Annotated in this window: 101 protein-coding genes, 1 tRNA gene and 1 pseudogene (1 of these 103 only partly in view); 56 read left to right on the top strand and 47 right to left on the bottom strand. The window is 68.0% G+C overall.

Annotation, left to right across the window (positions count from 1 at the left end; all coding sequences use genetic code 11):
* Positions 1-524, top strand: partial view of a (2,3-dihydroxybenzoyl)adenylate synthase gene (locus tag GII31_RS11225; protein ID WP_213249542.1) — the 3' end only. The gene continues 1,057 nt to the left of window position 1, outside the view; 524 of the gene's 1,581 nt are visible here — the last part of the coding sequence; its start codon lies beyond the left edge, outside the window; its stop codon occupies positions 522-524.
* A gap of 45 nt (positions 525-569) precedes the next feature.
* On the opposite strand, the gene GII31_RS11220 is transcribed toward GII31_RS11225, so the two are convergent.
* The 4 genes from GII31_RS11220 to GII31_RS11205 form a co-directional block, all read right to left on the bottom strand.
* Entirely contained in the window at positions 570-1,898 is a 1,329-nt protein-coding gene (locus GII31_RS11220; protein ID WP_246222224.1) for an MFS transporter, read from the bottom strand.
* Between the two features lie 10 nt (positions 1,899-1,908).
* The gene (locus GII31_RS11215) at positions 1,909-3,036 is read right to left on the bottom strand and encodes a nucleoside hydrolase (protein WP_213249538.1); all 1,128 of its coding nucleotides are present in this window, start codon (positions 3,034-3,036) and stop codon (positions 1,909-1,911) included.
* 26 nt (positions 3,037-3,062) lie between these two features.
* Positions 3,063-4,709: a protein kinase domain-containing protein gene (locus tag GII31_RS11210; RefSeq protein WP_213249536.1), complete on the bottom strand. Its 1,647-nt coding sequence runs from the start codon at positions 4,707-4,709 to the stop codon at positions 3,063-3,065.
* Positions 4,710-4,919: 210 nt separating this feature from the next.
* A tRNA-Leu gene (locus GII31_RS11205) sits at positions 4,920-5,008 on the bottom strand.
* Between the two features lie 109 nt (positions 5,009-5,117).
* Between GII31_RS11205 and GII31_RS11200 the strand changes: the two genes are divergently transcribed.
* Both GII31_RS11200 and GII31_RS11195 read left to right on the top strand, forming a co-directional pair.
* Entirely contained in the window at positions 5,118-6,464 is a 1,347-nt protein-coding gene (locus GII31_RS11200; protein WP_213249534.1) for a M20/M25/M40 family metallo-hydrolase, read from the top strand.
* A 109-nt stretch (positions 6,465-6,573) separates the two neighbouring features.
* On the top strand, positions 6,574-7,119 hold the full coding sequence (locus tag GII31_RS11195) for a YbhB/YbcL family Raf kinase inhibitor-like protein (RefSeq protein WP_213249532.1): 546 nt from the start codon (positions 6,574-6,576) through the stop codon (positions 7,117-7,119).
* A gap of 106 nt (positions 7,120-7,225) precedes the next feature.
* On the opposite strand, the gene GII31_RS11190 is transcribed toward GII31_RS11195, so the two are convergent.
* The 3 genes from GII31_RS11190 to GII31_RS11180 are packed head-to-tail and all read right to left on the bottom strand — an operon-like array spanning position 7,226 to position 9,764.
* Positions 7,226-8,335 carry a quinone-dependent dihydroorotate dehydrogenase gene (locus GII31_RS11190; RefSeq protein ID WP_213249529.1) on the bottom strand — a complete coding sequence of 370 codons (1,110 nt, stop codon included), beginning with the start codon at positions 8,333-8,335 and terminating at the stop codon, positions 7,226-7,228.
* Entirely contained in the window at positions 8,329-8,634 is a 306-nt protein-coding gene (locus GII31_RS11185) for a DUF5703 family protein (RefSeq protein ID WP_213249521.1), read from the bottom strand. The genes GII31_RS11190 and GII31_RS11185 overlap by 7 nt, the downstream gene beginning before the upstream one ends.
* Positions 8,631-9,764: a YncE family protein gene (locus tag GII31_RS11180; RefSeq protein ID WP_246222223.1), complete on the bottom strand. Its 1,134-nt coding sequence runs from the start codon at positions 9,762-9,764 to the stop codon at positions 8,631-8,633. Before GII31_RS11180 ends, GII31_RS11185 begins: the two co-directional genes overlap by 4 nt.
* A 123-nt stretch (positions 9,765-9,887) precedes the next feature.
* Between GII31_RS11180 and GII31_RS11175 the strand changes: the two genes are divergently transcribed.
* The 5 genes from GII31_RS11175 (at position 9,888) to GII31_RS11155 (ending at position 13,957) form a co-directional block, all read left to right on the top strand.
* A complete protein-coding gene (locus tag GII31_RS11175) occupies positions 9,888-10,730 on the top strand; it encodes an undecaprenyl-diphosphate phosphatase (RefSeq protein ID WP_213249519.1) in 843 nt (280 codons plus the stop codon).
* Positions 10,731-10,800: 70 nt separating this feature from the next.
* Positions 10,801-11,589, top strand: a complete 789-nt coding sequence (locus GII31_RS11170; protein WP_213249517.1) for an MSMEG_4193 family putative phosphomutase — start codon at positions 10,801-10,803, stop codon at positions 11,587-11,589.
* Between the two features lie 28 nt (positions 11,590-11,617).
* Positions 11,618-12,367: a DUF3090 domain-containing protein gene (locus GII31_RS11165; RefSeq protein ID WP_213249515.1), complete on the top strand. Its 750-nt coding sequence runs from the start codon at positions 11,618-11,620 to the stop codon at positions 12,365-12,367.
* A 35-nt stretch (positions 12,368-12,402) separates the two neighbouring features.
* Positions 12,403-13,224 carry an SCO1664 family protein gene (locus GII31_RS11160; protein WP_260840503.1) on the top strand — a complete coding sequence of 274 codons (822 nt, stop codon included), beginning with the start codon at positions 12,403-12,405 and terminating at the stop codon, positions 13,222-13,224.
* Positions 13,225-13,273: 49 nt separating this feature from the next.
* A complete protein-coding gene (locus tag GII31_RS11155) occupies positions 13,274-13,957 on the top strand; it encodes a GNAT family N-acetyltransferase (protein ID WP_260840447.1) in 684 nt (227 codons plus the stop codon).
* On the opposite strand, the gene GII31_RS11150 is transcribed toward GII31_RS11155, so the two are convergent.
* The 10 genes from GII31_RS11150 to GII31_RS11105 form a co-directional block, all read right to left on the bottom strand.
* On the bottom strand, positions 13,954-14,454 hold the full coding sequence (locus tag GII31_RS11150) for an NADPH-dependent FMN reductase (protein ID WP_246222222.1): 501 nt from the start codon (positions 14,452-14,454) through the stop codon (positions 13,954-13,956). The genes GII31_RS11155 and GII31_RS11150 overlap by 4 nt on opposite strands.
* A 187-nt stretch (positions 14,455-14,641) precedes the next feature.
* Positions 14,642-15,241 carry a PepSY domain-containing protein gene (locus GII31_RS11145; protein ID WP_213249509.1) on the bottom strand — a complete coding sequence of 200 codons (600 nt, stop codon included), beginning with the start codon at positions 15,239-15,241 and terminating at the stop codon, positions 14,642-14,644.
* A gap of 40 nt (positions 15,242-15,281) precedes the next feature.
* Positions 15,282-16,691 carry a sensor histidine kinase gene (locus tag GII31_RS11140; RefSeq protein ID WP_246222221.1) on the bottom strand — a complete coding sequence of 470 codons (1,410 nt, stop codon included), beginning with the start codon at positions 16,689-16,691 and terminating at the stop codon, positions 15,282-15,284.
* On the bottom strand, positions 16,657-17,334 hold the full coding sequence (locus tag GII31_RS11135; RefSeq protein WP_213249507.1) for a response regulator transcription factor: 678 nt from the start codon (positions 17,332-17,334) through the stop codon (positions 16,657-16,659). Before GII31_RS11135 ends, GII31_RS11140 begins: the two co-directional genes overlap by 35 nt.
* Before the next feature lie 45 nt (positions 17,335-17,379).
* Positions 17,380-17,934, bottom strand: a complete 555-nt coding sequence (locus tag GII31_RS11130) for a DUF4334 domain-containing protein (protein WP_213249505.1) — start codon at positions 17,932-17,934, stop codon at positions 17,380-17,382.
* 87 nt (positions 17,935-18,021) lie between these two features.
* Positions 18,022-18,816: an ABC transporter permease gene (locus GII31_RS11125; protein ID WP_213249503.1), complete on the bottom strand. Its 795-nt coding sequence runs from the start codon at positions 18,814-18,816 to the stop codon at positions 18,022-18,024.
* Positions 18,813-19,985, bottom strand: coding sequence for an ABC transporter substrate-binding protein (locus GII31_RS11120; protein ID WP_213249501.1), 1,173 nt, complete (start codon positions 19,983-19,985; stop codon positions 18,813-18,815). Before GII31_RS11120 ends, GII31_RS11125 begins: the two co-directional genes overlap by 4 nt.
* Positions 19,982-20,704, bottom strand: coding sequence for an ABC transporter ATP-binding protein (locus GII31_RS11115; protein ID WP_246222297.1), 723 nt, complete (start codon positions 20,702-20,704; stop codon positions 19,982-19,984). Before GII31_RS11115 ends, GII31_RS11120 begins: the two co-directional genes overlap by 4 nt.
* On the bottom strand, positions 20,647-21,813 hold the full coding sequence (locus GII31_RS11110; RefSeq protein WP_246222220.1) for an acyl-CoA dehydrogenase family protein: 1,167 nt from the start codon (positions 21,811-21,813) through the stop codon (positions 20,647-20,649). The genes GII31_RS11115 and GII31_RS11110 overlap by 58 nt, the downstream gene beginning before the upstream one ends.
* Positions 21,810-22,334, bottom strand: a complete 525-nt coding sequence (locus tag GII31_RS11105; RefSeq protein WP_213250174.1) for a DUF4242 domain-containing protein — start codon at positions 22,332-22,334, stop codon at positions 21,810-21,812. The genes GII31_RS11110 and GII31_RS11105 overlap by 4 nt, the downstream gene beginning before the upstream one ends.
* 110 nt (positions 22,335-22,444) lie before the next feature.
* On the opposite strand from GII31_RS11105, the gene GII31_RS11100 reads away from it, so the two are divergent.
* A complete protein-coding gene (locus GII31_RS11100) occupies positions 22,445-23,059 on the top strand; it encodes a TetR/AcrR family transcriptional regulator (protein ID WP_213249497.1) in 615 nt (204 codons plus the stop codon).
* A 238-nt stretch (positions 23,060-23,297) separates the two neighbouring features.
* On the opposite strand, the gene GII31_RS11095 is transcribed toward GII31_RS11100, so the two are convergent.
* On the bottom strand, positions 23,298-23,963 hold the full coding sequence (locus GII31_RS11095; RefSeq protein WP_213249494.1) for a TetR/AcrR family transcriptional regulator: 666 nt from the start codon (positions 23,961-23,963) through the stop codon (positions 23,298-23,300).
* A 141-nt stretch (positions 23,964-24,104) separates the two neighbouring features.
* Here GII31_RS11095 and GII31_RS11090 point away from each other — a divergent pair, with 141 nt between their 5' ends.
* The 8 genes from GII31_RS11090 (at position 24,105) to GII31_RS11055 (ending at position 31,658) form a co-directional block, all read left to right on the top strand.
* Entirely contained in the window at positions 24,105-24,902 is a 798-nt protein-coding gene (locus GII31_RS11090; RefSeq protein WP_213249492.1) for an enoyl-CoA hydratase-related protein, read from the top strand.
* A gap of 26 nt (positions 24,903-24,928) precedes the next feature.
* The gene (locus GII31_RS11085; RefSeq protein WP_213249491.1) at positions 24,929-26,074 is read left to right on the top strand and encodes an acyl-CoA dehydrogenase family protein; all 1,146 of its coding nucleotides are present in this window, start codon (positions 24,929-24,931) and stop codon (positions 26,072-26,074) included.
* 54 nt (positions 26,075-26,128) lie between these two features.
* Positions 26,129-26,872 (top strand): SDR family NAD(P)-dependent oxidoreductase, encoded by a 744-nt coding sequence (locus tag GII31_RS11080; protein WP_213249489.1) that lies wholly within the window; start codon positions 26,129-26,131, stop codon positions 26,870-26,872.
* A 14-nt stretch (positions 26,873-26,886) separates the two neighbouring features.
* A complete protein-coding gene (locus GII31_RS11075; protein WP_213249487.1) occupies positions 26,887-28,500 on the top strand; it encodes an AMP-binding protein in 1,614 nt (537 codons plus the stop codon).
* Positions 28,497-29,681 (top strand): acyl-CoA dehydrogenase family protein, encoded by a 1,185-nt coding sequence (locus tag GII31_RS11070; RefSeq protein WP_213249485.1) that lies wholly within the window; start codon positions 28,497-28,499, stop codon positions 29,679-29,681. Before GII31_RS11075 ends, GII31_RS11070 begins: the two co-directional genes overlap by 4 nt.
* A gap of 107 nt (positions 29,682-29,788) precedes the next feature.
* Complete coding sequence (locus GII31_RS11065) at positions 29,789-29,998, top strand: CsbD family protein (protein ID WP_213249483.1); 210 nt, start codon at positions 29,789-29,791, stop codon at positions 29,996-29,998.
* 58 nt (positions 29,999-30,056) lie between these two features.
* Positions 30,057-31,295 carry a cysteine--1-D-myo-inosityl 2-amino-2-deoxy-alpha-D-glucopyranoside ligase gene (mshC, locus tag GII31_RS11060; RefSeq protein ID WP_260840440.1) on the top strand — a complete coding sequence of 413 codons (1,239 nt, stop codon included), beginning with the start codon at positions 30,057-30,059 and terminating at the stop codon, positions 31,293-31,295.
* Positions 31,296-31,349: 54 nt separating this feature from the next.
* Positions 31,350-31,658, top strand: a complete 309-nt coding sequence (locus tag GII31_RS11055) for a hypothetical protein (RefSeq protein WP_213249479.1) — start codon at positions 31,350-31,352, stop codon at positions 31,656-31,658.
* 28 nt (positions 31,659-31,686) lie between these two features.
* Here the strand turns inward: GII31_RS11055 and GII31_RS11050 are convergent, their stop codons facing one another.
* Positions 31,687-32,568: a PAC2 family protein gene (locus tag GII31_RS11050; protein ID WP_213249477.1), complete on the bottom strand. Its 882-nt coding sequence runs from the start codon at positions 32,566-32,568 to the stop codon at positions 31,687-31,689.
* A 51-nt stretch (positions 32,569-32,619) separates the two neighbouring features.
* Here GII31_RS11050 and metH point away from each other — a divergent pair, with 51 nt between their 5' ends.
* The 5 genes from metH (at position 32,620) to hisG (ending at position 40,387) form a co-directional block, all read left to right on the top strand.
* Positions 32,620-36,198, top strand: coding sequence for a methionine synthase (gene metH / locus GII31_RS11045; RefSeq protein ID WP_213249475.1), 3,579 nt, complete (start codon positions 32,620-32,622; stop codon positions 36,196-36,198).
* A gap of 778 nt (positions 36,199-36,976) precedes the next feature.
* The gene (locus tag GII31_RS11040) at positions 36,977-38,446 is read left to right on the top strand and encodes a hypothetical protein (RefSeq protein WP_213249473.1); all 1,470 of its coding nucleotides are present in this window, start codon (positions 36,977-36,979) and stop codon (positions 38,444-38,446) included.
* A gap of 48 nt (positions 38,447-38,494) precedes the next feature.
* Positions 38,495-39,187 carry an HAD family hydrolase gene (locus GII31_RS11035; protein ID WP_213249471.1) on the top strand — a complete coding sequence of 231 codons (693 nt, stop codon included), beginning with the start codon at positions 38,495-38,497 and terminating at the stop codon, positions 39,185-39,187.
* 35 nt (positions 39,188-39,222) lie between these two features.
* Positions 39,223-39,486 (top strand): phosphoribosyl-ATP diphosphatase, encoded by a 264-nt coding sequence (locus GII31_RS11030; protein WP_213249469.1) that lies wholly within the window; start codon positions 39,223-39,225, stop codon positions 39,484-39,486.
* A gap of 55 nt (positions 39,487-39,541) precedes the next feature.
* On the top strand, positions 39,542-40,387 hold the full coding sequence (gene hisG, locus GII31_RS11025; protein WP_213249468.1) for an ATP phosphoribosyltransferase: 846 nt from the start codon (positions 39,542-39,544) through the stop codon (positions 40,385-40,387).
* Positions 40,388-40,616: 229 nt separating this feature from the next.
* Here the strand turns inward: hisG and GII31_RS11020 are convergent, their stop codons facing one another.
* The 3 genes from GII31_RS11020 to GII31_RS11010 all read right to left on the bottom strand — a co-directional run bounded on the left by GII31_RS11020 (position 40,617) and on the right by GII31_RS11010 (position 51,084).
* Positions 40,617-46,091, bottom strand: coding sequence for an ATP-binding protein (locus GII31_RS11020; protein WP_213249466.1), 5,475 nt, complete (start codon positions 46,089-46,091; stop codon positions 40,617-40,619).
* Between the two features lie 216 nt (positions 46,092-46,307).
* Positions 46,308-47,297: an ABC transporter substrate-binding protein gene (locus GII31_RS11015; protein WP_213249464.1), complete on the bottom strand. Its 990-nt coding sequence runs from the start codon at positions 47,295-47,297 to the stop codon at positions 46,308-46,310.
* A gap of 79 nt (positions 47,298-47,376) precedes the next feature.
* Positions 47,377-51,084 (bottom strand): ABC transporter ATP-binding protein, encoded by a 3,708-nt coding sequence (locus GII31_RS11010; protein WP_260840439.1) that lies wholly within the window; start codon positions 51,082-51,084, stop codon positions 47,377-47,379.
* A 412-nt stretch (positions 51,085-51,496) separates the two neighbouring features.
* On the opposite strand from GII31_RS11010, the gene GII31_RS11005 reads away from it, so the two are divergent.
* Positions 51,497-52,204, top strand: a complete 708-nt coding sequence (locus GII31_RS11005) for a TetR family transcriptional regulator (protein WP_213249461.1) — start codon at positions 51,497-51,499, stop codon at positions 52,202-52,204.
* A 10-nt stretch (positions 52,205-52,214) separates the two neighbouring features.
* On the opposite strand, the gene GII31_RS11000 is transcribed toward GII31_RS11005, so the two are convergent.
* Together GII31_RS11000 and GII31_RS10995 are read right to left on the bottom strand one after the other, a co-directional pair.
* Positions 52,215-53,048 carry a thioesterase family protein gene (locus GII31_RS11000; RefSeq protein WP_213249459.1) on the bottom strand — a complete coding sequence of 278 codons (834 nt, stop codon included), beginning with the start codon at positions 53,046-53,048 and terminating at the stop codon, positions 52,215-52,217.
* A gap of 24 nt (positions 53,049-53,072) precedes the next feature.
* Positions 53,073-53,951 (bottom strand): RecB family exonuclease, encoded by an 879-nt coding sequence (locus GII31_RS10995; protein ID WP_407649957.1) that lies wholly within the window; start codon positions 53,949-53,951, stop codon positions 53,073-53,075.
* 98 nt (positions 53,952-54,049) lie between these two features.
* On the opposite strand from GII31_RS10995, the gene GII31_RS10990 reads away from it, so the two are divergent.
* From GII31_RS10990 to GII31_RS10980, 3 genes are all read left to right on the top strand, one after another.
* The gene (locus GII31_RS10990; RefSeq protein WP_213249457.1) at positions 54,050-54,880 is read left to right on the top strand and encodes a tRNA (adenine-N1)-methyltransferase; all 831 of its coding nucleotides are present in this window, start codon (positions 54,050-54,052) and stop codon (positions 54,878-54,880) included.
* 176 nt (positions 54,881-55,056) lie between these two features.
* Positions 55,057-56,817 (top strand): proteasome ATPase, encoded by a 1,761-nt coding sequence (gene arc / locus GII31_RS10985; protein WP_213249455.1) that lies wholly within the window; start codon positions 55,057-55,059, stop codon positions 56,815-56,817.
* A gap of 188 nt (positions 56,818-57,005) precedes the next feature.
* Positions 57,006-59,312 carry an FHA domain-containing protein gene (locus GII31_RS10980; RefSeq protein ID WP_213250168.1) on the top strand — a complete coding sequence of 769 codons (2,307 nt, stop codon included), beginning with the start codon at positions 57,006-57,008 and terminating at the stop codon, positions 59,310-59,312.
* A 78-nt stretch (positions 59,313-59,390) separates the two neighbouring features.
* Here GII31_RS10980 and glgP read toward each other — a convergent pair whose 3' ends face one another.
* The gene (glgP, locus tag GII31_RS10975) at positions 59,391-62,096 is read right to left on the bottom strand and encodes an alpha-glucan family phosphorylase (RefSeq protein ID WP_213249453.1); all 2,706 of its coding nucleotides are present in this window, start codon (positions 62,094-62,096) and stop codon (positions 59,391-59,393) included.
* A 149-nt stretch (positions 62,097-62,245) separates the two neighbouring features.
* Here glgP and dop point away from each other — a divergent pair, with 149 nt between their 5' ends.
* The 11 genes from dop (at position 62,246) to GII31_RS10920 (ending at position 74,632) form a co-directional block, all read left to right on the top strand.
* Positions 62,246-63,745: a depupylase/deamidase Dop gene (gene dop / locus GII31_RS10970; RefSeq protein ID WP_260840437.1), complete on the top strand. Its 1,500-nt coding sequence runs from the start codon at positions 62,246-62,248 to the stop codon at positions 63,743-63,745.
* A 157-nt stretch (positions 63,746-63,902) separates the two neighbouring features.
* Positions 63,903-64,094, top strand: coding sequence for a ubiquitin-like protein Pup (locus tag GII31_RS10965; protein WP_040514036.1), 192 nt, complete (start codon positions 63,903-63,905; stop codon positions 64,092-64,094).
* A complete protein-coding gene (prcB, locus tag GII31_RS10960; RefSeq protein WP_260840435.1) occupies positions 64,091-64,966 on the top strand; it encodes a proteasome subunit beta in 876 nt (291 codons plus the stop codon). The genes GII31_RS10965 and prcB overlap by 4 nt, the downstream gene beginning before the upstream one ends.
* Entirely contained in the window at positions 64,963-65,739 is a 777-nt protein-coding gene (gene prcA, locus GII31_RS10955) for a proteasome subunit alpha (RefSeq protein ID WP_213249447.1), read from the top strand. The genes prcB and prcA overlap by 4 nt, the downstream gene beginning before the upstream one ends.
* 194 nt (positions 65,740-65,933) lie before the next feature.
* Positions 65,934-67,292, top strand: coding sequence for a Pup--protein ligase (gene pafA, locus GII31_RS10950; protein WP_213249445.1), 1,359 nt, complete (start codon positions 65,934-65,936; stop codon positions 67,290-67,292).
* Between the two features lie 16 nt (positions 67,293-67,308).
* Positions 67,309-68,421 (top strand): helix-turn-helix transcriptional regulator, encoded by a 1,113-nt coding sequence (locus GII31_RS10945; RefSeq protein ID WP_213249443.1) that lies wholly within the window; start codon positions 67,309-67,311, stop codon positions 68,419-68,421.
* On the top strand, positions 68,418-69,455 hold the full coding sequence (locus GII31_RS10940; protein WP_213249441.1) for a helix-turn-helix transcriptional regulator: 1,038 nt from the start codon (positions 68,418-68,420) through the stop codon (positions 69,453-69,455). The genes GII31_RS10945 and GII31_RS10940 overlap by 4 nt, the downstream gene beginning before the upstream one ends.
* 50 nt (positions 69,456-69,505) lie before the next feature.
* Positions 69,506-69,751 carry a Sec-independent protein translocase subunit TatA gene (gene tatA / locus GII31_RS10935; protein ID WP_213249439.1) on the top strand — a complete coding sequence of 82 codons (246 nt, stop codon included), beginning with the start codon at positions 69,506-69,508 and terminating at the stop codon, positions 69,749-69,751.
* Positions 69,752-69,769: 18 nt separating this feature from the next.
* Positions 69,770-70,699, top strand: coding sequence for a twin-arginine translocase subunit TatC (gene tatC / locus GII31_RS10930; protein WP_213249437.1), 930 nt, complete (start codon positions 69,770-69,772; stop codon positions 70,697-70,699).
* A gap of 62 nt (positions 70,700-70,761) precedes the next feature.
* Complete coding sequence (locus GII31_RS10925) at positions 70,762-73,587, top strand: DEAD/DEAH box helicase (RefSeq protein ID WP_246222218.1); 2,826 nt, start codon at positions 70,762-70,764, stop codon at positions 73,585-73,587.
* A 217-nt stretch (positions 73,588-73,804) separates the two neighbouring features.
* Complete coding sequence (locus tag GII31_RS10920) at positions 73,805-74,632, top strand: DUF4333 domain-containing protein (protein WP_260840433.1); 828 nt, start codon at positions 73,805-73,807, stop codon at positions 74,630-74,632.
* Between the two features lie 102 nt (positions 74,633-74,734).
* On the opposite strand, the gene GII31_RS10915 is transcribed toward GII31_RS10920, so the two are convergent.
* Positions 74,735-75,679 (bottom strand): 5'-3' exonuclease, encoded by a 945-nt coding sequence (locus tag GII31_RS10915; RefSeq protein ID WP_260840502.1) that lies wholly within the window; start codon positions 75,677-75,679, stop codon positions 74,735-74,737.
* A 159-nt stretch (positions 75,680-75,838) separates the two neighbouring features.
* Between GII31_RS10915 and GII31_RS10910 the strand changes: the two genes are divergently transcribed.
* On the top strand, positions 75,839-76,945 hold the full coding sequence (locus GII31_RS10910) for a M24 family metallopeptidase (protein WP_260840432.1): 1,107 nt from the start codon (positions 75,839-75,841) through the stop codon (positions 76,943-76,945).
* 71 nt (positions 76,946-77,016) lie between these two features.
* Here the strand turns inward: GII31_RS10910 and GII31_RS10905 are convergent, their stop codons facing one another.
* Positions 77,017-77,181 (bottom strand): PIN domain-containing protein, encoded by a 165-nt coding sequence (locus GII31_RS10905; RefSeq protein ID WP_213249431.1) that lies wholly within the window; start codon positions 77,179-77,181, stop codon positions 77,017-77,019.
* Positions 77,182-77,258: 77 nt separating this feature from the next.
* On the opposite strand from GII31_RS10905, the gene GII31_RS10900 reads away from it, so the two are divergent.
* Complete coding sequence (locus GII31_RS10900) at positions 77,259-78,026, top strand: ferritin family protein (protein WP_213249429.1); 768 nt, start codon at positions 77,259-77,261, stop codon at positions 78,024-78,026.
* Positions 78,027-78,090: 64 nt separating this feature from the next.
* On the opposite strand, the gene GII31_RS10895 is transcribed toward GII31_RS10900, so the two are convergent.
* Together GII31_RS10895 and GII31_RS10890 are read right to left on the bottom strand one after the other, a co-directional pair.
* The gene (locus GII31_RS10895; RefSeq protein ID WP_213249427.1) at positions 78,091-78,663 is read right to left on the bottom strand and encodes a metallophosphoesterase; all 573 of its coding nucleotides are present in this window, start codon (positions 78,661-78,663) and stop codon (positions 78,091-78,093) included.
* A gap of 137 nt (positions 78,664-78,800) precedes the next feature.
* On the bottom strand, positions 78,801-79,202 hold the full coding sequence (locus GII31_RS10890; protein ID WP_213249425.1) for a pyridoxamine 5'-phosphate oxidase family protein: 402 nt from the start codon (positions 79,200-79,202) through the stop codon (positions 78,801-78,803).
* Between the two features lie 69 nt (positions 79,203-79,271).
* On the opposite strand from GII31_RS10890, the gene GII31_RS10885 reads away from it, so the two are divergent.
* From GII31_RS10885 to GII31_RS10865, 5 genes are all read left to right on the top strand, one after another.
* A complete protein-coding gene (locus GII31_RS10885; RefSeq protein WP_213249423.1) occupies positions 79,272-80,033 on the top strand; it encodes an SDR family NAD(P)-dependent oxidoreductase in 762 nt (253 codons plus the stop codon).
* A complete protein-coding gene (gene cbiE / locus GII31_RS10880; protein WP_213249421.1) occupies positions 80,030-81,250 on the top strand; it encodes a precorrin-6y C5,15-methyltransferase (decarboxylating) subunit CbiE in 1,221 nt (406 codons plus the stop codon). The genes GII31_RS10885 and cbiE overlap by 4 nt, the downstream gene beginning before the upstream one ends.
* On the top strand, positions 81,247-82,014 hold the full coding sequence (gene cobM, locus GII31_RS10875) for a precorrin-4 C(11)-methyltransferase (RefSeq protein WP_213249419.1): 768 nt from the start codon (positions 81,247-81,249) through the stop codon (positions 82,012-82,014). Before cbiE ends, cobM begins: the two co-directional genes overlap by 4 nt.
* Positions 82,011-82,790 carry a cobalt-precorrin-6A reductase gene (locus GII31_RS10870; protein WP_213249417.1) on the top strand — a complete coding sequence of 260 codons (780 nt, stop codon included), beginning with the start codon at positions 82,011-82,013 and terminating at the stop codon, positions 82,788-82,790. The genes cobM and GII31_RS10870 overlap by 4 nt, the downstream gene beginning before the upstream one ends.
* A gap of 63 nt (positions 82,791-82,853) precedes the next feature.
* Entirely contained in the window at positions 82,854-83,669 is an 816-nt protein-coding gene (locus GII31_RS10865; RefSeq protein WP_260840431.1) for a DsbA family protein, read from the top strand.
* A 3-nt stretch (positions 83,670-83,672) separates the two neighbouring features.
* Here GII31_RS10865 and GII31_RS10860 read toward each other — a convergent pair whose 3' ends face one another.
* The 5 genes from GII31_RS10860 to GII31_RS10840 all read right to left on the bottom strand — a co-directional run bounded on the left by GII31_RS10860 (position 83,673) and on the right by GII31_RS10840 (position 87,712).
* On the bottom strand, positions 83,673-85,184 hold the full coding sequence (locus GII31_RS10860) for a precorrin-2 C(20)-methyltransferase (RefSeq protein ID WP_260840430.1): 1,512 nt from the start codon (positions 85,182-85,184) through the stop codon (positions 83,673-83,675).
* Positions 85,185-85,187: 3 nt separating this feature from the next.
* The gene (locus GII31_RS10855; RefSeq protein WP_213249413.1) at positions 85,188-85,814 is read right to left on the bottom strand and encodes a precorrin-8X methylmutase; all 627 of its coding nucleotides are present in this window, start codon (positions 85,812-85,814) and stop codon (positions 85,188-85,190) included.
* A 64-nt stretch (positions 85,815-85,878) separates the two neighbouring features.
* Positions 85,879-87,024: a precorrin-3B synthase gene (locus GII31_RS10850; protein WP_213249411.1), complete on the bottom strand. Its 1,146-nt coding sequence runs from the start codon at positions 87,022-87,024 to the stop codon at positions 85,879-85,881.
* Between the two features lie 47 nt (positions 87,025-87,071).
* Complete coding sequence (locus GII31_RS10845; protein WP_213249409.1) at positions 87,072-87,458, bottom strand: type II toxin-antitoxin system VapC family toxin; 387 nt, start codon at positions 87,456-87,458, stop codon at positions 87,072-87,074.
* Positions 87,455-87,712 (bottom strand): hypothetical protein, encoded by a 258-nt coding sequence (locus GII31_RS10840; protein ID WP_213249407.1) that lies wholly within the window; start codon positions 87,710-87,712, stop codon positions 87,455-87,457. Before GII31_RS10840 ends, GII31_RS10845 begins: the two co-directional genes overlap by 4 nt.
* Before the next feature lie 256 nt (positions 87,713-87,968).
* Here GII31_RS10840 and cobN point away from each other — a divergent pair, with 256 nt between their 5' ends.
* The 5 genes from cobN to GII31_RS10815 all read left to right on the top strand — a co-directional run bounded on the left by cobN (position 87,969) and on the right by GII31_RS10815 (position 96,573).
* Complete coding sequence (gene cobN, locus GII31_RS10835) at positions 87,969-91,622, top strand: cobaltochelatase subunit CobN (protein WP_213249405.1); 3,654 nt, start codon at positions 87,969-87,971, stop codon at positions 91,620-91,622.
* 143 nt (positions 91,623-91,765) lie between these two features.
* Complete coding sequence (locus tag GII31_RS10830; RefSeq protein ID WP_213249403.1) at positions 91,766-92,296, top strand: FxsA family protein; 531 nt, start codon at positions 91,766-91,768, stop codon at positions 92,294-92,296.
* Between the two features lie 95 nt (positions 92,297-92,391).
* On the top strand, positions 92,392-94,020 hold the full coding sequence (locus GII31_RS10825) for an amidohydrolase (RefSeq protein ID WP_213249401.1): 1,629 nt from the start codon (positions 92,392-92,394) through the stop codon (positions 94,018-94,020).
* A 116-nt stretch (positions 94,021-94,136) separates the two neighbouring features.
* Positions 94,137-95,768: an apolipoprotein N-acyltransferase gene (gene lnt, locus GII31_RS10820; protein WP_213250160.1), complete on the top strand. Its 1,632-nt coding sequence runs from the start codon at positions 94,137-94,139 to the stop codon at positions 95,766-95,768.
* Positions 95,752-96,573: a polyprenol monophosphomannose synthase gene (locus GII31_RS10815; protein WP_213249399.1), complete on the top strand. Its 822-nt coding sequence runs from the start codon at positions 95,752-95,754 to the stop codon at positions 96,571-96,573. Before lnt ends, GII31_RS10815 begins: the two co-directional genes overlap by 17 nt.
* A gap of 161 nt (positions 96,574-96,734) precedes the next feature.
* Here GII31_RS10815 and GII31_RS10810 read toward each other — a convergent pair whose 3' ends face one another.
* The 3 genes from GII31_RS10810 to GII31_RS10800 all read right to left on the bottom strand — a co-directional run bounded on the left by GII31_RS10810 (position 96,735) and on the right by GII31_RS10800 (position 99,034).
* Positions 96,735-97,079, bottom strand: coding sequence for an RNA polymerase-binding protein RbpA (locus GII31_RS10810; protein WP_213249397.1), 345 nt, complete (start codon positions 97,077-97,079; stop codon positions 96,735-96,737).
* 207 nt (positions 97,080-97,286) lie between these two features.
* Positions 97,287-97,535 (bottom strand): hypothetical protein, encoded by a 249-nt coding sequence (locus GII31_RS10805; RefSeq protein ID WP_213249389.1) that lies wholly within the window; start codon positions 97,533-97,535, stop codon positions 97,287-97,289.
* A gap of 60 nt (positions 97,536-97,595) precedes the next feature.
* A protein-coding gene (locus tag GII31_RS10800) for an IS3 family transposase (RefSeq protein WP_407649855.1) occupies positions 97,596-99,034 on the bottom strand; the annotation gives its coding sequence in 2 pieces (ribosomal slippage) (positions 97,596-98,662 and positions 98,662-99,034; 1,440 coding nt in all).
* A gap of 251 nt (positions 99,035-99,285) precedes the next feature.
* Between GII31_RS10800 and GII31_RS10795 the strand changes: the two genes are divergently transcribed.
* The 3 genes from GII31_RS10795 to GII31_RS10785 all read left to right on the top strand — a co-directional run bounded on the left by GII31_RS10795 (position 99,286) and on the right by GII31_RS10785 (position 100,431).
* Positions 99,286-99,567 carry a hypothetical protein gene (locus GII31_RS10795; RefSeq protein ID WP_246222216.1) on the top strand — a complete coding sequence of 94 codons (282 nt, stop codon included), beginning with the start codon at positions 99,286-99,288 and terminating at the stop codon, positions 99,565-99,567.
* 269 nt (positions 99,568-99,836) lie between these two features.
* Positions 99,837-100,061 carry a DUF3263 domain-containing protein gene (locus GII31_RS10790; protein ID WP_213249387.1) on the top strand — a complete coding sequence of 75 codons (225 nt, stop codon included), beginning with the start codon at positions 99,837-99,839 and terminating at the stop codon, positions 100,059-100,061.
* Between the two features lie 52 nt (positions 100,062-100,113).
* A complete protein-coding gene (locus GII31_RS10785; RefSeq protein WP_213249385.1) occupies positions 100,114-100,431 on the top strand; it encodes a hypothetical protein in 318 nt (105 codons plus the stop codon).
* A gap of 22 nt (positions 100,432-100,453) precedes the next feature.
* On the opposite strand, the gene GII31_RS10780 is transcribed toward GII31_RS10785, so the two are convergent.
* Genes GII31_RS10780 through GII31_RS10770 form a run of 3 tightly spaced genes read right to left on the bottom strand, consistent with a single transcriptional unit; the run spans position 100,454 to position 103,106 of the window.
* Positions 100,454-101,737 (bottom strand): esterase/lipase family protein, encoded by a 1,284-nt coding sequence (locus GII31_RS10780; protein WP_213249383.1) that lies wholly within the window; start codon positions 101,735-101,737, stop codon positions 100,454-100,456.
* 23 nt (positions 101,738-101,760) lie between these two features.
* Positions 101,761-102,795: an LLM class F420-dependent oxidoreductase gene (locus tag GII31_RS10775; RefSeq protein ID WP_213249381.1), complete on the bottom strand. Its 1,035-nt coding sequence runs from the start codon at positions 102,793-102,795 to the stop codon at positions 101,761-101,763.
* 53 nt (positions 102,796-102,848) lie between these two features.
* On the bottom strand, positions 102,849-103,106 hold the full coding sequence (locus GII31_RS10770; RefSeq protein WP_213249377.1) for a phosphopantetheine-binding protein: 258 nt from the start codon (positions 103,104-103,106) through the stop codon (positions 102,849-102,851).
* A gap of 216 nt (positions 103,107-103,322) precedes the next feature.
* On the opposite strand from GII31_RS10770, the gene GII31_RS10765 reads away from it, so the two are divergent.
* Entirely contained in the window at positions 103,323-105,116 is a 1,794-nt protein-coding gene (locus tag GII31_RS10765; RefSeq protein WP_260840501.1) for a phospho-sugar mutase, read from the top strand.
* Positions 105,113-105,823, top strand: a complete 711-nt coding sequence (gene deoD / locus GII31_RS10760; RefSeq protein WP_213249376.1) for a purine-nucleoside phosphorylase — start codon at positions 105,113-105,115, stop codon at positions 105,821-105,823. Before GII31_RS10765 ends, deoD begins: the two co-directional genes overlap by 4 nt.
* 7 nt (positions 105,824-105,830) lie before the next feature.
* Here the strand turns inward: deoD and GII31_RS10755 are convergent, their stop codons facing one another.
* On the bottom strand, positions 105,831-107,678 hold the full coding sequence (locus GII31_RS10755) for an alpha/beta hydrolase (protein WP_246222215.1): 1,848 nt from the start codon (positions 107,676-107,678) through the stop codon (positions 105,831-105,833).
* A complete protein-coding gene (locus GII31_RS10750; RefSeq protein ID WP_213249374.1) occupies positions 107,678-108,007 on the bottom strand; it encodes a hypothetical protein in 330 nt (109 codons plus the stop codon). The genes GII31_RS10755 and GII31_RS10750 overlap by 1 nt, the downstream gene beginning before the upstream one ends.
* 302 nt (positions 108,008-108,309) lie before the next feature.
* On the opposite strand from GII31_RS10750, the gene GII31_RS10745 reads away from it, so the two are divergent.
* Both GII31_RS10745 and GII31_RS10740 read left to right on the top strand, forming a co-directional pair.
* Complete coding sequence (locus GII31_RS10745) at positions 108,310-110,694, top strand: excinuclease ABC subunit UvrA (protein WP_260840429.1); 2,385 nt, start codon at positions 108,310-108,312, stop codon at positions 110,692-110,694.
* A 10-nt stretch (positions 110,695-110,704) separates the two neighbouring features.
* A pseudogene (locus GII31_RS10740) lies at positions 110,705-110,914 on the top strand (VOC family protein); the annotation flags it as partial.
* Between the two features lie 7 nt (positions 110,915-110,921).
* Here the strand turns inward: GII31_RS10740 and GII31_RS10735 are convergent.
* The 5 genes from GII31_RS10735 to GII31_RS10715 form a co-directional block, all read right to left on the bottom strand.
* Entirely contained in the window at positions 110,922-111,512 is a 591-nt protein-coding gene (locus tag GII31_RS10735; RefSeq protein ID WP_246222214.1) for an FKBP-type peptidyl-prolyl cis-trans isomerase, read from the bottom strand.
* Positions 111,513-111,817: 305 nt separating this feature from the next.
* Entirely contained in the window at positions 111,818-112,168 is a 351-nt protein-coding gene (trxA, locus tag GII31_RS10730; protein WP_213249370.1) for a thioredoxin, read from the bottom strand.
* Positions 112,169-112,244: 76 nt separating this feature from the next.
* A complete protein-coding gene (locus GII31_RS10725; RefSeq protein ID WP_213249368.1) occupies positions 112,245-112,562 on the bottom strand; it encodes a putative quinol monooxygenase in 318 nt (105 codons plus the stop codon).
* Between the two features lie 12 nt (positions 112,563-112,574).
* Complete coding sequence (locus GII31_RS10720) at positions 112,575-114,578, bottom strand: DUF7064 domain-containing protein (RefSeq protein WP_260840427.1); 2,004 nt, start codon at positions 114,576-114,578, stop codon at positions 112,575-112,577.
* A gap of 275 nt (positions 114,579-114,853) precedes the next feature.
* Positions 114,854-115,207 (bottom strand): VOC family protein, encoded by a 354-nt coding sequence (locus GII31_RS10715; RefSeq protein ID WP_213249364.1) that lies wholly within the window; start codon positions 115,205-115,207, stop codon positions 114,854-114,856.
* Positions 115,208-115,343: the final 136 nt, after the last annotated feature.

The following is a 115,343-nucleotide window of genomic DNA, read 5'->3' as shown; positions in this document are numbered from 1 at the left end:
CCGAGGCGGACGAGTTGCGCCTGGTCGATGAGGACGGCGAGATCGTCACCGAAGGTACCGGCTTTCTGGAGACGCAGGGCCCGTACACGATTCGCGGCTACTGGGCCGACCGCAGTCCCGAATCATTCGCCCCCGACGGCTGGTATCGCACCGGCGATGTGGTCGAGCTGACCCCCGAGGGCAATCTGGTGGTCCGTGGGCGTGGCGGCGACCGGGTGAACCGGGGCGGGGAGAAGGTCTCGGCCGAGGAACTGGAGGAGCAGCTGCTGGCGCATCCGGCGGTCCGCGACGCGATCGTCGTCGCCGTCGCCGACAAATTCCTGGGCGAACGTACCTGCGCCTATGTGATCGCCGCGCTCGACGACGAGCCGCCGACACTCCCGGTGCTGCGCAAGTTCGTCCGGGAGTCGGGGCTGGCCGAATGGAAGCTGCCGGATGTGGTCAAGGTTATCGAGCAGTTCCCCGAGACCGGGGTTGGCAAGGTGAGCCGCAAGCGGCTGCGTGAGTTGCTCGCCCAGAACTGACGACCACAGGGCCGACGACCACCGGGCCGGGAGACCCGGCGCTCGTCAGGGAGCACCGTCGATGGCGGGTGCGGTGTACAGCGCCTCGACCCGGCGCAGCGGCCCCAGCAGAACCATCGCGACCGCCGCCAGTACCAGCATTGTCAGACCGTAGTAGACCACCGCATCCGACGCCGACCAGATGGTGCCGTACACACCGGCCACCAGCGAACCGACGGTGATACCACCGACCTCCTGGGCGGTCCACAGGCCGGTGACACGCCCGAGGATCGGGCCGGGGGTGTGGTGCTGGATCAGCGAGAACCGCAGGATCTCCTGCACGGTATCGCCGTAGCCACCCACGACGAGAATAACCAGCGCCACCACCAGCACCGATGTCAGGCCGAACAGGATGTGCAGGCAGAACACCAGCATCAGCGCGCTCAGGAGCACCAGGCCAGGTCGGCGAAGACCCGGCAGCCAGCCGCTGGTGAACGCGGCCACCAGTGCACCGACCGCCATCGCCGCGTAGGCGAAGCCGATGGCCCGTTCGTCGCCGGAGAATCGTTCGTCGGCCAGCGCCGGGACCAGGGCGATGACACCGGCACCGAACATCGACAGCACGCCGACCGCCATGACGCCGCCGACCACCCGCTGCGTGCGCAGGAACGCGCCGATCGAATGCGTCGGCGGTTCGGCATCCCCGCTCGTGTCGTCCCCGTTCTGATCGTCCCCGTGGTGATCACTTCCGGGCTGATTGCCGGGGGCCGGGTGCGCCGCCGACGGCGGCATCGAGGGCAGACCGGTCAGCAGCAGCACGGTGATCGCCGAGAGCACCGCGGCGGCGGTATAGGTCCAGCTCACGCCGACCGCGTAGATGATCAGGCCGGCGATGCCGGGGGAGATGGCGGTGCCGATCCGGACCGAGACGGAGTTGAGCGCGCCGACCGCGACCATCTTCTCCTTCGGCAGCAAGGTCGGCAGCGAGGCCATCAGCGCCGCGATCGACAGGGCCCCGATGAGGCCGTCGGCGGCGGCGAACACGTACACGACCGCGAACAGCGGTTCGCCGCCGAACACGCCGAACGCGTTGGCGGCCAACCCGGTAAAGGCGAGCATCGCCCCGGACCGGCCGATCAGGATCATGGTCCGGCGGTCGTACTTGTCGGCCAGCGCCCCGCCGATGATCATGCCGATGAAGGTGCTGATGCCGGTGGCGGCGGTGGCGCCGCCGACATGCGCCGACGACTTTGTCAGCTCGTACATCTGGATCGGCACCGACACCATCAGCATTCCGATCCCGACGAGCGAGATCAGGCGCGCGGTGAAGATGCGTCGGAAAGGTGCGCTGTCACGCAGCGGGGAGATGTCGAGCAGAAGTGAACGGTCCGGCACAGAGGGTAGCCTAGCCATCTTCACGCGGTGGGCGGTGTTCCGGGGTGGACCCCGACTCGTGCACCCGGCGGGCATAGCCACCGATGACCGCGATCAGTTCGGCGAACACCGCCTCGGTGTCGGTGCGCACCGCGATCCGCGCGTTCGGCCCGCCCGGCCACATCGACCGTTCATCGGCCACCGTCATGCCGCGGGTGAGCGTGCCCGCCAACTCGACCGCCACCCGCGCGGGGATCGTGTCGACGACCTCCGGATCCAGCGCGACCATCGCCGCGAACGGGTCGTGCAGGTGGGCGATGTATCCCTCGTCGTGGTCGTGGTGGAACTCGAAGTAGAACCGCAACGCGTCCACCACGTACCGGATCACCGGATTGTCCGACGCCGATCGCAGCCCACGCGGGTCGCCCGCCGCCGGACGTTCTGCCGGTGTGCTGCCCGCCGCCTCGGCGAGGGCCACGACGTGCGCGGGGGTGAGCGCGATCGATTCGGTGATGTCGAGCCCGCACACCACCGGGTCGACGGTTCGCGGGGCGCTGAACGCCTCGAAGACCTCGGCAGCGGCCTCCGGATCGACGCTGACGTTCCATTCGGCCACCGGGGTGGTGTTGCCGTGTGTGTGGAACGCCCCGCCCATGATCACCAGCCTGCCCAGCAGTGCGGGCAGTTCGGGGTCACGCCGGATCGCGGTGGCCAGCGAGGTCAGCGGGCCGGTGACCAGACCCACCAGAGTCCCCGGATGGCGCCGGGCGGCCGCGATCCACGCATCGGCGGCGTCGAGCTGGTGCGCGGTGGTTGCCGGCCCGGGCAGATCGGCGTAACCGACGCCGCGCGGACCGTGTGTGTCCTCGGTGGTGCGCAGGTCGTCGGCCAGCGGACCGGCCGCGCCGCGGTGGACGGGGATATCGGTGCGTCCGCACACCCGCAGCCAGGCCAGGTTGTTGGCGGTCACCACGTCGGTGGGCACGTTTCCGGCGGTGCTCGCGATCCCCACGAGGGTCACCGGCGTGGCGGCCGGGTCTGTGCCGGTCGGGTTTGCGCCGGTGGGGTCGGCGGCGATGCCCGCCTGCCGGCCGAGCAGATACAGCAGTGCCAACGAATCGTCGATGCCGGTGTCACAGTCGAAGAAGAGCGCAATCACCGGGCCATCCAACCAGCCTCGGGCGATCAGCCCCGGCTGCCGGTGGTGATTGTCTCCTGGTCCAGGATCTGCGCGCGGCCACCGATCACGGCATCCCCGGACACCGACGCGTCGTCGGCGACGACCGCGTTGTCGGCGATCTGGGCCCGGCCGTACACGCGGGCCCGGTCGCTGACGGCGGCCTTGCCGGTCACGGTCACCGAACCCGAGATCCGGGCGTGGCCGTCGACCCGGGCCTGGCCCGAGATCTCGCACTGCTCGGTGACGTTGGCGTAGTCGCGGATTCTGGCCTCCCCGGCGACGCGGGCGTTGCCGCTGACCCGGGCGTGGTCGCCGGCGCTCGCCGACTCGGTGACCACCGCGTCCTCCTGTACCCAGGCACCCCCGGAGATCATCGCCTGTCCGTTGATCTCGGAGTTGTCGGAGATCCGGGACTGTCCCAGCACCCGTGCCTCACCGAACACCGACGCGGATCCGTCGACGCGGGCTGTCCCCGCGATGTCGGCGTGATCGCCGACGAACGCGTTGTCGCGGACCGCCGCGTTTTCACGGACCCGCGCCGAACCCACCACCCACGCCTCGTCGCCGACCCAGGCCTGATCGACGAGATTGGCGGGCGACTGGATCCAGCCGCCCCGATCGCCCGCGGTGACCCGATGCTGCGGCAGGTCACGGGTGGCCCGGATGCGGCGCAACGTCACCGTGTGCGTCACGTCCGCGACGGTGTAGGTGAATGTCTGTGCCTCACCAACGAACTCGTAGTTGATTGAGGTGGTGATCCGGGTGGCCTCGCCGGTACTGATCAGCTGCGTGGGCGCCTCGCCCGGCGTGGGTGCGGCGGCGGTGTGCAACGCCGCCGCGAGCTCCTTGGCGAAATCGGCGCATGAGCGGTAGCGGTCCGCGGGCCGTTTGGCCAGGGCCCGGTTGAACACCGGGTCGACGGCAGCGGGTAGCCCTGGCCGCATCGCGGCCACCGACGGCGGGGGATCGACGAGGTGCCGTTTGATGATCGCGGCCGCGGTGTGCCCGGTGAACGGCTTGCAGCCGGTGAGCAGCTGCACCACGGTACACGCCAGGGCGTACTGATCGCTGCGGCCGTCGAGGTCGTCGTCGGAGATCTGCTCGGGGGAGCTGTAGTCGAAGGTGCCGATGAAACTGCCCGCCGCGGTCAGGCCGTCGTCGCCGCTCATCTGCCGGGCGATGCCGAAGTCCGACAACAGCACCTGGCCGGTGTCGGTGTCGATGAGGATGTTGGCCGGTTTGACATCCCGGTGCACCACACCGCGCCGGTTGGCGAAGTCGAGTGCGGACGCTACCGCCCGCACGATGTCGAGCACGGGCTCGACCGGCATGCCCTGCGGGGTGATCGCGACCTGCGCGGCGGCGGTGGTGCCGCGTACCAGACGCATGCTCAGCCACAGCTGACCCCGATCGTCGCCGCAGTCGTAGATGGGCACGATGTGCGGGTGTTCGAGCGAGGCGGCGAGCTGTCCCTCCCGCTGAAAGCGGAGCCGGAACGACGGATCGGCCGACACCGGCACGTTGAGCACCTTGAGCGCGACCATCCGCGGCAGCCGGGGATGCTGTGCGGCGTACACGGTGCCCATTCCGCCCTGACCGAGAATCGAGGACACCCGGTGACCGGCGATCTCGGATCCTCCGGCTGCGTGCATCTGGCAGTGACCTTTCCCCTGAAGCCCGGCCCGCCGGAACAGGGCGGTGTACGCACCAGAATCTAACACCGCCGCGACCGGACGTGGGTCGCGGACAGCTCATGTCCGTCGATCGAACGCCCCGGCGGCCCGCCCGCATGAGGCGATGATCGCAGCTCTGCCGTAAGACGGAAAAATCCCCGGATCCGTTGTGGATCCGGGGATTTCTCGTGGTGTCCGGAGGGGGACTTGAACCCCCACGCCCGTTAATAGGGCACTAGCACCTCAAGCTAGCGCGTCTGCCATTCCGCCACCCGGACAAGGTGGTTGCCTCCGCTCGCCCCGCCTCCTCGTGGAGGCCGTTCTCGCACCGGCTGGATTACAGTAACCGAGGTTGCCCCCGTTCCCCAAATCACGTAGTAAAAGGGGGTGAGCACCCCCAGCAGCACGCCCAGCGCGGTGGACGAAGTGGTCGACCTGGTGAGCCGTCTGATCAGGTTCGACACCAGCAATACCGGCGAGCTCAGCACCACCAAGGGCGAGGAGGAATGCGCCACGTGGGTCGCCGGTCTCCTCGAGGAGGTCGGCTACGTCACCGAGTACGTCGAATCCGGCCAACCCGGGCGCGGCAATGTCTTCGCCCGGCTCAAGGGCGATCCCGCCGACACCCGCGGTGCACTGCTGCTGCACACCCACCTCGACGTGGTGCCCGCCGAACCCGCCGACTGGAGCGTGCACCCGTTCTCCGGCTCGGTCTCCGACGGCTACATCTGGGGCCGCGGCGCGGTCGACATGAAAGACATGGTCGGCATGGCGCTGGCGCTGGCGCGACAGTTCAAACGCGACGGCACCGTACCGCCGCGCGACATCCTGTTCGCGTTCGTCGCCGACGAGGAGGCCGGTGGCACATGGGGCTCGCACTGGCTGGTCGAGAACCGGCCCGACCTGTTCGAGGGTGTCACCGAGGCCGTGGGTGAGGTCGGCGGCTTCTCGCTGACCGTCGATCGGCCCGACGGCACCCAGCGGCGCCTGTATCTGGTGGAGACCGCGGAGAAGGGGCTGGCGTGGATGCGCCTGACCGCCGACGCCACGGCCGGTCACGGGTCGTTCCTGCACGCCGACAACGCGGTCACCGCGATCGCCGAGGCCGTGGCCCGGATCGGCCGGCACACATTCCCGCTGGTGATGACCGAGTCGGTGTCGCAGTTCCTGGCGGAGGTGTCGGCCGAGACCGGACTGGATCTGAGCCCGGACACCCCCGACCTGGAGACCGCGCTGTTCAAGCTGGGCAATCTGGCCCGCATCATCGGCGCCACCCTGCGCGACACCGCCAACCCGACGATGCTCAAGGCCGGTTACAAGGCCAACGTGATCCCGCAGAAGGCCGAGGCCGTCATCGACTGCCGGGTGCTGCCCGGCCGCCAGGCCGCGTTCGAGGCGGAGATCGACGAACTCATCGGGCCCGACGTCACGCGCGAATGGATCACCCACCTCGACTCGTACGAGACGACGTTCGACGGGCACCTCGTCGACGCCATGAACGAGGCGATCCTGGCCCACGACCCGCTGGGCAAGACGGTTCCGTACATGCTGTCGGGCGGTACCGACGCGAAGGCGTTCGCCAAGCTCGGGATCCGCTGCTTTGGCTTCGCGCCGCTGCAACTGCCGCCGGATCTGGACTTCGCGGCACTGTTCCACGGTGTCGACGAGCGGGTGCCGGTCGAGTCGTTGCTGTTCGGAACGCGGGTGTTGGAACACTTCCTGCTGCACAGCTGACCGGGCCACTAGTGTTGACGGTGCCGGAGTCATCCGTGGCCCGTCGCGCCAGCTTTCCGAATCACCCGATTTCCGAGTATCCCGAGTCATCCCCAAGGAGAGGTTTTCGATGTCGTCGTTCGACCCGTACGCGGCTCTGCCGCAGTTGCCCGGTTTCACCCTCACCTCGTCGAGCATCACCGACGGTCAACCATTGGCCAATGCCCAGGTCAGTGGGCTGATGGGAGCCGGTGGCCGGGATCTGTCACCGCAGCTGTCGTGGTCGGGCTTTCCCGCCGAGACGCAGAGCTTCGCCGTCACCGTCTACGACCCCGACGCACCCACCGCATCCGGTTTCTGGCATTGGGCCGTCGCCGACATCCCGGTATCGGTGACCGAGCTGGCCGAAGGTGCGGGTGATGAGACCGGCAGCGGGCTGCCCGCGGGGGCCGTCACGCTCAACAGCGATGCCTCGCTGGCCCGCTTCGTGGGTGCGGCACCGCCGCCCGGGCACGGACCGCACCGCTACTTCGTGGCCGTGCACGCCGTCGACGTGCCCTCGCTCGGCCTGCCCGAGGGAGCCACCCCGGCATATCTGGGGTTCAACCTGTTCTCGCACGCGATCGCCCGCGCGGTCGTCGTCGGCACCTATGAGCAGGCCGCCGAAGACGTCTGAGCTGCACTTCAGGCCCGCCGGTGTACGCCGGTGTACGGCGGGCCTGAAGTGGTCGGCCTGAATTGTTGACCGGCTCAGCTGCTCCCGGGCCTGGTAGCCCCGGGGCTCAGTTGTTGCCGGAATGTCCGGCGCCGACGGCGTCGGACAGACTCGTGAAACCGGCCGCCTTGACGCGTGCGGCGAGGCCGTCGTTGATCTCCTTGACCAGGACCGGCCCACCGTAGATGAAGCCGGTGTAGATCTGCAGGAGGTCGGCACCGGCGAGGATTCGTTCCCAGGCCTGGTCGGGGGTGCTGATTCCGCCGACACTGACGAGTGCGAGTTTGCCGCCGACGCGCGCGTACAGGCGGCGCAGCACCTGCAATGACCGGTCGGCGACCGGGGGACCGGACAGCCCACCCGCACCCAGGGCCTCGATCTGCGCGGCCGGGGTGCTCAGCCCGGCCCGCGAGATGGTGGTGTTGGTGGCGACGATCCCGGCCAGACCGAGGTCGACGGCCAGGTCGGCGACGGCATCGACGTCGTCGTCGGCGAGGTCGGGGGCGATCTTGACCAGCACCGGAACGTTCACCTCATCGAGGACACCGGCCAGGATCGGCCGCAGCGAGTCGACGGCCTGCAGATCGCGCAGACCGGGCGTGTTGGGTGAACTGACGTTGACGACGACGAAATCGGCGAGCGGTCCGAGGGAGCGCGCCGACAGACGGTAGTCGTCGACGGCGTCATCGACGGGCACCACTTTGGTCTTGCCGATATTGGCGCCGATCGGCACACTTACCGGCCCTCGCCTGGTTTTGGTGAGATGGGTTGTTGCCGTGCCGGATCCGGGGTTGTTGAAGCCCATCCGGTTGATCAGTGCCCGGTCGTCGGGCAGCCGGAACAGGCGCGGCCGCGGGTTACCCGGCTGGGCCTGACCGGTGATGGTGCCGACCTCGGCGTGGCCGAAACCGATCTGCCCCCACACATTGATCGCCGATGCCGACTTGTCGAATCCCGCGGCCAGGCCGAGTGGCGCCGGGAAATCGACACCGAACACCCGCTGGTGCAGCACAGGGTCGTGGTGCCCGAACACCTTGGACAGCGGGTAGCTGATCAGCTGGGTGGACCCGGCCAGCGACAGCACCCGGCTGATGATGTGGTGGATGCGTTCGGGATCGACCAGGAACATCACCTTGAGCAGCAGCGGGTAGATCAGTGCGTTGATTCGGCTCAGCATGCTTGCGCCTCCCCAGAGTCGTGGGTGTCCCGGTCGTGGGTGTCCCGGTTGTCGGTTCCGACTGTCCGGTCACCGGGTCTGGTCTTCTTGCGGCGCAACAGCACCTTCCGGGTGCCGTCGGAGTACAGGCGCACCCGCGACAGTTCCCAGCCGCCGAACTCGGCCTCGATCGACAGCCGCATCGATGCGGTGATCCGGGTGACGTCCGGGGGCAGTGTCAGCAGCACCGTCTCGACCGTCTCCGACGACCGTTCCCAGCCGCGCGGATAGCGGGACCCGTACCGCGCCGAGGCACTCACCGCGGTGCCTCCGTCGTGGTGGTTCCGGGTGATACCGTGCGCGGGGTGGTGGGTGCTGCCGTGGGAAGCGCGAGGGTGGGGTCGATGATCTGCACACCGCCGCTGCGGGCCGAGAGAACGTAGATCGTGCCGGTCGACTCGTCGACGCCGAGGTTGTCGGGCTGGAGCACCGTGGGCGCCCGGTACCGTTCGGCGGGTTCGCCGTCGGCCAGGTCGTAGCCGATGAGCTCGTTGATCGCGGTCGCGCTCACCCACAGCAGCCCGCGCTTGTGATCCCACGCCAAACCGTACGGCGACCCGGGCACCGGGTAACGGAAGCGGTTGATGATCGGTTTGCCGAAGAAGCCCAGGATTTCGCCATCGCGGGTGTTGGCCACGAGCACGCGGCCGTAGCTGTCGACGGTGGACGTGGTGGCGCCGTTGCCCGAGCGCAGTGCCGCCCCCTTGGAACCGTCCCCGATGTCGATCGGGGTCACCGACGACTGGGCACGGTCGAGGACCACCACCTGTTCGTCATCGAGGTCGGCGCCGGGCGGGGACACCGTGAGGCCGTCGACGCGGACGAAACCGGTGATGGTGCGCATCCGGGCCAGGTCCTTGCCGAACACGACGACCGATCCCGATGCCGTTCCGACGAGCACGCGGCCGTCGGCGGTGTGCGCGATCACGGTCGGGTCGGCGACGCCGGTCCGTGTGGTGGGCGAGACGGCGTTGTCGGTCCCGATGCGGACCAGGACGTCGGGTCCGGCACCGATCAGTGTGCCGTCGGCGGCGGCGATGAGCGTGGTCAGGGCCGGGGTGGTGATCCGGGCGCTCGGTGTGCCCGGTCCGGTGACGCCGGTGCGGTCGAAACGCAGGACGGTGGTTCCGTCGTCGGAGAGCACGTAGAAGCGCCCGTGGGTCGCCGCGATCGCCGTGCCGGTGGCGGCGGTGATCACGGTGCCCAACGGTGTTGCGGTGGCGGCCTCCGGTGCGGCGACCGCCGACGCCGGGGTGACGGTGGGTACGTCGGGTGTCCCGTCGTCCGAACCACCGCAGGCGGTGACGGTGAGCGCGCACGCCACGGCCACCGCGCACCCGGTCAGAAGTGCGCGTGGACGGGGGCGGACACCGGAACGGGCTGCAGGCATGCCGTCCATCTTGCCGCGTGCCCGGCTCGGGTATGCAAATCGGCGTGCGTTCGGGCGATTCACGCCACCGCACCGGGCGTCCGAGGATTGCGTGGTGCCGGGAGGCAAGTAGCATCGGGCGCCGTGACCGACACCATGACGTGGGCCCAGTCGATTGTTCTCGGGGCCGTCCAAGGATTGACCGAGTTCTTGCCCATCTCCTCGTCGGGGCATCTGCGGATCGTCTCCGAATTGTGGTTCGGCGAGGACGCGGGTGCCTCGTTCACCGCAGTCACCCAGCTGGGTACGGAGGCTGCGGTGCTGGTGTTCTTCTTCAAGGACATCGTGCGGATCGTCGCCGCGTGGTTCCGTGGTCTCGCCGACAAGCAGCAGCGCGGGCTGGACTACCGGATCGGCTGGTACGTGATTCTCGCCACCATCCCGATCGGCATCCTCGGGTTGCTGTTCAAGGACCAGATCCGCACGACGGGCCGCAACCTGTGGCTCGTGGCTACAGTGTTGATCCTGTTCGCCGTCGTATTCTGGATCGCCGAACGCTACAGCACCAAGGAGCGCTCGCTCGAACAGCTCACGCTGAAGGACGGGCTGGTGATGGGCTCGGCGCAGTGTCTGGCGCTGATTCCGGGTGTGTCCCGTTCCGGGGCCACCGCGAGCGCGGGCCTGTTCCTCGGACTCAACCGTGAGGCGGCGTTCCGGTTCTCCTTCCTGCTGGCGATTCCCGCGGTCACCGCCTCGGGCCTGTTCTCACTGCCCGATGCGTTCAATCCCAGCGGCGACGGTATGGAGGCCAGCGGATCGCAACTGCTGGTGGCCACGCTGATCGCCTTCGTCGTCGGTTATGCCTCGATCGCCTGGCTGTTGCAGTTCGTCAGCAAGCATTCGATGAACTGGTTCGGCGGGTACCGCATCATCCTGGGTGTCACGATCATCATCCTGCTCTCGACCGGGGTCATCTCCGCCACCTGATGCGAGCACGGCAGACGCGGCGGGACACTCGGCGCCCGGTCCCCGGCTGCGCGGCTACTAAGGTTGAGGAATGACCGTCATTCTGGTGCGGCACGGACGCTCCACGGCCAACACATCCGGCGTATTGGCCGGTCGAACTCCCGGCGTCGGCCTCGACGACCTAGGCCGCGAGCAGGCCGATGCGCTCGTCGGCAGACTCGCCGAGCATCATGGCGCGATCCGCGCCGTCGTGCGTTCACCGCTGGACCGGTGCGCGCAGACCGTGGAGCCACTGCTGGGGGCGCTGCGCGCGGCACCCGGCCGCGCGGACGGGGTCCTCGAGGAGGTCGTGGACGAGCTGGCCGAGGTCGACTACGGCTCGTGGACGGGCCGGACCATCAAAGAACTGCTCGCCGAGCCACTGTGGCAGGTCGTGCAACGCCAGCCCTCGGCCGCGGTGTTTCCCGGCGGGGAGGGGCTGGCGCAGATGTCGGCACGGTCGGTGGCCGCGATCCGGAGTCTGGATCGCCGGTTCGCCGGTGACGACGGGAACGGCCTGTGGGTGGCGTGTTCGCACGGTGATGTCATCAAGTCGGTGATCGCCGACGCGATGGGCATGCACCTGGATTCGTTCCAGCGCATCGTCGTGGACACCGCCTCGATCACCGTCATCCGCTACGGCTCGACCCGCCCCTACATCCACACCGTCAACAACACCGCGGCCGTCCCGGTTCCGGTGCCGCGCCCGCCACGCGCCGACGGCGGCGACGATGCCGTGGTGGGCGGCGAAACGGGCGCCCACCTACGGCCCGGTGTCAAGCGTCCGGCCCCGCCGCCGCACCAGCACGACTCGCTGCACGATCAACGCGTGCGGGGATAATGAAGGACCACGATCTCAAGGAGGTGTGATGTCACGAGCCATACATGTGTTCCGCAGCCCGGATCGTTTCGTGGCCGGTACGGTCGGCCAGCCCGGTGACCGGACGTTCTTCCTCCAGGCTGTGCACCAGACCCGTGTTGTCAGTGTGATGCTCGAAAAGCAGCAGGTGCAGATCCTCGCCGACCGGATCGGGATGCTCCTGGAGGAGATCCACCGCCGATTCGGCACCCCGATCCCGCCGGAAACCGATTCCGTCGGCGATCTCAACCCGCTGATCATGCCCGTCGACGCCGAGTTCCAGGTCGGCACGATGGGTCTGGGCTGGGACGCCGAATCGCAGGCGGTGGTCATCGAACTGCTGGCCGTCACCGACACCGAGATCGACGAGAGCATCGTGCTCGACGACACCGACGAAGGGCCCGATGCGGTGCGGGTGTTCCTCACCACGGTCGCCGCCCGCGACTTCGCGGCCCGGTCGTCGCTGGTGATCTCGGCGGGCCGGCCGCCCTGCCCGATCTGCGGTGGTCCGCTCGACCAGGACGGGCATCTGTGTGTGCGCACCAACGGTTACAAGCGGGGCGCCGAACTGAGCAAGTCACTCGACTTCATCGACCCCGACGTGTTCAGGAGCCTCGCGGTGCAGGACGAGTCGTTATTCCTCGTCGATGAAGAGGTCACCGATGAGGATGTCGCCGATGAGTCCGGCGAGCCGGACCGCGACGACCCGGACGGCGATGACCCGGACGGCGAGGGGTCCGCGTCCGGCGGCCCGCGTTGACGGCGGATGCGGCCCGGCCGGAGCCGACCGGGTCGATGGCGGCCGAGGCATCGACCACGGCGCTGCTGGCCGGCGCGGAGCTGTCGGTGGTCGGCCGGATCCGCTCGGCCAGCAACGCGGCCCTGGTGTGCGATGCGATCGGCGACGACGGCACCGAATTGCGCTGTGTGTACAAGCCGGTGCGCGGGGAGGTGCCGCTGTGGGATTTCCCCGACGGCACCCTCGCCGGCCGGGAGGTGGCCTCGTACCTGATCTCCGAGGCCCTGGGGTGGTCGGTGATCCCCGCGACCGTGCTGCGCGACGGCCCCGCCGGTCCGGGCATGGTGCAACGCTGGGTCGAGACGGTCGACGTCCCCGCCGGCGCACCGGCCAGGCTCGACCTGGTGGACCTGTGCCCGCCCGAGATGCAGCCCGACAACTTCAAGGTGGTTCTGGAGGCCTACACACCGGCCGGCGAGGCGGTGGTCCTCGTCCACGCCGACGATCCGCGCCTGCAACGGATGGCCGTCCTGGACGTGGTGCTCAACAACGCCGACCGCAAGGGTGGGCACGTGCTCGAGGGGCCTGACGGCGGTGTGTACGGCATCGACCACGGCATCTGTCTACACACCGAGGACAAGTTGCGCACGGTGCTGTGGGGGTGGGCCGGTGAGCCGATCCCGGCGCACCTGCGCGCGGACATCGCGGCGTTGGCGCACGACCTCGCCGACGACAACGGCGCGGTGCGGACCAGGCTGGCCGAACTGATCACCGGCGCCGAGATCGACGCGGTCGCGGCGCGGTGCGCCCGGCTCGTCGACACCGGCTCGATGCCGCACCCGCCGGGCCGCCGCCCGATTCCGTGGCCACCGTTCTGAGCCGGATATTGGGTGGTGGCCGTCTGCCGCGACGGCCTACGCTCGGCTGATGAGCAGCGCCGCGAGCCGATTCCCCGAGTGCGTGCCCGTCCTGAGCGACGGGCCGGTCACCCTGCGGGCGCATCGGGTCGACGACATCGACCGGATCGTCGAGCAGGCGACCGACCCCGAGATGTCCCGGTGGACAACGGTTCCCGTGCCGTACACCCGAGCCGACGCCGAGGGCTTCGTGCTACGGCAGATCCCGGACCTGTGGAACACCGCCGGCGCGATGTGCTGGGCGGTCGAGGTCGACGGTCGGTTCGCCGGCGGTGTCGACATCCGCGGCGCCGGCGCCGAGGTCGAGATCGGCTACGGACTGCACCCGGACATGCGTGGCCGGCGGATCATGAGCCGTGCGGTCCGTCTGGCCGTCGCACATGCCTTCGCCGCGGGCAGGACCGGTATCCGGTGGATCGGCGGCGACGGCAACGAGGCCAGTCTCCGCGTCGCCCATCAGTGCGGGTTCTGGCTGGACGCCTGGGTGCCCGGCGGCGCGGTCGTGCGCGGGGAGCCCGTCGACGTCTTCCGTGCGTGGCTGCGCGCCGGGGACCGGCCGTATCCCCGGACATCCTGGGAGTCCACCGTGGCCGATGCCGCCCGGATGCGGGATGCCCACCCCGGCCCCGGCGAACGAAACCTGGACACGCAGGCGACCTACCTGGCCTCGCGGATGCGGGAGCGGCGCCCTTAGCGGTCCGCTGCCGGGAGGACGGCCCGGGCAACGGTGGGCACCCACCGTTCGACCCAGTCCGCCAGGCTCGAATCGGTGTCGAAGGTGCTGTCGAGCTGGTACAGGCCCGCCGTCGGGCAGACCGCGCCGATCTCGACGAGCACCGGCCGCAACGACGTCTCGACGGCCAGGGCGTGCGCGGGGCCACCACCCAGCATCAGCGGGATCGCCACCACATCCCGCAATCCGGTACCGCCGGCGAACTGGTCGAGGAACAGTTTCAGCAGGCCGGTGTAGGTGGCTTTGAAGGTGGGCGAGGCGATGATCGCCACCTGCGCGGACTGAACCTTCGCGACGGCCTCGGCGACGGCGGGGTCACCCCAGCCGAGCAGCCCCGGGCCGAGTTCGGACAGTTCGATGGTCTCGGTGTTTCCGCCCAGCGCCCGCGCCAGCCGCTCACCGGCGGTGCGGGTGCGTGAACCGGGCTTCGGGTTGCCGACCACCACTACTGTTTTCACAGACTGAACTCCTTGCTTGCCGATCTTCGATGACTTCCATGACCACATGCTCACGAGAACGCGGCCGGGTCAAGTCCCGGTTCCACCTGCGCCGAAGGGTTGACCGGAAATGTCGCGTAAGCGCGACGAACGGTCCGTGGGATACATGCCCGAGGGGGCCATGCCCGGGGGTTCAGATCCGGGGGAATCAGTTGTCGGGCGTTGCGGTGATGACGGCGAATTGTTCGTCGAGCCACACGTTCCATTCGGTGCCGTCCGTGGCCCGGATCTCAACCTCGTAGGCGCCCACCCGTCCGTTGATCCGGTCATCGTCTGCGTCGATGTCGATGACGGTGCCGGGGATAGTGGCCAGGGCCGCTGTCGAGGCACGGCGTTGCTCGTCGGCGGTCAGCGTGCGGTCCTCGTCCCGGATCGCCGGTGGCCGAGTGCTGGTCGGGGTCAGAGTGCTGGTCGGGGCGGCTGTCGGCGCCGGGGTGGGTCGGTCGTCGTCGACGGAGATGATGGCGAATGTGTCGTCGAGACGGACATCGACCTCGGTGCCGTCGGGGCGGGTCACCTCGACCTCGTACGCCTGGACGTCGTCCTTGTCGCCGCGTTCGGCGTCGGTGACCGCACCTTCTCCGACATGCTTGAGGGCCGCGGCGGACGCCCGGTCGAGGGTGCTGCCGGACAGTTCGTCGTTGTCGCCGGTAACGGCGTAGGCGACTCCGCCCACTCCCGCGGCTATCGCCACCGCACCGGCTGCGATCAGGACCTTCTTGTTCTTCAGTGTGTTTGCGATGCTCATGGCGTCCACTGTGCCGGGGCGTGCCTGAATCGACGCTGAATCAGTCCGGTCCGTGCGCTGCGAGCTCGATCACAAACCGCGCACCACCGCCGTCGGCGTCCTCGACACGCACATTTCCGCCGTGTGAGTCGACGATCTCCCGCACGATCGCCAAGCCGAGTCCGCTGCCGCCGTCATCGCGGGCGCGGGCCTCGTCGAGACGGACGAACCGCTCGAAGATCCGATCCCGATCCTGATCGGGAACACCGGCGCCGTCGTCGCAGACGGCCACTCGCACCCGTCCGTCGGACTCGGACGCCGAGTACGTCACACGGGTCCGGGCGTGCCGTGCGGCGTTGTCGGTGAGATTGCGGACCACATGCTCCAGTGCCGGCCGGTCGCCCCATATCCGGGTCGCGGCGACGGCACCGGTATCGACGGCGAGATCGGGACGTTCGCGCGCGAGGCGGGCGGCATCGGCCAGGAGCAGGTCGTCGAGATCGACGTCGCCGCGGGTGGGCCCGGCACGCCCCTCGTCGGCGCGGGTCAGAAGCAGAAGCTGGTCGACGAGTCGTTGCAGCCGCAACGATTCGGCGACGACGGTGTCGGCGAGTTCGGCGCGGTCGATGGCGTCGGGATAGGTCCGGGCCACCTCACCGGTCTGGCGCAGGGTGGTGATCGGGGAGCGGAGCTCGTGCGAGGCGTCGGAGACGAAGCGTCGCTGCCGATCCCGGGAGCTTTCCAGCCGATCGAGCATCGCGTTCATGGTGACGGCCAGCCGATGGATCTCGTCGCGGGAGGCCGGCTGGTCGACACGCCGGTCCAGGCTGCTGTCGGACACCGCGGCCACTTCGCGGCGCATCCGTTCCACCGGGGCCAGCGACCGGCCGATCACCAGCCAGATCACCCCGCCCACCACGAGCAGCACCAGCGGACCGCCGACCGCCAGCAGTGGGACGAGTGCGGCCACCGACTCGTCGGCATCCTCCAGCGAGACGGCCACGACCACCGTGTATTCGGTTCCCTGCCAGTCGGTATCGACGGTGGCGACGGCATATCGGTGGTCGGCACCGGCCAGTTCGACGATGCCGCGATGGCTCGGAACCATCACCCCCGGTTGCGATGACACGACCAGGCGGTCGCCGGCGTAGATCTGCGACACCACGTCATCGGGTTCGGGATCCTCCTCGTCGTCCTCGTCGTAGTCCTTGTCGTCCTCGGACTCGCCGACCAGGGTGGCCGGCGGGCCGGCCGCGGTGACCTGACCGGAGATCTGCGCCGCCCGGGCGGCCGCGGTGTCGGCGGCGCCCGATCGCAACGCATCTCGTTGCAGCAGGACGAGCGCCACGGCCGCCGCCGCCAGCACCACCGCCACGACCACGAGCGCCCCGAGCGTGGCCCGGACCCGGATCGACGCGGTCAGCCGGCGTAGCACCTCACCCACCGTCGGCCGCCAATCGGTAGCCCGCACCGCGGACCGTCTGGATCGACGCGCGGGCGAACGGCCTGTCGATCTTGTTGCGCAGATGCCGGATATACACCTCGACGATGTTCGGATCACCGTCAAAGTTCATGTCCCACAAAGATTCCAGAATCTTCTGCTTGGACACCACATCACCGGCGTTGCGCATCAGCAGCGCCAGCATCGCCGTTTCGCGGGCCGTCAGCCCGATCTCGGTGTCACCGCGCCAGGTTCGGCCCGCCGCCGGGTCGTGCCGCAGATCACCCGCCGCCAGAACGGCCGGGCGCGGGGTGGCACCACGCCGGGACAACGCCCGGATCCTGGCCACCAGCACCGGAAACGAGAACGGTTTGGTCAGGTAGTCGTCGGCACCGGTGTCCAGGCCCTCGATCTGATCCCACTCGCCGTCCTTGGCGGTCAGCATCAGTACGGGGGTCCAGTTCTGCGCCGACCGCAACTCCCGCGTCACCTGATATCCGTTGAGACCGGGCAGCATCAGATCGAGCACGATCGTGTCGTAGCTGTTCTCCTGCGCCAGCCACAACCCGTCGGTACCGGTGTGGGCGAGGTCCACGGCGCAACCCTCGGCCACCAGCCCGGCCCGGATGGACCGCGCCAGCCGCACCTCGTCGTCGACCACCAGCACGCGCATGACAGCCATTATGTCCGGTCCGCCCATGCGGCCGGATGCGCCGCGTCACCTCACCGGCAGGGACTCGTCGCGCCGCAGGACGAAGAAGTACGGACGCTGAACGCCTTTCAGGTCCATGGCACCGAGCACGGCGTCGTCGGAAATGCGGTGGAAGACGTCGTTGATGGGGAGCTGGTCGTAGACCATGGTGGCCGAGTCGACACCCCGGTAGCGGGTGGTGCGCAGGCGGGCCTTGGATCCGCGGGCACGGGTGGCGAAGTTGGTGACGCCGATCGGCCCGGCGAACGAGACGTTGCGCAGCTGCGGCGCGGCGCGCAGCGCGCCGAGGGCGCTGAACGCCAGCACCGGGTTCATCGGCCACAGACTCTTGCCGTCGCGGCCGGGGAACAGCAGCGGGTGTACGTTCTCGGCGTCGATGAACTGTTTGCCCCACCATCCGCTGGCGGCGAGTGCACCGTCGATGGGATGTCCGGTGGGCATTTCCGCGCCCCGCCAGGTACCGATCATGAACTCGGGCTCGACGGCGTCCAGCGAGTCGAACAGGTCGGCCGCCGCATCGGTGGTGGTGGGGGCGTCGGAGATCACATCGTGAAGCTGCATGGCGCCGATACTAGGGCGATGCTATATGTTTTGGAAATCAGTGTGACTATAGTCACTTTACACCGGTCGCCCGGCACCGGCTACCGGTTACTCGTCGCGTGCGCCCAACGCCCGGCGGGTCAGCCAGTCGAGGGCGGAGCCGAGAACCCCGATCACCACGATCACCGCGACCACCTGGTCGTAGGCGAGCTGGTCGCGTGCGTTCAGGATCTGATAGCCCAGTCCGGACCGGACACCGAGCATCTCCGCCGGAACCAGCACGACCCAGCCGACCCCGAGTGCCACCCGGACCCCCGTCTGCACGTGCGCCGCGATCGCGGGCAGGATGACCGCGGTGAGCAGCTCGAGCCTGGTCGCGTGAAACGACCGGGCGACCTCGAGCAGACCCTGATCGATCGCCCGTACCCCGCCGGCAGTGGTGAGGATCACCGGCCACACCGAGGCGGCCGCGATCAGGAAGATCACCGGTTGATCGCCGATGCCGAACAGCGCCACCGCGATCGGCGCCCACGACAACGGCGAGATCATCCGCAGAAACTGCACCAGCGGTGTGGTCGCCCGCTCCACCGTGGAGTTGAGCCCGATGAGCAGTCCCGCGGGGATGCCCAGGACCACGGCGATCAGCAGCCCGACCAGCAGCCTGCGCAGGCTCAGCCCGATGTCGGAGGCCAGCACCCCGCGTTCGGTGAGTTCGCCCAGCGCCGGCAACACATGGTGCGGGGCGAACTGGCGCACGAGCGAGTCGTCGGCGGGAAGAACGCCGGTGCACAGCCACCAGACGCCGACGGCGACGGCGATCGCCGACAGTGGCGGCCATGTGCGCGCCCACCGGGCCTGCTGCGCCGGTACGCGGGTTGCGGCCGGGAAGTCTGTGCGGGTCATCGTGTCTCCACCTGTTCGGTGCGGGTGAGGGTGGCGGGAAGTCCGAGCGCCGCCGGTCCGCCGTGCCGGTCGATCGCCGCCCGGATGAAGGTGTCATCGACGAGGTCCTCGTGCACCCGCGCCGGATCGAGGCGGTCCAGGAACCGCCGGTCGCCGTCGACGACCGTTTGCCCCATCTCTTCGACGAGCCGCTGCGTGAAACTCGGAAACGGGAAGGCGCGCAGACCGAGTCGTTGTGGTTGCCAATCCGGGTGGCGCAGCGAATACCCGCCCGGATCGTAGGAGAGCGCCTTGGTGATGGCCGGTTTCGGCTGTGGGAGATACCTGCCGGCCGCCAGCGCCGCGGCCGCCGCCCGCCGATCGCGATCGGTCCGGAGTTGCGCGGCCACCACCGAATCGGCGATACCGTGCACAACCTCCGGTGTGCCCTCGATCAGGTCCTCGTGGACCAGCAGCGCGCAACACGCGTGATCGCGCCACACATCGCCCAGGAAGGTATGGATCCGGCCGATCCCGCGGATCTCGGCCATCGCGTTGAACGGGTCGGCCACCACATAGCCGGCAATGGAGCCATTGGCCAGCGCGGGAACCATGTCCGAGGGGCTCATCACGATCAGCTCCACGGTTCCCGCCGACGCCGAGGCGGCCCGCCTGATCACCGGCCGCAACCCGCGTGAGCGCAGCAGCCGCTGCAGCACGATGTTGTGGATCGACCACCAGAACGGAATCGCCACCTGGCGCCCGGCCAGTTGCCCGAGATCTGTGATGTGGGGCGCGACGGTCAGCGCCGAGCCGTTGGTGTGGTTCCAGCCGAGGACCCGCACCGAACTGCCCAGTGCGTATCGCAACTGGACCGCCATCGGCATCAGCAGATGCACCACATCCACCTGGCGGGTGACGAAGGCCTCGGCCAGCGAGGCCCAGCTGCGGAACAGGACCGGCCTGGCGACACTGGCCGCCCCCGGCCGGTAGAGGCCGGCGGCATGGGCGATCAGCAACGGCGAGGCATCGGTGATGGGCAGATAGCCGACGAGCAGGCGGCCGCCGTGGTTCGGCGAATCGGCCAGCGCGGCACGTCCGAGGTCGGCGATGCCGGCGATCCCACCAGCGGCCGCGAGCGCCGCGCCGGTGGCCAGCAGCGTGCGCCGCGACATTCCTGCGGCGTTCATGCCGGTTCCCCGACCGGGTCGGCGCCGACTGCGCCGGAATAGCTCCCGAAAATTTCCCGCCGCAGGCAGTCCCTCGTCGGGGCCGACGCGACCACCCACTCGTCGCGGATCGTTCCGGTGTCACCGAGCAGCACGATGCGGTCGGCGAGCTCGATCGCCTCGTCGATGTCGTGGGTGATCAGTACCACCGTCATGTCCAGTTCGGCGGTGACTTCGCGCAGCCACCCACGCAGGTCGGCGCGGATCGACGGATCCAGAGCGCTGAACGGCTCGTCGAGCAACAACAGCTCGGGTCCGATCGCCACGGCGCGGATGATCGCGACCCGCTGCGCCTGACCGCCGGACAGCTGATCGGGTGTGCGCTCGGCGAGATCGTGCAGGCCGAACCGGGAGAGCAGGCCGGTGGCGTGTGCGGCGTCGAAATGGTCGCGGTGTGCACGGAACCGGCCGCCGTACGCGATGTTCTCGCCCACCGTGAGCCATGGCATCAGCCTCGGCTGCTGGAAGACCACGCCGGTGTGTGGGCGGCCCGACGATCCGCCACCCGTCCAATGAATCGTGCCGGCGTCGAGGGTGTCGAGTCCGGCCAGGATGCGCAGCAGCGTGGACTTGCCGGAACCGCTGCGGCCGGTGACCGCGACGAACTCGTGTTCGTGCACGGTCAGGTCGACTCCGGTGAGGACCGGGGTGTCGTGGAAACGCTTGTATCCGCCGACCAGCCGGAGTGCCGTGTCCCGCTGAACCGGGGTGCGGGCCCGGTCTGGGATGTTCGGCGGGATTGGGCGAGTTCCCATCTCAGTTGTCCTTCCGAGGGTGATTGGATGGGCAGGAATGCGGCTTCGCGGAACCGGCGGTTGGCCGCGGTTCCGGTCGCATAGCCGGCGCCGCCGGCGAGGGTCGATTCCAGCCGGGTCGCCGCGACGGCGTTCTGGGCCGCGTGCAGCCGAAGCTCGGTGATGGCCGCCGGGTGCCGACCGGAACAGTTGGATGCGTACGTGTACAACAGGTTCCGGATACGGCCGTGCTCGCCGGCCAGAACGGCGTGTTCCTCGGCGAACACCTCACCCAGTCCGGTCAACGCCCCCGCGGCCGCATCGATCGACGCCGATGCCGCGCCCACGCAGAACGACGTCTGCAGCAACAGGAACGTCGGGCGCACCTCGCGGCAGAATCGGTACAGGTCGTCGCTGACGATGTCGTGATGGGCGACTGCGACGCCGTCGAGAATCAGCGATGTCGACGCGGTCGAACCCAGGCCGATGAGGGCGGGTTCGGGCCGGATGGTGACGCCGGGGGCATCGGCGTCGACCACGGCGACCAACGTGCGGCCCTCGATCGTGCGGGCCGGCAACACGATCAGCGAATCCGGGTACACATTCGTCGCCCAGTGGATCGGCCCGCTCACCCGGTACCCGTCGGCGGTGGGGGTCGCGATCAGGGGGAGTTCGGCCACCCCGGCAACATGTTTGAACCCGGCCGCCATGGCGGTGACCCCGGTGCGTGTACCCGAACCGACCGGCTCCAGATGCGCCGCGCGGAGCCGGGACGGTGCCCGCCAGAGGTATTCCAGGCTCATCCGCTGGGCCCACGCGGAGAAGGCGACGGCCAGACTGCGCGTCGCCAGCCGCTCGAGCACCTCGACGGCGGCGGGCAGATCCGTGCCCAGTCCGCGGCCGAGGAGACCGGCCTGTCCGAGCGCCGCGAGATCGATCCGGGTGCCGGTGTGTGCGGCGTCCAGATCGCCCGCACGGGCAGCCACCGAGGCGACCGCCCGATCCAGCGCCGGGTCGGCGGTGGCGATCGAGGGCGGCGGGCTCGTCGCCGTCATCGTTCGAGGGCGTGTACGCGGTCGACCGGAGTCGACACCGCTTCGCGGGCCCGCAGCACCGCGGACTCGTCGGGCGCATCGTAGAAGCAGAGGCATTTGTCCATATCCTCGCGGACGTACGTGCGCAGGAAGCTCACCTCCGGGACCTGTGCGTACCGGGGGGCATTGGCCTTCTTGCGGGCGAGGTAGGACTCCATGTCGAGGTCGGCGGGCAGATCCCATTCCACGAGGTAGCCGGCGGTGGGACGGACGGCCTTGATGTCGGACAGTTCGGCGCCGACCAGACGCACCTGGTGTGGACCGGTGATCGTCCCGGCCTCGTCCGCACCGCCGGTCAGGTCGGCGGCCCGGCAGCCGGAGAACTCGGCGATCGCGAAGACTCTGGTGGCCCCGGCCGCGACCTGCGTTTCGATGAGGTCGCCACCGGCGTCACGGATGCGGCCGTCGAGATATTTGATGGCTGATTCGGCACCGCCGCGATCGGCGGTGGTGGGCACGAGTTCGTACAGATACAGCGACATGGTGCGGCCTTTCGGATCGGGTGCCCCCGGCGTTGTGCGGGACACCTGCCGAACACTCGCATAGACAGACCGGTCTGTCTACATAGGGTCGATGCTCTAGGGTTGACAACGTGAGTGTGAGCGAATCGACGACGCAGCCCGGCGCGGCCCCGCCCGCCCCCGGAACCCCGGCGCGGCGCCTCCTGGACTCGGCCACCAAACTATTTAAGGCACAAGGAATTCGGGCTGTCGGCATTGACCTTCTACTACGCGATGCCGGTGTTGCGAAGGCAAGTCTCTACTCGTCCTTCGGTTCCAAGGACGGCCTTGTCGAGGCCTACCTCCAGTATTTGGATCAGACTGATCGCAACAGATGGGCCGACGCGGTGGCAGCGGTGACCGAGCCCGGACAACGCATTCTGACGTTCTTCGATCTGGCGATCCGCGGCGGGCCGACCGGCAACTTCCGCGGCTGCCACTACGCGAACGCCGCCACCGAGTTTCCCGAGGCCGATCTGCGCGCGGTGCGCGAACACCGCGAGTGGGTCTTCGGCACGATCCGCGGGCAACTGGCGGCACTGGGCAATCCACAGCCCGGCGCACCGGCCGCCGAGATCCAGTTGATCTACGACGGCGCGCTGTCGGGCGCCAAGTTCGACCGGTCGGTGGCGCCGATCGAGTTGGGTCGCGCCCTGGCGGCCGACGTCATCGACCGGAGCCGTCTCATCGACGGTGATCGGTGGTGACAGTGCGACCCGGTTCCCTCGCGGAGCATGGGCGCGTCGATGGCGTCGCGGGCGTCGAGGAATGCGACCTCACCGTCGATGTCGGACACGAGCGCATCGGAGTCACGCCATACTATCCGGCCCAGGCCCGGTATACGAGACCGTACTGGCGCCCCGGTGTTGATCGACTCCACGCGCGGCACCCGGAAATCCCATTCGAGCTGCGGTGGGATGGTTCGAGGTCCGGCGGTCCGGGCCATCAGTGGTCGATCAGGTCGGCGTAGGTCCGCAGGCCCTGCGGCGGAAGGACCGCCTTCAGCGCGAGTGTCCGCTGGGCGGCGATGTACTGGTCGAGCGTCATCGTCCGCTCGAAATACCAATGCTTGAGCGCCCACGAGTGGGCCAGCAGCAGCAGGTTGTAGGCGACCAGGTCCGGGTCGTCGGCGATGAGCAGGCCCGCGTCGACACCCTGGCGCACCGCTTCGCGCAGTGGCTCGCTGGTCTCGATCTCCAGGCGTTTGATCTCGGTACGCCCTTCGGCCGAGAGTGCGTTGCTCTCGCGGTAGGTCAGGACGGCCGCGTGCCGATAGCGGTCGATCACCCGGCAGTACGCCTCGAAGGCCGCCGAGAGTCTGCGGATGGGGTCGCCGCCCGCGGCTTCCATCGCGGCCGGGACATCCTCGGCGAAGGCGCGCAGGACGTCGACGATCACGGCCAGCAGCACCTGCTCCTTGCCGCCGAAGTAGCGATAGATCAAACCCACACTGACGCCGGCCTCCTCGGCGAGGGCCTGCATGGACACCGACTCCGAACCGCGGCGCTCCATCAAGCGTGCGGCTGCGTCGAGGATCTGGCGGGAACGTACGGCAGCGCTTGCCGCACGTGCGGCCTCGGTGGCGCTGACGCCGATAGAACTGCTGGTCATAGGCACCTTTCGGAATGAATGTGAATTCACTCTAACGCCTCACCCCGGTTCGGCGCTTGACGGGAGGGGTGGAGTGAATCTATATTCATTCAAAGTGAATCAATATTCATCGACTCTCGGACCGCACGAAAGGCACAGCTCATGACCCAGTTCGAAGACATCACCTACGAGGTCGACGGCGCGGCCGGACTCATCACGATCAACCGGCCGCAGCGCTACAACGCGTTCCGCGCCAAGACCGTCGACGAGCTCATCTCCGCCTTCCAACAGGCCTGGACCGACCGGGCGGTGCGCGCGGTGATCCTGACCGGCTCGGGCGAGAAGGCCTTCTGCACCGGCGGCGATGTGAAGCAACGTGCCGAGACCGGCGACTACGGACCCAGCGAACTCGGCCGGTTCCGCATCTCCGACCTCCACAAGCTGATGCGCGACATTCCCAAGCCCGTCATCGCCGCCGTCAACGGCATCGCCATCGGCGGCGGGCATGTGTTGCAGGTTCTCGCCGACGTCTCGATCGCCGCCGACACCGCCCGATTCGGGCAGGCCGGCCCGCGCGTCGGATCCTTCGACGCGGGCTTCGGCTCGGCCTACCTCGCCCGCGTGGTCGGGGAGAAGAAGGCACGCGAGATCTGGATGTTCTGCCGCCAGTACAGCGCCGACGACGCGCTGGCGATGGGACTGATCAACAAGGTGGTTCCGGCCGACCAGCTGCTGACCGAGGCCAAGTCCTGGGCCGCCGATGCCGCGGCGCTGAGCCCCACCGCCATCAAGTTCCTCAAGCAGTCGTTCAACGCCGACACCGATCACCAGGCGGGACTGTCGAACATGGCCATGACCGCACTCGACATGTTCGGGGTGTCGCCGGAAGGGATGGAAGGCGCCACCGCTTTCGCGCAGAAGCGCACCCCCGACTTCGATTCCGTAGTCGACTGGCACTGACCACCACCGCGACCAGGAGAATGGCCATGGACTACGGATTCGATGAGGACCAGCGGGACTTCCGCACCGAGGTGGGCCGGTGGGCGGACAAGGTGCTCGCCCCGCACTACCAGAGCGACGACAAGACGGCGACCCTGCGTAGGCAGCAGGTCGAGGACATGGCCGCGATGGGGATGACGGGCCTGCGGATCCCCGAACAGTACGGCGGCCAGGAGGCATCGGCCGTCATCGCGGGGATCGCCGCAGAGGAGGTCGGGCGTGCGGACTTCAACGCCGGCTACCTGATCATCAACACCGCTCTCATCAGCGACATCCTGGTGCGCAACGCCACCGACGAGCAGAAGTCGGCCTGGCTGCCGGCGATCGCATCGGGAGAGACCGTCCCGTGCATCATGATCACCGAACCGGGCCACGGCACCGACGCCGCCGCACTCACGCTGCGTGCGGAGAAGACCGACGAAGGCTGGAGCCTCAACGGCGAGAAGACCTCGATCACCCTGGGCATGGCCGCCGACAGGGCCGTCGTGCTCGCCCGCACCGGCGGACCCGGCGCTCGCGGGGTCTCGGCGTTCTGGGTCGACATGGACAGCCCGGGCATCTCCCGGACCGCCTTCGACGACCTGGGCAGCCGGGCCATCGGCCGCGCCACCATCTACTTCGACAACGTGCGGGTCAGCCAGGACCGGCTCATCGGAGCCGAGGGCGGCGGCTTCGTCTCGGTGATGGAGGGGTTCGACTACTCCCGGGCGATCATCGGGCTCCTGTGCCTGGGCGCCGCGCAGCAATCGCTGGACGAGGCGATGCAGTGGGCGCGTGACCGCGAGGCCTTCGGACGACCGATCGGTACGTTCCAGGGCGTATCCTTCCCGCTCGCGGAGGCCGCGACCTACATCACCGGCGCCCGCCATGTCTGCTACGAGGCGTTGTGGCGCAAGGACAACGACCTGGATCACTCCGCGCAGGCCGCGATGGCCAAGTTCTGGGCACCCAAGCTCTCTGTCGATGTCATCCACCAGTGCCTGCTCACTCTCGGCCACATCGGGTACTCGACCGAACACAAGGTCGGCCAACGACTGCGCGACGTCATCGGCCTGGAGATCGGTGACGGCACCGCGCAGGTCTCCAAACTCGTCATCTCCCGCAATCTTCTCGGCCGCAGCTTCGCGCCCTGAACCGCCAGATCCCACCTACCTCCGCCACCCCGGCGTTGACCCAGGAGTAATCCCATGACCACTCGCCTCAACGGCAAGATCGCCTTCGTCACCGGAGCGGGGCAGGGCATCGGCGCCGCCATCGCCCACCGCCTCGCCGCCGACGGCGCCACCGTGATCGTCACCGACCTCAACGCCGAGACCGCCACGGCAACCGCGGCCGAACTCGGCAACTCTTCCGTCGGCCTGCAGGTCGACGTCACCGACCGCGACAGCGTCAACGCCGCCGTCGACGAGGCCGTGGCCACCTTCGGCCGGATCGACATCCTCGTGAACAACGCCGGATGGGACAAAGGCGAACCGTTCGTCGACTCCGAGCCCGAGACCTGGGACCGCATCGTCGCGATCAACCTGTACGGCGTGTTGAACACCTGCAAGAAGATCGTGCCGCTGATGCAGCAACAGGGTTCGGGGAAGGTGGTCAATCTCGGCTCCGACGCCGGACGTGTCGGCTCGTCCGGCGAGGCGGTCTACGCCGCCGCCAAGGGCGGCGTCATCTCCTTCACCAAATCCCTTGCGCGTGAAACAGCCCGCAACCAGATCAACGTCAACTGTGTCTGCCCCGGACCCACTGACACCGCCCTGTTCGCGTCGATGGGCGGCGAGAAGCTGCGCGAGGCGCTCAAGAAGGCCATCCCGATGCGGCGGCTGGGCCGGCCCGAAGATCTGGCCAAGACCGTGGCCTTCCTCTCATCCGACGACGCCGATTTCATCACCGGCCAGACCGTCAGCGTCAGCGGCGGTCTGACCATGAGCTGACAGGACATCGGATCATGGAGACAATGCTCACCCCGCAGCTGTCAGCGGCCTATCACGACGGCGGCTACTGGCCGGACAGGGTGATCACCGACTACCTCGACGACTACGCCCGACAGACCCCGGACAAGACGGCCTTCGTCGACCATCGGCGCGAGATCACCTACGCGCAGCTGCGCGACGAGGTCGACCGTTGCGCGCTCGGACTTCTCGAACTGGGCGTGCGGCCCGGCGACGTGGTGTCCTTCCAGATACCGAACTGGATCGAATGGGTCGTCGTGCACTACGCGGCGAGCCGGATCGGTGCGGTCAGCAACCCGCTCATCCCGATCTATCGCGAACGCGAGGTCGCGTTCATGATCCGCCTTGCCGAGAGCAAGGTGCTGATCATTCCCGAGACGTTCCGCGGATTCGACTATCGGGCGATGTACGAGGACCTTTCGGGGGCGCTGCCATCGGTGCAACACACGCTGGTGGTGGGCTCGAGCTTCGACGAGTTCATGGACACGCCGTGGGAGCAGCGACGCGACCGCGCCGAGCTGGGTGCCCTGCGGCCGGACGGCGACGACGTCTCCCTGCTGATCTTCACCTCGGGCACCACCGGCGAACCCAAGGGTGTCATGCACACCCACAACACGTTGGTGGCCGCGAACCTCCCGCTGCCGGCCCGGCTCGGGATCACCGCCGACACCGTGTTCCACATCGCGTCCACCCTGGCGCACCTCACCGGGTTCCTCTACGGAGCGCGCCTGAACGTGCAGAACGGTGCGACCTGCGTCTTGCAGGACGTATGGGACAAGGAGCGGTTCGTCGAGTTGGTCGCCCGGCACAAGATCAACTACACCTCCGGCGCAACCCCGTTCCTGCACGACTTCATTTCCGCGCACTCGCTCGCCGACAACGATCTGTCGAGTCTGCGACTGTTCTGCTGCATGGGCGCCCCGATACCGCGGGCGATCCTCGAACAGGCCCGGCGTTCGGTGCCGGGCATGGTGGTGCTCGGCGGCTGGGGGCAGACCGAGAACGCGCTGGTGACGCTCGGCGTGCCCGGTGACCCGGTCGAGAAGATCGTCGGCACCGACGGCTGTCCGTGGCCCGGTATGGAGATCCGGACCGTCGACGCCGACGGCGAGGCGGGTGCCCCGGGTACCGAAGGACGTCTGCAGGTTCGCGGGCCCTCGCTGTTCGTCGGCTACCTCAACCGCCCCGACGAGACCCGGGCCGCCTTCTCGCAGGACTGGTTCGACACCGGCGACATCGGCGTGATCGACGCCGACGGCTACCTCAAGATCTCCGGCAGGACCAAGGACATCGTCATCCGCGGTGGCGAGAACATTCCGGTCGCCTTCGTGGAGAACGTCTTCTACGAGAATCCGCGAATCGAGTCGGTCGCCGTGATCGGTCTGCCCGACCCGCGCCTGCAGGAACGCGCCTGCGCGTGCGTGGTACTCAAACCGGACGAACGCGCGGCCGGATTCACCTTTTCCGAGATGCAGGAATACCTGGCGGGAAAGGGACTGGCCAAACAGTACTGGCCCGAACGGCTGGAGGTAATGGACTCATTGCCCACCACGCCCTCGGGAAAGATTCAGAAATTTCAACTGCGCCGCAAGATTGGTGATGACGCATGACCACTGCACTCAACGAACTCTTCGCCGTCGACAGGCTCTTCTCGGCCGAAGAACTCGCTATCGCCGCCACCGTACGGGATTTCGTCGCCCGCGACATCACTCCGCACCTGGCCGGATGGTACGAGACCGGTGAGATCCCGGCGCGCGATCTGGCGCGCGGACTCGGCGGTCTCGGCGTCCTCGGAATGCACCTGCAGGGCTACGACTGCGCCGGAACCTCGGCGAAGGCCTACGGGCTGGCCTGCCTGGAGTTGGAGGCCGCCGATTCGGGTCTGCGTTCGCTCGTCTCCGTTCAGGGGTCGCTGGCCATGTTCGCGATCTGGCGGTGGGGCAGCGAGGAACAGAAGCAGCAATGGCTGCCACAGATGGCGCGTGGGGAGGCGATCGGCTGCTTCGGCCTGACCGAACCCGACTACGGTTCCAATCCGGGCGGTATGCGGACCCGTGCCCGGCGCGACGGCGACGACTGGATCCTCAACGGCAACAAGATGTGGATCACCAACGCCTCGGTCGCCGACGTAGCCGTCGTGTGGGCCCAGACCGGCGAGCAGGGCGATGCACGCGGAGTTCGCGGCTTCGTCGTCCCGACCGACACCCCGGGATTCTCGGCACCGGCGATCAAGCACAAGCTGTCGCTGCGCGCCTCGGTCACCGGTGAACTGGTGCTCGACAACGTCAGGCTGCCCGCCTCGGCGCTGCTACCCGAGGCCGAGGGGCTCAGGGGTCCGCTGAGCTGCCTCAACGAGGCACGGTTCGGCATCGTCTTCGGCGCGATGGGCGCGGCCCGCGACTGCCTGCAGACCGCGATCGCCTACTCCGGTGAACGGGAGATCTTCGACCGTCCGCTGTCAGGCTTCCAGCTGACCCAGGCGAAAATCGCCGACATGGCACTCGAGTACGGCAAGGGTGTGCTGCTGGCGGCCCAACTCGGCGAACTCAAGGATGCCGGCACGCTGACCTCCGAGCAGATCAGCCTCGGAAAACTCAACAATGTGCGCGAGGCGATCAACATCGCGCGTACGTCCCGCACCATCCTGGGCGCCGCCGGCATCACCCTGGAGTTCCCGATCATGCGTCATGCCAACAATCTGGAGTCGGTGCTCACCTATGAGGGCACCAGCGAGGTGCACCAGCTCATCATCGGCCAGGCGCTCACCGGACAGGCCGCCTACCGCGGTTGAGGCCGCATTATACGCCTGCCCGCCGGCGGACACGGCGACCGACAGGATCTGGCATCGTGACTTGCAGCTGCCGCATATGCGGTGGTCTTCCGAGTGAAGGAGGCAGCATGGGCATCGCCGACGACGCCAAGAACAAGGCCGAAGAACTTGCCGGGCGCGGCAAAGAAGCGGTCGGCAGTCTCACCGACGACGACAAGCTCAAGGACGAAGGACGCGACGACCAGAACGTCGCCAAGGGCAAGCAGGCGATCTCCGACGCCGCCGACGCGGTCAAGGGGAAGGTCGACGACATCAAGGACACGCTGAGCGGCAACTGACCGCGACCGAGCCGGGGGCGATCGGAAGGCCCGCGCGACATTCCATACAGTGGTCATCATGCAATCGTGGCCACAACCCAGCCTTCCGGTCGTCCCCGGCCGTGGTCCGGCACTTCGCCTCCATGACACCGCCGACCGGCAGGTCCGTCCGGTCACCCCCGGCCGGACCGCGACCATGTACGTATGCGGGATCACCCCGTACGACGCCACCCACCTCGGTCATGCCGCCACCTATCTGACCTTCGACATCATCAACCGGGTACTGCGTGACCAGGGCCATGACGTGCACTATGTGCAGAACGTCACCGACGTCGACGATCCGCTGTTCGAACGGGCGGACCGCGACGGAATCGACTGGCGTGACCTCGGCGCCCGCGAGACCCAGCTGTTCCGTGACGACATGACCGCGCTGCGCGTGCTTCCACCGCGTGACTACATCGGCGCCGTCGAATCGGTCGAGGAGGTGGTGGAGGCGGTAGGCAAACTCGTCGCCTCCGGTGCCGCCTACATCATCGACGATGAGTACCCCGACATCTACTTCCGCACCGACGCCACCGAACAGTTCGGCTACGAATCGGGCTACGACCGGGCGACGATGGACCGGTTCTTCGCCGAACGCGGCGGCGACCCCGACCGGCGTGGCAAACGCGATCCGCTCGACGCCCTGCTGTGGCGTGCCGCCCGGCCCGGCGAACCGTCGTGGGAATCCCCGCACGGCCCGGGCCGGCCCGGCTGGCACATCGAATGTTCGGCGATCGCACTCAACCGCCTCGGTGTCGAATTCGACATCCAGGGCGGCGGACAGGACCTGATCTTCCCGCACCACGAGTTCTCCGCCGCACACGGTGAGGCGCTCACCGACACCCGCCGCTTCGCCCGGCACTACGTGCACACCGGCATGATCGGCCTCGACGGCGAGAAGATGTCCAAGAGCCTGGGCAACCTCGTGCTGGTGTCCAGGTTGCGTGAGCAGGGCGTGGACCCGGCGGCGATCCGGCTCGGCCTGCTCGAAAGCCACTACCGCACCGACCGGATGTGGACCGCCGACGTGCTCGAGCGGGCGATCGCCCGGCTGAACCGATGGCGTTCGGCGGCCGCCGCCACCGCCGCCCGCGACGCCGCACCCGTCATCGACCGGGTCCGTCAGCATCTGGCCGACGACCTGAACACCCCGAAGGCGCTCGCCGCGGTGGACGGATGGTGTGCGGACGTGGAAACCGGCATCGGCCGGTCGGCGTCGGCACCGGCGGAGATCGCGGTGGCCGTCGACGCGCTCCTGGGGATCAGCCTGCGCTGAATCCCGATGCGCGCTGGGTGACAGATGTCTCGTCCGCTTGGGTACAGTGCTCTCGTGGCTCGCGCGAATGAGATTACCCCCAACACTGATTCGGGAGTGTGGACCGTCGTCACCCAGACGTCAACGTATTTGCTCGATTTCAACGAGATGACGCTGCTCCGGGCACCCGGGGTGGGGGTCTCCGACAGCGAGGAATGGGCGGTCAGCAGACTGCGCCGCGATTCCGAGGACATCCCGCTCCTGGGTGTGCGCAGCTGCCGGATCGGCGAATCGGCCCAGTTCTGGGTGCGCGCGGCCGACGACCCGGACGTGCGCACCTGGCGCATCACCACGCCCGTCGAGTCGATCGAGAGGATCGGCTAGCGCAACGCCACCGGCCCCTCAGCGACCCTCAGCCCGGAAACGGCCCGGAGTCGCCGCGGCGCTTGAGATACCGTTCGAATTCGGCGGCCAGCGCATCCCCGTCGAACTTGGCCATCAGCTCGTCGGGGTTGTCCTCGGCGTCACCGCGTTCCTCCAGCCCACGCACGTAGTCGGCGATCTCGTCGTCGTCCTCGGTCATCTCGGTGACCGAGCGTTCCCATTCCTCGGACTGCTCGGGAAGCGTGCCCAACGGCACCTCTATGTCGAGCACCTCCTCGACGCGCCGCAGCAGGGCGATGGTCGCCTTCGGATTGGGCGGGGTGGACACGTAGTGCGGGACCGCCGCCCAGAACGACAACGACGGCAATCCGGCCTGCACGAACAGGTCCTGCAGCACCCCGGTGATACCAGTCGGTCCCTCGTACCGGCTTTCGGCCAGGTTGTAGCGCGTGGCCGACTCACTGCTGTATGCGGCGCCGGTCACCGGCACCGGCCGTGTGTGCGGAGTGTCGGCGAGCAACGCACCCAGCATCACCGTCACCTCCACGCCCAGCGCGCGCGAGACCTCGACGATCTCGGCGCAGAAGGCACGCCAGCGCATATTGGGTTCAATGCCGCGGATGATCACGACGTCGCGGTCCGCACCGGCCGGGCTGCACCAGGAGATGGACGTGGTCGGCCAGTCGATGCGCCTGGTCACGCCGTCGACCTGCTTCACGGTCGGCCGGTTGACCTGGTAGTCGTAGTAGTCGTCGGATTCGATGTCGATGAGGTGTTGGGCGTCCCAATTCAGCGCCAGATGCTCGACCGCGCCGCTTGCGGCATCGCCCGCATCGTTCCACCCCTCGAATGCGGCGATCAGCACCGGACGGCGGAGCCGGGGAAGGTTCGACAGCTGCTCAGCGTTCACTGATCCAGCCTACGACCCAACCGCGAAGAAGGGCGAACTAAGCTGTCAAGCATGTCCCACCGTAAACCGCATGCAACCGAACAGGCCGGATACGACTCATCGTTCCTGTCGGCGATGTCCCGCCGAGTCCTGATCGGCGACGGTGCGATGGGCACGATGCTGCAAGCCGCGGATCTGACGCTCGATGACTTCAACGGCCTTGAGGGCTGCAACGAGATCCTCAACGACACCCGGCCCGACGTCCTCGCCGATATCCACCGAGCCTACTTCGAGGCCGGCGCCGACGCCGTGGAAACCAACACCTTCGGCTGCAACCTGTCCAATCTGGGCGACTACGACATCGCCGACCGCATCCGCGAACTGTCCTACAAGGGCACCGCGATCGCCCGCGGCGTCGCCGACGAGATGGGCGTCTCCGCTGGGGGCACCCCGCGGTTCGTGCTCGGTTCGATAGGTCCGGGCACCAAACTGCCCAGCCTCGGACACACCACCTTCGAGATCATCCGCAACGCCTATTACGAGTGTGTGGCCGGCATGCTCGACGGCGGCGCCGACGCGATCCTGGTGGAAACCAGTCAGGACCTGCTGCAGGTGAAGGGGGCGGTGATCGCGGCCCGCCGTGCGATGGCCGACCTGGGTCGGTCGATCCCGATCATCTCCCACGTCACCGTCGAAACGACCGGCACGATGCTGCTCGGTTCGGAGATCGGTGCGGCACTGACCGCGATCGAGCCCCTCGGCGTCGACATGATCGGCCTGAACTGCGCGACCGGACCGGCCGAGATGAGCGAGCACCTGCGCTACCTGTCCAAGCACGCCCGCATTCCGGTGTCGGTGATGCCGAACGCGGGTCTGCCGGTACTGGGCCCCAACGGCGCCGAGTACCCACTGGCCCCCGACGAGCTGGCGGTGGCGCTGAGCGACTTCGTGAGCGGGTTCGGTCTGGCGTTCGTCGGCGGCTGCTGCGGCACCACCCCCGAACACATCCGCCAGGTCGCCGAGGCCGTGGCGCAGGTCACGCCCGCGGTGCGTACGCCCGACCACCAGTCGGAGACGTCCTCGCTGTACACGGCGGTGCCGTTCGACCAGGATGCCAGCTTCCTGGTGATCGGTGAACGCACCAACTCCAACGGATCCAAGGCGTTCCGCGAGGCGATGATCTCCGGCGACTACCAGAAGTGCCTCGACACGGCCAAGGACCAGACCCGCGACGGCGCGCACATGCTCGACCTCAACGTCGACTATGTGGGCCGCGACGGTGCCGCCGACATGACGGCCCTGGCCACCCGTTTCGCCACGTCGTCGACGCTGCCGATCATGATCGACTCCACCGAGCCCGAAGTGATCGAGGCCGGACTGGAGGCGCTCGGTGGCCGGTGCGCGGTCAACTCCGTCAACTACGAGGACGGCGACGGACCCGACTCGCGGTTCGCCCGCATCATGCGCCTGGTCGTCGAGCACGGCGCGGCGGTGGTGGCACTGACCATCGATGAGGAAGGTCAGGCGCGCACCGCCGACCACAAGGTGGCGATCGCCGAACGCCTGATCACCGACATCATCGACAACTGGGGGCTGTCCGAAGAGGACATCATCATCGACGCCCTCACCTTCCCGATCTCGACCGGTCAGGAGGAGGTGCGCCGCGACGGCATCGAAACGATCGAAGCGATCCGGCGGATCAAGGAGGCGCACCCGCAGATCCACTTCACCCTCGGTATCTCCAACATCTCGTTCGGCCTGAACCCGGCCGCACGGCAGGTGCTCAACTCGGTGTTCCTGCACGAATGCGTCCAGGTCGGCCTGGACACCGCCATCGTGCACGCCTCCAAGATCCTGCCGATGGCACGTATCCCCGACGAGCATCGCGAGGTTGCCCTCGACCTGGTCTACAACCGCCGCACCGACACCTACGACCCGCTGCAAAAGCTGATGGAGCTGTTCGAAGGCGTGTCGGCGGCGTCGGCACGCGAATCGCGGGCCGCCGAACTGGCCAAACTGCCGCTGTTCGAGCGGCTGGAGCGGCGCATCGTCGACGGCGAACGCGCCGGTCTGGAAGCTGATCTCGACGAGGCGATGACCGAGGTGCCGCCGCTGAAAATCATCAACGAGACCCTGCTGTCGGGGATGAAGACGGTCGGCGAACTGTTCGGCTCGGGACAGATGCAGCTGCCGTTCGTGCTGCAATCGGCCGAGGTGATGAAAACCGCTGTGGCACATCTAGAACCGCATATGGAGTCCACCGGCGACAGCGGCAAGGGCCGCATCGTGCTGGCCACCGTCAAGGGCGATGTGCACGACATCGGCAAGAACCTCGTCGACATCATTCTGTCCAACAACGGCTACGAGGTCGTCAACATCGGTATCAAGCAACCGATCTCGACGATCCTGGAGGTCGCGGAGGACAAGAAGGCCGACGTGATCGGCATGTCCGGGTTGCTCGTCAAATCGACCGTGGTGATGAAGGAGAACCTCGAGGAGATCAATTCACGGGGCCTGGCCGACGCCTACCCGGTGCTGCTCGGCGGCGCCGCGCTCACCCGCGCCTACGTCGAGAACGATCTGAGCGACACCTACGAGGGCGACGTGCACTACGCGCGCGACGCCTTCGAGGGACTGCGGTTGATGGACGACATCATGGCCACAAAACGGGGGGAGGGGCCGGCGCCGGACAGCCCCGAGGCCATCGCCGCGGCCAAGAAGACGGCCGAGCGCAAAGCCAGGCATGAGCGGTCCAAGAAGATCGCCGCCAAACGCAAGGCGGCAGAGGTGCCGGTAGAGGTGCCGGCACGCTCGGATGTCGCCACCGACAACCTGATTCCGACACCGCCGTTCTGGGGTACCCGCATCATCAAGGGGGTACCCATCGCCGACTACATGCAACTGCTCGACGAACGGGCACTCTTCCTGGGGCAGTGGGGACTGCGCGGAACCCGCGGCGGCGACGGACCGTCGTACGAGGACCTGGTGGAGGCCGAGGGCCGCCCGCGCCTGCGGTACTGGATCGACCGGCTGTCGACCGAGAACATCCTGCAGCACGCCGCCGTCGTCTATGGGTACTTCCCGGCGGTCAGCGAGGGCGATGCGGTGCATGTGCTCACCGAACCGCGACCCGACGCACCCGTGCGGTACACTTTCGAGTTCCCGCGTCAGCAGCGCTCGCGGTTCCTGTGCATCGCCGACTTCATCGCCTCCCGCGAGGCCGCCATCGCCGCGGAACAGGTCGACGTGCTGCCATTCCAGCTGGTGACGATGGGTCAGCCGATCGCCGACTTCGCCAACACATTGTTCGCCGAGGACGCCTACCGCGACTATCTCGAAGTCCACGGCATCGGCGTGCAGTTGACCGAGGCCCTCGCCGAATACTGGCATCAGCGGGTCCGGTCGGAGCTGTCGTTCGACTCGGAGGACCCCGAGCACGCGCAGGGCTTCTTCGATCTCGAGTATCGGGGTGCCCGCTTCTCGTTCGGGTACGGCGCCTGCCCCGATCTCGACGACCGCGCGAAGATGATCGACCTGCTCGAGCCGGGCCGGATCGGTGTGGTGCTGTCGGAGGAGTTGCAGCTGCACCCCGAGCAGTCCACCGACGCCTTCGTCCTGCACCATCCCGAAGCGAAGTACTTCAATACGTAGTAGATGTAGCGCTCTCACCAGGAAATACTGTCGACGCCCTTGCTGAAGACGGTGGCAATCCTCGGATAAGGTGGCAATCTGGCCGGCAACGAATCAGCCCCTGTCAGGGAGTCCAACCTCGGGCTTTCACGCCGATTTCGTGTCGTGAATGAAGAATGGTGCCCTAACCTGAGATGATTGAACTTGCGAAGGTATCAAATCGGACCAGATCGAGGAGCACCATTGCGGTGAGTAAGTCTACGTCGCCCTACCCCACGCTGTCTGCAGATGGCACCGGAACCGGGATCGTATGTGGAAGTCGCAGATCTCGACTACCCGAGGCCCGAGCGAGCACCGACGTTACGGGGTGACCGGGATGACTGGAATATGGGGAGCCTCTGAGCTCCCGGAACCGAAGATATTAACCAGTTTGCGCAAAATATTGGCGTCAGCCATCCATGGGCAGGCCGGCGCGATCGATTCAAGAGAGCTCGTGTTGCACCCTATCGGATAGGTGGGTAGCGGTTCTGCGCCTGCGGTGGCATGGGATAGAAAGGGTGTCAGCGCGATTCCTGCGGAAATGGCGGCGACGCCGATTCCCTTGCGAACAATAGTCATCGAGACCTCATCTCAGTTTATGTAACGGAATAATCCTAGGAGTTGCGCAGCGACGCTACTACGCCGACCACCGAGATTCATTGTTTCGGAGGACGAGATGCGGGTGTCTGCGGCGCCGGTTGCCAGGAAGGACGCAGAGCGCTCCCACCAGGTGCACAGCAACCACGACGACGATGGTCCCATGACCTCTGCAACTCTGACGATCCCGGACCGGGTGCCGAACGACGACCCACCCACACCGACCGGGGCGTCGCCGCGATGGCTGCGCTGGTCGGTGCTCGGTGCGATCATCGTCGTGGCGCTGGTGATCCGCTGGCAGTTCCTCGACAACGAGACCCTCGACTACCGGGCGTTCCTGAGTCGCTGGTACGGAGTGCTCGACACCCAGGGCACCGAGGCATTCACCGAACGGTTCGCCGACTACAACTACCCGTACCTGTATCTGATCTGGATTCTGACGGCACTCAACATCCCCGCGCTGGTGGGGATCAAGGCGATCTCGATCATCTTCGACGTCGTCCTGGCCTTCTTCGCCTATCGGATCGTCGCCCTGCGCACCGAACGGTTCTCGCTGCGGGCGCTGGCGTTCGGCGTGATGATCCTGCTCCCGTCGGTCATCGCCAACAGCGCGTACTGGGGTCAGGCCGACGCCATCTACTCCGCGTTCGTACTCGGCGGAGTCTATTTCCTGTTGCGGGCCCGGAGTGAGGACATCGAGCGGTCGGCGTACCTGTGGAACTCGGTGTGGGCGTGCGCGTTCTTCGGTCTGGCGCTCTCGTTCAAACTGCAGGCGGTGTTCGTGATGCCGGTGCTGCTGTGGCTGCTGCTGCGCGGGAAACTGCCGTGGCAATCGCTGGTGGCGATTCCGGTGGTGTTCGCGCTCATGGAGGTTCCGGCCCTGCTCGCCGGCGCTCCCCTGCACGACGTGCTGACGGTGTACCTGGATCAGACCGGTTCCTACAAGAAGCTCACCCTCGGTGCGGCCAACCTGTATCAGCTCGTCCCGATCGACGGGGACGCCACCTGGCTGGCACACGCGGGCATCGCGGTGGCCGGGGCTATCGTGGTGGCCTTTCTGGCCTGGTCGGTGTGGCGCAAGCCACCGGTGACCCAGGCCTCGATCCTGGCGGTGGCCACCGCCAGTGCGGTGATCGTGCCGTTCCTGCTGCCGGCCATGCACGATCGGTACTTCTACGCCGCCGAGGTGCTCAGTGTGGTCCTGGCGTTCTACCTGCCGCTGCGGTTCGTCATCATCCCCGTCCTCATCCAACTCGCCGCGATCGGCGTCTACCACTCCTCGCTGAGCGGTGATCAGGGAATGGGTGGGGGTGGCTTCGGCGGGGCCGGACGAGGCGGCTTCGGCGGCGGTGCCGATGCCCCGGCCGCGCCGACGGGCACCGGCGGGGGTGTGCCCACCGGAGCCGCCCGCCCGGGCGGTCCGGGTGGTCCGGGTGGTCCGGGTGGGGCGCACGGCGGAGGGGGAGCCGACGGGTACACCTCCGGCCGCGGTGACGGCACCCTGGCGATGTGCGCCACCGCTATGGGACTGTCCGCGCTGACACTGGTGTACGCGGTCGCCCACACGCTCCGTCGCGGTGCGCACCCGCTACCCGGAATACTGCGCCAGGATCGACATCCGAACGCCATCTGAGCTGTGGGTTTGCAACCCTGACCGCAACCTCGGGAATCATGGTCTTCCATGAGTACCGCACCCGTGGCACCGGCCGCCGTCCTGTGGGACATGGACGGCACCCTGCTGGACTCCGAACCGATCTGGGACATCGCGGTCGAAAAGTTCACGCTGCGGCACGGCATCACCATGAGTGCGGCACTGCGCGAATCAACCCTGGGCAACTCGCTTCCCGATGCGATCACAAAGGTTCACGACGCCGCCGACGTCGCACCCGGCGACCGTGATCTGGCGGGCGACAGCCGCTGGATCATCGATCAGGTCGCGATCCTGTTCGGCGACGGCCTGCCGTGGCGTCCCGGCGCCGAACAGGTACTCGATCTGCTCGTCCACCGCGGCATTCCGTCGGTGCTGGTCACCAACACGATCCGCGAACTCACCGACATCGCGCTCGACACCCTCGGCCGCCATCGGTTCGCGGCGACCGTCTGTTCCGACGAGGTAGTCGCGGGAAAGCCACAGCCATACCTGTACGTGCGGGCCGCCGAACTGGTGGGGCAGCACCCCGGCGCGTGCCTGGCCGTCGAGGACTCGCCGACCGGAACCCTGGCCGCGACCACGGCGGGCTGCCCGACACTCGTCGTCCCGTCTGCCGTCCCCGTGCCCAAGGGGTCGCTGCGCAGCTTCCGCACGTCACTGGCCGGAATCAGCTTTGACGATCTTGTTGCCGCGTGGACCGGAGAACACGGGCATATCCATTAGGTTCGCTCGCTCACGGCGTGCGAGAATAGGCCATCGTGAAGACTTTCGAGGAGCTGTTCGCGGAGCTGAGCGACAAGGCATCGAGCCGCCCGGAGGGCAGCGGCACCGTCGCCGCCCTCGACAACGGGGTACACACCCTGGGCAAGAAGATCATCGAAGAGGCCGGCGAGGTGTGGCTGGCCGCCGAACACGAGTCCGACGAGTCGCTCGGCGAGGAGATCTCCCAGCTGCTGTACTGGCTGCAGGTGATGATGATCAAGCGTGGCCTGACCCTCGACGACGTCTACCGACATCTGTGAACCGTTAGAACCCAACACCTTTCACAGTCCCATCTCGTCAAAGGACCTACCCACCATGTTGCGTGTGGCAGTGCCCAACAAGGGCGCCCTCAGCGAATCCGCATCCGCCGTGCTCGCCGAAGCCGGATACCGGAAACGTTCCGACAGTAAAGACCTGACCGTTCTCGACAACAACAACGACGTCGAGTTCTTCTTCCTGCGGCCCAAAGACATCGCCATCTACGTCGGCCAGGGCACCCTCGACCTGGGCATCACCGGCCGCGACCTGGCCGGTGACTCCGGCGCCGCGGTCGACGAACAGATCGCCATGGGATTCGGCGCCTCGACCTTCCGCTATGCCGCGCCCGCCGGACAGGACTGGACCGTCGCCGACCTCGCCGGAAAGCGTATCGCCACCTCATACCCCAATCTGGTGCGCCGCGACCTCGCCGACCGGGGTATCACCGCCGAGATCATCCGGCTCGACGGCGCCGTCGAGATCTCCATCCAGCTCGGCGTGGCCGATGCCATCGCCGACGTCGTCGGCTCCGGACGCACGCTGCGTCAACACGGCCTCGTCGCATTCGGGGAGGCCCTCTGCGATTCGGAGGCCGTACTGATCTCTCGGCCCGGTGCCGAACCGGACAAGGCCGCCCGCCAGTTCATCGCCCGCGTGCAGGGCGTGGTGTTCGGCCAGCAATACGTGATGATCGACTACGACTGCCCCAAGTCGCTACTGGAACAGGCGTCGGTGATCACCCCGGGCATCGAGTCGCCGACAGTCTCGCCGACCGCCGACCCGGACTGGCTGGCCGTCCGCGCGATGGTCCCGCGCAAACAGCACCAAAACCTGATGGACGATCTGTCCGAACTCGGCGCAAAGGCCATCCTGGCCACCGACATCCGCTCCTGCCGCTTCTGACACACCCCGCCTGACGGCTCACGAGGTTTCGAGGCTCGGTCGCCGGGCGACCTCGCACCTCAACCGGCGAAGTCGGGTCGCCGGACCAACTCACACCGCAACACCTCGGTGGTTGAGGTGTGAGGAGCGTCAGCGACGAGCCTCGAAACCCGGTGAGCGAACCATGTCCGCTCACGAGGTTTCGAGGCTCGGTCGCCGGGCGACCTCGCACCTCAACCGGCGAGATGGGTCAGTCGCCGAGGGCGGCGATGATTCGCGGCCGCAGTTCGGCGGCGGGGATCACCGCGTCGACCGATCCGACCTCCACCGCGCGCCGGATGCTGTGAATCTTGTCGAACTCGGCGGCGACCTCACCGAGCTTCTCGGCGCGGACAGAGGTGCGCATGTCCTCCAAGTCGGCCTCCAGCAGTGTGCGTTCGGCTCCGTCGGCGGTCTCGGTCCGGGTGCGGAGTTCCTGTACCCGAGGATCGGCGGCCGTGCGGTGTGACACCTCGCCGCCGAACACGGCGGCCGCTGCGGGGGCGCCGCCCAGCACGGAGGCGAATGAGCCGTCGACTGCGAGGACAGTCATCTTCGGGTTGAGTGTCTTGGAGAACACTACGAACGCACCGCCGTGATACCGCGAGATCACGCAGAAGACGATCGGACCTTCAAAATTGACGATGGCCCTGCCGATTTCGGCACCGTACTCCAGCTGCAGTCGGCGCATCGACTCGGGTGAGCCGTCGAAGCCGGACAGATTGGCCAGCACCACCAGCGGACGGTTGCCGCTGGCCGCGTTGATCGCCCGCGCCGTCTTCTTCGACGAACTCGGGAACAGGGTGCCGGCGGTGTAGGTGTCCGGGCCGTCCGACGGCGGGAACCCGGTCCGGGGCACGGCCTTCGACTCGATACCGACGAGGCAGACCGGCCGCCCGGCCAGATGCGCGTCGGTGACCACGGAGGTTTCCGCGTCGGCCATGTTCGCCCAGCGCTCGAGCACCGGATGATCCTGGTCGGCAACAGCGCGCATGACCGTGCGGATGTCGAACGGCTTCTTACGGTCCGGGTTGGCGGTGGCCGAGAAGATGTCACCGACGGTGGCGAAGTCGCTGCCCGCCAGCACATGCGGGAACGGACTGATGTCGCGGTCGGTGGGGTCGGCGGTGACGGTGCTGCGCGGTGCGGTCTCCCCGGGCACGACGTAGGTGTGGTCGTAGTGCGACATCAGGATGTCGCGGGCCGCGGTGAGATTCGGCGCCCAGTACTGGGCCTGGCCGTTGGGCCCCATCACGCGGTCATAGCCACCGATACCGAAGTTGTCCTCGGCGGACACGCCGCCGGAGAAGTCGAGCGCCTGCTTGCCGGTGAGCACCATCGCCGATTCGGGTGTCATCACGAGGATGCCCTTGGTGTGCATGAGCATCGTCGCTTCGGCGTTCCAGTACGGCTGGGCACCCACGTTGATGCCCGCGACGACGATGTTGATCTCGCGGCCGTCCTGGGTGAATTCGACGATCTTCTTGAGTGCGGCGGCCACCCAGTCCATGTTCTCGGTGCCCGATTCCATCGACACCCGGGCACCGGCCGACAGGGCGTACCACTCCAGCGGAATGTTGCGTTCCTCGGCCAGTTCGAGGGCGGCGATGACGCGGCGACATTCCTGCTCCGACAGCGCACCGAGTGCCTTGGTCGGGTCGCCCAGCAGCACCACGCGGGTGATGCCCTTCGGGTACTTGGCGGTGGCGGTGGTCACCAGTCCGGCGATGATGGCCGCCGAGTTCAGGCCCTTCGGGCGGTCGACCGGGACCAGCGTGCCGTCGTCGGACAGGTCGTGTTCGGTGAAATCACCCAGCAGGTCGACCAGCTCGTACGGGTACACGTTGCCGCGGGCGGCTGCGCGCAGCACCTTCTGCCGGTAGGCGTTGATCGGTTCGACAGGCTCGCCGATCGGGGTGTCGTAGTCGACGACCGCGTTGCCGGCGGCATCGAAACTCAGGTGGATCGCCGTCTTGACCAGTTCGCCGGACTCCTCGTCGGGGCGGCGGCCGATGATCAGGATCTCCTCCAGACCCGCACCGGCGGTCGTCGGCAGCACACGGTCGGCGATGCCCTGCAATTCCTCACGGGTCGCGGCGATCGGTGGCCACACATACAGCACCACACGGTTGGTGCTGAACCGGGTCGCCGCCGGGCGCCGGGCGTGGGCCCGCCGGACCGAATCCAGACAGGTCGCGATGGTGCGTTCGGCGGTCGGGTAGACGAGGATGCTGTTGTCCTGGTCGCGCAGCGGAGTCAGGTCACGGACCTGGGCGAACGCGATCAGGCGATCGTCGGACGGATTCTCCTTGGCGACGGCCCGGAACAGGTAGATCTCCTCGTCGTCGGACGAGCGGAGCCGGGTCAGATCGAACTTGTGTAGCCGCTCCATCTGCATCCGCTGCGCGATGTGCGGGTGCAGACCGCGGATCAGGCGGTCCTCTGTGAGCCCCGACAACGACGGCCGGAACGTGAAGTGGTGATGCATCACGGTGCTACCGGCGCCCGCGACGGTGGCGGTGATCCGTTGCAGCTGTTCCGGGATCGGGCGTGCCGACACGATCTCGTGCAGCGCGTTCACCATCTCGTCGAACGAAGCGGGCTGGCGTTCCCAGCTCAGGTAGATGTCGGCGAGCACCGGAACCGAACTCGACGATGCGAGTTCGATCAGGCCGCGGACCGCGGCATCGAGTGAGCCGTAGTTGACCGCGACGGAGGCGACGGTCACCTTGTGCCGGTCGGCGACCACGAAGTCGCAGCCGGCGATCTCCCGGACCCGCAGGTCGTTGAGGCCCTTGTTGCCGTAGTAGCGGCGGGTGAGGACCTCGAGCATGACGGCGTTGTCGTAGTTGCCGCGCGCGAGTCGCTGGGCGAGCAGCCGCACCAGCGGCTGGGTGCTCGGGACCATCTCCGCGATCCGCTCGGCCCGGTCGGCGGCATCGGGATGCACGTCGAGATACTGCAACGACTTGCGGACGGCGGTGTACACGCGGGCACGATCGCGGCGCAGCACGGGCAGCGCGAACCAGGCGTAGGCCACGCCGCGGGCCACGTCGGCGATTCGCGGGAAACGCACCTGGGTGACGCCGACGAGCCGTTCGAGGGCGACGGCGACCTGCCCGGCGATGGCGCTGTCCGGGACGGGTTCGCGCAGCCACTCGCGCAGCAGCGAAATGACCACGCCTGTCTCCGACCGCTGCTGGGCCAGGAAGATCCGGTAGACGCTCGATTCGAGTTCCGGCGAGCGGTCGAGTTCGGTCACCCCGTAGTGCCGGAGCGCTTTGGTCAGCGTCGAGCGGAACGACTCGGGCAGTCCGGCGCGTTCGACGTCGAGGCTGCGCAGGTAGGTGTGGAAGTATTCGCGGGCGCTGTGCACATGCCCGAGGCCGTCGTCGTCCTCGGTATTCTGCCGGTAGCGGTCGGACGGCCCGATGTTGGTCAGGTCGGCCAGGTCGGTGAACACCTCGAGGAGGTCGAGTTCGGCGGCGATCTGCCGATGACCGTCAGCGGTGGCCGCGGCGCGGGCGGCGATGTAGTCGTCGACGATCCGGCCGCCGTGCGGGCCCATGTCGTAGCCGAGCAGCAGGCTGCGCAGGTGTTCCTGGTGGCGCACCAACAGTTCGTCGGCGCCGCGGTCGGCGGGCACCCGCGGCAGATCCAGTTCGGCCTGTGCCGACGTCGCTCCGGCGTCGTCGTCCGCGCTGTCGTCGTCGGCGAGTTCTTCCAGACGCAGCAGGGGAGCACCCGACTCGACCTGCGATCCGACGGTCACCACGCAGTCGGTGAGGCGGGCGCGGAACGGTGCGCGCAGCACCGTCTCCATTTTCATGCTCTCCAGGACGAGGACCGGATCGCCGGCCTCGACCTCGGCGCCCACCTCGAGCGGTGTGGCCACCACCAGGGCGGGGGCGGGGGCGCGGACTACGCCTCCCTCATCACGGCTGACCCGGTGGGTGATGCCGTCGACCTCGATGAGGTGCACGGGTCCGTGGGTGCCGGTGGTGACGCGGTGGCGCACACCGTTGACCACGATCTGGCCGGAATGGTGGTCGAATCGGTGCAGGTCGATCTCTGCGGTCTGTGTCTCGGCACCGGCGTCGATGCCGATGCGGAACCGGTTGGCACCGACCCGGGCGGCCCGCACCCGGTAGGTGGCGCCACGCAGTTTGAGGTCGAGCGGTCGGCCGCTGTGATGCTGCACCTGCGGCCGGCCCCCGGCCGCGGTGGTGAGCAGACGATGCTGTTCGCCCTGCTCGTCCTCCTCGTAGATGTCGATGGCCGCCAGCGCCAGCGCCACACCGATGTGGCGGTGCGAGATGAGTCGGCCCTCACCGCGGACCCGGTCGATCCAGCCGGTGTCGGCGGAGCCGTCGATGACCTCGGGCTGATCGAGCAGATCGAGGACGAAACCCTTGTTGGTGGCGCCGCCCTCGATGATGACGCGCGTCTCGGTCATGGCGCGGCGCAACCGGCCCAGCGCCTGCACGCGGTCGGCGCCGTAGGCGATGATCTTGGCGATCATCGAGTCGAAGTCGGCGGGGATGGTGTCGCCTTCGCTGACACCGGTGTCCACGCGCACACCGGGGCCCGCCGGAAGGTCGAGCATCGCGATGCGGCCCGGTGCGGGTGCGAAGTCGCGGTCGGGATCCTCGGCGTTCAGGCGTGCTTCGACGGCGTGACCGCGTTCGGATGGCGGGGTGCCTTCGAGCTTGTTGCCGGCGGCCACCCACAACTGGGCGCGCACCAGGTCGGTGCCGGTGGTGAGTTCGGTGACCGAATGCTCCACCTGCAGTCGGGTGTTGACCTCCAGGAAGGCGAACAGTTCCTCGCCGGGGTGGTACAGGAATTCGACGGTGGCCGCGCCGGAGTAGCCGACGGCCACGGCCAGGCGTTCGGCCGATTCCTTGAGCTGGGTGACCTGGTCGGGGCGCAGCACGACCGAGGCCGATTCCTCGATCACCTTCTGGTTGCGGCGCTGGATCGAACAGTCGCGCACACCCAGCGCCCAGGCGGTGCCCTGGCCGTCGGCGATGACCTGCACCTCGACGTGACGTCCACCGGAGACCATGCGTTCGAGGAATACGACACTGCTGCCGAACGACCGGGCGGCTTCCTGACGGGTGCGCTCGTAGGCCTCGACCAGGTCGCTTTCCTGAGTGATCACGCGGATGCCGCGGCCGCCGCCACCGGCGGTCGCCTTCAGCATCATCGGGTATCCGATGGCGTCGGCCGCGGCGATGGCGTCGTCCAGGGTATCGACCGCGCCACCGCTCCACGGAGCGACCGGAACACCCACCGATTCGGCGATCTGCTTGCCACCGATCTTGTCGCCCAGTTTGCGCATCGCGTCGGGGCTCGGGCCGATGAACGTGACACCGATCTGCGCGCACAGTTCGGCGAAGGCGGGGTCCTCGGCGACGAAACCCCAACCGACCCAGGCTGCTTCGGCGCGAGTGGCGACGAGCGCCTGCTCCAGTGCCTTGAGGTCGATGTACGGCCGGGCCGAGGCGGGCCCGAGGTCGTAGGTGATGTCGGCTTCACGCACGAACGTGGCGTTGCGGTCGACGTCGGTGTAGAGGGCGATCGTCTCGATCGTCGCACCCGTCTCGGCGGCGAGATCCCGCACCGCGTGAATCAGTCGCATGGCTGCTTCGCCACGGTTCACGATGGCGATTCTGCTGAACATCGTCTACTCGCTCCATTCACCAAGTGGTCGTCTGCGGGAACCGTTCGGCCACCGGGATGGGCGCCGGATGTGATCCTCCGAGTACCCCATTGTGTGGGTGATCCGCGCTACTACCAAGTAGCACGCATCAAAAGTGGGATATGCGACGTTTATGTCGCCACGGCGGCCCGGCCGATCACGATGCGGGTATGGCGACCCGGCGCGGGAGCGGAGCGGTCACAGCCGGGCCAGTTGTTCGGTGAGCCGGCCGCCGACCCAGGGCGTGGCCAGCATGGTGGGTGAGCGCAAGGCCATCGCGACGGTCGGTTCTGCCTGCCAGACGACGGACCCGCCGACCGCGCGCCGATAGATGGGCGAGTCGAGCAGTGCGGTGGACGCCGGATCGCCCGCGGCCATGACAATGACGAAGTCGGCCGAGAGCAACCCGTAGTTCTCCTCGGAGATCACGACGGTGCCCGGGTTCTGCGCGTTGTCGGGCAGGCCGGCGAGCCGCGGAGCCAGACGCAAGCGGAAGGAGTCGAAGAACCGGCACATCGGGTCGTCCGGGTTCTTGAGCACGTTGACCTTGCCGACGGTGGGCGAGGCGACGAACATCCACGTCTTGCCGGCGGCGCCGGGCGGGGCGTCGGCGCCCACCTGTTCTGCGGCGGCGATCAACCGCTCGCCGCCACGCTCGTCGCCGACGACCCGGGCCACGTCGCGGGTCACCGTCTGCCACGAATCGCCCAGCGTCGATTCGTGGAACGCGACCACCGGCACGATCCCGTCGAACGCCCTGTACAGCTGCTCGGCGTTGGCCGCCTCCTGGGCGAGCACGAGGTCGGGTTCCGCCGACAGGATCGCTTCGCGGTCGAATCCGCCGACATTGTCCATCCTGAGCAGGGTGACGCGGTCGGTGTCCAGAAGGTTCTGCTGCCAGGGCGAGACCCCCGACGGGGTCACAGGACCGGCCACCGCGCCGACGAGCGTCTCCGGCGCCAGGGCGAGCAGTGCGTCGGTGGCCGCCACTCCCAGCGCGACGATGCGGGTGGGCTTGTCGGTGAGGGTGGTCTCACCGAAGGCGTGCGAGATCGTGACCGGCCCGAACCGTCCCGATGACGCCAGGGTATCCCGGTCGTCGTGCTCGGAACAGCCGGCCAGGCCAAGGACGCCGGCGACGATCAGCACCAGTGTCGCGCGGGCGGTACTGCTCGATCGTGTTCGCATTTGTGTCGTCTCCATATCGTCGGCGGCGGGTGATCGGGTCGGGACCGCCGGTTGGGGCGGTGAGCGGTGGAACGCCGGTCTAGGTGTACTTCTCCGTCACCGGCAGCCCGTACGACCCCGACAGCACCTCGGCGGGTGATCCGGCGGCGACGACCCGGCCGCCGTCGAGAGCGACGATCTGGTCGACATTGCGGACGGTGTTCATTCGGTGCGCGATCACGATGACCGTCCGGCCGGCCATCAGGGTGGCCAGCGCCCGCTGGATGCGGGCCTCGGTGGTCGGGTCCACCGAGGCGACGGCCTCGTCGAGCAGGACGATCGGTGAGTCCTTGAGCAGTGCGCGAGCGATGCACAGCCGCTGGCGCTGGCCGCCCGAGAGGTTGGTACCGCCCTCGTCGAGTCGTTCGTCGAGGCCACCGGCGAGCGCCCGGACCACGTCGTCGCACTGTGCCGCGGCCAGGGCCGCCCAGATCTGCTCGTCGGTGGCGGCGGGACGGCCGATCCGCAGGTTGAACCGCACCGACTCGGCGAACAGGTAGCTGTCCTGATACACGGTGGTCACCAGGCCCGTCACCTGCTCGGATCCCAGCTCGCGGACGTCGGTGCCGCCGACCAGGACGCGTCCGTCGGTCACATCCCACAATCGGCCCACGAGGTTGGCGACCGTTGACTTGCCCGCACCTGACGGGCCGACGAGTGCGGTGATGGTGCCGGCGGGAACGGTGAACGACACATCGGTGAGAACCTGCGCGGCCCGGTCACCGTGATAGGAGAATCCGACCCGGTCGAAGGTGACCGAGGCCCGGTCGGTCAGCGGGGCGGGTGTGGCGGGTTCGGGCAGGGCGGGCTCGTCCCAGATCTCGGCGATCTTGCGGGCGATCTGCTGCTGGTTGCGGCGATACCCGGCCAGTTCGTTGAGTTCCTGGATGGGCTGATACATCACCAGGGCCAGCATCAGGAAGACCAGCAGCACCGAGGCGCTCACCGATCCGGCCGAGAACAGCGAGGCCCCCACCGCGATGATCAGCACCAGTCCCAGCTCCACGCTGATCGCGCCCAGTGCCGAGGCGGGCAGTGCCCGCACCGACATCGCGATACTGGCGGAACGCACGGTGTCGACGGCGTCCCGGTAGCGTTCGGCGAACATCGACCCCGGGTTGGCCCGTACCACCGCCGCACCGCGCGCCTGTTCCAGCAGTGTCAGCGCGGCCCCGGCCCGGGCGGTGTGCACTTCGGCGAAGGCATCGCGGTAGATCCGGTCACTGATCGCGGTCGCGCCCAGGAACAGCGGGACACCGGCCAGCGCGCACAGCCCGAGCCGCCAGTCCACGGCGAGCAGTACGACCGCCATGTATGCCGGCTGCAGCGTCGAGGCCACCACCAACTGCGGCACGTTCTGGAAGTCGACCATCGTGGCGTCGTTGGTGATGGTCGAGGCGGTACGGCTCGGGTCGGCGCGGTCGAAGTAGCCCAGCGGGATCCGGCGCAGGTGTTCGAGGATCGAGAGTTGAAGGTCGGCCTTGCCGCGTGCGGCGATGCCGAAGACGGTCTTGTTGACCCAGTTGGCGGCCAGCAACCGCGCCACCATTCCGGTCAGGACCAGACCGAACAGCGACCACACCAGCCCGGTGGTCATCTCACCGCTGCCGTCGACGTGATCGACGGCAGCCCGCACGAACAGGTACACCGCCAAGATCGGGATACCTCGGACCAGTGATTCGCAGACGAGCCGGGGCACACCTTGACGCACCAGGTCGGCCCAGTTGCGGCCCAGCATCGTCCGCCATTGGCCGGCGAAACCCATGTCGCCGAGACCGGGGCGGACCATGTCCAGCGCGGCCCGACTCCATTCGTCGTGCGTCTTGCCGGCCGGGACCGCGACGCTGTCGGGTGCTGGTCCGGTGACGGGAATGGCCGGTTCGGTGTCGGCCGCCAGCGCCCAGCCGTCGGCGGCCTCGTAGTCCCGCCACAGGTCGCGGTAGCCGGCGTCGGTGGCAAGCAGGTCCTCGTGTTTTCCACGTGCGACGATCCGTCCGGCGTCCAGGTGGATGATCTCGTCGGCGGCCAGAATCGTGGAGAGCCGGTGGGCGATCGCGATGGTGGTGCGCCCGGCGGTGAGCGAGGCGATGGCGGCGAGGGTTCGTTCCTCGGTGTCCCGGTCGAGTGCGGCGGTCGCCTCGTCGAGGATGATGACCGGCGCGTTTTTGAGGAGGGCTCGGGCGATCGACACGCGTTGCCGCTGACCGCCGGACAGTCCGCCGTCGGCGGGGAGTTCGGTGCGCCGGCCGTCGGGCAGTCCGGCGGCGACATCGTCGAGCTGGGCGGCGCGTGCGGCGGCGTGGACCTCGTCGTCGGTGGCTCCGCGGCGGGCCACGCGGATGTTGTCGAACAGGGTTCCGGCAAAGATGTACTCGTCCTGTTGGACGAATGCGACGGTCTCGGCGAGGTCGGCAGCGCAGTAGTCGCGGACGTCGACATCACCGACCCGCACCGAGCCGGTGTCGACGTCCCAGAACCGGGCGATCAGCCGGCCGATGGTCGACTTGCCAGATCCGGTGGCGCCGACGATCGCGATCGAGGTGCCTGCCGGGACGGTGAGGTCGAAGCCGTCGAGGACCGGTGCCGGTGGGTCGGGAACAGTCTCCTGCCCGTCGGTGCCCGGACCGCCGGTATCGGGCTCACCGTGGTCGCCGACGGTCCTCGCATAGGTGAATCCGGCATCGATGAAGGTGACGGCCGGCGGGCCGGAGGCGTGGGGACGCCGCGGTGTGCCCGGTTGCCGCAGTTCGGGTTCGGCGAGCAGTTCGCCGATGGCCTGACCGGAGAACTGGATGCGGGTGATGATGGTGGCCAGCACACCCACCAGACCCATCAGTGGACTCAGGTAGGCCAGCGCGATCAGCAGGAACAGTGTTGCGGTGCCCAGGTCCACCCAGCCGTTGACCAGGCCGGTGCCCGTGATCGGGATGAGCATGGCGACGGCGAGACCGGCCAGGGCGCTCATCGCGGAGACCACCCACAGGAGCGGACCCTTGGCGACCTTGAACTGTTCGGTGACGCAGGCCTCGATGTCGTCGCGAGCCTGGAAGTAGCCGGCCTCGGGACGTAGGTAACCACGGATCACCTTGATGCCCTGCAAGAATCCCAGCACCGAGACGTTCATGCGGGCGATGACCGCCATGAACTCCACATTGGACTTCTGCGCCAGACCCATGCCGATGCCGCTGACCACCACCACCAGCACGAGTGCCGCCAGTGCCACCAGCGCCAGCCGCCAATCGACCACGAACAGCAGGATCGTGGTGGTGAGCGGTACCGCCACGGCCGCGGCGGCATCGGGAATCCCGTGTGCCAGCGCTTCTTCGAGTTGTTCCACATCGTCGCCGAGGATCTTCTTCACCTCACCGGCGGGCCGACGCTGCACCGCGCCCAGCGGCATCCGGCGTAGTTTGCCGACCAGCGCCACCCGCAGGTCGAACAGCGCCTGATAGGCGGCGACATGGGCGAGATGGCTGCTGACGGCGGCGGCCACGGCCCGGACGATGATCGCGATCGCCACCCACATCGCGATGGAGGCGATCGCGCCCGATTCGTCGGTGCCCGATCCCGCGCCCGGTCCTGTGTCGTCGCCGAACAGGGTGGTGGTGACCGCGTACACGGCCACATAGGGCGCCAGCCGCAGGCCCGCGGCGATGATCGCGACGACCGAGGCGACGGTGAGCATGCCTCGTCGGCGGCTCAGAACTGTGGACAGTGAGATGGTCGAATCTCTCGCCGAATCAGACATGAGGCAACCCTAAGTCGAGTACCACAATAAATCAACGATGCGTGTATTAATGGACTCGGACGCCGACCGGTGGCGATCGCGATCTGCCGGAACGGCGAATTGATGTCGAGGCCAGGCCCGAGGTCAGCACTCCGCCGAGGACGGCGCCATCGAGACCATCACCCAGTTCATCGCCGACGCGCAGCGCACGGGTGTCGCGACGGCGCACGTGGACCCCGATGCGATCGCATCCCCGGTGATGAGTTCGCAGTTTCTGCGGGAGACCCAGCCGCGCCTGCTCGGCCATACCCTGGGCGAGATCGACGTCGACACCGTCGTCGCATTGCTGAGCGCACTCCGGTAGGATCACATCCCCGTTCATGCTCGGTACCGTTCGGAATCGATACGGTTCGGGGTCGGTACCGTTGACGGCGTGAACAGCCCTGAACGGGTACGACGCGGGCGACCACCCAAGGACGGCGCCCGTCGGCCACTGACCAAAGAGACGATCGGCGCGGCGGCGGTCGCGGTGGCCGGAGCCGAGGGCTTCCGGGCACTGACGATGCGGCGCCTGGCGTCTGAGCTCGGGGTGACCGTCCGGGCGCTGTACAACGTGATCGCCGACCGGCAGGAGGCGATCGATCTGGCGGCGGCACATCTCATCGCCTCCCTGCCCGAACACCACTACGACCCCGAGCGGTGGCGCCAGTCGATCCGCGACTGGTACCTGGCCGGACGCGCCGGCTACCGGCCGCTCGCCCGGGCGCTGCTGATCTCGATGGAGGAGACGGTCACCGCGGCGGCGGTGCCCGTCGAGCGGATCCTGAGCCCCGAACGAATGCTGCGGTTCCTGACCGACATCGGGCTCAGCGCCCAGCAGGCCTCGGCCGTACGCGGCCACATGCTGCTCGACCTGTTCGCGTTCAGTCTGCTCATCGACCACCAATGGGACACCACTCCCGAGGAGTTGCGGCCACTGATGTTCGAGCCCGTCCCGAAACCGTGGCTCGAGGCCAACCCGGACGTGTCCGCGCCGATCTCGCGTGAACTCGCCGACGCCGGGACACCGACCACTCCCGACGACGTCCTCGACGCGGTCGCCGACCGCACCATCGCCTACATCGAGTCACTGCTGCGCTGACAAACCTCGATCATCTGCGCACCAGCAGCACCGTCTGCGCCGAACGGCCCAGGAAGCCGCCGACGTCGAACAGGTCGGCGAAGGTGGCGCCGTAACCGGCTGTGCCAATGGATGTCTCGGCGTCGATGCCGATCCACGGGCCGGTCGGCTCATGGGTCAGATGCACGGTGGTGTCGGTGTTCATCCACGACCAGACGTCCGGCTGCAGCGTGGTGCCCACACCGTTGGCGATGTCGAGGACGGTGAAGATCGACTCGATGTCGGAGGTGTGTTCGCCGGCCACCAGCGGCAGGGCCGGCCGGATCCAGTAGGCGTCGGTGGCGCCGTTCACCGACGGCAGGTTGGCCGCGACGACGGTCCCCAGGAAACCGCTCGATCCCCAGTCGACACCGGCATCGTGCGCCCGCACCCCCGGTCCCGTGTCGAGGGTCTCGGGGGCCGGGAGCGGCTCACGCGGTGAGTGGACCGCCGCGGCGGTGTCCGCGATACGCATCCGCCACGCCGACGTACGGCCCACCGGGCGGTACGAGCCGTCGGGTTGCTGAACCTCCAGTTCGGTCGTCAGCAGGCAGATCTGCCGGCCGGGCCGCACGACGCGGGTCCGGACACGATTGATGCCGAAACCGATGGCACCCAGGATGTCGGTGGTGATCCGGGTGAACTGCGCGCCCGGGTCGGGGCTGTGACGGGTCAGCGAACGCACCATCAGCCCCGACGGCGGGCCGCCGTGCTGCAGGTCCGGCGACCACACGCTCTGCGTCGCCCCGGTCGGCCGGAAATACTCGAAACCGTCGTCGTCCGGTCCGGCCCCACCCACGGTCTCGTAGTAGCAGTGAAAGTCCACGCTCCGACTGTAGGCGCCGGTATCTCAGCTGAATCCGGGTGGGGGACCGGGATAGTCGGGGACCGCGCCGCCGAACTCGGGGCACCGGGTCTTGTGCTCGCAGAACCTGCACAACCACGACCTGCGCGGCCGGAAATCCCCGGTGGCCACCGCCGCACGGATCGCCGCCCACACGGCGGTCAGGGTGCGCTCGAATCGTGCCAGTTCGTCCTCGTCGGGGGTGTAGGTGAGTTGCTGACCGTCGGCCAGGTACATCAGCTGCAGTCGGTCGGGCACCACGCCGCGGTCACGCCACAGCGCCAGCGCATAGAACTTCATCTGGAACAGCGCGCGTGCCTCGCCGGATTCGCCGGGCGCACGACCGGTCTTGTAGTCGACCACCCGGACCTCACCGGTCGGGGCGATGTCGATGCGGTCGACGAACCCTCGCAGCGGCAGATCGGCGGACCGCACCTCGAGGTGTTCTTCGCACGAGGCCGCGTCGAAGGCGGTCGGATTCTCCATCGAGTAGTAGGTCGCGATCAGCCGCTGCGCCGAGGCGATGAACTCCTCGGACGCCTCCGGGGTGACCACCTCGTGCAGCGACGGATCGCCCTCGCACAACGCCGCCCATGCGCCCTCGACCAGCAGATCGGCCGATTCGCGGGTGCGTAGCTCGGCGGGCATGTCGAACAGGTTCTCCAGCGCCGCGTGCACCACCGTGCCCTTGGTCTGCGCGGGAGTCGGGGTTTCGGGAAAGCGGTCGATCGTCCGGTACCGGTACAGCAGCGGACACTGTTTGAAGTCGGCCGCGCGTGAGGGGGACAGTGCGAGCGGACGACCGACGATTCCCCGGGGGCCGTCGGCGGCACGGTCGGGCGACCCGGTGCATGTGTCGGCTGAACGGTCGACGGTGAAGGTCACGTTGGCAGGTTATGCCTTTCCTGTGACAAAGTCGTGCGGACACTCAACGCCCCACGGTCGCGCACGAGGACCGGGGCAGACGAAGGGAAGCACCACCTATGCCCGCGACCGGCCCGTTCATCGTCGGCGACCGTGTACAACTCACCGACGCCAAGGGTCGCAAGTTCACCGTGGTGCTCGAGGACGGCAAACAGTTCCACACCCACCGGGGTGCGATCAGCCACGACGACCTGATCGGCGCACCCGAGGGATCGATCGTCTCGGCCACCAGCGGTACCCAGTACCTGGCGCTGCGGCCACTGCTCGTGGACTACGTGCTGTCGATGCCGCGCGGTGCGCAGGTGATCTACCCGAAGGATTCCGCGCAGATCGTCACCGAAGGTGACATCTTTCCCGGTGCCCGCGTCCTGGAGGCCGGTGCGGGTTCGGGCGCGCTCACCTGCTCGCTGCTGCGCGCGGTGGGTGCGGGCGGCCGGGTGCGCTCGTACGAGGTGCGGCAGGACCATGCCGAACATGCCCAGCGCAACGTCGAGACCTTCTTCGGCGGTGCCCCCGACAATTGGGAACTGATCGTCGACGACCTGGCCAACCACGACCCGGAAGACCAGTACGACCGCGTCATCCTGGACATGCTCGCACCGTGGGAACCGCTCGAGGTGGTGCGCCGGACACTGCGGCCGGGCGGGGTACTGGTGATCTACGTGGCCACCGTCACCCAGCTGTCGCGGATCATGGAGGCCCTGCGCGACCAGGAATGCTGGACCGAACCGCGCGCCTGGGAGTCGATGGTGCGCGAATGGAGCGCCGTGGGTCTGGCAGTGCGGCCCGAGCACAGAATGCAAGGTCACACGGCCTTTCTCATCACCGCCCGGCGTCTGGCCGACGGCACCACCACCCTGCGTCCGCAGCGCAGGCCGACCAAGGGCTGACGCACCGATCCGCGCGGGTGTTGGCCGGGGAAACATCGCGCATACACGGCGGCGACACACATTTAACGGTTCAACCCGACCGAATGGTGTGCCGCGCGAGGCATTCCGTGCCGCGCACCGGTAGCGTGGAGTCACGGTGCATCACTCGAGTGTGCTGCCGGGGAGAGGAGTCAGCAATGACCGAATCTGACCGTCAAGACCAGACCGGCCGGGCCGATGAGGCCCGGACGCCGAATGCGGGGGACTCGTTCGTCCCGGCGTATTCGCCGACCGCGGCATCGGGTGCGGATGCCGATCGCGAGCTCCGGCAGCGGGTCGACTCGCTGACGGTACGCAACGCCAAACTCCTCGAAACGCTCAAGGAAGCGCGGCAGCAACTCATCGCGCTGCGCGAAGAAGTCGACCGGCTCGGTCAGCCGCCCAGCGGCTACGGAGTGCTGCTGGAGGTGTATCCCGACGCCACCGTCGACGTGTTCACCTCCGGCCGCAAGATGCGCCTGTCATGCTCCCCGAACATCGACACCGACACCCTCCACAAGGGGCAGACGCTGCGCCTGAACGAGGCGCTGACGATCGTGGAGGCGTGCGAGTTCGACTCGGTCGGCGAGATCAGCACCCTGCGCGAGGTCCTGGCCGACGGCAAACGCGCACTGGTGGTCGGGCACGCCGACGAGGAGCGGGTGGTGTGGCTGGCCGAACCGCTGGTCGGTTCGATCGAGGGCGACATCGACGGCCCGGACCGCAAGCTCCGGCCCGGCGACTCGCTGCTGGTGGACACCAAGGCCGGGTTCGCTTTCGAACGCGTTCCCAAGGCCGAGGTGGAGGACCTGGTCCTCGAAGAGGTTCCCGACGTCGGTTACGAGGACATCGGCGGCCTCGGTCGGCAGATCGAGCAGATCCGCGACGCCGTCGAGCTGCCGTTCCTGCACAAGGATCTGTTCCGCGACTACGCGCTGCGCCCGCCCAAGGGTGTGCTGCTGTACGGGCCGCCCGGCTGCGGCAAGACGCTCATCGCCAAGGCCGTGGCCAACTCGCTGGCCAAGAAGATCGCCCAGGTGCGCGGGGACGACGCCAAAGAGGCCAAGTCGTACTTCCTCAACATCAAGGGCCCCGAACTGCTCAACAAGTTCGTCGGCGAAACCGAGCGCCACATCCGGCTGATCTTCCAGCGTGCCAGGGAGAAGGCCTCCGAGGGCACCCCGGTCATCGTGTTCTTCGACGAGATGGACTCGATCTTCCGGACGCGCGGCTCGGGTGTTTCCTCCGACGTGGAGACCACCGTCGTCCCGCAGTTGCTCAGCGAGATCGACGGCGTCGAGGGCCTGGAGAACGTGATCGTCATCGGCGCCTCCAACCGGGAGGACATGATCGACCCGGCCATCCTGCGCCCGGGCCGGCTGGACGTGAAGATCAAGATCGAACGTCCCGACGCCGAGTCCGCGATGGATATCTTCTCCAAGTACCTCGTCGACGGGCTGCCCGTACACATCGACGACATCAACGAGTTCGGCGGTGACAAGGCGGCCTGCATCCGGGCGATGATCGAACGGGTCGTCGACCGCATGTACGCCGAGAGCGACGACAACCGGTTCCTCGAGGTCACCTACGCCAACGGCGACAAAGAGGTCATGTACTTCAAGGACTTCAACTCCGGCGCGATGATCCAGAACGTCGTCGACCGGGCCAAGAAGTACGCGATCAAGTCGCAGCTCGACAGCGGACAGCCGGGTCTGCGGGTGCAGCACCTCTTCGACTCGATCCTCGACGAGTTCGCCGAGAACGAAGATCTGCCCAACACCACCAACCCCGACGACTGGGCGCGGATCTCGGGCAAGAAGGGCGAGCGGATCGTGTACATCCGCACGCTGGTCACGGGCAAGAGCTCCGGGGCGAGCCGGGCCATCGACACCGAGACCAACACCGGCCAGTACCTCTAGTCCCATCCCGCACCGGCGCCCCGGGGCGCCGTCCCGCCTTCATCGGGGATGGCCCACCCCGGGGCTCAGGCGTGTTCGGGGGACCGGGGTGTCCGGGCCCCGCGACTGCCCGTCGTCCACTCATCCGACGATCTGTCGCCCACTGTTGAAAGAAGCATTAAAGTCATCGCGTGACCACTCCTCAGGGAATGCTGCCGTGCCGGGTGAACGTCAACGGGCAGGCGTTCCGCCTCGGCGGTGCCCCCCAGATGACGTTGGGCCGGACACCCGAGAACGACATCGTCGTCAATCACCCGCTCGTCTCACGCAGGCATCTGGCGTTCGTCTGGCGCGGTAATCACTGGGCGGTGGTCGATGCCGGCAGCACCAACGGATACTTCGTCAACGGCCGCCGGCTGGCCGAGTTCGCGATCAACGGTCCGGTGCAGATCCGTCTGGGTGACCCGAACACCGGGCCGCCGGTGGACATTGTGCCCGAGCACGCGCCGCGGCCGGTGCACGCGCCGACGCCGAATCAGCCGGTCGGACGCGAAACCATCACCGTCGGCATCGGCGGTCCGGGCCGCACCATCGGCCGCACCCCCGACAACGACATCGTCGTCGATGACGTGCTGGCCTCACGCCACCACGCGAAGCTGTCGCAGGTCGGCGAGGGACTGGTCATCGAGGACCTGCACAGCGTCAACGGCACCTTCGTCAACGGTTCCCGGATCAGCCGGGCGGTGCTCCGCGAGAACGACGTCGTCACCGTCGGCAACAGCGATTTCGTGGTCAGCGGCGGCACCCTGCTACGCGGCCAGGATGCCTCCGTCGTCGCCGACGGCGTGCAGGTCACCGGTGTCGGGCTGGCCGTCGACGGCAACAAGCAGCTGTTGCAGAACGTCTCGTTCAACGCCGCACCCGGCACGTTGACCGCGATCATCGGGCCGTCCGGCGCCGGCAAGTCGACGGTCTCGAAGATCGTCGCCGGCCTGACCAATCCCACCGCCGGATATGTGACGTTCGAGGGCCGCAACGTCCACGAGGAGTACGAGGCGCTGCGCACCCGTATCGGGATGGTGCCGCAGGACGACGTGCTGCACATGAAACTCACGCTGCGCGAGGCGCTGCGCTACGCGGCCGAACTGCGCCTGCCCACCGACCTGTCGAAACAGGACCGCGAACAGGTCATCACCGGGGTTCTGGCCGAGCTGCAACTGAGCGAGCATCTGGACACCCGCGTCGACACACTGTCCGGCGGCCAGCGCAAACGTGCCTCGGTGGCGATGGAACTGCTGACCGGTCCTTCGCTGCTGATCCTGGACGAGCCGACATCGGGTCTGGACCCGGCCCTGGACCGCCAGGTGATGAAGACCCTGCGGCTGCTCGCCAATGCCGGCCGGGTGGTGCTGGTGGTGACGCATTCGCTGAGCTACCTGTCGATGTGCGATCAGGTGCTGTTGCTCGCACCCGGCGGCAAGACCGCCTACTGCGGTTCGCCCGCGCCGTCGAACGTGATCGCGGCGATGGGCACCAACGACTGGGCCGAGATCTTCGACTTCGTCGCCACCTCACCTGATGTCGCGGCCTCGCGCTACCAGTCCGGCCGCATACCCACACCGGCGGCGCCGCGCGCCCCGCGCAGCGGCACACCGATCCGGGCACCGCAGACCAGCATGGCCCGGCAGGTCAGCACCATCGGCCGACGCCAGGTGCGGCTGATCTTCGCCGACCGCGGCTATCTGGTGTTCCTGGCGGTACTGCCCGTGGTGCTGGGTCTGCTGACCCTGGTCATCCCCGGCGACAAGGGGCTCTCACTCAACAACGCCGACAACTCCGGTGAAGCGGTGCAGATCCTGGTGGTCCTGGTGTTGGGTGCGATGTTCATGGGTGCCGCGCTCACGGTGCGAGATCTGGTGGGGGAGCGGCCGATCTACGAACGGGAACGCGCCGTCGGCCTGCGCCCGTCGTCATATCTGGGCGCCAAGATCGTGGTCTTCTTCGCGATCGCGGTGCTGCAGGCCGCGGTGATGGTGACCATCACCTATGCCGGTCGCGGCACGCCGGGTGAGGACGGCTTCTTCCTGGTCGGTTCGCTGGAACTGTTCATCGCGATCGCCCTGCTGGCCTGTGTGAGCGCGTTGATCGGTCTGACCATCTCGGCCGTGGTGCGCTCGGCCGAGCAGACGATGCCACCGCTGGTGCTGGTGGTGATGGTGCAGCTGGTGTTCTGCGGCGGCATGTTCCCGCTCGCCGGGCGGACCGGTCTCGAACAGCTGGCATGGTTGTTCCCGGGCCGTTGGGGTTATTCGGCCGCCGCGATCGGTGTCGACCTGACCACGATCTCCCCGCTGGCCCCGCAGACCCAGGAGGAGCCGCTGTGGGAGCAAACGGCCACCAACACCTTCCTCAGCTACGGGATCCTCATCGCGATGGGTGTGGTGCTGACAGTGGTCACCTACTCGCGGCTGACCCTCAAACGCAAGAGCCAGCCCGTCGCCGCCCAGCGCGTGTAGCGTGGCCGGACGAACATCGACGGGACCGGCCGCACAGGCCGCTCCCGTCGATGTTCGCGGGGTCAGGACATCACGGGGTCAGGACGAGGTGACGGCTGCCGCGCCGGTGGCGCCGTAGCCCGAGGCGGTGATGGTGACCCCGGGTCCGGCGTCCTCGGCGGTGCCCGACGGATACCGGACGAAACCCAGCTCGGCGTCGTCGGTGAGGTTCGGGTGTTTCGGCAGGACCCGCGCGGTGTAGCCGTGTCGGCCCGAGTGCCGGGGTGAGACCACCGCGGAGAACAGGGTGCGCCCGGAAGCGTCGGGACCACCTGCCGGCGTCATCTCGGTGACCGTCGGGTCCAGGATGTCCCCGTCTGCCGAGACGCGGCCCACCAGCGCCTGCACCGCGACCCGCTCGGGGGTGAGACCGCCGAGTTCGACGTGTGCGGTCAGCGTCACCGACGCCCCCGGCTCCGCCGCCGGATCCGCGGTCGCCGCGTCCGAACCCGAATCGTCGACACCGAGGATCTGCACCGCGCCCCATCGCTGGTTGAGTTGCCCGCGGTAGTCGGCCAGGTCACGCGCTCCGGCGTAGCCGTCGGCGCAGATCAGCCCGAACGAGGCAGCCGCGGGCGCGTACAGCGCGGTCGTGTAGTCGCGGACCATCCGTGAAGCCAGTACCTTGGGGCCGAGTTCGGCCAGGGTGTGGCGCACCATCTCCACCCAGCGTTGCGGAATGCCGTCGTCGTCGCGGCCGTAGAACAGCGGGATCACCGACTCCTCGAGCAACTCGTAGAGCGCCTGGGCTTCGAGGTCGTCGCGGCGGTGCTCGTCGGTGACCCCCTCGGCCGAGCCGATCGCCCAGCCGTTCTCGCCGTCGGCCATCTCGTCCCACCAGCCGTCCAGGATCGACAGGTTCAGCCCGCCGTTGAGCGCGGACTTCATCCCGGAGGTACCGCACGCCTCCAGCGGCCGCACCGGATTGTTGAGCCACACATCGCAGCCGGCGTAGATGTGCCGGGCCATCGAGATGTCGTAGTCGGGCAGGAAGATCATCCGGTCCCGCAGTTCCGGGTCCTCGGTGAACCGGACGACCTGCTGGATGAGTGATTTGCCGCCGTCGTCGGCCGGGTGCGCCTTGCCCGCGATGACGAGCTGGACCGGCCGGTCCGGGTCGGTGAGAATGGCCCGCAGCCTGTCGGGGTCGCGCAGCATCAGCGTCAGCCGCTTGTAGGTGGCCGCGCGCCGGGCGAAGCCGATGGTCAGCGCGTCGGGGTCGAAGATGTCGGAGGTCCAGCCGAGTTCGGCGTCGGTGAAGCCCCGGTCGCGGCCGCTGGAGAGGGCGCGTCGGCGCACCTCGTCGACCAGATCGGCGCGCAGCGCGGTGCGCTGGTCCCATATCTTGTCGGCGGACAGTTCCCGGTATACCACCGCCGCCGACGGCGCGTCGGGATCGGTGAGCCGCTGCCAGGCGGGCGCGACCCACGTGGGCCCGTGTACGCCGTTGGTGACCGAGCCGATCGGCACCTCGTCGGCGTCGAATCCGGGCCACAGATCGGCGAACATCTCCCGGCTCACCGCACCGTGCAGCTCCGACACACCGTTGCTGCGCTGTCCGAGCCGGAAACCCATGTGCGCCATGTTGAACACGTTCGGGTCGGCTTCGTCGCCCAGGTCGAGCACGGTGCCCGCGTGGAGGCCACCGAGCAGCCGCGAGCGGCCTTCGTCGTCGGGGTCGAGGTAGTAACGGACCAGGTCGACCGGGAACCGGTCGATGCCCGCGGGCACCGGGGTGTGGGTGGTGAAGATGTTCGACGCGCGGACAACCGACTCGGCGCTGTCGACATCGAGGCCTTCGGGTCCGGTGACGAGTTCGCGGATGCGCTCGACGCCGAGGAAACCCGCGTGCCCCTCGTTCATGTGGAACACCGACGGCTGGGCGCGTCCGGTCAGGCGCGCGTATTCGCGGATGGCGCGGGTGCCGCCGATGCCGAGCAGGATCTCCTGTTTGATCCGGTGGTTCTGGTCGCCGCCGTAGAGCCGGTCGGTGATCGCGCGCATCTCCTCGTCATTGTTGGCCAGGTCCGAGTCGAGCAGCAGCAGCGGGATCCGGCCGACTGTCGCCACCCAGACCTGCGCGCTCAGCACCCGGTTGCCGGGCATCGGGATGGTGATGGTCACCGGCGCGCCGTCTCCGTCAGTGAACAGTGTGAGCGGCAGTGCCGTCGGATCGTTGACGGGGTAGCGCTCGATCTGCCAGCCGTCGTGGCTCAGGCTCTGGCGGAAGTAGCCCGACCGGTAGAACAGCCCGACTCCGATCAGTGGCAGGCCCAGATCGGAGGCGGCCTTGAGGTGGTCGCCGGCGAGAATGCCGAGACCGCCGGAATAGATGGGCAGGACCTCGGAGATGCCGAACTCCATCGAGAAGTACGCGATGCCCGCGGGCGGGGCGTGGGTGGGAGATTCAGCGGGCGGGGCGTGGGTGGCGTCCCGGTCGAGGGTGGCGGCGTAGTCACCGAACCAGGCTGGGTCCGCGAGATAGGCGTCGAGGTCGCCGGCGGCTTCGCGCAGGCGGGCGAGAAACTCGGTGTCGGTCGACAGTGCGGCCAGACGTTCAGGGGCGACCTCGGAGAGCAACCGCAGCGGATCGCGGTCGGCCGCCCACAGGTCGGGGTCGACGGCGGCGAAGACGTTCTGCGTCGGCGTGTGCCACGACCAGCGCAGATTGTGGGCGAGCACGGACAGGTCGGCGAGGGACTCGGGCAGTGGCACCCGAACGGTGAACCGGCGGAAGGCTTTCACACGGCTGTACGCTACCGAGCCGCGGGCGTTGCTGCGACCGAGAGAGCGCAGCGGTCAGGTTAACTCTGTGAGACGAAGCCGGCAGGTTCGGTGCCGCACACTTGCGGGCATGTGCGCGGCGGCTCCGGCAGGCTACTAGGCTCGCAAGAATGCAGCGAATCATCGGTACCGAGGTCGAGTACGGCATCTCCGCCCCCGGCGACCCGACCGCGAACCCGATCATGACGTCCACGCAGGCGGTGCTGGCCTATGCCGCCGCCGCGAGTGTTCCCCGCGCCAAGCGCACACGCTGGGACTACGAGGTCGAATCCCCGTTGCGCGATGCCCGCGGATTCGACCTGGGCCGTGGTTCGGGGCCGGCTCCCATCATCGATGCCGACGAGATCGGCGCGGCCAACATGATCCTCACCAACGGTGCGCGACTGTACGTCGATCACGCCCACCCGGAGTATTCGGCGCCGGAGGTGACCGACCCGATGGACGCGGTCATCTGGGACAAGGCCGGCGAACGGGTGATGGAGGCCGCAGCCCGCTATGTGGCGAGTGTGCCGGGTGCACCGAAGCTGCAGCTCTACAAAAACAACATCGACGGCAAGGGCGCCTCGTACGGCACTCACGAGAACTATCTGATGGATCGCAGCACCCCGTTCACGGCGGTGATCGCGGGCCTGACCACGTTCTTCGCCTCGCGTCAGGTGATCTGCGGTTCGGGCCGCGTCGGGATCGGGCAGTCCGGTGACGAGTCGGGTTTCCAACTGTCGCAGCGGGCCGACTACATCGAGGTCGAGGTGGGCCTGGAAACCACCCTCAAACGCGGCATCATCAACACCCGCGACGAACCGCACGCCGACCCCGAGCGGTACCGCAGGCTGCATGTGATCATCGGTGACGCCAATCTCGCCGAGACCGCCACCTATCTCAAGGTGGGCACCACCTCGCTGGTGCTGGATCTGATCGAGGCGGGCATCGACTTCTCCGACATCGAGCTGGCCCGCCCGGTGACGGCGGTGCACACCATCAGTCACGATCCGACTCTGCAGGCCACCGTCGCCCTCACCGACGGCCGCGAACTGACCGCGTTGGCCCTGCAGCGCGAATATCTGGAGCGGTGCACCCGTTTCCACGAGCAGAACCACAGCGACGACGCCCGCGCCGCGCACGTCCTGCAGACGTGGGCCGAGGTCCTGGACAAACTCGAACGCGACCCGATGGAGTGCGCCGATATTCTCGACTGGCCGGCCAAGCTGCGGCTGCTGGAGGGCTTCCGCCAGCGCGAGGGGCTGAGCTGGTCGGCACCGCGCCTGCACCTGATCGACCTACAGTACTCGGATGTTCGGCTGGACAAGGGCCTGTACAACCGGCTGGTGGCCCGCGGGTCGATGAAGCGTCTGGTCGACGAGGCCGACGTGACCCGGGCGATCACCTCCGCGCCGGAGAACACGCGCGCATACTTCCGCGGTGAATGCCTGCGCCGTTTCGGGGCCGAGGTGGCGGCCGCCAGCTGGGACTCGGTCATCTTCGATCTGGGCGGCGAGTCGCTGGTCCGCATCCCCACGCTCGAACCGCTGCGCGGCAGCCGCGCACATGTCGGCGCGCTGCTGGATTCGGTGGACTCGGCGGCCGAATTAGTCGGTCAGCTCACGAATTAGGCGACGAAACCCGAAGTGTCATGACGGCCCACGAGGGCATCGGCACCGGTAGGGTGGACAGCACGACAATCGGTGATGAACGGTCGATCCGGTGCGGGCCACCGGCGGCGCATCACCGATACGGCTCGCCGACAGGCGATCGGTAAGGAGGCAGCAGATGGCGCAGGAACAGACCAAACACGGTGGCGGCGGAGACGACGAGGGTCTCGGTCCCGACGGCAGTGCCGGTCAGGAGAGGCGCGAAAAGCTGGCGGAGGACACCGACGACCTGCTTGATGAGATCGACGACGTGTTGGAGGAGAACGCCGAAGACTTCGTGCGCGCGTACGTGCAGAAGGGTGGCCAGTGAGCGACCGGTTCAGTACGCACACTCCAGGTTCCTCGTTGGGCCCCACTTTGTCGTTCGGTCCGGATATCTCCTCGTTCACCGAGTACCTGCGGGTGCATGCACCCGACCAGTTGCCGGCCGCCCGGGCCGAGCGGCTCGCGGCTATGCAGGGCGGTGACGCCTCGGACATCCCGCACGGCACCACCATCGTGGCGGTGTCGTATACGGGTGGGGTGGTGCTCGCCGGTGACCGGCGGGCCACGATGGGCAACCTGATAGCCACCCGCGATGTGCGCAAGGTGTATCTGACCGACGACTATTCGGCGGCCGGGATCGCCGGCACCGCGGGTATCGCGATCGAGATGGTCCGGTTGTTCGCTGTTGAGCTCGAGCATTACGAGAAGCTCGAAGGTGTCCCGCTCACCCTCGACGGCAAGGTCAGTCGTCTCGCGTCCATGGTGCGCGGCAACCTGGGTGCGGCGATGCAGGGTCTGGCGGCCGTTCCGCTGCTCGTCGGCTACGACATCGACCACGACAGCCCGCAGGAGCGTGGGCGGATCTTCTCCTTCGACGTGGCCGGTGACCGGCACGAGGAGTTCGGCGGCTACCAGGCCATCGGCTCGGGTTCGGTGTTCGCCAAATCGTCCCTCAAGAAGCTGTACCGTTCCGATCTCGATGAGGCGTCGGCGCTGGCGATCGCCGTGGAGGCGTTGTACGACGCGGCCGACGACGATTCGGCGACCGGCGGACCCGATCTGGTGCGCAAGATCTTCCCGACGGCCGCGGTCGTCGATGCGACGGGCTCGCGTGAGGTCCCACCGGCCGACATCGAGGCCGCCGCACGCACGGTGGCGCAACGTCGTACCGAGGAACACGAGGGGGGTGCGCGGTGACTTTTCCGTATTACGCCAGCGCCGAACAGATCATGCGCGATCGTTCGGAGCTGGCCCGCAAGGGCATCGCGCGCGGGCGCAGCGTCGTGGCGCTGACCTACGCCGACGGCGTGCTGTTCGTCGCCGAGAACCCCTCGAACACGTTGCGCAAGGTCAGCGAGATCTACGACCGCATCGGGTTCGCCGCGGTCGGCAAGTACAACGAGTTCGAGAGTCTGCGCAAGGCGGGTATCCAACTCGCCGACATGCGTGGCTACAGCTACGACCGGGCCGACGTGTCGGGGTTGTCGCTGGCCAACGCCTACGCCAACACGTTGGGGTCGGTGTTCACCGAGCAGCCCAAGCCGTTCGAGGTGGAGCTGTGTGTGGCCGAGGTGGCCAAACCGGGCAAGCCCGGGGTGTCGCAGCTGTACCGGATCAGCTACGACGGCTCGATCTCGGACGAGACCCGGTTCCTGGTGATGGGCGGCGCCACCGATTCCATCGCGGCCACGTTGAAGGACAAGTACGAGTCGGAGTTGAGTCTGGCCGACGCGCTGACGCTGGCCGTGGACGCTCTGGCCACACCACCGCCCGCGGCGAACGGGACGGCGGAGACTCCGCGTCGCGAGTTGACGGCGGGCGATCTGGAAGTGGCGATCCTCGACCACAACCGGCCGCGCCGCGCGTTCCGCAGGCTTCCGGCGGCAACGATCACCGAACTGCTGGCCAGTACTCAGCAAGCCGAGGATCCCGCACCCACCCCGGACACAACTGAAAGCGAGTCCGAGTAGTACCCGCACCCGGGTCAGTAGTCGGCCGAACGAGAGTTTCCCGGTGTTTGGTCCGCCGGCGGGTCCGGGCGCATCGTCTGGGCTGAGGACACGCGAGCGAGGAACGAGCCCCGCGTGTCCGAGGGAAGACGATGCACAAGCCCAGACCCGCCGACGGACCGAACACACAGAAATACCGAGAGTAGGGTTGAGCCGTGCAGCGTCGAATCATGGGGATCGAGACAGAGTTCGGTGTCACGTGCACCTTTCACGGGCATCGTCGACTGAGTCCTGACGAGGTTGCCCGATACCTGTTCCGGCGGGTGGTCTCGTGGGGCCGGTCGTCGAATGTGTTCTTGCAGAACGGTGCCCGGCTCTATCTCGATGTGGGTTCGCATCCGGAGTACGCGACGGCCGAGTGCGACAGCCTGATCCAGTTGGTCAATCATGATCGGGCCGGCGAGTTGGTGCTCGAGGATCTGCTGATCGACGCCGAGCAGCGGTTGGCGGACGAGGGCATCGGCGGCGATATCTATCTGTTCAAGAACAACACCGATTCCGCGGGCAATTCGTACGGTTGCCACGAGAATTATCTGGTGGTCCGGGCGGGGGAGTTTTCCCGGATCTCGGATGTGTTGTTGCCGTTCCTGGTGACCCGGCAGTTGATCTGCGGTGCGGGCAAGGTGTTGCACACGCCGAAGGCGGCGACGTTCTGTCTGTCGCAGCGGGCCGAACACATCTGGGAGGGTGTGTCATCGGCGACGACACGGTCGCGTCCGATCATCAACACCCGTGATGAGCCGCATGCCGACGCCGAGAAGTACCGGCGGCTGCACGTGATCGTCGGCGATTCGAACATGTCGGAGATGACGACACTGCTGAAGGTGGGGTCTGCGACGCTGGTTCTGGAGATGATCGAGTCGGGGGTGAGTTTCCGCGATTTCGCGCTGGACAATCCGATTCGCGCGATCCGCGAGGTCAGTCACGACACGACGGGCCGTCGCCAGGTACGGCTGGCCGGTGGCCGGCAGGCGAGCGCTTTGGAAATCCAGCGCGAATATTACGCACGCGCAGTCGAGCATATGACCAACCGGAAGCCTGATCCGGAGATGGATCTGGTGGTCGATTTGTGGGGTCGTGTTCTCGATGCCGTGGAATCCGATGATTTCTCCAAGGTCGATACCGAGATCGATTGGGTGATCAAGCGCAAGCTGTTCGAGCGCTACCAGAATCGCTATTCGATGGATCTGTCGGATCCGAAGATCGCGCAGCTCGACCTTGCCTATCACGACATCAAACGGGGCCGGGGTGTGTTCGATGTGCTGACCCGTAAGGGTTTGGTGGCCCGGGCGACGACCGATGAGGCGATCAAGGAGGCGGTCGATGAGCCGCCACAGACGACGCGCGCGAAGTTGCGGGGTGATTTCATTTCGGCGGCGCAGAAGGCGGGCCGGGATTTCACGGTCGACTGGGTGCATCTGAAGCTGAACGATCAGGCGCAGCGGACGGTGTTGTGCAAAGATCCGTTCCGCAGTGTGGATGAGCGGGTCGATCGTTTGATCGCATCGATGTGACCGTAAGGTTTGTCGAGTGGGTACCTCGAGAATCACGCCGGACGAGCGTGTTCTGAATCTGGTCATCTGTCTGCTGCACGCGCCGCAGTTCGTGACCGCAGAGTACATTCGCAAGAATGTCACCGGGTATGCGTCATCCGCATCCGGTACATCATTCAAGCGGATGCTCGAGCGCGACAAAATGAATCTGCGGGAGAACGGAATCCCTGTAGTCACCGGCCTCACACCGGAAGGCGAAGAAGGTTACCGGATCGACCCGGCCACCTATTCGCTGCCGGAGATCACCCTCGACGTGCAGGAAGCGGCGGCGGTGGCGATGGCGGTCGCGTTCTGGAAGGTACCGGAGGTTGCGGCACTGTCGCGGACTGCGATGCTCAAGCTGGAGGCGGCCGGAATCGACCTGCCCGACGATGTGTTCGCCGATATCGAGACGACGGCGGGCCGTACCGCTGATGCCGAACCGGTGCTGGCGGCGCTGGTCCGGGCGATTGACACCGGGCGGGCGGTGACCTTCGAATACCGGGCGGGCAGCACGGCGGCGCCCACGTCCCGGACGTTGGAACCATGGGGTGTGGTCACCCATCGCGGTCATTGGTACGTGGTGGGCCACGACCGGACCCGGAAGGCCACACGGACGTTCCGGTTGTCGCGATTGTCCGATGTGGAGCCGATCGGTAAGGACGGGTCGGTGGCGATTCCCGAGGGCGTCGACCTGCAGCGGACCGTCGCCGACACGGTGGACTCGGCCATCGGCACCACCGAGTTGGTGGCACGCGTGTGGGTTGCCGCCGACCGCGCGCACGGTGTTCGCCGGATGGCGCGATCGACGACCCCGCACCGGTTGGGCGATGCGGACGGGGACCTGCTGGAGATCGGGGTCCGTTATGAGACGTCAGCGGTACGTGCGATTCTCGGCGCCGGAGCCGACGTCGTGGTTCTGGAGCCGGCGCATTTTCGTGCCACGGTGATCGATGCTCTCGACAATCTGATCGAGGTGACCAGGGCGAGCGCAGCGACGGGAGATCACCACACGAGCGCAGCGACGGGAGATCACCACACGAGCGCAGCGACGGGAGATCACCACACGAGCGCAGCGACGCAGGAGCTGGGCAGGACGACGGTCCGATGACGTCCAAACCGACTCGCCTGAACAGGCTGCTGGCGATGGTGCCCTACTTCCAGGCCCACGAGGGGTTCCCGATCTCGCAGGCAATGGCCGATCTGGGTGTGACCGAACGTGAACTGTACGCGGACCTGAATCTGTTGTTCATGTGTGGTCTACCGGGTGGGTACGGCGGTGATCTGATCGAGTTGGACTTTCCGTTCTACGACGATCCGAAGGACCTCGTGGAGGTCGAGTTCCGAGAACGAACGGTATCGGTCATCTTCTCGGCGGGAATGGACAGGCCACTGCGTCTGACCAGGGCAGAGGCCACCCCTCTGTTGGTGGCTTTGCGGCAGTTGGTGAAGACTCCGGGCCTGGTGGATTCGTCGGCTGTGGACCGGGCGATCATGAAGATCGAGACTGCGGTCGGCGCTCGGGTGACCGGGGTTGCCGCTGCCGCATCCGTTCGTCCGGTCGACGCGGATACGACGTATGCGACGATCAAAGGCGCTGTTCGCGATAGGCGCGCATTGAAGCTGAGGTACTACACGGCCACCAGCGACACGACGAGCACCCGGACCGTTGACCCGATCGCGGTCAAGGTTGTCGACAACGCGATGTATCTGGAGGCGTGGTGCCGTGACGCCGAGGGTCGGCGGCTGTTCCGGTTCGACCGGGTCGATGAGGCCACCGCGCTCGATGAACCATCACGGCCGCCGGCGGAACCGGAATCGGCCGCAGTGTCTCCGGTGCTCAGCCAGAACCCCGATCTACCGGTCGCCGTGATCGACATCGACCACGCGTCGAAGTGGATTCTCGACTACTACTCGGCGGAGCCGCTCGATGACGTGACCGCCGGTGGTAGCCACGAGGACTCGGTACGCGCGCGGCTTGTCTTCGGTTCGGCCGAGTGGCTGACACGTTTTCTGCTCGGGTTCGCAGGTGATGTGCGTCTGGTCGGAATCGAGTCGCCCGACGACACCGCATCGACGTCAGCGGATGAGATCACCGCCGCGATGGCGGAGCGGGCGGCCGCCGCTCGCGCGAGGTACGCGTAGATCGGCGTTCGGGTAGCATGGCCGAGTAACTACCTGGGAGGTTGGGCGTCATGGGCGCTATGTCGTGGTGGCATTGGGCGATCGTCGCGATCGTGGTCATTGTTCTGTTTGGTTCCAAGAAGTTGCCGGAGGCGGCTCGCGGTCTGGGGCAGTCATTGCGCATCTTCAAGAGCGAGATCTCCGAGATGCAGAACGACGGTAAGAAGACTCCACCGGAGGCGTCGCGGGAGCTGACCGCGAAGCCCGAGGTGCCGGGCACCGGGCAGTCGGTGGATGACGTCAAGAAGTCCGCTTAACGCACTCGGGTAGCCGGGGTGCGTATTCCTTTCGACCCGAGGAAGCGTAAACGTAAGGTCAATCCCGACGGCACTATGTCGTTGGTGGAGCACCTGTACGAGTTGCGTACTCGGGTGGTTATTTCGCTGGTCGCGATCGTGGTCACGACGATCGCGGGTTTCGTCTGGTACAGCTCGTCGTTCCTGGGTATCGAATCGCTCGGGGAGTTGTTGCGTGGTCCGTACTGTGATCTGCCGCCGGAGACGCGGGCGGCGCTGTCACCCGACGGTGAGTGCAGGCTGTTGGCGACGGGTCCGTTCGACCAGTTCATGCTGCGTCTGCAGGTTGCTCTGACGGCCGGTGTGGTGCTGGCGTGTCCGGTGTGGCTGTATCAGGTGTGGCAGTTCATCACGCCGGCGTTGATGAAGAACGAGCGACGCTACGCGATCTCGTTCGTCGCGAGCGCGGCGGTGTTGTTCGTCGCCGGTGCCGTGCTGGCGTATCTGGTGGTGGCCAAGGCATTCCACTTCCTGCTCACGGTGGGCAGCGATGTGCAGATCACGGCGCTGGCCGGTGACCAGTATTTCGATTTCATCCTGCGGTTGTTGATCGTCTTCGGTGTGAGTTTTGAGCTCCCGCTGCTCATCATCGCGCTCAATCTGATCGGTGTGCTCACCTATGCACGGCTGAAGTCGTGGCGGCGCGGCCTGATCCTGACGATGTTCGTGTTCGCCGCGATCGTCACGCCGGGGTCCGATCCCTTCACGATGCTCGCACTTGCCCTCGCACTGACGGTGCTGCAGGAGATCGCGATCCAGGTGGCGCGGATCTCCGACCGGCGCAAGGCGAACAGGTCCGCCGCTGATGCGCGGCTTGCCGACGACGAGTCGAGCACGCTGCCGAGGCCCACGTCCGAGCCACACGCGTCGGCCATTACACCGGCGAAGGCATTCGATGACATCCTGTGAGGGTGCCGGACATCGAAGAACGAGCCGATAGCTATTCCGGGGACGGGAGCCATTCCCCAGACGTGATCGGTCCCGGGGACGGGCCAGGTCCCGCGGACAGCCGTGGGCCGCAGCTCACGGCGTTCACCGAACGGTTGGCTTTCGACCTCGATCCTTTTCAGTCACGGGCGTGCGTCGCGCTGGAGTCGGGGCACGGTGTGCTGGTGTGCGCCCCGACCGGTGCGGGTAAGACGATCGTGGGGGAGTTCGCGGTGCATCTGGCGCTGGCCGCCGGCACCAAGTGCTTCTACACCACACCCATCAAGGCGCTGAGCAATCAGAAATACACCGATCTGGTGGCAGTGCACGGAGCCGACTCGGTGGGACTGCTCACCGGAGATGTGGCGATCAACGCGGGTGCGCCGGTGGTGGTGATGACCACCGAGGTGGTGCGCAACATGATCTACGCCGGATCACCCGCCCTCGACGGTCTGTCGTATGTGGTGATGGACGAGGTGCACTTCCTCGCCGACCGCTTTCGCGGCGCGGTGTGGGAAGAAGTGATCTTGCACCTGGATCCCGCTGTGCGGGTGGTGAGTCTGTCGGCGACCGTGTCGAACGCCGAGGAGTTCGGCGACTGGATCAAGACGGTGCGCGGGGATACGACCGTGATCGTCGACGATCATCGTCCGGTGCCGCTGTCCCAGCACGTGCTGGTGGGCAACCGGATGTTCGACCTGTACGACCGCTCAACCCAGGGGGCGGCCAGGAAGGGTGCGCGGGAGGTCAACACCGACCTCAAGCGCTATATCAAACACAGGATGCTGACCGCCCCCGACAGATTCGTGCCCGACAGGGTTTCCGACTCACGGAGCAGGGGTCGCGGCCGGGGCCATCGCGGCGGGGGCGGATCCCGCACGTCGCGGCCCGATGTGGTGGCGAGCCTGGACCGCGACGGATTGCTGCCGGCAATCATGTTCATCTTCTCGCGCAAGGGTTGTGACGGCGCGCTGGCGCAATGCCAACGGTCCCGGCTGTCGTTGCTCGAACCCCACGAGGCGGCCAGGGTCGACGAGATCGTCGACAGGCATCTGAGCGACATCGCACCCGCGGACGCGGAGGTTCTGGGTGTGGAGCAGTGGCGGGCCGGTCTGCGGCGTGGTTTCGCAGCCCATCATGCGGGTCTGCTGCCCACGTTCCGGCATGCGGTCGAGGAGTTGTTCGCGGCCGGACTGGTGAAGGTCGTGTTCGCCACCGAGACGTTAGCCCTCGGCATCAACATGCCGGCCCGATCGGTGGTGCTGGAACGGTTGGTCAAGTACAACGGCGAAGCGCATGTGGACCTGACGCCGGGTGAGTTCACGCAGCTCACCGGCCGGGCCGGGCGCCGCGGTATCGACGTCGAGGGCCACGCGATCGTGCTGTGGACCCCGGAGGTGGTGCCCGAGCAGCTGGCAGGTCTTGCCGGGGCCCGCACGTTCCCGTTGCGCAGCTCGTTCGCACCCGAATACAACATGGCGATCAATCTGCTCGGCAGGATGGGTTTGGACGGTGCGCGCGAGTTGCTGCACCGCTCGTTCGCCCAGTTCCAGGCCGACCGTTCGGTGGTGGGACAGGCACGCAAGGTCGATCAGGCGCGGATCAGGCTGCGCAAAACCGACGCACAGCTGGCGGAGCTGGCGGCGGCGCGCGGTGTGGACGCCCCCGACACCGAGGACACCGATGACCGGTCGGCGAACGGTTTCCTCGCCTACATCGATCTGCGTGAGGACATCCGGCGCCGCGAACGGGACCTGAAGTTCCACCGGCGGGTGGAGAACACCCGGTCCATCGTGGAGGACCTCGGTGCGCTGAAGAAGGGGCACGTGATCGGCCTGCACGGGCGGCGGCATCGAGGACTTGCGGTGGTGCTCGAACCGGCGGCGCACGGCGTCGACCCCAAACCGCTGGTTCTGGTCGAGGACGCGTGGTGCGGCCGGGTCGATCAACGCGACTTCGTCAATCCGCCACAGGTTCTGGGCACTATGCGGTTGCCCCGTCATCCCGACCGCAGCACCGGGCGCGGCCGCCGGGATCTGGCGTCGGCGCTGCGGGCCACCGGTATCGAGATGCCACGCGGGCGGGGCAACAAGCGCGCGCCGGCCGCCGATGACGCGGAACTCATCCGACTGCGCACGGAGCTGCGCGCACACCCGGCTCATCGCCTCGACCCGGGAGACCAGCTGTTCCGCCTCGCCGAGCAACGCAACCGGCTGCTGCGCGAGATCGTCACCGCCGAACGTGAGATCGCCTCCCGCACGTCCACGTTGGGTGTCACCTTCGGCCGGATCGTCGACGTGCTGGGGGAGCTGGGTTATCTCACCCGTACCGGTGACACCGTCGAGGTGGAACACGCGGGGCGGCTGCTGGGGCGGATCTACAGCGAAAGCGACCTGCTGGTCACCGAGTGCCTGCGCGCCGGTGTGTGGGAAGGGTTGTCGCACAGCGACCTGGCCGCGGTCGTGTCGGCGATGGTGTACGAGTCACGCCGGGACTCGGCCTCCGGCGTCGATTCGGTGCCGGGCAATCCGCGGCTGCGCACCGCGCTCACCGAAACGGTGCAGGTGTGGCAACAGCTCAACGAGATGGAACGTCGGCACCGGGTGCCGACCACCCGTGAGCCCGATACCGGCTTCTCGGTGGCGGTGTCGCTGTGGTCGTCGGGGCGGTCACTGACTGAGTCGCTGGCCGCGGCGGGATTGGCAGGTCAGTTGCTCTCGCCCGGTGATTTCGTGCGGTGGAACCGGCAGGTGATTGATCTGCTGGAGCAGATCAGGATCAGTGTGGGCCCGGATGCGCCGCTGGCAACCACCGCGGCGCGGGCCGTCGGGTCGATCCGGCGGGGTGTCGTCGCGGCCGAGCTGGGCTGATCGCCGACCCGACCGGTCCGGGCCGCCCGTCAACCGGTCGGCCGGTGTACATGCCGGTGTCGTCGGCGCTGTCCTGGTTGCCGCTGCGGTAACGTGCAGAACAACGATGTGCGCCGGATGGAAGTCGGCCGCACCACGACCCGGTGCGCCGATGCGCGCCACAGATGCCAGACGATGCGCCCGGTCGCGAAGAGCGGGGAGAAGGCGGGGAAAACCGATGACCGACCCGAACAACCCGAACAGCCCGCTGGCGGGGACGCCCGGCGCCGACGGCGACGCCACCAGAATCGGCGGCACCGCTCCGTTCGGCGATCCGTCGGCCGCGCCCGGTCAGGTGCCGCCGTACGGCAGCGGTCCGGGGTTCGCGCAGTACGGTTCGCCCGCCTACGGTCCGCCTGGGGTCGGTGCGGCCAATCCTTTCGCCGCACCGACCCCAGGCCAGTACGGGCCGCCCGGCCAGCAATACCCCCAGCCGGGCCAGCAGTTCGGCCAGCCCGGCCAGCAATACCCCCAGTCCGGCCAGCAATACCCCCAGCCGGGCCAGCAGTACGCCCAGCCCGGCCAGCAGTACGCCCAGCCCGGCCAGCAGTACGCCCAGCAGCAGTACGCCCAGCCCACCCCGGCGTACGGTCAGCAACCCGGGCAGCAGCCGGGTCAGTTCGGATCACCCCAGTACGGGTCCGACCCGTTCGGCGGTGCGCAGCCCACGGGTTCGTCGTCGGACAAGAAGCTGCCCAAGGTGCTCGGCGCGGTCGGCGGAGTGATCCTGGCGATCGCCGTGATCGTGTTGGTGACCGGGTTCTGGCTGCCCGGCTGGTTCCCGAAAACGCTGTCGCAGAGTGCGGTCGAGGATGGCGTGAAAAAGGTGCTGAGCACCGACTACAACATCGACAACGTGGACAAGGTGTCCTGCCCGTCAGGGCAGTCGGTGTCCTCGGGTAAGTCGTTCACCTGTGACCTGACGGTCGGCGGCCAGCAGCAGAAGGTCACCATCACCATCGTCGACGACGACGGCAAATACGAGGTGTCGCGCCCGACGAGCTGAGCACCGCCGCGGCCGGGCGCCCCGATATACTCAGGCGCCCTGATGTATTGCCGCCCTGATGTCGTGGGCGCAATCGCAGTGGGCATACGGCCGCGGTGTCGGTCAGTTTCCGGGCCAGCCCAGCGCCTTGGACAACCTGCCGAGTGATGCACCGATACCCAGTTCGGCGCCGAGTTCGGCGAGTCGTCCGGGATCAGCCGGTTCTGTCGGCAGGACATCGGTGTCGAGTGAACCGGTGGTGGCGGCATCGGTGCGAACCGCCACCACCGTCCGCGCCGCCGACAGATAGTCGGTCGCCGCGGCCAGGGCGTTGCGGCTACGCGTGGGTACCGACGAATCTCCCTGCAGGGCGGCCTGTTCAAGGGCGTCGAGAGTGCCGAAGGAGGTGATCAATGTGGCCGCGGTCTTCTCTCCGATGCCCGGTACACCCGGCAACCCGTCCGACGGGTCGCCGCGCAGCATCGACATCTCGGCGTACGCGACCCCGGCGCGCGCCTCGGGCACCCCGTACTTCTCGGCTACCTCGGCCGGTCCCATCATCTCCGCCTTGGCCAGCCCGCGTCCGACGTACAGCACCCGCACCGGCACCGGATCCTCCGCCACCACCTGCAGCAGGTCTCGGTCACCGCTGACCACGATTACCGGGTCGACGGCCTCGGCGAAGGCCAGGGTGCCGATCACGTCGTCGGCCTCGCAGCCGTCGGCGCCGGAGGTCGCGATCCCGGCGGCGGCGAGCACGTCGAGGATCATCGTGACCTGCGGGGTCAACGTATCGGGCACCTCCTCGATGTCGGTGCCCGCGGCATCATCGGCCGACTCGGCAACGCGGTGCGCCTTGTACGACGGAATCAGATCGGTCCGGAACGCCGGCCGCCAATCCAGGTCCAGGCACACCACCAGCCGCGTCGGCTGCTCCCGCGTGACCAGCGATGCGATGGTGTCGATGAAACCCCGCACCGCGTTCACCGGCCGCCCATCAGGCGCCGTCATCTTCTCCGGCAGAGCGTAGAACGAACGGAACCACAGGCTTGCGCCGTCGAGAAGCATCACTGATCCAGCCACCCGGTCAGTCTGTCACGTCCAGCACCGATCGTGAGCCCACGATCGAGGACATGACCTCGCGTCATACCGTCGGAATATGAGCCACGCCCTCTACCGCGCCGGCCGAGGGGCACGCCCGAAGTGCTACCGCTAACCTTGTGACACATGCAGCGCTTTTCCGCCGACGTATACCGCGAACGACTGGCCCGCGCGGCCGCCCGGACCGGCGAGGCGGGCATGGACGGGATCGTGGTGTCCACCGGCCCGGATCTGCGGTATCTGATCGGTTCTCGCGCGGACACCTTCGAGCGGCTCACCGCCCTGATCATTCCGCAGTCGGGCACGCCGCGTCTGGTGGTGGCCCGGCTGGAATTGGCATCCCTGGCCGAATCGGCCGTGAGTGAGCTGGGCATCGAGATCGCGGACTGGGTGGACGGTCAAGACCCGTATACGCTCGCTCTCGAGGCGCTGCCTGGTTCGCGGATCGCGGTGTCGGACACGATGCCCGCCCTGCACGTGATCCCGCTCGCCGAGCGCACCGGACGCACCCCGGAGCTGGCGACGACGGTGCTGCGGGAGTTGCGGATGATCAAGGACCCGGCCGAGATCAAGGCGCTGCGTGCGGCGGGCGCGGCGATCGACCGGGTACACGCCCGGATGGGTGAGTGGCTCACACCGGGCCGCACCGAGCAGGAGGTGGCCGACGACATCCGGGAGGCGATCGTCGCCGAAGGACATACCGGCGCCGAGTTCATCATCGTCGGGTCGGGACCGAACGGCGCCGACCCGCACCACGAGTTCTCCGACCGGATCATCGAGCGCGGCGACATCGTCGTCATCGACATCGGTGGACCGGTGGAACCGGGCTACAACTCCGACTCCACCCGCACCTACTGCTTCACCGAACCACCCGCCGACATCTCCGACGCCTATGCGGTGCTCGAGCGGGCCCAGCGCGCCGCGGTCGAGGCGGCACGGCCGGGGGTGAGCGCCGAAAGCGTCGACGCCGCCGCACGCGACATCCTCGTCGAGCACGGTCTCGGTGACCGGTTCATTCACCGCACCGGCCACGGCATCGGATTGTCGGTGCACGAAGAGCCGTACATCGTCGGCGGCAACACCATCACATTGCGGCCGGGAATGGCGTTCAGCGTAGAACCCGGCGTGTATTTTCCTGGCCGGTGGGGCGCTCGGATCGAAGACATCGTCGTCATCACCGACGACGGGTGCGAACCGGTGAACACACGGCCGCACGGCCTGGTGACGCTGTAATCACACGTCATGTGCCGAATCGGCGCATGCGGTCGCCATCTGACCTCGCCCAACGCCTCGGGACGCCAGGGCTACCGAAGTTTCTCGACGCCGTCGCGGCCGCCCCACGCTCGGTCAGCGGTGAGTACGGGCAGAGCACGTCGGTGCCCGAGCGCGAGGCAGAGCCGGTCGCCGAGCGACAGACCGTCGCCTCGGCACCACAGGTCGGCGGCGATGTCGCCGTCGGCTCGGCTCACCGGCTCCACCTTCAGCCCATAGCTGGAGAGCAGGCCGGACGCCAGCGACCAGTCGCCGCAGTCCTTAGGCTGGCGTGATGGATTCCTCGCAGTGGCTTGCCGACTTTCGGGACGCGGCGAGTAGTCGCGTGCAGCAGGCCGAACCTGACTGGGCGGGCGGCAGCCGGCTTACCCCGGGTGTCGCGCGTAGCCTGCAACGGTTCCAGGTCGGGGAGAGCGGCGACGGGCGGCATTTGATCGCGAAGGCCGCGGCGAGCGGTGACGCCGACTACGCCGATGCCGTGCTGTTGTTCGTCGCCGAGGAACAGAATCACGCCCGCATGCTGGCCGAACTGCTGCGGGCAGGCGGGTACGGCACCGTGAAGCGCCACTGGTCGGACACGGTGTTCGTGCGGCTGCGACGCGCGCTCGGTCTGCGCCTGGAAGTGATGGTGCTGGCGATCGCCGAGGTCATCGCGCTCCGCTACTACCGCGCGCTCGCCGACGGCGACGACGCACTGCTGACCGATGTTGCACAACGCATTCTCGACGACGAGCATCGGCACGTGCCGTTTCAGGTCGACCGGCTCCGCGCCGGATTCGGGGATTCCGCGGCCGGGGTTCGATGGATCGTCGAGTATGTTTGGCGGGCAATGGCATTGGTGGTGACCCTGGTTGTCGCACTCGATCACGGTCCGGCATTGCGGGAGGTAGGCGTGTCGCGTCGACGGTTCGTCGGCGACACTGCTCGACTGTTCGCCGGCGTCGTCGATGATGTGTTCACCACCGCGCGCCACACTCGACGCTGGCAGTCGCGGTTGCCGGATGCCGCGGCGGTCCGCCGTGGCCGACGTCGTAGCGGTTGATGTTCCGGTGCGCCGGCCCCGGCTCTCGTACCGACCGGCTCGCTTGCCTGTGGTCACCGCCTTTTCAGCGCTTCGTCATCTCCGCGATCAGGTCGGGCTCGGACGCCGGTCGCAGCGACCATGCCTCCAGACTGACACAGATCGACCGCTTGCCCGAACGCCGCTGGGCCGCATGGGTGTGGCCGTGGATCAGCCACATGCCGAGGTCGGGCAGCTGATACTGGTCGAACTGGTCGCGGCCGTATCGATCCGGAGTACTGCGGTACGGAAAGTGGCTCAGCACAACGCCGTGCTCGCCCACCTTTGTCCGAGCCATCTGCTGGACCGACGCGAACACGCGTGTATAGGCGGCGAAGTGGCGCTGGGCATTGCGATACATCGGGTTCACCGGGTCGTGGTTGCCGGTCACCAGATGCAGCGGGACACGCAATGGCGCCAATTGTTCGAGGGCACTGTTCATGCTTGCGACGCCGCCGGAGCAGATGTCCCCGAGCACCCACAGCGTGTCCGTATCAGGGTCAAGTCGGTGGAGCGCGACCATGATCGCCGCATCGTGTGCGGCCACGGTGTCGAAACCGCGCAGAGCGGCGAGTTTCGGATGCGCCAGGTGCAGGTCGGCGGTGAAGTGGACGGTCATGTCACTCCTGCAGGGATCGGCGTTGCGCGCATTCGACAAGTGTGGCAGGAGGGTGGTGGCATCGCGAGCCCACCTGCCGTGCCGATTCCCGGACCCGGTTGAGCTGACCCGAAGACGACGAGAGGTGCGCGAACACCTCAGGCCAGGAGCGTCGTCGACCCCAACACCCGTGACACCGCCACCTCGATCACCACCCGCCGCGGATTCGCCTTGGGCTTCCGGTAGCGCTTGGCGTAGCGGTCCTCGGCGTCGGTGACCCGGGCGGGTTCGCGGCTCACCGACGCCGCACCCTCCAGTGTCAGCCAACGCGGACCGTCCACATGAGTCAGTGCCGCGTACCCGCCGCGTTCGACGTTGCGGACCTTCTGACTGCCGTCGACGGTGATCACGCGCGCGATCCGGGTGTCCCGGTCGTAAGTGAATCCGACGGCGACGACATGCGGAGTACCGTCGGCGCGCGTGGTGGCCAGCGTCGCCAAGTGCCGCTCGGTGAGAAACTCGTGGGCTGCGTCGTTGAGTGCGTCGGGGGTTCGGGTCATGCGCCTCAGCCTAGTGTCCTCGTCGTGGGCGATCGGGTACGAGGATCGTCGGATGGAATACTGGTCGCCATGGCAGATAGTCCGGGCTCGGTCATCGTGTTCGGCGGGCGCAGCGAGATCGGGGTGGCCGTGGCCGAACGCCTCGCAGCCGGCCGAACCGTGGTACTCGCCGCACGACGTCACGACGAGCTCACCGACGAACGGGCACGTCTGGAAGCCGCCGGCGCCACGCGGGTGGTCCAGGTGGCCTTCGACGCTGACGACACCGCCTCGCACACCGAGCTGGTCGGGCGGCTGGTCGCCGACCACGGCCCGGTTGAGGTCGCGGTCGTGGCGTTCGGAATCCTCGGCGACCAGCAGCGCGCCGAAACCGACGTCGAGCACGCACTGCAGATCGCGCACACCGACTATGTGGCACAGATCAGTGTGCTCACCCCGCTCGCGAACGTGCTGCGGGCGCAGGGTTCGGGCACTATCGTCGTGTTCTCGTCGGTCGCCGGGATCAGGGTGCGGCGCGCCAACTATGTGTACGGCTCCACCAAGGCCGGCCTGGACGGCTTCGCCAGTGGCCTTTCGGATGCCTTGCACGGCAGCGGGGTTCGTCTCCTGTTGGTTCGTTCCGGTTTTGTGATCGGTGCGATGACCCGGGATCTGATGGCGGCGGGTACAAAGCCGGCGCCGCTGTCGGTCACCGCCGACGCCGTCGCCGACTCGGTGGTACGGGCGTACCGGCGCGGGCGGGGTGAGGTGTGGACTCCGTGGGCGATGCGGCCGATGTTCATCGGTATGCGCCTGCTGCCGCGTGTCATCTGGCGGAGGCTGCCCCGGTGACGGCACCGCGATTCGTCGTCGTCGGTATCGGGGAGGACGGCTGGACCGGACTGACCGGCGCCGCCCGGGACACTCTGTCGACGGCCGCGGTCGTGTATGGGTCACCCAGGCAGCTGGACCTGATCAGCGACTCCGTCGACCATGGGCGAACCCGGCTGTATCCGTGGCGGTCACCGATGTCGCAGCACCTGGCCGAGGTTCTGCGCGCCCCACCCGCGCCGCTGGTGCACGTGTTGGCCAGCGGCGACCCCATGTTCCACGGCGTGGGCGCGTCGATCGTGCGCGAGGTCGGCGCCGAACGTGTCACCATGCTGCCGCAGGTGTCGAGCGCGTCGCTGGCGTGCGCACGCCTGGGTTGGGACCTGGCCGGCACCCGCATCGTCAGCGCCGTCACCGGACCGCCGGAGACCGTCGCCGGGCACCTGTCCGACGGCCGCCGCGTCCTGGTACTCAGCCGCGATGCGAACACCCCGTACCAGGTGCTGAACATTCTGCGGGACAACGGTTTCAGTGGCTCGCGGGTGCGGGTCCTGGAACGTCTCGGGGGTCCGGCCGAGCGGATTTACGATGCCATGCCCGAGACCGCCGGCCCCGGCGACGTGGATCCGCTCAACATCGTCGCGGTCGACTGCCACGGTCCCCGCATCTGCGCGGCGCCGGGCCTGCCCGACGACATGTACGAGAACGACGGCCAGCTCACCAAGGAACCGGTCCGAGCGCTCACCGTGTGCGCGTTGCGGCCCGGCGGTACCCAACTGCTGTGGGATGTGGGCGGCGGGTCGGGCAGCATCGCCATCGAATGGTTGCGCGCGGACACCGACGGCCGGGCCGTCGCCTTCGAGGCCGATGGGGGACGGGCCGAACGTCTCGGACGCAATGCCGTGCGGCACGGGGTCGCCGGACGTCTGCGGATCGCCGGCAGGGCACCGGAGGCGCTGGCCGCGCACGGCACCCCCGACGCGGTGTTCATCGGCGGCGGCCTGTCCGAACAGGTGCTGGAGCAGTGCTGGGCGGCGTTGGCGCCCGGCGGCCGGCTGGTCGCCAACGGTGTGGCCATCGAGTCACAGAACCTGCTTGCCTCGGCCGCCGGCCGGTACGGCGGCACCTTGCGCCGGTTCAGTGTCGAAACGGCCGGGCCGTTGGGGTCGCTGACCACATGGCGCCCGGCCCTGCCGATCGTGCAATGGGCGGCAAACAAGAGTCAGGAGCAGCGGTGACCGTCTACTTCATCGGAGCCGGACCCGGCGCGGCCGATCTGATCACCGTGCGCGGGGCGCGCGCACTCGGCCGATGCCACACCTGTGTGTACGCGGGTTCGCTTGTGCCGCAAGAAATGCTGGCGCTGTGTCCCGACGGTGCCGAGTTCGTCGACACCGCGCGGATGCCGCTCGCGGCGATCATCGACGTGATCGCGGCCGCCGACGGCGCCGGTCACGACGTGGCCCGGCTGCACTCGGGCGATCTGTCGCTGTATTCGGCGATGACCGAGCAGCGGCGTCTGCTCGCCGAACGCGGCATCGCCTCCGAGATCGTGCCCGGCGTCCCGGCGTTCGCGGCCGCGGCCGCCGCGCTCGGGTCCGAGCTGACGGTGCCGGGGGTGGGTCAGAGTGTGCTGATCACCCGGGTGTCGACGCTGTCGACGGACATGCCGGCCGGTGAGACGCTGCCCGAGCTGGCCGCCGCCGGTGTCACTCTCGCCCTGCATCTGGCCGCGCACCGTACCCACGACATCGTCGCGGCCCTGGCCCCGCACTACGGTGCGGACTGCCCGACTGCCACCGTCGCGTTCGCGAGCCGCTCCGACCAACAGATCGTGCGGTGCCCGCTGGCCGAGCTGCCCGCCGCGCTCGCGGCCGAATCCATCACGAAAACCGCCGTGATCTTCGTCGGGCGGGTGCTCGAACCCCAAGGGGTCGACACCATCACCGACAGTTACCTGTACTCGGCGGCGCGCATGACCAAACTGCGGAACCATCCGTGAACGCGATCCTGATCCTGGGAGGCACCGGCGAGGGCCGCGAACTGGCCGCACTGCTTCACCACGCGGGCATCGAGGTCATCACCTCCCTCGCCGGCCGGGTCGCGCAACCACGCCTGCCGGTGGGTGCGGTGCGCATCGGCGGTTTCGGGCAGTACGCCGGCGGCGACGGAGTGAGGGGGTTGACCGACTGGTTGCGCGAGAACGGCGTCCGCGCCGTCGTCGATGCCACCCATCCGTTCGCCGCCACCATCACCGGTCATGCCGCCGAGGCGACCGGCCGGGCCGGGGTTGCGTTGCTGCGCCTGCGCCGACCCACCTGGGATCCGGCCGATTTCCCCGGCGGGGACCGCTGGCATCGGGTCGCCACGATCGACGCAGCTGCCCACTGCGTTTCCCGGCTCACGCACGCCGGGCGCAGGCGGGTCCTGCTCACCACCGGCCGCCAGGACGCCTCGGCGTTCGCCGGAATCGACACCGCATCGTTCCTGATCCGCGTTGTCGACGCGCCCACCGGTCCACTGCCGCCACACCACCAGATCCTGCGGTCCCGCGGTCCCTACGACGCCGATTCCGAGCGGCACCTGCTCACCGAGAACCGGATCGACGTGCTCGTCACCAAGAACAGCGGGGGAGCCCTCACCCGCGCCAAACTCGACGTCGCCGGGCCACTGGGGATCGACGTCGTGATGGTGGACAGGCCGGCCGAACCCCCGATCGAGACCGTCGTCGACACTGCCGCCGACGCATTCACCTGGTGCGCCGAGGTAGTGCGGTAACGACTACGGGTCCGGTTTGACGCGTGCAGACGTACCCGGCGCCGCCCGGTAGGTTGAGCGGTGATGAGCGCGCCACAGAACATGCCACCCCCGTATCCCGCCCAGTACCCGCCGTTCCCGGGTGATCCGTACGGTCAGCGGCCGACGCCCCGGCCGTCGTCGTCGGCACGTGCGATCGGGTTGGCCCTGGCGGCGGCGCTCGTGCTCGTCGTGGTGGCCGGTGCGCTGGCGTACCCGATGGTGACCCGCGTCGACGGACGGCCGAGCGCTGCCACCGCTGTCCCGTCGGCAGCCGCACGGGCCGAAGGGGCACCGTCGGTGGCCACCGGCTACGGTTTGCGGACCTCGCCGCCCAGCCCGGGCGACGTGGACAACCGGGTCGTGGTGACGCTGTTCGAGGATCTGCAGTGCCCGGCGTGCAAACAGTTCGAGGCGATCTTCGGCGACGCGGTGGTGACGCTGCGCGCCGATCCCGATGTGATCGTCGAGTACCGGATGATCTCGTTCCTCGACGGCGCATCCAGCAACCGGTACTCGTCGCGGGCCACCAACGCCTCGGCCTGTGTGGCCGAGGCGACCGCGACCGGTGGCGATTGGTCGACGTGGCTGCGCTATCACACGATGCTGTACGATCGGCAGCCCGCCGAGGGCGGAGCCGGCCACGACGACGCCACCTTGGCCGAACTCGCCCTCGACGCCGGATCGACCGATGTCCGGGACTGCATCACCGCCAACACCTACGGCGCGTGGGTGCGCGCCGGAACCCAGGACGCGCTGGCCGGGATCACCGGCACCCCCACCGTCACGATCAACGGCCGCACCGTCGAACTGAGCACCCCCGAGGCGCTGATCAGCGCCGTCGAGCAGGCCGGCGGATAACTCTCAGACCGTCGGCCCGGGTGCGGGAGTGTGGCGGCGCGGGGTGAACACCAGGTCGCCGCCCGCCCTCGACACCGCCGTCGTCGCCGAGGAACCGACCACGATCAGCGTCCGCATATCCACCACGGCCGGGTCCAAACCGCCGACGGTGGTGGTGTGCAACGACTGCTCGGGCCCACCAACATCACGGCCGAGCACGAGCACCCGCTCGGGGGATACCGATTCCAGCAGCAGTTCCTTGAGCGCCGGGACCTGCCAGGAGCGGCTCGCCGAACCGGGGTTGTAGATGGCGATGACCAGGTCGGCGGCCAGCGCGTGCCGGATGCGTTCGCAGATCACCTCCCACGGCTTGAGCCGATCCGACAGCGAGATCACCGCGAAGTCGTGGCCGAGCGGAGCCCCGACCGCGGCGGCCACGGCGGTGGCCGCGGTGACCCCCGGCACAACCCGCACCGGCACGTCCTGCCAGGCCGGTTCGGAGGCGACCTCGGCGACGGCGGTGGCCATCGCGAACACGCCCGGATCGCCCGAGGACACCACCACGACCCGCGCACCTCGATGCGCCAGCGCCAGCGCGAACTCGGCGCGTTCGGACTCGACCCGGTTATCGCTGGCGTGGATCCGCTGCCCGGGGCGCGGCGTCAGCCGTTTGAGGTAGGTGGTGTAGCCGACGAAGTCGGTGGCGGCGGCCAGTTCGGCGCGCACCTCCGGCGTCGTCCAGGTGTCCCGGCCGGGCCCCAGACCGACGACAACCACCTCACCCGACGCGCCGGCGGCCGGGGCGGCCGGATTGTTGCGTCCGCCGGGCACCACGATCATCGAGAAGTACGGCACCTGGGCCGGGTCCACATCGGCGGCCGGCAGCACCCGCTGCGACGCCGTCGAGGCCCGCTCCACATACCAGGCCTCCTCCAGCCGGCCGGATTCCTCCAGCGAGGCTCGGACGGTGGTGAACGTGCGGCCGAGTTTCATCACCGCGAACGCGTCGGCGCTGCGGAACCGGGCGGTCAGGTCCACCTGCGAGAGGGTGCCGGGGATGACGGTGAGCGTTTCCTCACCCTCCACCAGTGGGATGGCCATCGCCGCCGACGCCGCGCTCACCGACGTCACGCCGGGGATGATCTCGGCGGCGAAATCGGTGGCCAGACGTTTGTGCATATGCATGTAGGAGCTGAAGAACAGCGGATCGCCCTCGGCCAGCAGCACTACATCCCGACCGGCGCGCAGGTGTTCGGCGAGCCGCTGGGCGGACTCGGTGTAGAAGTCGGCCAGCGCCCCGGCGTATCCGCGCGGATGATCGGTGGTCTCGGTGGTCACCGGATACATCAGCCGTTCCTCGATCTGCCCCGCACGCAGATACGGCTCGGCCACCGAACGGGCGATGCTGTTGCCGTGCCGCGCACAGTGGTACGCGATCACCGGCGCCGCACCGATCAGTCGCGCGGCCTTGATCGTCACGAGCTCACTGTCGCCGGGGCCCAGTCCGACGCCCCACAGTTTGCCGTTTCCGCTCATCGCTCATACCTCCGATGTCGAGGCCAGCGCGTTGAGCGCGGACGCGACGATCGCCGAACCGCCACGCCGTCCGCGTACGGTGAGAAACTCCAGGTCGGTGCGGGCGGCCAGCGCATCGCACGATTCTGCCGCACCCACGAATCCGACCGGGGCGCCGACGATCGCGGCGGGCCGGTCGGCTCCGGCGTCGATCAGCTCGAGCAAGGCGAACAGGGCGGTGGGCGCATTGCCGATCGCCACCACCGACCCGGCCAGCAGTGGCTTCCAATACTCCAGTGCCGCAGCAGTTCTGGTGGTTCCCATCCGTTCGGCCAGCTCGGGCAGGCCCGGTTCACCGAGAAAACACAGCACGTCGTTGTCCGCGGGGAGCCGACGCCGGGTGACCCCGGAGGCCACCATGTTCGCATCACACAGGATCGGGGCACCGGCCGCCAGCGCGGTACGGGCTGCGGCCACCACACCGGGTGTGGCCACCACATCGCCGGCCAGATCCACCTGCCCGCAGCCGTGGATCATTCGCACCACCACGTTCGCGACGTCGGGCGCGAAGGCGGACAGGTCCGCTTCGGCTCGGATGATGGCGAAGGACTGACGGTAGATGGCGGCACCGTCGCGCAGATAGTCACTCATGGTGACTCACAGCGTAAATGCGCCGGGTGCGTCCGTGGGCGTGGGGTACATCCGTGGACCTGGTTCATCCGTGGACATGGGCACGGCGATAGCCGTCGGGGTGGGCCTCGACGAGCAGGTGGGCGCCCGTGGGTGCGCCGCACCCGCGTTCGCACCCCGACCAGTGTTCGCGTCCGGTCACCGGCCCGCCGTCGACCCGGGCCAGCAAGTCGTCGCGGACCGGGGCGTGGGCGCGTCCGCAACCGGGTGAGCCCACGCAACAGGTGACCGATGCCCACGGCGACGACGCGTCGAAGGTCAGGCCCATCGGGGCCAGGACCCGCACCACGGTTTCGGCGACCGCCTCGTCGAGATCGCACAGGAGAATCTCGCGGTCGCCGGTGACGATGACCGGTTTGTTCACTGCGGCCAGGAAGTGCAGCAGTTGAGCGGGAACCCGCGCCAACTCGACGACGGCGCCGAGCAGCACCGCGCCGTCGTCCTGGTCGAACCAGCCGACGATGGGGGACGGCGACGGAGCGACCTGCGTGATCGGCCCGACCGGCGGTGCCAACCGATCGCGTGCGCGGATGATGATCTCCTCGCGTTCGACATCGGTCAGGTCACCGATCCGCCAGGGTTGCGGCGCCACGTCGACCTTGTCCCGCGCGAGTGCGGCCAACGCCGCCGCTGCATCGGTCGTCGGCGCCGAACCCAGCGGCTGGTCGCCGAGCAGCACGTCCACCGTGTCGGCGGAGCGGGCCAGCACGGCGATATCGGGGTGGCGGGCAATCACGTCGCAACGGCCGTCATCGATACCGAACAGGAAACGTCCCGACAGGCCCGTCAGCATGGCGTCGGAGCCGACGATCGCGTCGAGTTCGGCGCAAACATCCCCGACATCGGCAACCCCGCCGATCCGTCCGGTCAACGGTGACAATGCGATGTTGCGCGCCCGATCGTTGGTTGCCGCCGCCGCCAAACCCGCGGCGGTCATCAGCTCGGCCAACCCGACACCGTCCTCGACGCCGCGGATCTGCACATTTCCGCGCGCGGTGAGCTCCAGATATCCGTCGCCGAACTCCTCGGTGGCCGTCGCCAACGCCTCAAGTTGCGGCGGGCGCACCCGGCCACCCGGCAGCCGGATACGGGCCAACGCGCCATCGGCCGCCGTATGCGTCGCGTGGACGCCGGGGCAGCGATCGGATCGGTCGCGATGAGTGTCGGGCACAGGTCCAGAGTAGAGCCGCTACGGCCGCAACCACTCGTCGGGAACGGTCAGTCCGATCCGGTGCGGACGGTCACGCCACGACCGGTCGCGACCTCGGCGAGCCGCCGATCAAAGGTGGCCAGATCGGCCGAAGCGAACTCGGCCGCCGCGAGTACGCAGCAGTCCGGCATCTTCAGGCCGGTGTCGACCCGCAGCCGGGCCAACGCCACGGGCTCATCGGCAGTCGGGGTCAGCTGCTCAATGCCGAGCCTCACCAACTGTGACAGCATCACCTGTTCGTGTCCGGTGCGTGCCGGGTGAACGAGCAGTTCGGCCAGCGACAGTGGATGCACCCCGAGTGTCTCCTCGGTATCGAGAATGTTGAGGGCACGTTCGGCATGGGGATGGTCGACGCCGAAATGGGCGATCAGCACACATGTGTCCACCACGATCACTCGGGCCAGTCCTCGCGGAGATCGCCGAGGTAGCCGTCCGGGTAGGCGATGCTGCCCCGGACTTGCAGCAACGCCCGTCGCCGATCGGCTTGCCGGGCGTCGCGGGTTGCGGCGAGCGTCGTGGCTCCCGCGACGATCAGCCGGGAGATCAGCTCCGACCGCGGCACATCGGGCCACTCCTGAGCAGCCGTCTCCAGCGCCCGAGTCACGGACGCGGTCTCCGAGATCTGAATGCGCTTGAGGGTGGTCGGCATGGATGCCAGTGTACCACCGGATAAAAGGGTGGTACACCCGGCTCGGATCGGGCCGGTTGCGTGCGTATCGTTCGACCGGACCCGACGGCGCCCGGCGTATCCCGGCGTGACTACGCTGTGACGTGCGAGCAGCTGAAGCCGGTGTGAATCCGGCGCGGTCGCGTCACTGTAACGGTGCTCGGGGCACCGAAGCCAGACCTGCCGCTCGTCCCGCCACGACCGACTACCCCGGGCGCGTTTCCCGGTGAGGAGAGCCATGATCCTGCTGCTGTCGACCTCCGACACCGACCTCATCACCGCCTCGGCCTCAGGTGCCGCATATCGGGTGGCCAACCCTTCCCGCATCCTCGTCGACGATGTCACCGAACTCGCCGACGGCGCCGACCTGGTGGTGATCCGCATCCTCGGTGGGGTGCGTGCGTGGGAGGACGGACTGGCCGCCGCGACCGCGCTCGGCAAGCCGCTGGTGGTGCTCTCCGGTGAACAGCAACCCGACCCCGACCTGATGGCGGTATCGACGGTGCCGGCCGGGGTGGCGGCCGAGGCACACAATTACTTGGCTGCGGGCGGCGTGGAGAATCTCACCAACCTGCACAACTTCCTGTCCGACACCGTGCTGCTGACGGGCCACGGATTCGAACCGCCGCAGCAGACGCCCGGCTGGGGTGTACTCGACCGCACGGTGACATCTCCCGTCGCTCCGCTCGCCCCTACCGCCGACACACCCGCAGGGACGCCGACCATCGGCGTGCTCTACTACCGGGCCCAGCACCTGGCCGGCAATACCCGCTATGTAGACGCGCTGTGCTCCGCGATCGAGGCCAAGGGCGCCCGTGCGCTGCCCATCTACTGCGCCTCCCTGCGCACCGCCCCCGACGAGCTGATCGAACTGCTCGGCACCACCGACACCCTCGTCGTCACCGTGCTCGCCGCGGGCGGGTCCACCCCGGCGGCAGTGTCGGCCGGCGGCGACGACGAGTCATGGAACATCGAACGGCTCGCCGCCCTCGACATCCCGATCCTGCAGGGCCTGTGCCTGACCGGTTCACGCGAGGACTGGGCCGCCGGCGACGACGGCCTGTCGCCGCTGGATGTGGCCACCCAGGTGGCGGTACCCGAATTCGACGGCCGCATCATCACCGTCCCGTTCTCGTTCAAGGAGTTCGACGAGAACGGCCTGCCCTGGTACCAGCCCGACCACGAACGCTGTGCCCGCGTCGCCGGGATCGCCACGGCCCATGCCCGGCTGCGCAAGACCACCGCCGCCGACCGCAAGGTGGCGATCATGCTGTCGGCATACCCCACCAAACACGCCCGCATCGGCAACGCCGTGGGCCTGGACACCCCGCGCAGTCTGCTGCGGCTGCTCTCGGCGATGGGGGAGTCGGGCTACGACATCGGCGCCGAGGGCCAGATACCGGGCCTGGCCGACGACGACTCGGACGCGCTGATCCACGCGATCATCGACAAAGGCGGACAGGATTCGGACTGGCTCACCGAGGAAGCACTGGCCGCCAACCCGATTCGGGTCTCCGCCGCCGACTACCGCGACTGGTTCGCCACTCTGCCCGCCCCACTGCGCGAGAACGTCGAGAAGCATTGGGGACCTGCGCCGGGTGAGCTGTTCGTAGACCGATCGGTCAACCCAGACGGCGATATCGTCGTTGCCGCAATGACATTCGGAAACATCGCGATCCTGGTGCAGCCGCCGCGCGGTTTCGGCGAGAACCCGGTCGCCATCTACCACGACCCCGATCTGCCGCCCTCGCACCACTACCTCGCCGTATACCGGTGGGTCGCCGGATTCAGCGGAGACAACTTCGGCGACAAGGGTTTCGGTGCTGACGCCATCGTCCATGTGGGCAAGCACGGCAACCTCGAATGGCTGCCGGGCAAAACCCTCGGAATGTCGTCGGACTGCGGCACCGACGCCGCACTCGGTGATCTGCCCCTGATCTACCCGTTCCTGGTCAACGACCCCGGTGAGGGCACCCAGGCCAAACGCCGCGCCCACGCCGTCCTGGTCGATCACCTGATCCCACCGATGGCGCGCGCCGAATCATACGGCGACATCGCCCGCCTCGAGCAGCTCCTGGACGAACACTCCAACGTCTCCACGCTCGACCCGGCCAAGCTGCCCGCGATCCGCCAGCAGATCTGGACGCTGCTCACCGCCGCCAAGATGGACCACGACCTGGGCCTGGCCGAACGGCCCGACGAAGAGGTCTTCGACGACATGCTGCTGCATGTGGACGGATGGCTGTGCGAGATCAAGGACGTCCAGATCCGCGACGGCCTGCACGTGCTCGGGCAGGCACCCGATGCCGACACCGAAACCGACCTGGTGCTGGCGATGCTGCGTGCCCGCCAGTTGTGGGGCGGCACCTCGGCGCTGCCCGGCCTGCGCGAGGCGCTCGGCCTCACCGAGGACGGGTCCGCCGCCCGCGCCGACGTCGACGAGTTCGAGAGCATCGCCCGCGGCCTGGTCACCGCCTGCGCCACGAGGGACTGGTCGGCCGAAGCGGTGGCCGAGGCGGCGCACGGCCATCCGGAAGCCGTCGCCGACATCCTCACCTTCGCCGCCACCGAGGTGGTGCCCCGGCTGCGGCAGACCTCCGTCGAGATCGACCGGGTACTACACGCCCTCGACGGTGGTTTCATCCCGGCCGGGCCGAGCGGCTCCCCGCTGCGCGGCCTGATCAATGTGCTGCCGACGGGCCGCAACTTCTATTCCGTGGACCCCAAGGCGGTGCCGTCGCGGCTGGCCTGGGAGACGGGCCGGGCGATGGCCGACTCGCTGCTCGAGCGCTACCTCGCCGACCACGGCGAGTACCCGCGGTCGGTGGGTCTGTCGGTGTGGGGGACCAGCGCGATGCGAACCTCCGGCGACGACATCGCCGAGGTGCTGGCGCTGCTCGGGGTGATGCCGGTGTGGGACGAGATGTCCCGGCGAGTATCGAGCCTGGAACTGATCGACCCGCAGGAGCTCGGCCGGCCACGCATCGACGTCACCGTCCGCATCTCCGGCTTCTTCCGCGACGCGTTCCCGCACGTGGTCGCCATGCTCGACGACGCCGTCACCCTCGCCGCGGGCGCCGACGAACCCGACGAGCAGAACTTCGTCGCCGCTCACGTGCGGGCCTCGCTCACCGAACACGGCGACCGCCGGCGGGCATCGACACGGGTGTTCGGGTCCAAACCCGGCACCTACGGCGCCGGTCTGCTTCAGCTCATCGACTCCCGTCAGTGGCGCAGCGACGAGGACCTGGCCCGCGTCTACACCGAGTGGGGTGGCTACGCCTACGGCCGTGACCTGGACGGTGTGCCCGCCGTCGACGACATGCGCGCGGCCTATCGCCGGATCGCGGTGGCCGCCAAGAACACCGACACCCGCGAACACGATATCGCCGACTCCGACGACTACTTCCAGTTCCACGGCGGTATGGTCGCCACGGTCCGCGCGCTCACCGGCAAGGATCCCGAGGCCTACATCGGTGACTCCACCCGCCCCGACGCCGTGCGCACCCGCACCCTCTCCGAGGAGACCAGCAGGGTGTTCCGGGCCCGGGTGGTCAACCCGCGCTGGATCGCGGCGATGCAGCGGCACGGCTACAAAGGTGCGTTCGAGATGGCCGCCACCGTCGACTACCTGTTCGGCTACGACGCCACCACCGATGTCGTCGCCGACTGGATGTACGAGAAGCTCACCGAGTCGTACGTGCTCGACGCGGCCAACCAGGAGTTCATGCGCCAGTCCAATCCATGGGCGCTGCACGGTATCGCCGAACGTCTGCTGGAGGCGGCGCAGCGGGAGATGTGGCATGAGCCGCCCGCCGATATGCTGGCCGAACTGCGGCGCATCTACGTCCAGGCCGAGGGCGACATCGAAGGACGCGACACCGCGCAATAGCCGCCACCGCGCAGTGGCGGCGGGGCCGCGACCGACCTCACCGGCGGCCCGGGAGAAAAACCGGAACCTCACACGTTGAACGGTTCGACGGGGTGCATCCGGACCGACCGAACAGCACCCACGGAGAGGACGGGTCCAGTCTCATGCGTCTTGCGATAGTACTCGGATATGCGGCAGTGGAGATCGGCGCCTTCGCTCTGGCGATCGGCCTGCTCGGATTCGGTTGGGCCGTGGTGATCGGCCTGACCGTGTTCACCCTCGGTCTGGTCGTGTTGCGCGGCCACGGCCGAAAGCTCGTCGGCGAGCTGCGGCGCGCATCCCGCAACGAGGTCGATCCGCTGCCCGCGATGGCCGACACCGGTCTGACGGCCCTGGCCGCGGCGCTGCTTGTGGTGCCCGGTGTGGTATCGACGGTGCTCGGCATGATCCTGCTGGCCCCGCCCGTACGCAAGGCGGCCCGGCCCGCGGTCACCGCCTACGGCACCCGGCGCTTTGCCGCCACCATGGACCGGTTGGGGCTGTACTCGGTGGGGTTCTTCGCCGCCGACGGCACCCGCGGCGGCCAGGTGATCGACGGTGTCGTGCTCGACGGGGACGTGGTGTACACCGACGAGCCGGCAACCGGGCACCGGCACCAGAACGGGGCCACGGGCCTGCCGCGCGGCGGGGTGTGATCGACGGCCTGTCGCGGCAGTCCCGACGTCCCGGCCCGTCGATGCCCGCCAGGGCAAATGGCCCCCTCGACAGCGGTCGGGCAGACTGAACGATCGTGGCTACAGATTTGTATGTGGGTGGCGCGGTGTATTCACCGGCAGCACCCGACGCGACCGCACTCGCCGTCACCGACGGCATCGTCGTGTGGGTGGGCAGCGACGACGTCGGTCGTGCGCTGCATCCGGGGGCACGGATCATCGGCCTGGACGGCAGATTCGTGGCACCGGCGTTCGTCGACTCACATGTGCACCTGACCTCCACGGGCCTGGCGCTGACCGGGCTCACCCTGACGTCGGCGGCGGGCCGCAGCGACTGCCTTGCCCTGCTGGCCGCCGCCCATACCGCGTCCGCGCCCGGCGACCTGATCTGGGGAACCGGCTGGGACGACTCGGCGTGGGACGACTCGGTCGCCGGTGAGGGACGATGTCCCACCACGGCCGAGATCGACGCGGTCGTCGGCGATCGGCCCGTATACCTGGCCAGGGTCGATGAACATTCGGCGCTCGCCTCGTCGGCACTGCGCGCCCGGATTCCGGGGCTGGCCGATGCCGGCGGATTCCATCCGGCCGAACCGCTCGTGGCCGAAGCCCACCACCTGGTGCGCGGTGCGGCACGCGGTCTGCTGAACGCCGACCAGCGCCGCCGCGCCCAGCTGCGGGCGCTCGATCATGCGGCATCGGTCGGGGTGGTCGCCGTCCACGAGAACGGCGGCCCCGATATCAGCGGCACCGCCGACTTCCTCGCGATCGCCGACCTCGACCATCCGGTGGCGGTCCGCAGGTATTGGGGGCAGGCGGTCGCCGCCGCCGACGAGGCCCGCGCGCTCCTGGGCACGCTCAACGCCGACGCGCTCGGCGGCGACCTGTTCGTCGACGGCGCCCTCGGATCGCACACCGCATGGCTGTCGCGGCCCTACACCGACGCCCCGGACACCACCGGTATCGCCTACCTCGATCACGACACCATCGGCCGGCACATCGCGGCCTGCACCGTGGCAGGCATCCAGGCCGGCTTCCATGTCATCGGGGACGCCGCCGCGGCATCGGTCGCCGGGGCCTTCGCCGAGGTGGCCGCCGAACTGGGCACACCCGCGACCGCGCGCTGCGCCCACCGTCTCGAACACGCCGAGATGGTCTCCGCCCCCGACATGGAGATCCTCGCGCGCTGCGGAGTGGTCGCGAGCATGCAACCACAGTTCGACGCGGCCTGGGGCGGACCCGGCCGGCTGTACGAGCAGCGTCTCGGTGTCGATCGGGCCGCGGGGCTCAACGACTTCGGCGGCCTCGCCAAGGCCGGCGTGGCACTCGCGTTCTCCTCCGACACACCGGTCACCGGCATCGACCCGTGGGCCACCGTCAGGGCGGCCGTCCATCACCATCAGCCCCGCAACGCGATCTCGGCGCGGGCCGCGTTCGCCGCCGCCACCCGCGGAGGCTGGCGGGCCGGAGGCGTCAACGACGGACTCACCGGCACACTCGCCCCCGGCGCACCCGCCCACTTCGCGGTCTGGGAGGCCGACGAACTGGTGGTCGTCGGCTCCCACGCGGGTGTGCAGCGTTGGTCCACCGATCCGCGGGCGCGGGTCCCCGCACTGCCCGACGTATCGCCGGAGGCCGCGCTGCCGCGCTGCGTGCAGACCTTCCGCGACGGGGCACCGGTGTACTCGGCGGAGGCGGCCGGTTGAGCGGCCCGGTCCCGGCCGCCCTCCGCCGGCCGTTGGAACGGTTTGGGCGGTGGTCCCCGGCCGATCGCCGGATCTGGGCGGTGCGCACGGTGCTCGCCGTGCTCGCCGGCGTCGGCATGTACTTCGCGTTCCCCCCGCACGCCTCCTGGTATCTGGCCGTGATCTCGCTCGGCGCGCTGTACGCCCTGCTCGTGGTCGGTGGTCCACGCGCACGGACCGGGGCATGGCTGGGATTCGCGTTCGGTCTCGGCTTCTTCGTACCGCTGCTGCCCTGGATCGGTGAATACGTCGGTCCGCTGCCGTGGCTCGCACTGGCCACCGTGATGGCCGGATATCTGGCGTTGTTCGGGGTGATCGCGACGGTGACGATGCGGTTGCCGGTGGCGCCGGTCTGGTTCAGCCTCGCATGGGTCCTGGTCGAGGCGGTACGCTCGGCATTCCCGTTCGGCGGCTTTCCGTGGGGACGAACCGCGTTCAGTCAGGTCGACGGCCCGCTGCTGCCGTTGGCGTCGATCCTCGGCGCCCCGGGCCTGTCCGCCGCGGTGGCACTGTTCGGGTCGGCCGGGGCGTGGTGCCTGCTGATCATCACCGAATCTGTGCGCGGACGTGGTCGCACGGACATGTCGTCGGCCGATACCGGCGACCGGCCGGAGGGACGCCGTTCGGACACCGTGACCCGGGCCGCGGTGGCCGCCGTCCTCACCCTTGCCGGCCCGCTGTCGGCGATCCTGGTCACCCCCGACACCGTCGACCGCACCGTCTCGTCCTCGACCGTGAACGTCGCGGCGATCCAGGGCAACGTGCCCAGGCTGGGCTTGGACTTCAACGCCCAGCGCCGGGCAGTGCTCGACAATCATGTGAACCAGACGCAGCGGTACGCCGCCGAGGTCTACGCCGGCACCGCCGCGGCCCCGGACCTGGTGCTGTGGCCGGAAAACGCCTCCGACATCTCCCCACTGACCAACGCTGACGCAGCCGACGAGATCACCGCGGCATCGCAGGCCGTGGACGCCCCGATCCTGGTGGGCACCCTCATCCGCGACCCCGACAGCCGGCCCACCAACACGGTGCTGGTGTGGGATCAGGAGCGGGGCCCGGTGGACCGCTACGACAAACACATCATCCAGCCTTTCGGTGAATACCTGCCGTGGCGGTCGTTTTTCCGGATGTTCTCCTCGTACGCCGACATGGCCGGCAATTTCCGCGCCGGTACCGGTCCGGCGACCGTCGACGTGCCCACCCGTACCCGATCCGTTCGCGTCGGTATCTCCACCTGCTGGGAGATCGCCTTCGACAGGTCGGCGCGTCAGGCCGTCGACGACGGTGCCGAGTTCCTGTTCGTCCCCACCAACAACGCCACCTTCGGCCGCACCAACATGACCTACCAACAGTTGGCGATGTCTCAGGTACGGGCCGTGGAGCACGGGCGGTCGGTGGTGGTGGCGGCCACCAGCGGCGTGAGCGCGATCATCGGCGCCGACGGCATGATCGAATCCGAGTCCGAGTTCTTCACCCCGCAAACCCTCACCTCACACCTGGCCTTGCGGTCGGACACCACCATCGCGACCAGACTCGGGTCACTGCCCCAGACGGTCGCTATCGTAATTGCGGTTGCGGCATTTTTGTTTGCGATCGCCGGACATACTAGATTTTCGGCAAGGTTTCCCATCCGAACGATGGGCACCGGACGCCGCCGTGATGACGGGGCCGACCCCACTCCCGAGGAGATCGATGGAATCGCCAGATAGCGCAACCGCAGGCGCCGGCCACCGCCCCGACACGGGCGGCCGGCGTTCGGAGGTGGTTGCCGCTGACGGCACGGGCGCCCTGGTGGTCATCCCGACTTACAACGAACGCGACAACCTGCCGGGCATCATCGGCCGGCTCAACGAGTCACTGCCGGGGATCCATGTCCTGGTTGTCGACGATTCGAGTCCGGACGGCACCGGACAGCTTGCCGATCGCCTCGCGGCCGACGACACCGACGCACGGATGCACGTGCTGCACCGGACGGCCAAGGACGGCCTCGGCAAGGCCTATCTGGCCGGATTCGAATGGGGCCTGGCACGCACATACGCGGTCATCATCGAAATGGACGCGGACGGATCACACGCGCCCGAGCAGCTCGGGTCGCTGTTGGTGGCCATCAATTCCGGGGCCGACCTGGTGATCGGGTCCCGATATGTGCCGGGTGGCCGTCTGGTGAACTGGCCCAAACGACGCGAATGGCTCTCGCGCGGGGCGAACACATACGCACGGCTCGCGCTCGGCGCGCACATCCACGACATCACGGCGGGCTTTCGCGCCTATCGCCGCGAGGTGCTCGACCGGATCAGCCTCGACACGGTCGAATCCGCCGGCTACTGCTTTCAGATCGACCTGGCCTGGCGCACGGTGCAGGCCGACTTCGATGTCCGGGAGGTACCCATCACCTTCACCGAACGTGAGGTGGGCGAGTCGAAGATGGACGGCGGGGTGATGACCGAGGCGTTCCTGATGGTGGCGCGCTGGGGCGCGGCCAGCCGTCTGGCCAAGTTGCGCGGGCGCGGGTGATGGCGTGCCGCCGGGGGAGCCGACCTCCACCAGGCGGTACTCGGTTCGGAAACGACAAAAAATGCCGGTGACCACGATGGTCACCGGCATTCTCGGCTCGGGATGGTTGCGGTCGAGCGGTACCCGGGATCGTGCCGAGTGCGCCCGGACCGCCGCGTATGTCAGCTCAGCACGCCTCGGCGGCGCTGCTTGAGCAGTTCCAGACGCTCGTTGAGCAGCACCTGCAGGTCTTCTTCGGAGCGACGCTCCAGGAGCATGTCCCAGTGGGTGCGCGGCGGCTTGACCTTCTTCTCGTCGGGCTCGGCGCCCTCGAGGATGGTGCCTTCCATTCCGTTCTTGCAGGGCCACTTGGACGGCACCTCGGCATCGTCGGCGAAGGGGACGTCGAAGATCTCGCCGTTGTCGGTGCGGTACTGCACAATCCGCCGCGGCGCAAGATCGTGGTCGCGATCGGTCTCGTAGCTCACCGCACCGAGGCGGCTACCGCGAAGTACTCGATCAGCCATATGGTGTTCCTCTCACTGCTCACAAACCCCGGGCACGAACAGGCCCCGGGCTCAGATTCCCCGACAATGATACGCGCATCGCGCGCACCGAACGCGCACCGCAAAACGGGACGCGCACCGATATGCGGGCGTGGTGTTGCGCAAAGGCACCGGACACCGCCCGATCAGGTCAACGACCGTGCAGCCCGGAAAGTTCCCGGTATCGCCTCAGTCGATGACCTCGACGGTGTCGACGTCGCCGAACACCACGCCGCGGTCGGTCGTGATGACGAACCGGCGCAGGCGGGCGATGCCGAGCTCGGCGTCGATGGGTGCCTCGATCGTGCCGTCTGCGGGAATCAGTTCACCGAAGTCCTCGACGATCACCCCGGTGACCACCTGGCCGTCGTCGAGGGTGACACGCACGTGGCTGTCGACTGTGGGGTCCGGCGCCTGGGAAGTCTCAATCTGAGTCATGGTGCTCCTTGGAGAGTGTGCCGGGCCGGAACTTGTCAAGGTGATTGAGTCCAGTGGGTGTTACGCGGCGGCGTGATCGGTCGTGGTGTCGGGCTTGTTGATCCAGGCGCTGGCCGGCAGGTTCAGGATCTTCGGTGTCGGGTCTGCGGGCGTGAATCGTTCGGGGTGGGCCAAACGGGCCGCGGTCAGCACACCAGTTCGCTGCGTTGCTTTGTCGGTGGCGAGGCCGAAGTGGACGTCGGCCGGGGTGTGCAGGCCGATGCCGGTGTGCCGGTGTTCGTGGTTGTACCAGGTCACGAACGTGTCGAGGAAGTCCCGGGCGTGGTGGATGGATCCGAACCTTTGCGGGAACGTGGGCCCGTACTTGAGGGTCTTGAACAGTGATTCGGAGTACGGGTTGTCGTTGGACACCTTCGGTCGCGAATGTGACCGGGTCACCTCGAGGTCCGCGAGCAGCGCTGCGACCGGTTTGCTGGTCATCGATGTTCCCCGGTCGGCGTGCACCACCGTTGGTGTGCCATGAACCCTGAAGACGTCGGTCATGAATTCCACTGCGAGTACTGCTGATTCGCGGGTTTGTACGTGGGCGCCGACAATGTAGCGGGAGTAGATGTCGACCATCACGTAGGCGTCGTAGTAGACGCCCTTGACCGGCCCGGGCAGCTTCGTGATGTCCCAGGTATAGACCTGCCGGGGCCCGGTCGCGACCAGCTCCGGGCAGGTGCGGGTGGGGTGTCGGGCCTGCCGGCGCCGCTCGGTGACCTGTTTGTTCTCCCGCAGGATCCGGTACATCGTCGATACCGAACACAGGTAGATGCCCTCGTCGAGCAGCTGCGCATACACCTCGAGCGGGGCCTGGTCGACGAACCGGTCACAGTTCAACATCGTCAACACGCGGGCGCGTTCGGCGTCGGTGAGCTTGTTCACGGGCACCTTCCTCGCGGCCGGTGCCGGCCACTGCCTGCGCGCCCTGCTGCGGGCGGCGGTAGATCGCGTCACCGCCGTCAGCGAGGTGGCTGCCCGGGTGCTCACGCCGGCCTCGGTCAGGTCGTGATGGGTGGCCATCAGTGCTTCTTGCGCGGCTCGTCGGTGTCCGCGCTCTCGGAGATCTGTTCCAAGAGCGCGTGCGCTTTTCCCATGATCTCCAGAGCCGCCTCGGTGGTGGCCAACCGCTTGCCGGTCCTGTCGAGTTCGCGTTTGAGTCGGGCGATCTCGACCTGCTCGGCGGTGAGCTTGCCGATCTTCACCCCAGCGGGTTTGCCGTCGAGGACACCGGCGTCGCGTTGTTTGCGCCATTCGCTGATCAGCGACGAGTACAGGCCCTCGGTACGCAGGTAGGCGCCGCCCTCGCCGCGCTCACAGGCCTGTTCATATGCGGCCAGGTGGGCGAGTTTGTCCGCCGGGGTGAACGTGCGGCGTCGGCGCGGACCGTCAGAACGCGGATGCGAGGAATCCATGCAGGCATTGTCCCCGGCCACGGCCAGGCTGGAAATTGTCATCGTGGGGTTGATCCGTATCTCGCCCTGCAGGCGGGTTTGCTCTGAACCGCTGGACTCAACTCACCCTGACACGCAGGGGGCCGCGCGGTCCGGTGATATGGCATCACCGATCATTATAGTGAAGAACACTTTTGGCAGTGAGCCGGACGGCTGTGTGTCGCCGTGGACATCGGCCGATCGGTGAGTACGGTCAGGGCGTGCAGCAAACCCAGCGTCGCCGACCGTATTCGTGCGCGTGGTGCGGACGAACGATGGTTGACTCCCAACTCGGCCGGCGCCGCAAGTACTGCAAGCGCTCGTGCCGACAACGCGCCTACGAGCAGCGGGCGCTGGCCGAGGGGACGTCGATACCCGCGGACTCGGTGATCCTCAGTGCAGCGGAGGCCGAGTCGTTCGGGGACCGGATGTTCGAGTTGCGCTGTGCGGCCGAAGACCTGGCCACGGCCATCACCGAGGATGTCGGCCGCGCCGAGCTTCGCGACATGGCCTGCGCCCTGCTGGCGCTGGCCCGCGACGCCGAACGCCTGCGGTGAACACGGCCGCCGGTCAACCGTCGCGGCGGCCGTGATCCGCAGGCCCCGACCTGGGCCACCGGCATGCGCTGATTCGCCCCGGTGGCGGCCGCTGCGGCGCGTCACAGTCACCGGGTGTTCACCGAAATTCCGCACATTCTTCGCGTTCGCGATCTTCCTGCCGAAATTGCTTGAACGCACCCGATTTTTGTGTACTGTGTGTCGGCAGAGGCTGATCGCCAGGGGGGCGATCGTTGCCGCCACCCTCCCGCTCACAAGGACGTGAACGTATGGACAACGCGACGCATCAGAAGATGCTCGATTTCGAGACGGACTGGTACCAGCTCGGCGGTGGATCGTCGGTGGCGATCCGCGAGCAGTTCGGTCTGTCCGACCGGGACTTCTTCGGCCAGATCGACCATCTGATCAACGAGGCGCCTCCCGAGACGTTGTCCACGACCGAACTCGACCGAATGCGCAAGGTGGTACGCAGGCGCCTGTGGATGGCTCGCTGACCTCAACGAACACCGCGTAAGATCGGCTGGACTTCCGGCGAAAGGTCTGCTCGTGGCGTTCTCGGACGACGAACTCGAGGAGTTCTATCGTGCCGTGGAGGAACGCACGGCCTGGCGCCGCGAACGGCCGGTGCGACGTGCCCGGCCACGGCGTGCCAGGGTGTGTCCGACTCCGTACAAGGAATGCTTCCCCACGCCGATGGAGGCGACCGACGCCATCGCGCGATCACGGACGACCAGGTTCGGCGTGCCGTGGCTGCGCAGCTACCACTGCGACTGCGGCAGTTGGCATTTGACCAGCACGCCGGACTATCGCGGCGACGACGGGGACAGCTCCGGTCGCCATCGCAGGCGCGGTCGGCGGCACTGATCGTGCCCGGGCAGTGCCCGCGTCAGCCGGTGATCGCCCGGCGCGGCGAGATCCTGTCGACCATCCACGCATAGACGGTGTCGTCGTTGAGCAGTGTCAGATGGTGTGCGCGGCCCACGTGCAGACCGTCGTCGACGACGTAGCCAATGTTGCGGCGCCTGTTGCGGCCACTGCCGCTGCCGCTCAGTACCAGGCCGTCGCCGATGATCATGCCGACCAGATGCCGGTCGCTGCGGGTGACGGTGGCGACCACATACAGGTGCTCGACATGCGGCGGCAGCCACACATCCGTGGCCATCGGCTGAAACCACCTGTCGGGAGCCGAATTTCGCTCCCAGTCCCGGGCCAGGACGGTACCGTGATGGAGGTCGCGCACCCCGGAGCTGCGTCGCCGCAACAGGTTGGCGATAGGCCGCGTCACCGGCGCGGCAGACAGCGCGGCGGCAGCGGCATGTACTCCGCGGGCGAGCGGGGCACCCAGGTGCGGAGTGCCCAGGGTGACCGTGTGCCGCAGCACCCGCAGCCACAGCGAATGGCCGTCGGAGGCGTGCCGGCACGCGCTGCGCAACACCAGCCCGCCCATCGAATGCCCCACCAGCGTGATGGTGAGCACGGGGGCCGGCCACAGCGCCACCAGCGCGGTGAGGAGCCTGTCGAGATCGTGCCCGTTGTCGCTGATGTGCCGGCCGGTGTTGTAGCGCACGTAGACCGGACACGCGCCGATGTCGTCGGCCAGGCGGGGCCCGTAACCCGGACCTTCCCCTGTGTGCCAGGCCATTTCAGTTTCCATCAGGCCGTGGATGAACACCACGAGATGTCCGGACGCCTGCCGAGGCCCGGTGGGTTCGCCGAATGCCGCGCGCAGCCCGACAGCGGTCGGTTCGACCGGCCGCCCGGCGTGCCACACCCGCATCAGGGAGGCCAGGGGTGAATCGGTGGCGGCCAGCTCGTCGCCGATCAGGCCGTTGAGCACGGCCAGAGCGAACGCACCGGGCACGGTGTGCGACGGCGGCCTGCCCCAGCCGCCCACCATCGAACCGGCCACACCGCCCGCCGCCTCCAGCGACCCCGCGGTGGCGGCGTAGATGCCTTCGCTGAGCGCATCGTGCACCGCCCGGGTCGGGTCGGTCCAGGTGCGCAACGGGGTCCGGCCGAGGGTGCCGAACACGCCCGCGGCGATGGCGCGGTGCATCTCGGCGATGCCGCGGGCGGCATTGCCGAGTTCGATCAGCCCGAGGTGCGCCAGGGCGCGTGACTCGTCGCGGCGCGCGATGTCCTGAGACTCATCCGGTGAACACTCGATCATGTGATGAGTGTACACACGTTCACTCAATTTGCGAGTGTGGCGATGTCCCTGATCTGCTGTGCCGAACCGGCGGTCACCAGGAGCGTGGTCACGCCCGCGGCCTCCCAGGTCCTGATCTGTTCACGGACGCTGTCGGCGTCGCCGATCAGCGTCGACTCGGAGATCACCTCGTCGGGGATCGCCGCCGCCGCCTCTTCCTTGCGGCCGCCGCGGAACAGCGCGGTCACCTCGTCGACCAACTCGCCGTAGCCCATCCGGCGATACACCTCGGCGTGGAAGTTGGTGTCCTCGCTGCCCATGCCGCCCATGTACAGCGCGGTGACCGGTTTGAGCCCGGCAAGGACCGACGCCCGATCATCGGTCAGATAGATCTGGGCGGTGGCGCAGACCTCGAAATCGTCGCGGGTGCGGCGGGCACCGGGCCGGGCGAAACCCTCGTCGAGCCACTCGTTGTACGTGTCGGCCATGCGCGGGGTGAAGAACAGCGGCAACCAGCCGTCAGCGATCTCGGCGGTGAGCGCGATGTTCTTGGGGCCCTCGGCGCCGAGGAAGATCGGGATGTCCCGGCGCAGCGGATGCACGATGGATTTCAGGTTCTTACCCAGACCGGTCGAACCCGGCCCGGTGTAGGGCAGCGGGTAGTGCGGGCCGGGGGAGGCGACCGGTGCCTCGCGCGCCCAGACCTGTCGCATGATGTCGACGTATTCGCGCGTGCGGGCCAGTGGTTTGGCGAACGGCCGGCCGTACCAGCCCTCGACGACCTGCGGCCCGGACACGCCGAGCCCCACGATGTGCCTGCCGCCGCTGAGATGGTCGAGGGTCAGCGCCGCCATGGCGCACGCGGTGGGGGTGCGCGCCGACAGTTGCAGTACCGAGGTGCCCAGACGGATGCGCTGCGTATCGGCACCGAGCCAGGCCAGCGGCGTGTACGCGTCCGAACCCCAGGCCTCGGCGGTGAAGACGGCGTCGAAGCCGCACTCCTCCGCCGCGGCGACCAGCTCACGCTGCCCCGCCGGTGGTTGTGCTCCCCAGTAGCCGACCTGCAAACCGAACTTCATAGCACTCCTCACAATGTGGTCCAGACCACTCTATCGGTCGCCGGCAGTGCCGATCACGGTGCGTTGAGCTCGCGCACCCATGCCCCCACGGTTGGGTCCCCGGCGAGGATGACCACATCGGCCCGGTGCGCGCCCCGCGCGCGCCAGCGTTCGATCAGCGACATGAGCCGTACCGAATCGAGGCCGATGTCGAAGACATTGGTGTCGTCGGCGAGTTCGTCGGGGGAGATGTCGAGGATCTCGGCGAGGTCGCCGACGATCTGGTTCCGGCTCAGCACCGGTTCGGAATCAGGAGCCTCGCTCTGGGTCATCGCCGTGTTCTTTCCGTTCGTCATCATCGTCGCCGTCGCCGTCGTCATCATCGTCATCGTCGCCGTCGTGCACCCGGACGCCATCACCAGCTCATGACGCCGAAAGTTGGTGAGGCTTGGCTCATAGAGTACCGAGCCTCGATGCCGGCGGGCATCGGCGTGCCCACCGCGCCCGATACGGGTAGGTTCACGTGCGTGAGCCGAGCCGACCCGGTGATGGACCCGACAGCTGTGACCCGTGCGGCACGCGCGTGGATCGGCCACGATCCCGATCCACACACCCGCGAGCAGCTCGCCGACCTGTGTGAGCGCGCCGACACCGACCCCCGGGCGCTGGCCGAGTTGCGGTCCCGAATGGCCGGGCCACTGACCTTCGGCACCGCCGGCCTGCGCGGGGCGGTGGGCGCGGGCGAGTCCCGGATGAACGTGGCCGTGGTGACCAGGGCGACGGCCGGTGTGGCCGCCTACCTGACTGCGGTGGTGGGTCCGGGGTCGCGGGTGGTGGTGGGCTGCGATGCCCGCCATGGTTCGGCGGAGTTCACCGACGCCGCCTGCGCGGTGCTCGCCGGGGCCGGAATGCGGGTCCTGGCATTGCCGCGACGGTTGCCCACCCCGGTCACCGCCTTCGCGGTACGCGCTCTCGACGCCGACGCGGGCATCATGATCACCGCCTCGCACAACCCGCCGGCCGACAACGGGTTCAAGGTGTACCTGGGCGGCCGGGCGGTGTCCGACGACGACGCGCGTGGGGTGCAGATCGTGTCGCCCGCCGACACCGAGATCGCCGCGCACATCGACGCCTGCGTGCCGGCCGACCTGGTGCCCCTGGCCAATCCCGCGCTCCTGGCCGATCCGGGGCTCCTGAACGATCCTGTGCTCCTGAACGATCCTGTGCTCCTGAACGATCCGGGGCCCCCGGCCGTGCCCGCCGGCGGTGACCCGGCCGACGCCGTCCCCGAGCAGTACATCGCCCGTGTGGCCGGCTACCGGACCCGCGGTGACCGATGCGCGGTGCGGGTGGTGCTCACGCCCATGCACGGGGTGGGCGGGGAGACCGCGATGCGGGTGCTGGCGCTGGCCAATGTCGTCGACGTGCAGGTGGTTCCCGAACAGTTCGACCCGGACCCCGACTTTCCGACCGTCCCGTTTCCCAATCCGGAAGAGCCTGGTGCACTGGACCTTTCACTGCGACTGGCGGCGGCCACCGATGCCGATGTGGTGATCGCCCTGGACCCCGACGCCGACCGGTGCGCGGTGGCGATCCCGACGCGCGAGGGCCGATGGCGGCGGCTCTCCGGTGACGAAACGGGTGCGGTGCTGGGGGAGCAGGCGGCCGCCGACACCACCCGGCCGGGCGACACCCTGGCCTGCTCGATCGTCTCCGGCAGACTGCTGGGCCGCATCGCCGAACACCACGGGTTGCGCTACCGCGCCACGCTGACGGGATTCAAATGGATCGCGCGCACGCCCGGTCTGCGGTTCGGGTACGAGGAGGCGATCGGCTACTGCACCGACCCGCAGGGTATCCGCGACAAGGACGGTATCGGTGCGATGATGCGGGTCATCACGCTCGTCGAGTCGCTGCGCGAGGAGGGCAGGACCGTCGAGGATCTGCTGGACGAGCTGGCCCGCAGGCATGGACTGTACGCGAGCGCGCCGCTGAGTTTCCGGGTGGCGGACCCGGACCTGATCACCGCGGCGATGGACCGGCTGCGCCGGCAGCCGCCGACCATGCTGGCCGGCTCCCCGGTCACCGAGTGGCGCGACCTCGCCGTCCCCGGCGGTCACCTGCCGCCCACCGACGGCCTGCTCGTGGAGACCGCGGCCGGTGACCGCGTGATCGTGCGGCCGTCGGGGACCGAACCCAAACTCAAGTGCTATCTGGAAGTGATCCTTCCGTGCACCGGTTCCGACATCCCACGCGAGCGGGCACGAGAACGGCTCACGACGATCGCCGCCGAGATCACCGCACACCTGCGCCTGGACCGACCCGACCGAGGAGAACGATGACCGACCTGTCCACCCCGCACATCGACCCGCAGGGCGAGCCGATCGCCGAGACCATCCTGCTGCCCGGTGACCCGTTGCGCGCCAAGTTCATCGCCGAGACCTACCTCGACAACCCGCGCTGCTTCAACCGGGTACGCAACATGCTCGGTTACACCGGAACCTACCGGGGCCGGCAGATCTCGGTGATGGGCACGGGCATGGGCATCCCGTCGATCTCGCTCTACAGCCACGAGCTGATCCACACCTTCGGTGTCCGCAACCTGATCCGGGTCGGCAGCTGCGGGTCGATGCAGGAGCACGTGGACCTGTACGACGTGGTGATCGCCCAGGGCGCCTCCACCGACTCGAACTATCTGACCCAGTTCGCGATTCCCGGCACTTACGCACCCCTGTCGTCGTATCGGCTGCTCGAACAGGCCAAACGCCTGGCCGACGAGCGCGGCGCGACCAGCCACGTGGGCAACATCCTGTCCTCGGACATCTTCTACAACGACAACGACCGCACCCTGGGCCGATGGGCCAGGATGGGTGTGCTCGCGGTCGAGATGGAATCGGCCGGACTGTTCGCCAACGCGGCCGCCGCCGGGGTGGACGCACTCGGCATCTTCACCGTCAGCGACCACATCTCTAGCGGCAGACGGACCACCCCCGCCGAGCGGGAAACGGCGTTCACGACGATGATCGAGATCGCCCTGGAACTGGGCTGAGGCCCGCTCAGCCCAGCCCGGGCAGTCTCAGCTTGATGTCGCGCAGCGGGCCGGGCAGGTTGAGGTCTCCGTCGGCCAGGTCGATCGCGGCCGCCAGCGGCGGCGAGAAGAAGCGCGTGGTGGGCACCAGCACGTCTTCGACCGTCGCGGCGATCGGGTAGTCGCTGCCGCGGTCGACGTACGCGGTGGGCATCTCCCCGCGGATCACCTTGACGATGTTCCCGAAGGCGTCGGATCCGGGGTCGTTCCAGTAGCTTCCGTGGCCCGCCAATCCCTCGACGGGCGCGCGGTGGCCGTTCTCGTCGGGTCCGTGGTAGCCGGTGTCGAGTCGGGTCACGCCCGGGGTGTCGTCGGGGTCGCCGCCGTGTGGGTTGTCCGGCAGCGACTGCGAATAGTGGATCGGATCGCCCGGTGCGGTGAGCGAGTAGCGCTGTACATCGGGGTTCGGGTTGTGCCAGCCACCCTCGAGCACACCGGTCCCGGCCGAGGAGGCGTAGACGACGCGATCGGCGCGCAGGCCGAGCTGTTCGGCGGTACCGACTACCGAACCGCCGTACGAGTGGCCCACATAGGTGGTGGTCGCACCGGGCGCGACGGCGGAGAGCTCGGTGTCGAGGGACTTGCCGAACGCCACCAGACGCGGCGCCATCTCCTCGGCGAATCGGGGGTCTGCCGCCGAGTCCCGGAGCGAATCGTTGACACCGTCCACGGCCGTGGGCACCACACCGGCCAGTCCCCACGGCACCGCGGACCGCCACGACTTCTTGGCGCCCTCGCCGAGCCCCTCGTAGCCGAGTTTCTGCGGGAGGTCGCCGTCGAGGAAGACGAACACCGGCCCGTCGGTCGCGGCGGCCAGTTTGCGGGCGGCTGTGACGTTGCCGCTCATCGTTTCGAGTCGGGTGCCGGTGCCGGGCACATATACGGCCACGTTGCGGGTGTCGGGGTTGAGTTCGCCGACCATCTCGATCAGGTGCCCGTTGCCCTTGTCGCCGGTGTAGAGGAACGTGCGTTCACTGTCGGTGTCCTCGCCCATCGGCGTGCGCACCGTACGGTCGGGTGACGGGTTCTCGGACTGGGCGAGCAAACTGCGAAGGGTATCGGCGCGCCGGTGGTTCCCGGCACGCTCGAGGCGAACGATCTCGGTCCGCATGGTGATCTCACTGGCGGCGAACCGCGAGGGAAAGTCGATACCGTCGAGCCCGGCGATCGTCGTCGGATCGGCGGCGATGACGCGTTCACGGTCCGAGGCGCTCAACGACAGGAGGAAATCTCGGCGCCTGCCCACGTCCATGCCCTTGAGCAGGTTGATCGCATCGGCGGGGGTGACCTGCCCACCGCCGCCGATGGTGACGGTGTCGTCGCCGGTGGCGAGGTCGTGCATGGCCTTGTTCAGGGTGGCCAGCGTGGACCCGTACCGCTCGTCGGCATCGTCGAGCGCGCGCAGGCCGCGCTCGATCTCCTGTGTGTGCCGGAAAGCTGCCAGTTCCGTCCACTCGTCCAACTCGCCGGGGTGGGTGACGATGCCGGTATCGGACACCCGGTATCCGGCGGCCTGTACGTCGGTGACGTAGTCCAGGATCCGTTCGCGCCACCCGTGCAGGTCGGCACCCGCGTCGGCGGTCTCGTCGGCGATGCGCAGCAGGGTGTTGCGCAGTTGGTTCCCCTTGTCGCGCAGCGTGGTCAGAGCCTGGTCGGCTCCGGCCCGCGAACACCCCCGCCAACTCGACCGGTCGAGCACGACCGCCGCACCGGAGATGCTGTCGCCGATGGTGGTGGCGTCGGCGCTGATCGTGTCGGCCGAGTCGATGATCGATTGTGTCGCCCAGCCCCGTAGCTGGGTCAGCGTCGGGCGCATCAGCCGGCCCCGTTGATACCCGGGCACGAGGACTCGTCGGTTGCCGACAGTTCCGCGGCCGCCCGGCGGCACGTGGTGGCCGTGAAGCGCAGTTGTGCGGCGAGCATGTCGGCGGCCGATGCCGCCCGGTCTCCCGTGGTGTGCAGTGCCGCGATCACGGTGCTCGAGGTTCCGGCGATCCGGCGGGGTGGATCGAACGCCAGGCGCCCGACCTCCTCGGCGGCGTGTTCCCAACGTGCGGCGATCGCGGTGACCTCGTCCGGGTCGAGGACGAGCAGATCGTGTACGGCGGCCTTGACGGCGGCACCCAGCGAACTGTGCGTGGACATGGTGGCTCCCTTCTACGACGGTGACATCTTCTGCGACGGTGACATCCGCGAATCAGACGCACCGGGAGGCCGAAAGGTTCCATGTTTATCTGATGTTTATCAGATTCATCTGTTCGGATGACCGGCGACACCCGGCGCACCAACTCGCACGGCGGGTGCCGCCGGCCCTGCACCACCCGCACCCCTGACCACACCCTGACTGAACCGGTTCACTGAACATGGTCAGAACATGTAGCCGATGCCGGCTTCTCAAATGACCGGGCACGAGTGGTACAGCAGCACAGCGGGATACTCTCGAATCCATGCCACCGCGTAACCAGCCCAGCACGCCCGAGCAACATCCAGCCGATGCGCACGATGTGATCCGCGTACTGGGGGCACGCGAGAACAACCTCAAGGACGTCGATGTCGAGCTGCCCAAACGGCGGCTGACCGTGTTCACCGGTGTCTCCGGCTCAGGAAAGAGTTCTCTGGTGTTCGGCACCATCGCCGCCGAATCCCAGCGCATGATCAACGAGACCTACAGCGCATTCGTGCAGGGATTCATGCCCAACGTCGGCCGCCCCGACGTCGATGTCCTCGAAGGGCTGACCACCGCGATCATCGTGGATCAGGAACGCCTGGGCGCCAACCCGCGATCGACGCTGGGGACCGTCACCGATGTCAACGCGATGCTGCGAATCCTGTTCAGCCGCTTGGGAACACCGCACATCGGGTCGTCCCGGGCATTCTCGTTCAATGTCGCCTCCGTCTCCGGCGCGGGAGCGGTCAGCTACGCCAAGGGCGGCCGCGAGGTCCGGGAGCGCCGCGACTTCGCCGTCGTTGGGGGCATGTGCCCGCGGTGCGAGGGCATGGGCAAGGTGTCCGACGTCGACCTGACCGCGCTCTACGACGAGAACAAGTCGATCGCCGAGGGCGCGCTCACCATCCCCGGCTACACCGTCGACGGTTGGTACGGCCGCATCTTCGGCAATTCGGGATTCTTCAGCGCCAACAAGCCGATCAAGAGGTTCACCAAGAAGGAACTCGATGCCCTGCTGTACAAGGAGGCCACGCGCATCAAGGTCGACGGCATCAACGTCACCTACGAGGGCCTGATCCCGCGCATCCAGAAGTCGATGCTGTCCAAGGACCGTGAGGCGATGCAGCCGCACATCCGCGCATTCGTCGACCGCGCCATCACCTTTCAGACCTGCCCCGACTGCGACGGCACCCGTCTCACCGAGGGCGCGCGGTCGTCGAAGATCAACGGCATCAGCATCGCCGACGCGTGCCGCATGCAGATCAGCGACCTGGCCCAGTGGATTGCCACACTCGACGATCGGTCGGTCGCACCGCTGCTCGCGGCCCTGTCGTCCTCGCTCAACTCGTTCGTTGACATCGGCCTGGGCTATCTGTCGCTGGAACGCCCGTCGGGCACCTTGTCCGGGGGAGAGGCACAGCGCACCAAGCTGATCCGGCATCTGGGCTCGTCGCTGACCGATGTCACCTACGTTTTCGACGAACCGACGATCGGGCTGCACCCGCACGACATCGCCCGCATGAACACGCTTCTGCTGGCATTGCGCGACAAGGGCAACACGGTACTGGTGGTGGAGCACAAACCCGAGGCGATCGCGATCGCGGACCACATCGTCGACCTCGGCCCGCGCGCGGGCTCCGAAGGCGGGCAGATCGTGTTCGCCGGTGACCTCGACGGGCTGCGCGCCGCCGACACCCTCACCGGCCGCCACCTCGACGACAAGGCCGTGATCAAGGATGAAACACGAACTCCCACAGGTGCTATCGAGGTCCGAGGCGCTACCACACACAATCTGCGCGCGGTGGACGTCGACATCCCGCTCGGGGTGCTGACCGTGCTCACCGGCGTCGCCGGTTCCGGTAAGAGCTCGCTGATCACCGGCTCGGTCGCCGGGCGCGAGGGTGTTGTGGTGATCGACCAGTCGGCGATCAAGGGGTCCCGGCGCTCCAACCCGGCCACCTACACCGGGCTGCTCGACCCGATCCGCAAGGCCTTCGCCAAAGCCAACGGCGTCAAACCGGCACTGTTCAGCGCCAACTCGGAAGGCGCCTGCCCGACCTGCAACGGCGCGGGCGTCATCTACACCGACCTGGCGATGATGGCCGGGGTGGCGACCACCTGCGAGGAATGCGGCGGCAAACGGTTCAGCACCGCCGTCCTGGACTACACGCTGGCCGGAGTCAACATCAGCGAGGTCCTGGAAATGCCGGTGGCCCGGGCCGAGGAGTTCTTCGGCGCGGGCGAATCACGTATCCCCGCCGCGCACAAGATCTTGCAGCGGCTGGCCGATGTCGGCCTCGGCTACATCACCATCGGCCAGCCGCTGACCACCCTGTCCGGCGGCGAACGCCAGCGACTCAAACTGGCCACCCACATGGCCGAGAAGGGGCAGGTGTTCGTTCTCGACGAGCCGACCACCGGCCTGCACCTGGCCGATGTGGAACAACTCCTGGGATTGCTCGACCGGCTGGTTGATTCGGGTAAGTCGGTCATCGTCATCGAGCACCATCAGGCGGTGATGGCCCACGCCGACTGGATCATCGACCTGGGACCGGGGGCCGGTCACGACGGCGGACAGGTGGTGTTCGAGGGCACCCCCGCCCAACTGGTCGCCGCCCGCTCGACACTGACCGGCACGCACCTGGCCGACTACGTCGGCAGCTGACCGGTGGGCATCGCGCCACAACGGGCCCGGGACCCGGCGGCGCTGCGCCGGGGCGGCATGGCTATCACCGACATGCGACCTCGGTGCCGCCTTCGACACACTGGTCAAAGGCGGCGCCGAGATCATTCAGGAGCCGACGGATCAGCCGTACGGTCTGCGTGACTGCGCGGTGCGCGACCCGTCGGGAAACATGGTCCGCATCCAGCAGCGACCGGCGTGACCCGTGGCTACTGGGCGGCGAGGATCTTGATGGCGAATACGATGGTGTCGTCCTTCTCGATCCCGGCGCCCGGCTGGCCGTCGGGATAGCCGTCGGCCGGGATGATCGCCACACCCACGGTCGAACCGACCTTCTGGCCGACCAGCGCCTTGCCGAAGCCGGCGACGACACCGGCGACACCGAACGAGCTCGGTTCACCACGCTGGTAGGCACTGTCGAAGACGTTGCCGTCACGGCCGTTGACGCCCGTATAGCAGACCGTCACCGTCGCGGTGTCGCTCACCTCGGGGCCGGTGCCCTCGGTCAACGTCTTGACCGTGGTCTCGGTGACCTTGAACGGTTTGGTGACCTTGATCAGCGGTCCGGCGCTGTCGGTGGAGCCGACCATCTCCAACTTGCCGCTCTCACCGTCGAGCGTCCACTGCGGTGCGGTGTCGGCGGCCGGGGCGTCGGTGGGACAGGACAGGCTGCCCGAATCGGGGGCGGCGGTTGCGCTGGTGTTGGCGGCGGTGTCGTCGGAATCGGAATCCGACGAGCCGCAGCCCGCGAGCAATCCCGCGAGCGCTACGGAGACAACGATCCCATGCTTGAGTTTCACCGGGTACACGCTACCTAAGCGTGGCCGCGGCCACACGATGGGGAGCAGCACAAACGGCCTGTATCCACCTCAGGGATACAGGCCGTCGAAGAACGGTGCCGGCGCACCTATGGCGCACTACTGCGCGGGCTTACTGAATTTCTGCTTGATTTGGTAGACCTTGATGGCAACCTTCATGAGGATCTTCTGGATGAAAGTCGGTTCTTGCTGCTGATCGGCCATCGAGGTCGCCTTCTATGAGATGTTCGGCAGCGACCGGCAGGTGCCACCGTGGAGCTAACCGAACACCTTACAGTATGAGTTGGTCAGCCCTGGTCGGCCAGTGCCTTCTCGACGTCGAGATCGATGACCTGATTGACCAGATCCTCCAGGGCGTCCGGCGGCAACGCACCGGCCTGGTTGAACACCAGATATCCCTGTTTGAACACCATCAGCGTCGGGATGGACTTGATACCGGCGGCCGAGGCCAGCTGCTGCTCGGCCTCGGTGTCGACCTTGGCGAACACCACCCCGGGATGCTTCTCGGAAACCCGTTCGAAGATCGGCCCGAACTGGCGGCACGGCCCGCACCAGGATGCCCAGAAGTCGACGAGAACGATATCGTTGTCGGCGACGGTGGAATCGAAGTCGGCGGTCTTGAGGTCAATGGTTGCCATACCCGCACTCAACACCGCCGGGACATGTTCTGTTCCGGGCGGGTGCGGCGAGCCTTCGGCACGGGCCGGCGGCCGATTAGATCACGCCCTTGTCCTCCGCACCCGCCGGGGTGGCGGTGAAGGTCCGCACATCGAGCGGTGCGGCGAGCAGGTCGCCGATCGCGGCGCCGAGTGCGACCAGGGCGGGTGCGGTGCCGTGGACGGCCAGGGCCTCCACCGACTCCCAACGCTCGAGCATCACGAATGAGGTGGTCTCGCCGGTGGATTCGTGCAACGCATACTTCTCGCAACCGGGTTCGGCGTGCACCTCGGGGATCGCGGCGAGCAACGCGTTGCGGACCGCGTCCTCGGCGCCCGGTCGGGGGGTGATGGTCGCGACGACGACGATGGACATGTTGCAGGCTCCCTACTGTTGTTGCACCTGATTACATTCAACCCAACCGACACCGTGGCGGCCGTCGTTTGTGGTGATCGGGCCCCACGTGCGCAGAAAGTGCGTGGTGCGGCCGGCGCCGTCGACCAGTGCGATGGGTGCGTGTCCGGCGGTTGCCAGTGTCAGGGTGAGCCCACCGGGCTCCACCGCCACACGGGTCTCGGTGATCTCGCCGTCGCCGGCGAAGGTTTCGGTGGGCACCACGGCGGTGACCTCGGCGATGGGGACGCCGGAGGACTGCACGTAACCCATGGGTGGTGCCTCGAATCCGGGAATCCTGACCTGCACGGCGTGCACGTGCGTGCCGTCGTCCAGGTGCAGCGCACTCCACGTCCAGTCCATCGACCACCAGTCGCGGGGCGCCCACGAGTGGTCGCGCTGGGCGGGGACGTCGGCGATGGTGTGTGTGGTGTCGCCGATCCGGACGGTCCCGGATGCGGTGCACGGTATTTCGTAGCGCGGAACGATCGAGTAGCGATACGGTCTGCCGCTCGTGCGCCACACCAGATCCACGTCGATCGGCACCGCGCGTCCGCGTGTCCCGTGCAGCGCGTCGGACGGGGTGGCGTAGGCCTGTGCGGTGCCGCGCAACGTCCACCTGTTGCGATGCAGCGGCACGTCTATCTCGTGTCCGAATTCGATGGTGGGCGTGGTGATCTGCCACGGATCGGGCAACGGCGCGGGCAGGGTCTGATTGACGGCGACGGTCGGCATGTCGGGGCCGCACAGGAAGCCGTGCACCCAGGTGGTGTTCTCGTTCGGCATGACCCCGAGCCGGAACCAGCCGCCGATCCCGGCCTTCTCGTCGACGAAATCGGCGTACCAGCTTTCCCCCCACCACGGTTCGGCCGTCGCCGGGTGCGGGCGTTCGTCGGTCGGTGCCGGCCGCAGGCGCGCGTCCGGGGACGCGGTCAGCAACGCCAGCGCATCGCTCTCGATCACGAACGCGCACTGACGGCTCAGCATCAGCATGAACATCTCGTCGCCGCGGTCGGTCTGCTCCACCAACACCGACGCCGCGATCGCCATCGTCACACCGGCGAAACTCAGCAGCCGGACGCTCTCGCGCACATCGTCCGCCCCGGGCGCGCCGGCGTCGGTGCGCGCGGCGAGATAGACCTCGAGAAGCTCGTCGAAATGGTCGGCGCGGACCTGCTCGGTCAGGGCGCAGCCCAGGAAGTACGCCAGATCGTTGAGAGCCGCGCCCCGCATCGCGCCCTGCCAATCGACGATGCTCAGTGCCGGGGCGCTCCGGCCGTCACCGAACAGCAGATTGTCCAGCCGGAAGTCGCCGTGAATCAGCCCCTGCGGCTGGGCGGCCGCGAGCTGCATGTAGTGGGCAAAGCCGTCGACCAGCCCGTCGCAGACCCGACGCTGGTCGGCGGTGAGGCGGGCGCCGAACCTGTCGAGAAACATCGCGTACAGCTGGGCGACGAGTTCGGGGCTCAGGACGTTGCTCATGCGGTCGAGCCACTGGCCCCGGACCAGGTCGGGGTTCTGGGCCAGCAGCGTATGCAGGCGCCCGAGGCCGGCCACCGCGGCACGTGCCTGTTCGGGGGTGGCGCCGTCGAGTTCGTTGCCGGGCACCGCCGGTGCGGCGTCCGCCATCAGCAGGTGGAAATCCCCGGTCCCGGTGTCCATCTTGGCACTGTGGCAGAGCGCCAGGGGCGCATCGTGCAGATGCGGCGACATATCCCGGTAAAAACGGAACTCGGCTTCGTACAGCCCCAGACCCGATCCCGTCTGTCTGCTGTTGGCGTCGGCCGCGGGTACCTTCATGATCACCGACGCCGGTCCCGACGCCCCCGGCCCGTAGCGCAGGGTGATGCGGTAGCAATCGCTGACCTGACCTGTGCCGACGGTGTCGATGACAAAGCCCTCGACACGGGTGCCGAGCACACCACCGAGCCAGTCGGCGGTGACCTGATCGGGGTGGGCGACGAGAGTACTGCCGGTGTGCTGCTCAGCGCTCTGCATCACGCCAACATACATCTGTGAACAGCATCACGTCACCCACACGGTGATGTTTACCGTTGCGGCGACGAGACATCCGATCCCGGCGCGTCGATCCGGTATACCGACTCGACCAACGCTTCCAGGTCCGCCCGGGTCGGGGACAAACCGGGGAAGTAGCAGCACACCTCCGAGGCATACCGGCCGCATCGTGGTGAGCGGGGAGCTTCTCACCGAGTGGGGCCTGACCGTGCGCGCCCTCGACGGCGGCGACCGGACCGCCCCGGCCCAAGCATCGCTCACCTGTTGAGGGGGCTGTAGAGCACCAGGCCGTTGCCCTTGTTGTCGTAGACGACGGCCCGACGCTCATGTGCGTCATCGTAGGCCGGTTGGACGATTCCACCGCCCGCCGCCTCGACGGCCTTCGCCGAGGCGTCGACGTCGGTGGTCTTGACACCCACCACCACTTGCCCGTGAATCGGGTGATCCACCGCGGTGGCCAGTGCGATGGTGACAGAGCCACCGTCGAGGGCGGCGAAATGTGCGCCGTCGCGGAATTTCAGCGGGAACCCGAGGGTGTCGGTGTAAAACGCGATCGACTCATCGAGATTGTCGGTGGACAGGACGATCATCTTCACTTCGTGGTCACTCACCTTGCGCCTCCTGATCTTTCGGCCGAATCTCACCGTATCGACGAACTCGGTGGCCCGACAGGGCTGTTGGTCGCATCCGAACGGTTCAGCATCCTGCACGGAGACTGCCGACTCAACAACGTGCTTTTCGCACCCG

Source organism: Gordonia pseudamarae (assembly GCF_025273675.1).
GTDB lineage: Bacteria > Actinomycetota > Actinomycetes > Mycobacteriales > Mycobacteriaceae > Gordonia > Gordonia pseudamarae.
The sequence above is the reverse complement of the archived record's forward strand: the minus strand, read 5'-3'. Positions and strand labels throughout refer to the sequence as shown.

Bases quoted from the DNA above. Each gene is read 5' to 3' on its own strand.
- deoD (WP_213249376.1), top strand. From the start codon at position 105,113: ATGACCGACCTGTCCACCCCGCACATCGACCCGCAGGGCGAGCCGATC.
- tatA (WP_213249439.1), top strand. From the start codon at position 69,506: ATGGGCGCTATGTCGTGGTGGCATTGGGCGATCGTCGCGATCGTGGTC.
- GII31_RS10990 (WP_213249457.1), top strand. From the start codon at position 54,050: ATGCCCGCGACCGGCCCGTTCATCGTCGGCGACCGTGTACAACTCACC.
- GII31_RS11015 (WP_213249464.1), bottom strand. From the start codon at position 47,297: ATGCGAACACGATCGAGCAGTACCGCCCGCGCGACACTGGTGCTGATC.
- GII31_RS10725 (WP_213249368.1), bottom strand. From the start codon at position 112,562: ATGTCCATCGTCGTCGTCGCGACCATCACCCCCCGACCGGGCGCCGAG.
- GII31_RS11080 (WP_213249489.1), top strand. From the start codon at position 26,129: ATGACCACTCGCCTCAACGGCAAGATCGCCTTCGTCACCGGAGCGGGG.
- GII31_RS10770 (WP_213249377.1), bottom strand. From the start codon at position 103,106: ATGACCCAGAGCGAGGCTCCTGATTCCGAACCGGTGCTGAGCCGGAAC.
- GII31_RS10940 (WP_213249441.1), top strand. From the start codon at position 68,418: ATGACGTCCAAACCGACTCGCCTGAACAGGCTGCTGGCGATGGTGCCC.
- GII31_RS11190 (WP_213249529.1), bottom strand. From the start codon at position 8,335: ATGCTGAGCCGAATCAACGCACTGATCTACCCGCTGCTGCTCAAGGTG.
- GII31_RS10775 (WP_213249381.1), bottom strand. From the start codon at position 102,795: ATGAAGTTCGGTTTGCAGGTCGGCTACTGGGGAGCACAACCACCGGCG.
- GII31_RS10750 (WP_213249374.1), bottom strand. From the start codon at position 108,007: ATGTCCACGCACAGTTCGCTGGGTGCCGCCGTCAAGGCCGCCGTACAC.
- dop (WP_260840437.1), top strand. From the start codon at position 62,246: ATGCAGCGAATCATCGGTACCGAGGTCGAGTACGGCATCTCCGCCCCC.
- GII31_RS10895 (WP_213249427.1), bottom strand. From the start codon at position 78,663: ATGACCGTCCACTTCACCGCCGACCTGCACCTGGCGCATCCGAAACTC.
- GII31_RS11125 (WP_213249503.1), bottom strand. From the start codon at position 18,816: ATGACCCGCACAGACTTCCCGGCCGCAACCCGCGTACCGGCGCAGCAG.
- GII31_RS10810 (WP_213249397.1), bottom strand. From the start codon at position 97,079: ATGGCTGATCGAGTACTTCGCGGTAGCCGCCTCGGTGCGGTGAGCTAC.
- GII31_RS10855 (WP_213249413.1), bottom strand. From the start codon at position 85,814: ATGAGTGACTATCTGCGCGACGGTGCCGCCATCTACCGTCAGTCCTTC.
- GII31_RS10965 (WP_040514036.1), top strand. From the start codon at position 63,903: ATGGCGCAGGAACAGACCAAACACGGTGGCGGCGGAGACGACGAGGGT.
- hisG (WP_213249468.1), top strand. From the start codon at position 39,542: ATGTTGCGTGTGGCAGTGCCCAACAAGGGCGCCCTCAGCGAATCCGCA.
- GII31_RS11035 (WP_213249471.1), top strand. From the start codon at position 38,495: ATGAGTACCGCACCCGTGGCACCGGCCGCCGTCCTGTGGGACATGGAC.
- GII31_RS10745 (WP_260840429.1), top strand. From the start codon at position 108,310: ATGCCACCGCGTAACCAGCCCAGCACGCCCGAGCAACATCCAGCCGAT.
- GII31_RS11110 (WP_246222220.1), bottom strand. From the start codon at position 21,813: ATGACGGCGACGAGCCCGCCGCCCTCGATCGCCACCGCCGACCCGGCG.
- GII31_RS11075 (WP_213249487.1), top strand. From the start codon at position 26,887: ATGGAGACAATGCTCACCCCGCAGCTGTCAGCGGCCTATCACGACGGC.
- GII31_RS11120 (WP_213249501.1), bottom strand. From the start codon at position 19,985: ATGAACGCCGCAGGAATGTCGCGGCGCACGCTGCTGGCCACCGGCGCG.
- GII31_RS10980 (WP_213250168.1), top strand. From the start codon at position 57,006: ATGCTGCCGTGCCGGGTGAACGTCAACGGGCAGGCGTTCCGCCTCGGC.
- GII31_RS10910 (WP_260840432.1), top strand. From the start codon at position 75,839: ATGCAGCGCTTTTCCGCCGACGTATACCGCGAACGACTGGCCCGCGCG.
- GII31_RS11020 (WP_213249466.1), bottom strand. From the start codon at position 46,091: ATGTTCAGCAGAATCGCCATCGTGAACCGTGGCGAAGCAGCCATGCGA.
- GII31_RS11155 (WP_260840447.1), top strand. From the start codon at position 13,274: ATGAGCAGCGCCGCGAGCCGATTCCCCGAGTGCGTGCCCGTCCTGAGC.
- GII31_RS11160 (WP_260840503.1), top strand. From the start codon at position 12,403: ATGGCGGCCGAGGCATCGACCACGGCGCTGCTGGCCGGCGCGGAGCTG.
- GII31_RS11135 (WP_213249507.1), bottom strand. From the start codon at position 17,334: ATGCGCGTGCTGGTGGTCGACGACGAGGTGCGGCTGGCGCGGTCCATC.
- GII31_RS10885 (WP_213249423.1), top strand. From the start codon at position 79,272: ATGGCAGATAGTCCGGGCTCGGTCATCGTGTTCGGCGGGCGCAGCGAG.
- GII31_RS11165 (WP_213249515.1), top strand. From the start codon at position 11,618: ATGTCACGAGCCATACATGTGTTCCGCAGCCCGGATCGTTTCGTGGCC.
- GII31_RS10920 (WP_260840433.1), top strand. From the start codon at position 73,805: ATGACCGACCCGAACAACCCGAACAGCCCGCTGGCGGGGACGCCCGGC.
- GII31_RS10860 (WP_260840430.1), bottom strand. From the start codon at position 85,184: ATGAGCGGAAACGGCAAACTGTGGGGCGTCGGACTGGGCCCCGGCGAC.
- metH (WP_213249475.1), top strand. From the start codon at position 32,620: ATGTCCCACCGTAAACCGCATGCAACCGAACAGGCCGGATACGACTCA.
- GII31_RS10795 (WP_246222216.1), top strand. From the start codon at position 99,286: ATGGTTGACTCCCAACTCGGCCGGCGCCGCAAGTACTGCAAGCGCTCG.
- GII31_RS11170 (WP_213249517.1), top strand. From the start codon at position 10,801: ATGACCGTCATTCTGGTGCGGCACGGACGCTCCACGGCCAACACATCC.
- arc (WP_213249455.1), top strand. From the start codon at position 55,057: ATGACCGAATCTGACCGTCAAGACCAGACCGGCCGGGCCGATGAGGCC.
- mshC (WP_260840440.1), top strand. From the start codon at position 30,057: ATGCAATCGTGGCCACAACCCAGCCTTCCGGTCGTCCCCGGCCGTGGT.
- lnt (WP_213250160.1), top strand. From the start codon at position 94,137: ATGTACTTCGCGTTCCCCCCGCACGCCTCCTGGTATCTGGCCGTGATC.
- GII31_RS10805 (WP_213249389.1), bottom strand. From the start codon at position 97,535: ATGACTCAGATTGAGACTTCCCAGGCGCCGGACCCCACAGTCGACAGC.
- GII31_RS11180 (WP_246222223.1), bottom strand. From the start codon at position 9,764: ATGCCTGCAGCCCGTTCCGGTGTCCGCCCCCGTCCACGCGCACTTCTG.
- GII31_RS10755 (WP_246222215.1), bottom strand. From the start codon at position 107,678: ATGCGCCCGACGCTGACCCAGCTACGGGGCTGGGCGACACAATCGATC.
- GII31_RS11145 (WP_213249509.1), bottom strand. From the start codon at position 15,241: ATGAGCATCGCAAACACACTGAAGAACAAGAAGGTCCTGATCGCAGCC.
- GII31_RS10890 (WP_213249425.1), bottom strand. From the start codon at position 79,202: ATGACCCGAACCCCCGACGCACTCAACGACGCAGCCCACGAGTTTCTC.
- GII31_RS11085 (WP_213249491.1), top strand. From the start codon at position 24,929: ATGGACTACGGATTCGATGAGGACCAGCGGGACTTCCGCACCGAGGTG.
- GII31_RS11130 (WP_213249505.1), bottom strand. From the start codon at position 17,934: ATGCAGCTTCACGATGTGATCTCCGACGCCCCCACCACCACCGATGCG.
- GII31_RS10900 (WP_213249429.1), top strand. From the start codon at position 77,259: ATGGATTCCTCGCAGTGGCTTGCCGACTTTCGGGACGCGGCGAGTAGT.
- GII31_RS11195 (WP_213249532.1), top strand. From the start codon at position 6,574: ATGTCGTCGTTCGACCCGTACGCGGCTCTGCCGCAGTTGCCCGGTTTC.
- GII31_RS11090 (WP_213249492.1), top strand. From the start codon at position 24,105: ATGACCCAGTTCGAAGACATCACCTACGAGGTCGACGGCGCGGCCGGA.
- GII31_RS11070 (WP_213249485.1), top strand. From the start codon at position 28,497: ATGACCACTGCACTCAACGAACTCTTCGCCGTCGACAGGCTCTTCTCG.
- GII31_RS10815 (WP_213249399.1), top strand. From the start codon at position 95,752: ATGGAATCGCCAGATAGCGCAACCGCAGGCGCCGGCCACCGCCCCGAC.
- GII31_RS11210 (WP_213249536.1), bottom strand. From the start codon at position 4,709: ATGCACGCAGCCGGAGGATCCGAGATCGCCGGTCACCGGGTGTCCTCG.
- trxA (WP_213249370.1), bottom strand. From the start codon at position 112,168: ATGGCAACCATTGACCTCAAGACCGCCGACTTCGATTCCACCGTCGCC.
- GII31_RS10915 (WP_260840502.1), bottom strand. From the start codon at position 75,679: ATGCTTCTCGACGGCGCAAGCCTGTGGTTCCGTTCGTTCTACGCTCTG.
- GII31_RS11065 (WP_213249483.1), top strand. From the start codon at position 29,789: ATGGGCATCGCCGACGACGCCAAGAACAAGGCCGAAGAACTTGCCGGG.
- GII31_RS10790 (WP_213249387.1), top strand. From the start codon at position 99,837: ATGGACAACGCGACGCATCAGAAGATGCTCGATTTCGAGACGGACTGG.
- GII31_RS11105 (WP_213250174.1), bottom strand. From the start codon at position 22,334: ATGTCGCTGTATCTGTACGAACTCGTGCCCACCACCGCCGATCGCGGC.
- GII31_RS10765 (WP_260840501.1), top strand. From the start codon at position 103,323: ATGGACCCGACAGCTGTGACCCGTGCGGCACGCGCGTGGATCGGCCAC.
- GII31_RS10840 (WP_213249407.1), bottom strand. From the start codon at position 87,712: ATGCCGACCACCCTCAAGCGCATTCAGATCTCGGAGACCGCGTCCGTG.
- GII31_RS10780 (WP_213249383.1), bottom strand. From the start codon at position 101,737: ATGATCGAGTGTTCACCGGATGAGTCTCAGGACATCGCGCGCCGCGAC.
- GII31_RS10720 (WP_260840427.1), bottom strand. From the start codon at position 114,578: ATGCAGAGCGCTGAGCAGCACACCGGCAGTACTCTCGTCGCCCACCCC.
- GII31_RS11095 (WP_213249494.1), bottom strand. From the start codon at position 23,963: ATGACCAGCAGTTCTATCGGCGTCAGCGCCACCGAGGCCGCACGTGCG.
- cobN (WP_213249405.1), top strand. From the start codon at position 87,969: ATGATCCTGCTGCTGTCGACCTCCGACACCGACCTCATCACCGCCTCG.
- GII31_RS11040 (WP_213249473.1), top strand. From the start codon at position 36,977: ATGACCTCTGCAACTCTGACGATCCCGGACCGGGTGCCGAACGACGAC.
- GII31_RS10865 (WP_260840431.1), top strand. From the start codon at position 82,854: ATGAGCGCGCCACAGAACATGCCACCCCCGTATCCCGCCCAGTACCCG.
- GII31_RS10830 (WP_213249403.1), top strand. From the start codon at position 91,766: ATGCGTCTTGCGATAGTACTCGGATATGCGGCAGTGGAGATCGGCGCC.
- GII31_RS11010 (WP_260840439.1), bottom strand. From the start codon at position 51,084: ATGTCTGATTCGGCGAGAGATTCGACCATCTCACTGTCCACAGTTCTG.